Origin of the sequence: uncultured Rothia sp., assembly GCF_963544205.1 — a bacterium.
GTDB lineage: Bacteria > Actinomycetota > Actinomycetes > Actinomycetales > Micrococcaceae > Rothia.
The window spans coordinates 1-91,843 of record NZ_CAUUDY010000008.1 but is presented as its reverse complement, the minus strand read 5'-3'; the positions used below and the strand labels follow the sequence as shown (position 1 = coordinate 91,843).

Below are 91,843 nucleotides of genomic sequence, written 5' to 3'. Positions count from 1 at the left end.
CGCCCCCCCCCCCCCCCCCGCCCGCCCCCCCCCGCGCCCCCCCGCGGGGCCGCGGGGCGCGGGCGCGCGGCCCCCCCCCCCCCGCCCCCCCCGACGGCGGGGGGGGGGGGAGCTAGGTGTTATTTTGCAGGCTCACTAACGCGGGTGTACTCCTGCTGCTCTTCGTCCCAGGAATCCGGGTCGTACAGCACCGCACCGACAGGGAGAACGAACGTTCTATTAAGAAGCTCCGCCTCGCCGCAGCTGAAACCGTGCGGGCTCTCCGGGCGCGCCTCGAACAGGTAATCCTGCGGATCCGCCTGTGCCGAGAACCGTGCCCTCCGCAGACGCCTCTCCAAAGCCTCAAAGGACGGCTCAACGTACGCGAAGCTAGTCTGCCTGAAATCTGCCCGCTGACCGAACGTCGCATCCGCGAAGTAGGCGCCCTCAAAGCTCGCCTCGTTGAAGCTCACCGCCCGCGCGAACGTCGCCTTGTAGAAGCCGACATGCGCCGTGAACGTCGCCTTACTAAAGTCGGCATCCTGCGCGAAGGTCGCGTTACCGAAGTTCGCGTACTGTGGGAAGTCCATCTCATAGCTCGTCCTCGGAAGCGCAATAAACGACGCCCCACTGAAATTCGCCGTCTGAGCAAAGCTCGCCTCACCAAAATCCGCGTTCTGCGTGAAGGACGCCCCGCTAAAGTCCGCCGCGCCCGCAAAGCTCGTGCCGCTGAACATTGCGGATTGCTTGGTGACTACACCGGCAAAGCGCGCGGCCCCGCCGAACAGCGACTTGGAGAACACCGCCGGGCGGTTGAAGACCGAGGCGGCGAAGTGTGCTTCATCGTGGAACGTGGAGGCGGTGAATATTGCCTCTCCGTCGAAGGTGACCGCCGCGAAGCTGGCTATGCCCGCGGTATTCAAGCGTGAAAAATTGGCGTCGGACTCGAAGGTGGATACCGCGAAGTCAGCCGTAGCTGAAAAGACTGCGTCTGAGAAGGTAGCCTCGCCAGTGAAGGTTACGGTTGCGAAGCATGCCGTGTCCGTGAAGCGTGCCCCGCTGAACTTAGCCGCGCCTGCGAAGTGGGCGGCGCTGAACCCCACCCAGTCGTTGAAGTTCGCGCTGTCGAAGGAGACGTTAGCCGTGAACTGCGCCGCGGAAAAGCTGGTGTCACCGCTGAAGGTTGCGCCGGAAAAATCCGCCGGACCATAGAAGGTTGCGGAGGCGAAATCGGCGTTCTGAAAGTGCAGCTGTTGTAGCGGGTAGAAGATGGGGGCGCCGCCAAAGTCGAAGCGCAGGTCAGCCCATGTCGGCGATAGCGACGGCACCGTGTGCTGGTTCTTCTTATTGTCTGCCTTGCTGCTTTCGGCGACTGCGGCGAGGCGGCGGCTGAGCTCAATGAAGACGGTGCGGCGTACCAGCTGTTCCTCGCGTAGCGCCACCTGATCGTGCGCGAAGTCGTCTTCGTATCCTTCGGGAGTCTCGCCTGATTCTAGAATCTGCCGTTTCTGTGCGAGGGGGTAGGGCGTGCGGATACACCCGGTCAGCGCGTCGATGATGGCCTGGGCTTCTTCGCAGCGTACCTGCTCGGGGAGGGAAGTGTCGGTGAGCCATTCGTCTGCGAGGTTCGTGAGCGCGTACGCCCCGCTGAGGCGCACGGCGGGCTGGTGTCCGTCGAGGAATTGTTCGAGGGCGTGCGTGTAGCGTTCGTGCCGCCCGGCTTGCTGGTTGCGTGCCGGGGTGTTTTTGCGTTGCCGCAGCGCAGTTAAGAGTTTGTTGAGGTTCATGGCGGTGTGCCCTTCCTGCTCCGGTGCTGGCTTATATCCAGCATAGGGGAGGACCCTACCCATGCGTGCTCGCGCTGGGCAAAAGAAGAAGCCCCGCCTGCACGAGAAGTGCAGGCGGGGTTGACAACTAATGTTTAAAACTTGCGTGGAGGTCGATTCTGATTTTCCTGGTTATTTGTAATTATGATTGAATATCGAGTTTCAGTGTATTCACATTTTCCTGTGTACATATTGTAGCGATGTTTTGTATTGTTGAATTTTTCGATATGGTACCCGGCGGGAACTTTAACTTGAGCTTCTGATAGGCTATTTAAGTGTATGTATTTATCATCTATTTTTTTACCATACGCGTGGCGCCCATAGTCATATGTAGGCGTAAATATGTGAACAGAATCTGATTTTGTCTCAGTAATCACACCAAAGGAGATAGAATCTTTTTTGCTAATGTCATTAGAAAAGACGCAAGAATAATCTGTTTCGACCGACCCTAGGGTATCTCCAGGGCTCGTTATCATGTCGCTGACACCTTTCACTAGATTTGGAATAATTCCAACATTAATCACTGAAGGTAAAATTATGATAGCGATAATTAATGTAATGGATAACAATTTTTCTTTACCCTGGTTGTGGCGTACCTCTGAAGCTTCCTTAAGGACATACTCTCGCTCGAAAATAGCTCGTACCCGTGGGTTACATATTGCAAGTGATAAAAATGCTGCAAGCAAAAGTAAAACAATCAAATCTTTAGGTGAAAGAACTTTTAATATCTGATAGTTTATGAGAGCACTAAAGAAAATAAGTGTCGATGAAACAAGGAGTATTCTAGTGTATAAATAATCCACTTCTCTCTGTGTATTTTTGTTTCCATTTGTATGGAATAGAAATTCCGTACTGTCAAAACACTGAGGAAGAAGAAAATTTGGAATGGCAGATATATATGCTATCAGCAGCATGGAAAATATTATTGTTAGCCAAGTATATTTACTGTCCGCAAACTGAATTGACGTAATCTGAATCGCAGTGCTTAAGTCATTGTTTACTACTTGTGTGTTGTGGATTAGTGCGAGTATGAAGACTGTGGATGCGGAAAGTGGAAGGAGTAGAGCTAGTGACTTTATGTGAGATGTAAGGGTTGACTTAATAGATTCTCCTTCTTTACCTGAAGGTAATCCCACGTCTTTCTCGTCTCTCTCTGCGGGTTCTCTCTCGTTTCGTGCCTGTCGTTTTTCTTCAAAGATTTCTTCAATTATGGATACAGTTGAAATTGCATAGATGAAATTAAGTATCAAGGACATAAAAAGGGTTAAGAATAATATTTTAATATTATCGGGGTCACTGAAGAATTCATCGAGGAAATCGGGTGTCTTCTTAGGTGCAGATTTATCAAATAGGAAAGTGGATATTGTGTCAATTAGAAGGGTGAGAGATACAGCTGAGAAAATAGTTAGAGAGGGCAGTATAGTAAATTTTGCATAATGAATTTTTTTTGCTTTATTAGTATATGTTTCTCCTTGTTGTGCAGGGGTGTGCATAAATACTAAAAGGATAGATATTGAAGTAATGGTAAAGAATAGGGTGGCGATAACTTTGGCTGTGTTGGATTCGGGGTATTCGAAATAATGTAATGCAAATACTGCAAGAAAAGTTAGTGCATTGATTAATATTGCTAATAATAGGAGTGTCGTTTTTTTAATCGGCCAAAACAGTATTAAGATAGGCCTTATAGATGATAGGACGAGTACAGTTATAAAAGCGATAAGGATATTTGTATTTAGGTGAAATAAATCACGTGTATTATTGATGTTTGCTATTCTTTCGCTGACTGGTTTTTTGTAATCCGTTGCCAGTCGTTGGGTTTCCTCTAGGTGTTTAATAGAAATATTGTAAATGGCGATTATTTGGTATATTGCGGCTATGAAAGATAGTGAGGCAACGATAAGTAATATCCAGTTTAATACTGGTCTTTTGGAAAAGAAATTATAGAAATTTAAATCTTTACCGTTGGAATTTTGAGGTGTTCTGTTTTCTTCTGTTGAGCTGGTGTGTGCCACAGATCGTTGAGAATCTTCGTCTGCTGGGGTGCCCTCTGTTGTTGCTCCTTCTTTGGTTGGAAGCGAATCATTGGCAGCCTCGGTGCTTGTTTTGTTTGGGATTGTATCCTCTAATGGTTGGGTGGTTTCAGCTTTTTGTTGAAGTTTAGATTGATGTAGTTCACTCTCACTGTGTGGGTTAGGTGGGGGCAGTGGGTTGCTGCTCGTTGGCATTGGAGTCTCCTGTCTACTTTGAGAGGATATGGTCCTAACCAGGATACGGCAGGCGGGTAGGCTCAAGCCATAGGTGAAGGTTAGAGAATTACGGGTCGGACAAGCGGAGATACCTCCATAGAGCGAGCGATGGAGCTCATAAACATGCCCTCTATATATAAGAGGAACGAATCTCTTAGATCTCAGGCGAGTGCTCGTAGTTGAGGCGCCTACACGAAGCGCACCCCTAACAACGCTGCTAGAGGCCTAGCCTTCAGACCTAAAAATCGCGCCTAAAAATCGCCCCGCACGCCCTATATAAGGTGCCCCTGCATCGCCTTCCGAGCCCTCTCGCACCCCAATTTCCGGGTTTTCACCCCTTTTTTTAAAAGTTTTTAAAAAATTTTTTCGCCTCGAGTGCCCGCCCATATCCGCCATACGCTAAATCGCCGCGCCACACCCTCACGCCACTCAAAAACCGCGGAATTTCGCGGCAAAACCGCCCATTCGCGCCTCGCCGCCGCCCCGATTTTCCCCGTAAAACACCCCTCCAGAACCCCGAAAAGCCCGCCCCTCACACACCTCCGCGAAAAAAAGTTGAGTAAAGTTCGCTCAAGTCTATTGACAGCCCCTCCGAGAGAGTGCATACTTGAGTACATGAGGCTCAAGGAGCCGCGCAGACCACCCCACACGGGGCGGCACGCGCAGCACCGACCGCCTCCGAAAATTTCAAACTATCCCGCCTCGCGTTAGAAGAAGCGGGGCACTAACACCTAAGGAGTGAATAAACATATGGCACGTGCAGTAGGTATTGACCTCGGTACCACCAACTCGGTCGTAGCAGCACTGGAAGGTGGCGACCCGGTCGTCATCGCTAACGCAGAGGGCACCCGCACCACCCCCTCCGTCGTCGCATTCTCCAAGGACGGCGAGGTTCTGGTCGGTAGCGTCGCAAAGCGTCAGGCAGTGACCAACGTCGACCGCACCATCTCCTCCGTCAAGCGCCACATGGGCACCGACTGGACCACCGAGATTGACGGCAAGAAGTACACCCCGCAGGAAATCTCTGCTCGTATCCTCATGAAGCTGAAGGGCGACGCAGAGGCATTCCTGAACGACAAGGTCACCGACGCCGTCATCACCGTTCCCGCATACTTCAACGACGCTGAGCGTCAGGCAACCAAGGAAGCCGGCGAGATTGCAGGCCTGAACGTCCTGCGTATCGTCAACGAGCCCACCGCCGCAGCACTGGCATACGGCCTGGACAAGGGTAAGGAAGACGAGCTCATCCTGGTCTTCGACCTCGGTGGCGGTACCTTCGACGTCTCCCTGCTGGAAGTTGGCAAGGACGACGACGGCTTCTCCACCATTCAGGTTCGCGCAACCAGCGGTGACAACCGCCTCGGTGGTGACGACTGGGACCACCGCGTCGTCGAGTGGCTGCTCGCACAGGTGAAGGCAAACACCGGCGCTGACCTGTCCAAGGACAAGATCGCGCTGCAGCGTCTGCAGGAAGCAGCTGAGCAGGCTAAGAAGGAGCTGTCCAGCGCTTCTAGCACCAACATCTCCCTGCAGTACCTGTCCGTGACCCCCGAGGGCCCCATCCACCTGGATGAGAAGCTGACCCGCGCAAAGTTCGAGGAACTGACCCGCGACCTGCTCGAGCGCACCAAGAAGCCTGTGCTCGACGTAATCAAGGAAGCTGGCGTGTCCATCTCCGAGATTTCTGAGGTCATCCTGGTTGGTGGCTCCACCCGTATGCCCGCTGTTGCTGAGCTCGTCAAGGAGCTCACCGGCCGCGAGCCCAACAAGGGCGTGAACCCCGATGAGGTTGTGGCAATGGGTGCAGCACTGCAGGCAGGTGTTCTGAAGGGCGACCGTAAGGACGTTCTGCTGATTGACGTCACTCCCCTCTCCCTCGGTATCGAGACCAAGGGCGGCGTGATGACCAAGCTGATCGAGCGCAACACCGCAATCCCGACCAAGCGTTCCGAGACCTTCACCACCGCAGAGGACAACCAGCCCTCCGTGACCATTCAGGTCTTCCAGGGTGAGCGTGAGTTCACTCGCGACAACAAGAACCTGGGTACCTTCGAGCTGACCGGCATCGCCCCCGCACCCCGCGGCGTGCCCCAGATTGAGGTCACCTTCGACATCGATGCAAACGGCATCGTCCACGTCTCCGCAAAGGACAAGGGCACCGGCGCTGAGCAGTCCATGACCATCACCGGCGGCACCTCCCTCTCCAAGGACGACATCGACCGCATGGTCAAGGACGCAGAAGCACACGCAGAGCAGGACAAGGCACGCCGCGAGGCTGCTGACACCCGCAACGAAGCCGAGTCCGTCGCATATACCACTGAGAAGCTCCTGAAGGAGAACGGCGACAAGCTGCCCGAGGACGTCAAGACCTCCGTGCAGGGCGATGTCGACGAGTTGAAGAAGGCACTCGAGGGCGACGACGACGCAGCAGTGAAGTCCGCATTCGAGAAGCTGCAGGCATCCCGATCCAAGCTGGGCGAGGCACTCTACGCAGCAGCACAGGCTGAGGCATCCGAGTCCAAGCCCGCCGCTGATGAGGACGTTGTCGACGCCGAGGTTATCGACGAAGACGAGAAGAAGTAATCATGGCTGAGCAGGAAAACACCACCCCCGACCCGCTGGAGGAGGCATTCAATGCCCCCGCAGCGGAAGGCCACCCCGAAGCTGAATCGGTCGAAACCTCCGAGGACGCTGCGGAAGCCGTCGAGGCTGAGCTCCAGGACGCCGTAGAGGCAGAATCTGCTGACGCGGCACTCGCCGCGGAGCGCCTGGACTCCCTGCTTCGCCTGCAGGCAGAGTTCACCAACTACAAGAATCGCACCGCCCGCGAAAAGGAGCAGCTGCGAGGCTTCGTAACCAGTGAACTGGTGACCGCGCTGTTGCCGGTGCTCGATGATATCGACGCCGCACGCAAGCACGGTGACCTGCAGGAAGGCCCCTTCGCCTCCATTGCTACCAAGCTCGAAGAGCTGCTCAGCAAGCAGGGTGTGGAGCGTTTCGGTGAAGTAGGCGACGCCTTCGACCCGAACATCCACGAGGCTGTACTGCAGCAGCCCACCGACGAGGTGGCTGAGGATCATGTCTCCATGGTTCTGCGTTACGGCTACCGCGTGAACGACCGCGTGGTTCGTACCGCTCAGGTGGCTGTGGCTGTTGCAGCGTAAGGTGACGGCTAAGCATTGGCTGAATAACTAACGACGGGCGGGTGCTCTCCCAGCGGGGGAGTGCCCGCCCTGTTGTTTGCCTTGTGTCGTTTACCCTGGATGTTTTGCCTGGGCTGTTTTGCTGGGGCTGTTTGCTGGAGTGTTTGTCTGGGATGCGGCGAGCTGTGGTCGCGGTGAAAAACCCTTGGAGGGCGCTATTTTTTGGTCTAGCCCCTTCCAAAATTGAGTCAAGTAGACTAAACTTTTATATAGAGCATTAAGACAAGAACGTGGTGCCCTGCTAGCCGTCCCGTAACCGAGGAGGGCGGCGCATCACCGCGAGAGGAGAAACAAACACATGGCAAGTGAAAACTGGATAACTGACGACTTCTACAAGGCACTGGGTGTCAGCGAAGACGCAAGCGAAAACGACATCAAGAAGGCGTACCGCAAGCTCTCCCGCAAGTACCACCCCGACCTGAACCCCGGCGACGCCGCAGCGGAGAAGAAGTTCAAGGAAATCTCGGAAGCATACGACGTGCTCTCCGACAAGAAGCAGCGCGAGGAGTACGACCAGATCCGCCGCTACGGTGCCGCAGGCATGGGCGGCTTCGGTGGTGGCAGCTACACCGGCTACCCCGGCGCGGACGCATTCGGTGGCTTCAGCAGTGGCGGGGCGGGCATCAACATTGACGACCTGCTCGGCGGCCTCTTCGGCGGTAGCGCGGGCGGCTCCCGACGCTCCGCAGGCTTCACCAGCGCCGACTTCGGCGGCATGGGCGGTGGCGGCTTCGGCGGCGCACAGCACGTAGCCCCCGAAGAAAGCACCACCAGCACCCGCATCAGCCTCGCCCAGGCATACACCGGCGCAACCGTGACCGTGTTCCTGCCGGACGGTTCCCACACCGAGGCACGCATCCCCGCCGGCATTAAGGACGGTCAGAAGGTGCGCCTGCGCGGCAAGGGCCTGCACGGCGCCGATCTGAAGGTCACCGTGCGCGTCTCCGACGACTCCGTGTACTCGCGCGAGGGCAACAACCTGATCATGCGCGCACCCGTCACCCTCGCCGAGGCCGTCGACGGCGCAGTAATCGAGGTGCCCCTGCCCGACGCATCCACCGTGAAGCTGCGCCTGGCACCCGGCCAGGTTGGCCGCCGACTGCGTGCCAAGGGCCGCGGCTTCAAGGCTAAGGGTGGCGATGGCGACCTGATGGTCATCCCCGAAATCGTTCTGCCCACCGAGCTGAGCGCAGAGGCGCAGGAAGCATTCGACAAGTTCGTAAAACTGGCACCGCAGGAGAACCCGCGTAAGGATTTGTTGAAGAAGGCGAAGTAAACTATGGCATCTCGAGAATCATCATCCAAGTCTCGTAGCGGCAAGCCGCTGCACAGCGTGGACCTGCCGGTTTTCGTGATTTCTGTGGCGGCTGAGCTGGCGGGCATGCACCCGCAGACCCTGCGCCAGTACGACCGTATCGGCCTGGTTCAGCCTTCGCGTGCGCCCGGTAAGGCGCGCCGCTACTCGCAGCGTGACGTGAACCGTCTGCAGCAGATTCAGCAGCTCTCGCAGGAGGGCGTCTCCCTGGAGGGTATTCGCCGCATTATTGAGTTGCAGTCCCTCGTGGAGGAGCAGCAGGAACAGATTGCGGCACTGCAGCGTCAGGTTGAAGATGCGAAGGTGAAGCTGGGCCTGACGGAGCGTGTGTTCGCCGCCGGTACCAGTGGCGACGTGGTGCATATTGCCCGCGGTACCCGCCCGGCGCCTCGTCAGCGTTCCTCGGCGGTGGTGCTGTACCGTCAGCGTCACCAGGCAACTACAGCGGATGATACGAAGTCGCCGCGCTAAACCGGCAAAACCGGCTACACTTGGATAAACGGTACGGCTGTTCTAGCTCGCTTCTAATTCATTTGAGCTGGTCAGCCACCCATATAGGCTTGTGCGTCTTTGTGTATACGCCGCGAGGGAGGGTAGACCCCCGCCCCGCATGCACTTGGACCCACACACAAGGAGGTGAGGCTCCCCGAATGACCGGGGAGCCTCACCTCCTTAAATCTCGTAACTCAGGTGGGTTGAGATAATGGCTTCATTCTTCGCAACAGTAACGAAAACGGGGGCATAGGATAGAGATAGACGGTAGAGTGGGGGATACACAGAAGCACTTTTCGGCGGCTTGTTTATATGCAACAAGTAGCTCGGAGGCAGTGTTTCTGTACTGGAAGGTACTCTCTGAGATTTTCCGTATCACCATTAGCAACATTAGAGGGAGGTAAGAAAATGGCTGAGTCGATTGACAACAGTAACGTTGAGCGAGAGATAGGGCTGAGCTACGAACAAAGGTGGCAAGTCATCCAGCATTTTACTGAATGGATTAAGCACGGTGACTCTAAGATTCAGATGTTGCTGACTGTTCAAGGTGTTATTGTTGCTGCCTATGGAGCGTTCGTAGCAGGTTTTATTTCTAAAGGTATTACGTGGAATTGCTGGACGATTATTACTAGTCTACTGTTTGCTCTGACAGCATTCTTAACTTTCAAATATGGATTTTTTGTCGCCTTGCAGCCTTATACAAAACCATACAAGGGAGAAGGTGAAAAGCGAAATGTATTTTTCTATGGTTCATATCAGAAAAATGAACAGCTTGTTGAGTTGGAGATTCTGGATGATGAAGAGCAGCTAAAGCAGCTGAGTAGACAAATATCTGTACTCGGTGGAACGGCTAAAGAAAAGTTCGATAATGTTAAAATCCTTCAAAAGCGTGTTATGATTAGTTTTGTAGTAATGATTTTGGCGTTTGTTTCTTTTAGTCTTGTGAGGTAGGTGTTTAATTGTGGAAAATATGCAGGCCGTAAAAGATGTAGCTGAGAAATTGAATAATCAATTTATAGGTGAAGGTGTATCTGAAAAAGAATTGAATCTAGATGCTGTAAAGCTGGTAGAAAGTCTAGGCGGTACAGTGTATGAGGTTGGATACATAAAGATGAATGGTAATTCAATGGTTGTAAATCCTGATGATAATTCATTTGAGATATATGTCTCGGCATTTGATGGGAAGAAGCGACAAAAATTTACTATTGCTCATGAGATTGGACATTATTTTATTCACTATTTGAGGAATATTTCAAAAAATCCTCAAACTACTTATCGGAGGACAAGTGTTGCTGTTGGGGGTTATCAAGAGTATGAGGCAAATGTTTTTGCTGCAAATTTGCTAATGCCTGAGAGCAAGTTTAAACAAATTTATGAAAATTGTGGGCAAGATTTGGCTATTGTTGCTGAAAAATTTGGCGTTTCTATTGCAGCTGCTGAGGTTCGGGCTCGTTCTTTAGGGCTAATCGGTAATGTCTGAAGGTAATCAGGGGCGTCAAAAAAATGAGGTGCAGCCCGAGGTTATTACACCTCGGGCTGTGCTTGTGTGTGGTGTTGATATTGAAGGTTCCACGGCTTTGAAAGTTCAAAATCCAGGGCTCGGAAAATTTCAGATTGCAAACTTTTTAGAAAATTTTAATATTCTTTTGCGAGACAAAGACTCGCGAGATGGGGATGATTGTGAAGATGGATGGTTTTTATGGAGAGTGCGAGGTGATGAGCTCATCTATTTTAGAGTCATTCCATTTGAGGAATCAAATAACTCTTTTAATCAATATATTGAAAAATATGTTAATGAATTTGTTGTGACTCTTGAAGGTATGAGTTCTACAGAATCTATGGGGGTTCACGGATATGCTTTCTTGTTGCAGTCAAAAGGGGAGCCGTGGGACTTTTCCTGGAATCTTATCGCAAAAAATGGTGTTGGCAAGAAGAAAAAGCAGGATAATCTTGAAAAACAAATGGGGGATCCGTCCTTTCTTGACCTTCTTGCTGAGGAGGTTTTTTCGAATTACAATAAAGACCTTCGATCTATTCAAAATGATTATCATGTAGATTTCATAGGTCGTGAGGTCGATCTTGGGTTTAGAATTGCCGAGCATTCTCGACCCCACTATTTTGTTCTGTCTCCTAATCTGGCGAAGTGTATTTTGAGAACTGGAAGTGAGGAAAGGGATATTCTTTTTCTCGGTTTTCATGAGCTGAAGGGTTGCGCCATTGGGGATGGAGGGCCTGAAAAATTTCCTTTGTTTTTCATCCCGGTTAAAAATAAGGGCGATAGTCTAAGTGAAGAAATTTTAGAAAATTATAGAATATTCAATGATTCGGACTATGGGGAAAGTCTAAAAAAATTTGAAGAATACGAGCATAGTTCTTGTGAAAGAAAATATAATGGATTCGATAAGAAGAAAATTGATGCGAATGATAAATCTGGTGTAAATCCAAATATTCTCCAAGAAGTGCAGAGGCTTCTGGAGCAAGTGAGTGAATCTTTAGAAAAATATCAGGAGGAGCGTCTTCATCACTTACAGGAATCAAGCTTCCCCCCTTCTGAAGAAGAAACAACTTATTAAAACTAACCGTTAAGGAGGTGAGGCTCCCCGAACGAACGGGGAGCCTCACCTCCTTAACGTATATTCGCGCTGACCCGCGCTCAGCTGCGCCAACTAACGCTGACGCATCCCTGCTTACTTGCGGCGGTAGGTCAGGTCGTGGGCGCGGCGGCCCGCCTCCTGAGCCTTACGCTCAAAACTGGTGAGGGTACGACCCTCCCAACGCGGAGCCCAACCACCCTGCGGATCCTCCTCGGTCGCACCAGCGCCGGGGTGAACGTTCTCAAAGTCGGGGTGCGCCTCCAGAACATCGCGCATGACCAGGGCGTACTCCTCCCAGTCAGTCGCCAGACGCCAAATGCCGCCGGGCTTGAGCACGCGCGCAACCTTGTCAGCGAACGCCGGGGACACCAGGCGGCGCTTGTGGTGGCGGGACTTGTGCCAGGGGTCCGGGAAGAACACCCACAGCTCGTCCACGGAGTTCTCCTCGAGCATGTTGTCGAGCAGCTCGGGTGCGTTCGCCTGAGCCACACGCACGTTCTCCACGCCCGCGTTGCCCATCTTCAGCAGCAGGTCCGCAATGCCGGGGGTGTACACCTCAACGGCGAGGAAGTTCGCCTCGGGCACTTCGGCGGCGCGGTGCACGATTGCCTCGCCCAGACCGGAACCGATCTCGACGACCTGGTACGCCTCGCGGCCGTAAATCTTAACCGGGTCGAAGGTCGCCTCGGGTGCGACGGAGGTGTCGGTGCGCAGGCGCGGAATGTCCAGCACGTGGGTGGGGGAGTAGGTGTCCCACGCCTTCTGACGGCGCGCGGTGAGGCGGTCGCCGCGGCGGACGAAGGAATAGGGCTGGCGGAAGAATTCCTCGGGAACCGGCTTCTTGGCCTTTTCTTCGGTGGATTCGGGTGCCTGGCTAGGCTGCGTGTTCTCAGTAGACATACCTAAAAGAATAGCGCAGGGCCGCGGCACCGTGCGGTTTCGCGGCTTGTGCGGGCGGGTGATGCTTGGCTGGTCGGGCGTGGGTTAGCCGGGCGCGGGGCGGGGAGCATGCGCCAGCCTGGGCGGCATAGAAAGTCAGCGGGCATACAAAAGTGCGGCGGGAACAAAGACTGTTCCCGCCGCACTCTCGCGAGGTTGCTTGAGGAGTGAGCTAAGAGGAAGGGCTTACTTCTTGGAGCCCAGCAGCGCCAGACCCGTGCCGAGCATCACGATGTTGTTTGCGAGCTGCTGGCCGTCCTGGGTGGGGCGGAAGTACTTGTCGTGCATGTCCGGGTTGCGGAAGTACATGGTCATCAGGTTTGCCGCGAATGCGGTCAGGCCTGCACCCGCCAGGCGTGCGGGGATGAAGGGGGTCAGCAGGGTTGCGCCGAGTGCGGTCTCTGCGCCGGAGATGAGCTTACCGAAGGTCGCTGCGTCCAGCTTGGATACTGCGGGTACGCCGGTTGCCGCCATCTGCTGCAGGAAGGCGTAGGTGCCTTCGTCTGCCTTGAGCTTCTTGACGCCTGCATCGAGGATGAGTGCGCCGGCGGTGAGACGGAGTGCTGCGTTGGAGAACTTGCCCATTGTTGTGTCCTTCTGTTCTGTGGTTGGTCGGTTAGGTTTTCGTTTGAACGGTTTCTACTCTAGACCCACTTTCTCGCCTTGTAAAGTTTTACTTGTAAAGTTTCTTAATTTTTTGAAAACCAGGGAAAGCTCGCCGAGAAGGGAAGCGGTTCAGTGGTGGTACGGGGCGTGTTTTGGGTGGAATCTGAGGGATGCTGCTGGATCGCCCCATCTCAAAAATCCGGTGATGTTGTATTCCTTGTACTTGTGTGGGTATGAGGGGGTAAAATTTGAAATTATGCATTCTTTGCATAATTCTTTATCGGTGGCGCAAAAATTTGTAAACCCCGCGAAATCGGAGTTTACAAGCCCAAGCGCACCGCGCACGCTATGGATGCGGAAATTTCCCATCCATGCACACCGTTCAGGATTATGCACGAATACCAACCACCCGGAACCGCCCCCGAGTAAAACCCCGGGTAAAACCCCGAACCAAACCAGGGCGAACCGACGCAGGAAAGAGAAATACGTGACACAGCAGCCAACGCCGCACAACTCCGTCACCGGCCTAGATTCCGAAGCTGAGCACTCTAAGCTCCAGCGCGGACTGAGCTACCGACATATCCAGCTGATCGCTATTGGCGGCGCCATCGGTACCGGTCTGTTCCTCGGCTCGGCGAAAACCATTGCCCTGACCGGCCCCTCCATCGTCTTTGTGTACGCGATTATTGGTAGCGTCATCTACTTTGTTCTGCGCGCCATGGGCGAGATTCTGCTCTCCAACCCCAAGTACAAGTCCTTCACCGACTTCATTACCGACATTCTCGGTCTGCGCGCCGGCTTCTTCGTCGGCTGGTCGTACTGGTTCTTCTGGGTCGTTACAGGTATTGCGGACGTCATCGCAATCACCGGCTACGTGCAATACTGGCTGCCCGACATGCCTAAATTCATTCCGGCGTTGACCGTTATCGTGGCTCTGCTGTTGCTGAACCTGCCCTCGGTGAAGAACTTTGGCGAAATCGAGTTCTGGTTCGCCGTCATTAAGATTGTCGCGATTGTCGCCCTCATTATTGTTGGTGCACTCATGGTCGCCTTCAGCTTCACCAGCCCCGACGGCACCACCGCCTCCGTAAGCCACCTGTGGGACCACCCCGGCCCCTCCGGTAGCGGCATCTTCACCCAGGGTGTGACCGGCTTCCTCGGCTCCTTCCAGATCGCACTGTTCGCCTTCGTGGGTGCCGAGCTCGTCGGTACCGCAGTGGCAGAAACCAAGCACCCCGAACGCACCCTGCCCAAGGCGATTAACGCTGTGCCCTTCCGCATTGCGCTCTTCTACGCTGTGCCGCTGATGACCATCCTCGCCGTGACCCCCTGGGACAAGCTGGATAAGTCCATGAGCCCCTTCGTAGGCATGTTCTCCCTGGCGGGCATTGCTGTTGCAGCCTCCCTGGTGAACTTCGTGGTGCTGACCTCCGCCGCATCTTCGGCGAACTCCGGTATCTTCTCGACCTCCCGCATGGTCTACGGTCTGGCACACGACGGTGCCGCACCCTCCGCACTGGGTAAGCTCACCAAGAACGGTGTGCCCGCCAACGCCCTGTACCTGACCACCGTGCTGCTGCTGTTCAGCCTGGTCATGCTGTACGCCGGTAGCGGCATTATGGAGGCGTTCACCGTGGTGACCTCCGTGGCGTCGATGATGGGTATCTTCACTTGGAGCATGATCCTGATTGCGTACCTGGTCTACCGCAAGAAGTTCCCCGAACGCCACGAGGCATCCGAGTATAAGATGCCCTGGGGTATCGGCATGAGCTGGTTTGGCCTGGTCTTCTTTGCTGTGATGGTCTACGCCCTGAGCCTGTACCCGGACACCGCAATCGGTCTGGCACTGACCCCCATCTGGTTCATTGTTCTGGCGATTGGCTACGAGATCCTAACCCGCCGCCACGCCGCGAAGCGCGCTCGCGCGCTGGCTACTGAGAGCACTGCTGACAAGGCTGGTCAGAAGTAGTCTTCAGCTCTCCTCCGGCTGGTTTGTGTGAGCCCCGCCCCGCATTCTTGATTGATGCGCAGGGCGGGGTTTTCTGTGTCTATTAGCCCCCGTCAGGCGGCAGATAGTGACCTGTTTAATAGATTCGCGACACACCAAGAGCTGAAAAACATTTCATTCACCGTTCAAAGCGTGTAGAATATCTATCCAAACAGATGTGTAAGCTCCCAAAGGTACCCGCATCGGGCGATGTTTGAACGCGCCCCGGATGCGGCGCGAACCATGGTTGAGCGCATCTTCCGCCCCGAAAGCCGGGGCTGCCCCGCATTAATAGTGGTTGCATATCTATACGCGAAACCTACCGGATGACACCGAAAAACCCTCATCCACCATGCACTATATGCGCTACGGGGCCTAACTGCAGAAAAGAGGACGTCGTGACTGAACAGAACAACGTCACCCTGAATCCTAAAGCTCCCGAACAGGGAGAACGACTGCACCGCGGTCTGAGCAACCGACATATTCAGCTCATCGCTATCGGCGGTGCCATCGGCACCGGCCTGTTCATGGGATCCGGACGCGCTATCTCCGTCGCCGGCCCCTCCGTCATTTTCGTGTACATGCTCATCGGCGCCGTCATCTTCCTGGTGCTGCGCGCCATGGGTGAAATCCTGCTGTCGAACCTGAAGTACAAGTCCTTCTCCGACTTCACCACCGACCTGGTCGGCCCCATGGCGGGATTCTTCCTCGGCTGGTCCTACTGGTTCATGTGGGTGGTCACCGCAGTTGCGGACATCATCGCAATCGTCGGTTACCTGCGCATGTGGTGGCCTGACCTGCAAGCCTGGATTCCGGCGCTCGCCGTTATCAGCGTGCTCCTGGTGCTGAACCTGGTCTCGGTGAAGAACTTCGGCGAAATCGAATTCTGGTTCTCCATGATTAAGATTGTCGCGATTGTTGCCCTGATTGTGGTCGGTGGCGCACTCGTGGCTATCGGCTTTACCTCGCCCAGCGGCGCGCAGGCATCCGTCGCGAACCTCTGGAACGACGGTGGCATGTTCCCCAACCACTTCATCGGCTTCCTTGGCGCATTCCAGATCGCCGTCTTCGCGTTCATGGGCTCCGAGCTGGTCGGTACCACCGCCGCAGAAACCCAGGACCCCGAAAAGACCCTGCCCAAGGCAATTAACGCCGTGCCCGTGCGCATCATGGTCTTCTACGTGGGTGCGCTCGCCATCATCCTGATGGTTACCCCCTGGCGCCTTGTCAGCCCCGACAACAGCCCCTTCGTCGCCATGTTCACCCTGGCGGGCCTGGGCATCGCCGCGCACATCATCAACTTCGTGGTGATTACCAGCGCGACCTCCTCGGCGAACTCCGGTATCTTCTCGACCTCGCGCATGGCATTCGGCCTGGCACGCGAGCGTAGCGCACCCGCCTTCCTGGGCAAGCTCTCGGGCAACGGCGTGCCGCGTAATGCGCTGTTCCTCTCCGCCGTGATGCTGCTGTCCTCGCTGGTTCTGCTGTACGCGGGCGATTCGATTTCGAGCGCGTTCAACCTGGTCACCACCGTGGCTGCGGTGCTCGTGATTTTTGCGTGGGCCATGATCATGGTCAGCTACCTGATGTACCGCAAGAAGTTCCCCTCGCGCCACGAGAAGTCGCACTTCCGACTGCCCGGCGGTCGCTTTGCCGCGTGGCTGACTCTGGCGTTCTTCGCCTTCACCATCGGCGTGCTGGCCATGTATGAGGAGACCCTGCGCGGCCTGCTCGCAATGCCCGTCTGGTTCGCGATTCTGGGTATCGGCTGGTTCTTCAAGCGCCGTGCGGATGCACGCCGTCACGAGGCAATCTCGACCCGCACCGCGCAGATTGCGATTGTGGAGGCGTCCGAAATCTTCTCGGCACGCTAAGCTGCGCCTACTATCTGCGCTGGCTATCGGTGCCGGTTGCCTGTGCCGGTTACCTGTGCCGGATAGCCGTGCATGCGTAAAGCCCGCGCCCCTACTCTTTCGGGAGTAGGGGCGCGGGCTTTCGCTATCTCTAAAGATGTACCCGAGAGGCTCGCGGGAGTGCGGGCGCTTAGACGGACGCTACCTCTGCTTCTTCCGCCAGCGGATCCTCGTCATCGTCGGTGCGGTAGAAATCCCAGCGTTCACAGCCGCAACCGGAACGCATCGCCTCGATGACTGCGGCAGCCGCCTCCATCGGGTCGAGTGCGTGCAGGTTCCACAGCGCATGCACCGGCACCGGGTGCCTCCAGCCGTGCTCCTGCAGGAACTCCGGGTCGAAGGCGGGCAGCGCCTCGACGGTGGGTTCGAACTCGCAGAGGAAGCCGGTGGGGGAGCGGAAAATCGTCACCATGGGGGTCGGGTCGGCGTCCTCGAGGGAGGCGCCATCGAAGAAGTAGTAGGTGCTCAGACGGCGGTTCCAGGCAAGCTGCGCGAGGCGCTCGCCGAAGGCCTCCACCGTCTGCTCCCACTGGGTGCGGTGGTACGCCGCCAGGTCGGTGTGGGCGGTCTGCACCACGCCGATGCCCTGCTCGTTGAACTCGCGGGCGCTCAGGCGTGCGGGCTCTACGGGTTCTGCAGACTCTGCAGGCTCTAGTGACTCTGCGGGAGCGTCCGCAGGGGACTCTTCCGGGGTATCTAGCTCAGCCTCGAGGAGCTCAAGATCCTCAGCGGCGTTCAGCTCAGCTTCTGCCGCCGCGTTTGCCTCATTGTGCGTCCACAGGCGCAGCTCACGGGCAATCTGCGCGCGACCGCGATGCAGGGTCGCCTGCCAGGAACCGAACTTAGCGCGTACCGCGCCCAGCGGCGGCACCTCACCAATCAGAGTCTGAATGGTCGACCAGTATCCGTACACCAGTGCCGTGGGATCACGGTCGTAGCGGGCGCAATAGCTCAAAAAGAGGCTTAGGGTCTTCGACGCGAAATCCTCGGGTACCTCGGCGGCGTCAATGTACCACTCGTTCTCGAGCGCCTCCGCCGGGTAGATGCCGGTGCGGAGCATACCGAGGGTCCAGTCGCCGTCACCGAGGGTATCTTTTGCGGCCTGCACGGGCGCGGGCCAGGCGGATTCACCCTCCATACTGGCGGCGAGCAGAGTGTACAGGCTGCCGCCCTCAGTGCCAATCTCTTTGGCGCCGCGCTGCCTGATGTCTTCAACGGTCTGCGCGTACGCCTCTTCCTCCAGCTGGGAGTAGGGATGCGCGGCAAGGTACTTGAGCGTTGCACCAATCTTCGCCAGGATGGTCGCGATATCTTCGCTGGCAAAGTGGCGCGCCTCCAGTGCGGGCGGCAGGTCGTGGATAATATCGCAATCAAGAACCAGCGCCGCGTACTCGGGCTCCGGCGGCAGATCGTAGGCTTCCGCGAAAACGTACCAGAGTCCGCAAGCGAGCATCGGGTAGCTCGGGGCGTCTGCAGCGACCGGGCCAAACTGCCAGATGCCGGAGTTCAGCGCATAGTTCAGATGCTTCTTATTAATGTGCGGGTACAGAAAGCTGAGGCGGCGCAGAACCTGGGTAGGGGTGAACCCCAGCGCGGCGAGTTCTGCAATGAGCTCCGCGTACTCGTCGTGAAAATCTAAGTAGCCCTCCGGGGCATTTGATAGCGCGGCATGTTCGCGCATTTGGGGCCCTCTTTCATGCGTAGGAGGTGGCGGCACCTCGTCGTACCGTGCCGCCGAACCCTGAATGTGTGCACGCAGATAAGGGTGTTTGAGTGATGTGAAGCCATGTCCTTATCTGCACGTTTGAGAGATATTTTTTCAAAAAATATGCTCTTTTATCTAAATTTATCGCTGGAACTTAGCACTATTCAAATATGTGCACCCTTAACACGGTTTCTTGCGGAAAGATGACAATTTTTAGCGTGCCCGCAGGGCAAAATGTGCACAAAAGCTTGTACTCTGCACCAGTAGATACGGCAGAAAAATACGCTCACCCCCACCTGCAATAGCAAGCAAAATACGCCCCGCGCTGACTCTTTCGTCTGCACAACCGGCCAACCCATGAACCACGGCGAAATATGCGAAACTGGAAGGATGAGCGAAAACCCCCTCCCGAGCAGCATCCGCCCGCGCGCGGATCGAGCTACAGACCCCGCGCCCAGCAGTGCCGCAGGTAGCGAAACCGGCGGCACAACTGAGCAGCCCGCCGAGCACCTCATTAATGCGCTCGCGGTAGAAACCGGCATCGCCCCGCACCGCATCCGCGCCGCTGTGGCGTTGCTCGACGCCGACAACTCTGTGCCCTTCATCGCCCGTTACCGCAAAGAAGCAACGGGCGCGCTCACCGACACCCAGCTGCGCACCATCCAGTCGCGCCTGAGCCAGCTCCGCGCCCTCGAAGAGCGACGCAACCGCGTGCTCGAAGCGCTCACCGAACGCGCCGACGAAGGCCTCATCGACCCGCTCACCCTGCTGCAGCTGCGTTCCTCGCTCATGAACGCCGCCACCATCGCAGACGTGAACGCCATCTACGCCCCCTACCGCAGTGAGCGCGTGACCCGCGCCCAGATGGCGCGTGCCGCCGGGCTCGACTCGCTCGTCGAAGACCTGCTGGAGGTACCCCTCGCCGACGCGCACGCCATTGCCACCGCGTACATTACCGACGCCACCGAAGACGACGAAGACGAGGGTATTGAGGCTGCGGAGGCGGACGAAGCCCTGCAGATTCACAGCGCCGAAGAGGCCCTCGATGGCGCCCGCGCAATCCTGATTGACCGCGCCCTCACCGACCCGGTGCTGAGCGAAAAGCTCCTCAAGCGCCTGCGTGAAGGCGGCGTGATTGAGTCCCGCGTAATCGCCGGTCACGAGAGCGCTGGCGCGAAGTTCTCCGACTATTTCGCCTTCTCGGACCGTATTCGCTCCATTCCGCCGCACCGCGTGCTGGCCCTGCACCGCGCCAAGGACGCCGGCGTGGTGCGCCTGAAGGTGGACGTGGCACCCGCCCCCGCACCGCTCAGTCGCCTGCGCGGTGCCGCCCGCATCGAGGCCGAGGCCGCAGCCGAAAACTACGAGAACGTCCGTTCTGCATACGAGCGTGAAGTTGCCGCCGCGCTACGCATCCCCGTGCAGGTGCTCAACACCGTCGACGACGAAGACCGCGTACTCGGCTGGCTCGCCGCCACCGTGCGCACCGCATGGCGCAGCCACCTGCGCCCGCGCCTTGCCGAACGCATCCGCCACCAGCTACTCGACGCCGCCGCACAGCACGCGACAGAGGTGTTCGCCTCCAACCTGCGCGATATTCTGCTCGCCGCGCCCGCCGGGCACAAGACCACCCTCGGCCTGGATCCTGGTCTGCGCCACGGCGTGAAATACGCCGTGGTTGACGGCACCGGTGAGCCGTTGCGCGTGGGCACCGTCTACCCGCACGCCCCGCGCAACCAATGGGCAGAAGCACTGCGCGAGCTCGCCGCAGCCTGCCGCGAGCACGGCGTGGAACTCATCGCCATTGGCAACGGCACCGCAAGCCGTGAAACCGACAAGCTCGCCAGCGAACTGATCCGCACACTGCGCGAGGAAGGCGCAGAAGCACCCCAGAAGGTGACCGTTTCCGAGGCGGGCGCATCCGTCTACTCCGCCTCCGCCCTCGCCGCCGCCGAGCTGCCCGACTACGACGTGACCGTACGCGGCGCCGTCTCGATTGCCCGCCGCCTGCAGGACCCGCTCGCCGAGCTCGTCAAAATCGACCCGCAGTCCATCGGCGTGGGCCAGTACCAGCACGACGTGCCGCCCGCCGCCCTGCGCCGCGCCCTCAACGACACCGTCGAAGACTGCGTGAACGCCGTGGGTGTGAACCTCAACAGCGCCTCCGTGCAGCTGCTCGCGCACGTGGCGGGCGTGGGCACCGCAACCGCCGAACGCATCGTCGCCTACCGCACCGAACACGGCGCCTTCGCGAACCGTCAGCAGCTGCTGAACGTGCCGCGACTGGGCGCGAAGACCTTCCGCCAGGCGGCAGGATTCATCCGCATCCGCGGCGGTGAAGAGCCGCTAGACGCCTCCGCCGTGCACCCGGAAGCCTACCCGCTCGCGCGCCGCATTATTGCCGACGCGCAGGCACGCAACGGCGCCCACTGGGTTGCCGGCGCCCTGGGTACTTCGGACGGGAGCGACCCGCTTGCTGGGCTGAACCCCGCCGACTACGTACAGGGCAGTGATACTCAGGTCGACGCTCAGATGAGCGCGGACGAAGCCGCCGCCGGCGTGTACACGGTCGAGGATATCTTCACCGAGCTACGCCGCCCCGGCCTGGACCCGCGCGGTAGCTTCCGCACCGCCCGCTTCTCCGAATCCGTCTCGCACTTCGGGGACGTACGCCCCGGCATGGTGCTCGAGGGCACCGTCTCGAACGTGGCGGCATTCGGCGCGTTCGTGGATATCGGCGTGCATCAGGACGGTCTCGTACACATCTCGCAGATGAGCCGCGGCTACGTGGCGAACCCGCACGACATTGTGCGCAGTGGCGATATTGTGCGGGTGCGCGTGGTGGAGGTTGACCCGGCGCGCCGCCGCATCTCCCTATCCCTGCTGGTAGAGGACGAGAACTAGCGGAGGAGCGCGGTGGTGGAGCACTAGCGCCCGCTGACCTGTTCAGCAATCCGCGAATGAGCATTCTCTAAAATTTCAGCTCCCGCAAGAGCACACAAAAGCCCCGACAAGCACTAACTGTGCCTGTCGGGGCTTTATTTGGGTGCGATTCGAGCTCTACGCCCGAGCTACACCTTAGAAGTCGATGTTCGCCGGGTCAGCGCCAATACGACCCTCGGGGCTGGACAGTGCATCCACAGCCGCAATGTCCTCAGCGGTCAGCTTCACGTTCACCGACGCCAGGTTCTCCTCAATACGGGAGGGGGTCACGGACTTCGGGATAGCCACGGTGCCCTTAGCCAGGTGCCACGCCAGCACGACCTGCGCCGGGGTTGCACCGTGGCGCTCCGCAATCTCAGCCAGCACGGGGTTCTGCAGCAGGTCACTACCGTTGCCCAGCGGACTCCACGCCTGAGTCACGATGCCGTACTCGGCGTGAACGGCGCGCAGAGCCTCCTGCGAGAAGTAGGGGTGCAGCTCAATCTGGTGGATGACCGGAACCACGCCGGTCTCCTCGATAATCTCGCGCAGCTGCTCCTCCGGGAAGTTCGAAACACCAATAGAACGGACCTTACCCTGCTTCTGCAGCTCAATCAGCGCACGCCAGGAATCCAGGTACAGGCCCTGCTGCGGCTTAGCCCAGTGAATCAGGTACAGGTCAACGTAGTCGGTGCCCAGCTTCTCCAGGGAAGCCTCGAACGCCTCGAAAGCGCTCTCGTAGCCCTGGTCGGAGTTCCACAGCTTGGTGGTGAGGAAGATGTCCTCGCGAGCCACGTCGGAGTTGGCGATAGCGCGGCCTACGCCCGCCTCGTTGCCGTAGATAGCGGCGGTGTCGATGTGGCGGTAGCCGGTCTCCAGGGCGGTGCCCACAACCTTCTCGGCAACCTCGTCCTCAACCTGCCACACGCCGTAGCCCAGCTGCGGAATGGTTCGGCCGTCGTTGAACTTTACGTTCGGTACGTTGTAGCTCATGATGCTCCTTAGAGTGGGGGAGGCGGCGCCTCCCGAATAGTCGTTTTAGATAGTCGTACCAGGTTACGCCCCAGAGCCCCTGTTGAGAAGAGCCAGGGCAGAATCGGGTGTGAATCTAGCCCGAGGCGTAACCAGGTGACGAAAAATGACGACTACCGCTCGATAGCCGGCGCAAAGAGCTCACGCACATCCTCAGCCGTCACCGCCGCGGAGGCGAACTCACCCTCACCGACCACCGCATCGAAGAGCGCGGCCTTCGACTCCTTGAGCTGCATGACCTTCTCCTCAATCGTGCCCTCGGCGACCAAGCGGTAGACGTGCACCTCCTTGTCCTGGCCGATGCGGTGAATACGGTCCACCGCCTGCTGCTCGGCGGCGGGGTTCCACCACGGATCCATGATGAACACGTGATCCGCCTCGGTCAGGTTCAGGCCGAAACCGCCCGCCTTGAGCGAAATGAGGAACACTGGCTCCTGACCGCTCGTGAATGCCTCAATGACCTCGGCGCGGTTGCGGGTCGAACCGTCCAGGTACAGGTGGCCGATGCCCTCCTCTGCCAGGCGTGCCGAAATGCTCTTGAGGTAGCCGGTGAACTGGCTGAACACCAGCACACGGTGGCCCTTCTCGAGCAGGTCGGGTAGCTGCTGAACCAGGTAGTCGCGCTTGACCGACGACACTCCGGCGTAGGCCTCCGGGTCAATCAGCGCGGCATCAAGGGCCAGACGGCGCAGCAGGGTCAGCGACTGGAAGATCGTGAACCGGTTCTTGTCCATATCCTCCAGCAGACCCAGCACCTTCTGGCGTTCACGCTGCAGATGCGTGTCATAGATGCGGCGGTGACCGGCAGCCAGCGGCAGGTTCACGCGCGTATCGTTCTTCGCCGGAAGCTCTGCCGCCACCAGCTCCTTGGTGCGGCGCAGCATGAGCGGGCGGATGCGCCGGCGCAGACGAGCAGCCGTCGCCGCGGCGTGCGCCGGGTCCTCACCGGACTCCGCCGGGCGAGCGTACAGGTCACGGAACGCACGGGCAGAGGGGAACAGACCGTCCGCCACAATCGCCAGCAGCGCCCACAGCTCCATGAGGTTGTTCTCAATGGGCGTGCCGGTCATCGCAATCTTGGTGCGGGCGGGCATCGCGCGGGCGATGGACCAGGCGCGGGTGCCGGTGTTTTTGACGAATTGCGCCTCGTCCAGCAGGAGCGCGCTCCAGCCTTCGGGGGCGGACAGTTCGCCCGTGAGGTCATCCACAGTACAGCCCAGAGTGCGGGCGTAGCCGGTGTAGGCGTCCTCGTCCATGCGTAGCAGCGTGTAGCTGGTCAGCACCAGGCGCGCCCCGGCGATGCGCTCGGCAAGCGGGGTCTTACCGGCGGTGGTTTCGGTGATGGTCACTACCTTCGCCTCGGGCAGGAAGCGTTCCGCCTCCGCCGCCCAGTTCGCAACTACGGAGGTCGGCGCAACTACGAGGAAGGGCGCGAACGGCTCAACGCTCTCACCGCGCTCGGCGGCACGCTCGGAGGCGGCGCGGTGCTCCTCGATGGCGTGGGCGAGCAGAGCGAGAGCCTGCACGGTCTTACCCAGACCCATATCGTCAGCGAGAATACCGCCCAGACGGTGCTCGTACAGGAACGACAGCCACTGGAAGCCCTCAACCTGGTAGGGGCGCAGAGTCGCCTGCAGACCGGTGGGCACCGGGCAGCTCGGAATAATCTGGCGGGAAGCCTTCTTTCGGGAGGTTTTCCGGGGCGCGAGGGAATCCTGAGTGCCCTTATCAGACGCATTTTTAGTGCCCTGTTCGGCACTCTCTTCGGCATCTTCCAGGCCCTCAACCAGCTCCAGCAGCGAACGCACCTGAGCATCCCAACGCGCGGTCGTATGCACGCTCGCCGCCAGCGACTCCAGCTCAGAGAACAGCCCCGCCTGGTGCCGGTTAATGCGCAGCTCACCGCCCGCGTCGTCGAGTTCGCGAGCCTCCGCAATGAGGGTGCGCAGGGTCTTAAACTCGGGTCGACGCAGCGAGAAGTAGGTGCCGTTGCCTAGCAGGATGCGGTCCGCACCCCGGTCCAGGGCCTCGAAAATCTGGGCGAAGGGCACGGTCCAGTTATTCACCTTCACAGCGATGCCCAGCCCGAACCAGTCGCGCGAATTGCCCTCGCTCACGGTGATTTCGATGAGCGCGTCGGTTGCCTCCACGAACTGTGGCGGGGTGCCGTTAAAACGCACCTGAACAGCGGAAACACGGCGAAGCTTCGGCAGAATCGCACTGAGCAGATCGCGGGTTTCCCAGCCTTCGATGCGGCGCTCCTCCAGCCTGGAAAGCGCCGGGTGAGCGGCAAGAATGGCGCGCACCGAACGCAGTACGCGCGCCTCAAAACGCTCATCACGAATCTCGCCGCCCTCTTCACCGGGGTAGCCGAAAACGGGCAGGGACTGCACATCGGAGCCGGTCGCAGGATTCTGTGCGCTCGCCTCTTCTGCGCTGTCCTCCGCGAAGGGGTTCAGCGGGTACTCCCAATGCCAGCTCAGCTGCGCATCGTGGCGTACCTGCTCGTCAAAGCTGATGTCAAGCACCAGATGCGGCGGCTTCACGCGCGGCAGCGCCAGCGCAGGATCGGGGGTCAGCGAGGGAATGGAGCGGCTGAGCGCGGGCAGATACTCTTTCTGGAACGTGGCGCGTTCCGCGGCGGGAATGTGCACGGTTCCGGCGCTAATGAGCGATTCGGAGGCGGCATCGAGCGGCTCAACCAGGGGGATGAGCGCCAGCTCCACGCCCTCGGACAGCTCGGGTACGGCGGGGGAGTAACGCACCCGTTCACCCTGCGCCGGGTTGATGGTCGGGGCAGAGGGCTCAGCAGGTACCTCCCGTGCGTCCTTTTGGGCAGTCTTGTGCACGAAAGATTCGCGGCCCACTTCATCCAACGCGCCGGGGCGCACGGTTTTCCAGTGCACCGCCTTTGCCGCCTGTTCGTACTCCTGCTGAGCGAGCCCGCCCAGGGCAAAGAAGCCGGTGCGCGGGGTGCCGATGGGGTGGCAGTGCACGGCGGGCAGCCAGAGCTGGCGCAGCAATTCGCCTTCGCGTCCTTCCCAGCTGAGCGCGGCTTGAAGCTGCAGGCCGGCGCCTTCTCCGGGTGTATCTTCTGCGGCGGCGGCGTGCAGGCGCACCTGTGCGGGGCTCAGCACGGCGTAGTTCACCTCGCGGCCGTTGATGAGCAGAGGCAGGCCAATATCCTCCGCGCGGGCGAGTACATCCCAGAGCAGAGTGGAGGCAGAAGCGCTAATCGAAATCCAGTCGCGGTGCGAGGAATACATGTTCTGCCAGGGGCGGGCAATCGAGTAGAGTTCGGCGAAAAATCGTTCGTGTTCGGGGTAGATTTCGTGCCGCCCGACGGGTCCGCCCACGCTGGAAGCGAAAGTTTCCCAGCTGAGTCCGCCCTTGATCCAGCGCCCGGTTTTGGATGCCATGAGCGGGCGGGCGAGCAGGTTAATGCTGGGGGTTGCTCCGGGCATATTGCGGCCGCGCGCGTAGGATCCGGAGACGCTTAGCGAGAAATCCAGGGCGCCGCTCACGCGCATCGAATCAATGCCCGCAAGGTCCTGACGTGCGGAAAGAACGGAGGAGAGGTCGCGCCGCCAGGCAGAAATTTTGGAGGCGGCACCATCGAGCGCTGTGGGGTCGAGCGCAGTGGGGGAGGAGCCTAGCTCGTTGAGCGCAAAGCGTCCCTGCGGGTTTTCGGGCTCGGCAGTCTCTGCATTGGGTGCGGGTAGGTTCGCCGCGGTGGTGAGTGCACCGGAGGCGCGCAGCGCCGCGAGCGGGTCGGCGGCCTTCTTTGCCTCGGCAACATCCGCGCTCTTTGAATCTGCGGATCCCTGTGCCTGTGCCGCACCCTTCGCTGCGGCAGAGGGGGCAGAGGGTACGCCGACAGGTCCGGGGTGTTCGCTGAGTGCCTTTCTCGCTACGGAGGCGCGGTCGAGCGCAGTGAGCATGAGCGCTACGGCGTGCTTGCAATCGGTGAGCACGGGGCAGGTGCAGCGGGCGGTGAAGGTTGCGGAGCCGCTGACGGCGGGGAAGAAGCGAATGGTCACTTCGTAGGGGATGATGGTGCTTCCGTTGACAAGCCCGGTGAGGGTGCTGTTGTCTTCGTCGTAGCTGTAGCGGATGACTTCGCGGTTGCGCTGGTAGGCGACACCGCGCTGGTAGGTGCGGTGCCCGACCTGGCGAATGATCTGCGGTACGGTGACGGGAATTTCGGGGAAGGGGTTGTTGGCGCTCACCAGCTCATTATCGCGTATCGTGCGGGTTTGCGCCTTGTCGCCGGTCATGTGCTGGAGGCTGCCGGGCTGACTGCTGAGCTGGTTGCCGAGGCGACTATTGGGCGGTGGTTTGGGGTGCATTTCGTATTTTTGTCGGGAGGGTTTTCACCGCATAAAAACACCGGTATTAACATAAGATATTCCGCGCAGTATCAAAAATTCTCGCCATTTAAAACGTTCCCACAAGCTAAAACGCCAATAATCTAAATCTCTTTCAGAAAACGCTTTACTTAACTTGAGAAAATGCTGTAAGCTAAACCCAGCTTCAAGAGTTTCGACTGATAAGCTCCGACTATGGTCGAACGCCAACCCCATGTTCACGGGTGGCTCGGATGACGAAGCGGTTTGTATTCACCACCGGAATAACCGGTGGTAATTGGTACAGACAAGAGCAACGCGAAAGGATCGCGCCACTCACGGCGCAGGTTGTCACATGTACAACGGCTCTGCAACCGAAGCAGCAATCTCTCTGAACCCCTCCCGCTCCTACCAGGAAAGCCTGCGTGCCGCAGCTGTCCCCGCGCGAGGCGGATACACCGCAGTCAGCATTGACGATTACTCCCGCATTTCTTCTAAGCGCGACGAGTTCCTGAACTTCCTTCTTCTGCCCAACCCCGAGGGCATCCCCGCTATTGAGTACGCCGGTCTGCGCGTAGCGTAGCATTAGGGGTATGAATTTCTCCGGTATGCTCCTGGACTCCGACGTTCTTGCGGAGATCCGTAAGGCGGATCCAGACCCCGCCGTGGTCGCTTTTCTGCGCCGCCGCTCGTTCCGACACATGTACATTTCTGTGCTGAGTATTGGTGAGCTGAAGGGCCTGTACCCCTACCCGGAAACTGATCGTTGGATTACCGAACTTCTTGAGCGCTTTGGCGACCACGTTATTAACGTGGATGCGCGTGTGAGCCTCGAGTGGGCTGGCCGTCAGGCGCCGCGCGGCGTGCATGCCGTGGGTCGTGATGATGCCGGTCCGCTGCCTACCGCCGCCCTGGAGGGTCTGATGGCGGCGAGCGCGAGTGCCTATGATCTGGAGCTGATTTCTTCTAAGGCGCAGGTGTACCGCGCCTGGGGTGTTCAGGCTTCCAACCCGTGGACTGAGGAATAAAACTTTGCCGGATGCGCGTCCTCGCGTGCGTCCCTGTATGAATACCTGTGCGAATAGTTGTGAGAACCCGCTTTCGAGTGTTAATCGGAGGCGGGTTTCGTCGTTAATTCGTGGCATGATTGAAGGACGATGAAAAGCACCTCACCTATCTCGCGTTATTCCATGCCCATGCCTCTGTGGCTTCAGGGTGTTGTTGAGCTAATTGTTACTGCCCTGTTCTCTGCTGTTGCAGTGTTTGCGGCGATGTCTGCCGTGTGGGCGACCAAGGGCTTTGGCGACATGGAGTTCTCCTCCGTGGCCGCCATGTCGGCGCATCTGTGGCTTCTGGTTCACGGTGTTCCCCTGGATCTTGCGGCTGCTTTTGGTGCTTCTGCCGGCACGATGACGCTGGTGCCGCTGGGTTTGAGTATTCTGCCTCTGCTGCTCTGTTATCGTTCGGGCCGTCGCCTGGCGCGCGCCTCGTATGAGGGTGAGTTTTTGATTCCGGTGCTGTCCGGTTCGGTGACCTATGCGCTGATTAGTTCGGCGATGTACGGTTGGGCGAGCCCGCATCCTCAGCCTCTTCAGGCGCTGAATGCTGCCCTGGTGCCGTTGGGTATTGTGGTGGCTGGTCTGATGTGGGGTGGCTACCGTGAGGCGCGTTCGCTTTCGCGCATGGTGGGTGTTGATACTGCGGAGCAGATTTCGCAGATGAGTCAGTATTCGCGGTGGGCAGGTTCGTACGCCTGGGCTGTGGTGCGTGCCGCGGTGGTTGCTTTTGTGGCGCTGATTGGTCTGGGTGCGGTGCTTTTGGGTATCGGTATTTTGGCTGGCTGGTCGCAGATTGTTGCCACCTATCAGGAGCTGCACGCGGGCGCTGTGGGTGATACTGCGGTGACCCTGCTACAGCTGGGTTTCTTGCCGAACCTGGTGATTTATGCGATTGCGTGGTCGACCGGTGCCGGTTTCTCCTTTGGTGCGGGTACCTCGGTTGGTTTGACCAGTAGCGATGCCGGTACTTTGCCGATGTTGCCGATTCTGGGTGCTGTGCCCGAGTCGATGGGCACGTTTGGTCTGGTGGGTCTGCTGGTGCCGCTGGGTGCCGGTGCGATTGCTGGCTGGTGGTTCTTGCGTGAGGGTGAGGATCATCTGGATGAGTGGGTTGCGCTGAAGGTTCCCTTCCGCCCGCTGTCTGCGCTGATTTCTGCCGTGGCGCTGGGCGTGATGACCGGTATTCTGACGTCCTTTGGTGCCCTGTGGCTGGGCTGGATTTCGTACGGCTCCCTGGGTATTGGTCGTTTTACGGAGGTTGGTGCTGAGCCGCTGACCTTTGCGGCGCATACCGCGTTGACGGTGGGTGCCGGCGTGACTTTTGGTATGTTGCTGAGCCGCGCCCTGGTGCCGGATAGCAGCCGTGAGCTGCCTCGTTTTGCGGATGAGCGCCCGAACCTGGGTGAGCGTCTGATGAGTTTTACTGCCTCGACCCGTGAGCGTTTTGCGCAGGGCCGTGAGCGTTTTGCGGAGCGTCGTGAGCAGCGTGCGCAGGCGCGCGCAGAGCGTATGGAGCGTGAGGCTGAGGAAGCAGCCGCACGTGAAGCCGCCGAACGTGAGGCTGCAGAGCGTGAAGCTGAGGAAGTCGCCGCTCGTGAGGCTGCAGAGCGTGAAGCAGCTGAGCACGAGGCGGAAGAGACGGCACGCGCGGCTGCCTCTAAGAAGGCTTCTGAGAAGAATGTCTCTGAGCCTGAGCAGTCTGTTGTATCTGAGGTAGCGACCGGTCATGTTCCGGTGCATCCGCAGGAGCCGGTGGTTGCCGTCCCCGTGGAGGCGACCGAACAGCTGGCGCAGCGTGCGGCGGCGGACGCTTTCGCCGAGATTATTGCAGAGCGCGAAGAAGCGGCTGAAGAGCCCGCCTCCGAAGAGGCTACTGCTGAAGAGAGCCCCGCTGAGCAGTACGAGCCGATTGAGGCCGTTCAGCAGGTCGATTACCTGCACTCTGCCCACGCTGACTCTGCCCACGTTGACTCTGTGCAGGCTGAGGATTACGAGAGCATTGAGGCATCTGTTGAGCCTGCCTCCAACGAGTACAGTGCTGACGAACACGGCACCTATGACCCCGCCGTGTACGCTCATGACCCCTCCGAGGAGGAGACTCGCGAGCTGATTCAGGAGCCTGTCTACGAGGCTGCTGAATCTGTAGCGGCTGAGCGTGAGAGCGGTGTTGAAGAGCCCACGGAGCAGGCGCCGCGTTCGAAGGGTCGCGCGAGCCGCATTATGGCGTACTTCGGTTTTGGTCTTGAGCAGCCCGCCGCAGCGCAGGGTTCAGAGGCGGCAGAGAGCGCCCACGCTGAACCCGCCCCGCAGGATTCCGCTCAGGACCGCGCGCTTGAGCGTGCGCAGAAGCGCGAGGCGAAGAAGGCGGCTAAGGCGGCACGCAAGAAGCAGAAGAACGACCTAGAACGTGATTTTGTGGATCGCGAGCTGGATGTCCTCTCTGCCGATCAGGCGATGAGCCGCATCTTTGAGGTTCGTAGCCAGACCGGCATCCTTCCGCTGGTGACCGATGAGGCGTCTACCGTGGAGCTGCCCCCGCTGGATGTCAGCTCCTCGAAGTCCCAGGGCTCTAACGCTCAGGGTTCTAACGCCCCCAAGAAGAACTAGCGAGCAGAAGAGCTAGAGCTAGACGCGCCGGTGAGCTTGTCCATCGTGCCCTGGAACTTCTGGTCGCAGGTGTACATGTCGGTCTGAGTCAGCGCGGCGGCGCGGCACTCGCGGTACTCCTGCGCGCCGGGCATGAAGGCAAGACCGATGCCGCCGAGCAGGGTCATGGCACCGTAGATAATGCTGACGCCCGCGGCAATGTAGAAGAACCAAGGGCCGCGGTAGATTGCGGTGCGCACAATCGCGATGATGCTCAGGGTAATGCCGACCAGCGCGAAGAGAAAGAGCGCCAAGAAGAGCGGCATCGTGGAGAGCACGAAGGATGATGCCGCGAAAATCACCAGCGCGGCAACAATCAGCATGAGTGAGGTGCGAATATTCGCCTTCTGCTGCTCGATGGGGTCGATGGGCTTGCGCGGCTTCTTGCCCTGAGGTCCTCGATGCTGCGGCATCATGTTTTGAGGTGCCTGCTGCGGCGCTCGCGGCGGAACCTGCTGGTTCTGCGGTGCCTGGTTCTGCGGGGCGTTCTTCGGAGTGTTCTGCGGGGGAGTAGACATACCTATAAGGGTACCGTCCCGTGCGCCCGCGACCTGTTGAGTTTGCGCCCAGCAAACCCCGGTGAACCCCATGAACCCCCATGAACTCCAGCGAACCCCGGTGAGGATTTGTCCCCGCCGGGGTTTCTTCGTGCTCGCCTTTGGGTTTTGGGTGCGTTGTGAACCTCTTATCCCTTTGGATAAGGGTGTGAGACGGGTTATACTAGTCGGGTGCGAATTGTGGTTATGGTATCCGGCTCCGGAACGAATCTTCAGTCCATCCTCGACGCTGTAGCAGCGGGCGAGCTTCCCCTCGACATTGCGGCAGTGGGCGCCGACAAGCCCTGTCTGGGTATTGAACGTGCCCAGGCGGCGGGTGTACCCACCTTCCTGGTGCAGCCCGGCGACTACGCCGACCGCCCCTCCTGGAACCGTGCGCTGGAAGAAAAGATCGCTTCCTACGACCCCGATTACATTGTGTTCGCCGGCTTCATGCGCATTGTTGACGCGCAGCTGGTTGAGCGTTTCAGCAACCGCATTATTAACACTCACCCCGCCCTGCTGCCCTCCTTCCCGGGTGCGCACGGCGTGCGTGACGCCCTGGCCCACGGCGTGAAGATCACCGGCCTGACCGTCCACTTTGTGGATGCGGGCGTTGACACCGGCCCCATCCTCGCCCAGGCGGCAGTGCCCGTTCTGGACGACGATACCGAAGAGACCCTGCACGAACGCATTAAGGTGCAGGAGCGCCGCCTGCTCGTGCAGACCATCGCGTCTCTCGCTGAATCCCGCGGCACTGCATCTGACAGCTAATTCCGCCCACTAAATTTTTCGCGGCGGAATGAGCCGAGCTCAAACCCCGCCGCCCACACACGTTCCGTTGTGCCCATTCGACGCGCTCACCTTAGCGTCACGCACAGCGGCGGGGAATACCCCCACACATATCCTGTCTATCCGGGCAGGCTACGTCCATCCACCAGCTGTGCCGTCGAGAACCGGCGTGCACGTCTAAAGCATCGGAGTATTTGTGTCTCTCATTGAGCTCGATCGCGTGCCCCTGCGCCGCGCCCTCATTTCCGTCTACGACAAGACCGGTCTGGAGGAGTTCGCCCGCGGCCTGCACGAGGCTGGCGTCGCGCTGGTCTCCACCGGCTCTACCGCATCCACCATCGCGGCAGCAGGCGTACCCGTCACCGAGGTCACCGAAGTGACCGGTTTCCCCGAGTGCCTCGAAGGCCGCGTGAAGACCCTGCACCCGCGCATCCACGCCGGTATTCTGGCTGACCGCCGCAAGCAGGAGCACATCGACACCCTCGAAGAGCTGGACGTTGAGGCGTTCGACCTGGTGGTTGTGAACCTGTACCCCTTCGTTGAGACCGTTGCCTCCGGTGCCGATCAGGACGCCATCATCGAGAAGATCGACATTGGCGGCCCCTCCATGGTTCGCGCAGCTGCGAAGAACCACGACGCCGTCGCTATTGTTGTGGATCCCGCAGACTACGCGCGCACCGTTGAGGCCGCTAAGAACGGTGGTTTCTCCCTGGATGAGCGCCGCCGCCTTGCCGCTGGCGCATTCGCCCACACCGCTGCGTACGATACCGCTGTGGCAACCTGGACCGCATCCCAGTTCCTGCAGGATGAGGACGCTAACTTCTGGCCCCCGTACGCTGGCCTGGGCTTCGAGCGCAGCGAGACCCTGCGTTACGGCGAGAACCCGCACCAGCGTGCCGCCCTGTACGTTGACCCCGCCGCTGCCCCCGGCATTGCTCAGGCTGAGCAGCTGCACGGTAAGGCGATGAGCTACAACAACTACGTTGACGCTGACGCCGCCCTGCGCGCCGCATACGACTTCGACGAGCCGGCTGTTGCCGTTATCAAGCACAACAACCCCTGCGGTATTGCTGTGGCAACCCCCGGTGCGGCTGACCCGATTGCGGACGCTCACGCGAAGGCACACGCTTGCGACCCGCTGTCCGCATACGGTGGCGTGATTGCTGCTAACCGCCCGGTGACCGCCGCTATGGCTCAGACCGTCAAGGGCATCTTCACCGAGGTGATTGTGGCTCCCGGTTTCGAGCCCGAGGCGCTGGAGATTCTGCGCGAGAAGAAGAACCTGCGCCTGCTGGTTCTGCCCGAGGACTTCGCCCGCGAGGCTATCGAGTACCGCCCCATTTCCGGTGGCGCACTCTTCCAGGAGGCTGACCGCCTGCAGGCTGAGGGTGACGACCCGAAGAACTGGACCTTGGTTGCCGGTGAGGCAGCTGACGAGGCAACCCTGCGCGACCTCGAATTCGCGTGGCGTGCACTGCGCTCGCCCAAGTCGAACGCCATTCTGCTGGCCGATAACGGCGCCGCAGTGGGCATCGGCATGGGTCAGGTGAACCGCGTGGATTCTTGCAAGCTGTCCGTTGAGCGCGCGAACACCCTCGGCGGCGAAGGTAACGAGCGTGCCCGCGGTGCGGTTGCCGCATCCGACGCGTTCTTCCCCTTCGCTGACGGCCTGCAGGTGCTGCTGGACGCCGGTGTGCGTGCCGTCGTGCACCCGGGCGGGTCGATCCGCGACGAGGAAGTTATCGAGGCGGCTAAGGCTGCTGGCGTGACCATGTACCTGACCGGTACCCGCCACTTCTTCCACTAAACACGTGTAGCGGGCTCAGTACGCGCTGAGCTACCTGCTGTGAGCGGGGCATTTCCGGGTGAACCTTTTGGTGAGCCCGGGGTACCCCGCTTTTTCGTGCTCTCCACCCGAGGCATCAGCGTTGGGGCATCCGTATTGTGGGCACTCATATTTATAGAATTTTTGCTCTATTTTGCGCCGGATTTGCGCATGAGGGCGCGTCACCGGCGACCAGGATGCGCACGGATTGGCTAAAAATTCGCTAGGATTAGGTTGTGCCTAAAGTCAGCGAAGAATACAAAAAGAACAGGCGTTCTCAGATTGTAGAGACCGCCCGCGAATGCTTCATCAAGCACGGTTATCAGAAGGCTTCGATGAGCGATATTATTGCGGCCACCGGCCTGTCTGCTGGAGCGATTTATAACCACTTCTCCTCCAAGGATGAGATTATCCTGGCGGCAGCCCGCATGGACATGGCGCCCTTCGACCGCATCCGCGCCGAACAGCCCTGGGACTACGTGTTCGGGTGCCTGAAGGTGCTGGACACCCCCAAGATTCGCCGTCACCTGCTCGTCACCTGGGGCGAGGCCGTGGCAATGCCGCAGTTGGCGACCGTGGTGTCTGAGCAGCTGAGCTACCTGCGCGATCAGTCGCTGGAACGCTACCGCACCTGGGGCGCCGCTGAGCTGGACTTCACCGAAGAGGAGCTCGAGGAGTGGCTGACCGTGATTGGTGCCGCGGTGCTGTCGGTGCTGACCGGTTACGTGGTGCAGACCCAGCTGGTGGCTGGCGGTAAGAAGGAGAGCGCTCGCGAGGCGTACCTGGAGTATGCTTCCGCGATTCTGCGTCAGGCGTAGGGTGCGCAGACCTGCGTAAACTGCCGTCGATAAGCCTGCAGGGGTGTGTTGCGCGCCCTGCGTTGGGCTCGCGCAGACGCTGTGAAAACTTCATCGTGATGCTTGGTAAAGCCCGTTTTCCTTCTCGAAGGAAAGCGGGCTTTGCGGTATTATGAGGTGTAGCTCATATTTTTTCATTCAGGGTTTTCAGCCGCAGACACTGCCGCAGCCCCGATGATGAGCGACTGAAGATAACGCAAAAACACTCCCAGGAGCGTAATGTCCGAGCAGAAGATCCTCGAGATGCCCCTCGTCGACCTCGACCCCGAGGTAGCAGAAGCCATTGAGCTGGAGCGCAAGCGCCAGCAGAACACCCTCGAGATGATTGCATCCGAGAACTTTGTCCCCCGCGCTGTGATGCAGAGCCAGGGCTCGGTGCTGACCAACAAGTACGCTGAGGGATACCCCGGCCGCCGCTACTACGGCGGCTGCGAATTCGTCGACATCGTTGAGTCCCTCGCTATTTCCCGCGTGAAGGAACTCTTCGGCGCTGAGCACGCGAACGTGCAGCCCCACTCCGGTGCGCAGGCAAACAACGCCGTCATGCACGCACTGCTGACCCCCGGCGACACCATCATGGGTCTGTCCCTGGCACACGGCGGCCACCTGACCCACGGCATGAAGCTGAACGTCTCCGGCAAGCTGTACAACGTTGTCGCCTACAGCGTGGACGAGAACGGCTACGTTGACATGGAGCAGGTGCGCGAGCTGGCCCTGGCCGAGCGCCCCAAGCTGATTATCGCCGGCTGGTCCGCATACCCCCGCCAGCTGGACTTCGCAGCGTTCCGCGCGATTGCCGATGAGGTTGGCGCGTACCTGTGGGTTGACATGGCCCACTTCGCTGGTCTGGTGGCTGCGGGTCTGCACCCGAACCCCGTCCCGCACGCACACGTGGTCTCCTCGACCGTGCACAAGACCCTGGGCGGCCCCCGCTCGGGCTTCATCCTCTGCACCGAGGAGCTGAAGAAGAAGATTGACTCGGCCGTGTTCCCCGGCCAGCAGGGCGGCCCGCTCATGCACGTGATCGCCGCGAAGGCTACCGCGTTCAAGGTTGCCGCATCCGAGGGCTTCAAGGAGCGTCAGAAGCGCACCATTGAGGGCGCGCAGATCCTGGCGAAGCGCCTGCTGGAGCAGGACGTGAAGGACGCCGGCGTTTCGATTGCCTCCGGCGGCACCGACGTTCACCTGGTGCTTGTCGACCTGCGCCACCACGCACTCAACGGCAAGGAAGCGGAGGACCTACTGCACGACGCCGGCATCACCGTCAACCGTAACGCCGTTCCGAACGACCCGCGCCCGCCGATGGTGACCTCCGGTCTGCGCATCGGCACCTCCGCGCTGGCGACCCGCGGCTTCGACGCCGAGGGTTTCACCGAGGTGGCTGACATCATCGCCTCCGTGCTGCTGCCGAACCCGGACATCGCGGCCCTGCGCGCTCGCGTGGATGCGCTCTGCGCCAAGTACCCCCTCTACCAGGGCAGCGAGAACTGGTAGACCCGTGAATGACCCCGTTCGCTCATCCGCCCGTGTGGCCGATGCGCGGACGGGGTTATTTCGCCCTCCGCCCGCCGTCCCGGACCCGCTCTATCGGTGAGGTGCGGCGGGGCCCCAAGAACCCAACACATAGACCATCCGTTTCGGCGAACCCGCCGTAATCTATGGAAGGAAAACAATGCCCCAGATTCTAGACGGTAACGCAACCGCTGCCGCCATCAAGGCGGAGCTGAAGGAGCGCGTCGAGGCGCTGAAGGCTAAGGGCATCACCCCCGGCCTGGGCACCGTCCTGGTCGGTGACGACCCGGCATCCCGCTCCTACGTGGGCGCTAAGCACCGCGACTGCGCGGAGATTGGTATTAACTCCATCCGCGTGGACCTGCCCGGCGATATCACCCAGGAGGAGCTCGACGCTGAGATCGACAAGCTGAACAACGATCCGGCTTGCACCAGCTACATTGTGCAGCTGCCCCTGCCCAAGCACCTGGACACCAACCGCGTGCTCGAGCGCATCGCCCCCGAGAAGGACGCCGACGGCCTGCACCCGACCAACCTCGGCAAGCTCGTGCTGAACGTTTCGGAGCCGCTGGATTCCCCGCTGCCCTGCACCCCGAACGGCGTGATTGAGCTCGTCAAGCGCCACGGCATCGACTGGAACGGCAAGAACGTGGTGGTGCTCGGCCGCGGTATTACTGTGGGCCGCCCGCTGGGCCTGCTGCTGACCCGCCGCGAGGTGAACGCCACCGCAACCCTGGCTCACACCGGCACCCAGAACCTCGACGAGGTGCTGCGCGAGGCCGACGTCATCGTCGCCGCTGTGGGCGTGCCCCACGTGCTGAAGGCTCACCAGGTCAAGGAGGGCGCAATCCTGCTGGACGTGGGTGTTTCCCGCGCCGAGGACCCCGAGACCGGCAAGAAGAAGCTCTTCGGTGACGTCTCGCCCGAGGCCGCCGAGAAGGCCTCGTGGGTATCCCCGAACCCCGGTGGCGTGGGCCCGATGACCCGCGCCGAGCTGCTGGTGAACGTGGTGGAGACCGCGGAGCGTCAGGCGGCGTAGATCCCCGCGACGTTCGCATAGACCCGTAACGAAAGACCCGTAGCGAAAGGGCGGTGCCCCGGTAGAACAATCTACCGGGGCACCGCCCTTCGCACGTCTCGTGCGGCCCCCTGCGTCAGGGCAGAGGCGCTAGAGAAGCAGCTCGTAAAAGTAGTGGTCCGAGAGGTACAGGGTCTCAGAGTATTCGACCGGCGTTCCCTCCTTGGTGTAGCCGGTGACGCACACCTTGAAGGCGGCCTCGCCCACGGGAACCTGCTGGTTGAAGGCATCGGCATCGGCGTCGGTGAAGAGGGCCGCGCCCGTGCGTACGCGGGCGTGCTTAATGGCGTTGGGGGTGTCGGCCAGCTGATCCAGGGAGCTGGAGGAGCCCGAGAGACCGGCCATCATGGAGTCCAGGATGCTGCTGGCGGCTTCCTTGACAAAGTACGAGCGCTCAAAGCCGATGACCTCGTGGTCGGCCAGGCGCAGACGGCGTACGAAGAGGACCGACTCGCCCACGGGAACGGATAGTCGGGTCGAAATTTCCTCGGTGGCGTCCACCCAGCGGGTCGCGATCATGCGGGTCGAGCCTTCGAACCCGCGGCGGCGCATATCGTCGGCGAAGGTGTCCACGCGCGGGATGTACGTGGCTTCGCTGCGTTCGGCCACGTAGGTGCCGGACCCCTGCACGTTATAGAGCAGGCCGCGTTCGATGAGAACCTTCAGGGCGCTACGCACCGTCTGGCGGCTCACGCCGAAGTTCTGCTGAATCGTGCGCTCGGTCGGGAGCTTATCGCCGGGCTTACCCGGAATGATGTAGCGCTGCTCAATATAGTGGATAACCTGCTCATACTTCGGGCCGGGAATCGGGGGTAGCTCGTAGCGGCTCTCAGCGTTGTGAGCAGTATTTTCGGATGCGGTGGTGCCCGCAGAATGCGAGGGGGCACCGTGGTCGGTGGTCTGTGAGGAGTGTGAATTCATCACCCAATAGTTTACCGTTCAGCCAGAGAAAAAACGCGCACGAGTGAAAATTTCTCTTCCTTCAAACTGGCATAATTAAGACTATGCATTTTTCTACTACTCCTGCACCGCGCCCGAGCGGTCTGCTTCGCGTGGCAAGCGTGAATGTGAACGGTATCCGAGCCGCCTACAAGAAGGATATGGCGGCGTGGTTGGCGAACCGTGACATCGACATTCTCTGCCTGCAGGAGGTGCGCGCCCCCGACGCTATCGTGCGTGAGCTGCTGGACGAATCCCAGTGGCATATTCTGCACGCGGAGGCTGCCGCTAAGGGCCGTGCCGGTGTGCTGGTGGCGACCCGCCGCACCCCGAACTCAGCCGGTGAGGTTCTGGAGAACCAGCCGGTCGCAACCCGCTCGAACATCGGCGAAGAGTACTTTGACGACTCGGGCCGCTGGGTTGAGGCGGACTATGTTCTGCCCAACGGCAAGACCCTGACCGTGGTCAGCGCCTACGTTCACTCCGGTGAGGTCGGCACCCAGAAGCAGGACGATAAGTACCGCTTCCTGGAGCGCATGCTGGTACGCATGCCTGAGCTGGCTAAGCACTCGGACCACGTGCTCATTGTGGGTGACCTGAACGTGGGCCACACCGAGCTGGACATTAAGAACTGGAAGGCGAACCAGAAGCGTGCCGGCTTCCTGCCGGAGGAACGCGCCTACTTTGACCGCTTCTTCGGCGATATCGGCTACCGCGATGTGGCTCGTGAGCTGGCGGGTCAGGTGCCCGGCCCCTACACCTGGTGGTCCTACCGCGGTAAGGCGTTCGATAACGACGCCGGCTGGCGCATCGACTACCACATGGCGACCCCGGCGCTCGCCGAAAGCGCCGTGGAGGCGGTCGTGGACCGCGCGGCAAGTTACGATGAGCGTTTCAGCGATCACGCGCCGCTCGTGGTTGACTACCGCATCGGCGAGTAAGACGCGGACCCACCTACAGATAAGTTTTTGAAGATGTGCTGCACCGTCCGCAGCACCGCACAGGAAGAACTGCACAGGAAATAACTATGGCAGACGAAAAGAAGCAGGATAAGTCCCTCATCCCTAACGCCTCTCAGCAGAAGGCACGTATCTACTCTGGCGCACAGCCGTCGGCTGATTCGATGCACCTGGGTAACTACATTGGTGCCGTGAACAACTGGGTGGCTCTGCAGGAGGACCCGAATAACGAATGCCTGTTCTTCATTCCGGATATGCACGCTATCACCGTTCCGCAGAACCCCGAGGAACTGCGTGAGCGCACCCGCCTGACTGCGGCGCAGTACATCGCCTCCGGCATTGACCCGACCCGCACCCCGCTGTTTGTGCAGTCGCACGTTCCCGAGCACGCGCAGCTGGCGTGGGTTCTGAACTGCTTCACCGGCTTTGGCGAGGCGTCCCGCATGACCCAGTTCAAGGACAAGTCCCAGAAGCAGGGCGCTGAGAACGCCTCCGTGGGCCTGTTCACCTACCCGATTCTGATGGCTGCCGACATCCTGCTCTACCAGGTGGACGGCGTGCCCGTGGGTGAGGATCAGCGTCAGCACCTGGAGCTGACCCGTAACCTGGCTCAGCGCTTCAACTCCCGCTTTGGTGAGACCTTCGTGGTGCCCGATCCGGTGATTCTGAAGGAAACCGCTAAGATTTACGACCTGCAGGACCCGACCTCGAAGATGTCCAAGTCGGCGGCATCCGATAAGGGCCTAATCAAGCTTCTGGACACCCCCAAGGTCACCCAGAAGAAGATTAAGTCCGCCGTGACCGATGACGGCTCCGTCATCTCCTACGACCGCGAGGCTAAGCCTGGCGTCTCCAACCTGCTCTCCATTTACTCGGCAATGACCGGCGAGAGCATCGACGAGATCGTGGCACGCTACGAGGGCAAGATGTACGGTCACCTGAAGGTCGACCTTGCCGATATCGTGGTGGAGCGCCTCACCCCGGTGCGTGAGCGTACCCTCGAGCTGATGGACGACCCCGCCGAGCTGGACCGCCTGCTAGCTGTGGGCGCATCCGCTGCCCGCGAGATCGCTACCGTCACCATTGAGAACGTGTACAAGAAGGTTGGCTTCCTGCCTGCCGCAGCAATCTAGCGTGCTGTTCAGCCTGCCCGGCTGAGGCACTGCATTACCTGCACGATTGAGATGACAGCACAAGAGAACTCTTCGAGCCCCACGAAGGCTCCTGTATCCCCGACCCTGAAGCCCGGTCACCGCTACCTGAGCGTTATTGCGCACGTGAGCGGTGAGAATGCTCAGCGCCTGGAAGAATGGAAGCGCACGGTAGTAGGCGGTGCTGCGGCACCTATCAGCACGCACGTGACTGTGTACCTGGCGGAACTATACGAGTCTCTGCTGGAAGCCTTTCAATCCCCGAAGGTTCGTGAGGCTCTGGACGTGCCGCGTTTTGAGGCGCGCTGGGGTACGGTACACTCCTTCCGCCCGGTGACCGAGGTGGAGTACCTGAACCTGGAGGCGGGCAAGACCGAGTTTAAGCAGATTCACCAGAAGCTGGTTGATCTGTTCGGCGTCGGTGCGGCGTCCTTCCCGTACGTGCCGCACGTGACCCTGGGCCACGGGCTGACGGAGGAGCAGGCAGCGAACGCCCGTGAGGTGTTTGATGCCCTACCCGCCGAGCGGCGTACCTTCACCGTGGATCATCTGCATTACTATTCCTACGACGGGCAGAACTGGGAAGAGATTGGGATTCTGCCGCTGCGTTAGTGGCTGGCGCATAAACCCGGCATACATAAAGAGAGATGCGACCGATAGGTTATCGGTCGCATCTCTCTTTGCTTGCTCTATACCGCTAGAGGTAAGTAAACCCTAGTGGGAGTGGCCCTCGTGAGCCTCGCCAGACTCGCCAGACTCGCCGGACTAGTGTGCGTCAGCCTCAACCGGTGCAGCGTTCGCGGAGGAAACACCCAGGATCTCGTTCGGGGTCTTCGGAAGCTCCACGCTCATCAGCTCCTTGGGCGCTGCCGGGTTCGACAGGGACACCGCAATGAGCTTCTTGGTTGCCGGGTCGGTCACGTAGGCGGTCTTACCGTCCACCCACAGCGCCGGACGCTCATCCTGCCAGGTCTCGGACTCGGTCCACGCATCCATGAGCTGCACGGAACCCAGCTCGGCGCCGGTTGCCGGATCAAAGACGCGCAGCTTACCGTCGGTGGTCAGCAGCAGCGCCTCACCCTGGGGGCCGCGAGCCAGCGAACGGAAGGTGTAGCTCACGCCAGAAGGCAGGGAGTACACGGTGCGGGTTGCCGCAACGGTGTCGATGATGGAGAACTTCTCGGGGCGCTCCAGCTTAGCGTCCTTGTCGGTCTTGTAGTCCGCCAGAACGTACTGGGAGTCAGCCTTGCCCGCCTGGTTACCGGAGCGGGAGTAGGGGTCCTCGGGGTTGGTGATCTTGGTGAACTTGCCGTCCTTGTAGACCAGCGCGCCGTCGGTGCAACCGATGGTGAACGCGCCGTCCTTAGCGATGGCTTCACCGTGCACACCGGGGCATGCGGGGCTCTCGAGAACGGTCTTACCCTGTGCATCCACAACAGCGGCACCGGTGCGGGTCTTCGAATCGCCGACCGCTACCAGGTACTGGTCGTTGGGCAGCGGGATTGCGAAGCCGTGGTGCGGCTTCGGCAGGGTGACGGTAGTGGTCTCCAGGGAAGAGGCGGTGCGCTTATCGTGGGTCAGCTTCGCCGGGTCGTACACGGCAAAGGAACCGGTGCCGTCAGCGAATGCCGCGACCTTACCGTTGTCCTTGATGACGTGACCGGTGTGGTCAGCAGCGAGAGACAGCGCGGACAGGGACGGGGCGGTGGTGTAGTAGTGCGAGTGGTCGCCGTGCGCTACGGACCATACACCGGTGTCCAGGAAAGTGTAGCTGTTGCCGTCTGCAACGACGAGGTGGCGGTTATCGCCAGCGTCGGAGAGGCGCAAGAAGCCTTCCTTGGGGATGTCTGCGAGCAGCTTCATGTCCTTAGCGTCGTAGACGAGTACGCCGCCGTCGTAGGTGATGGCGACTCGGCTTGCCGAGCCCTTACCTTCGGTGATGGGTGCGGGGGTTGCGCTCGCGGAGGTGGAGGCGCTGGGGCTGGTCTGTGCGTTCTGGGTGGCCTGGGAGCCGCATGCGGTCAGGGCGAGGGCGGCTACTGCGCCGAGTGCGCCGGCGCGGGTGAGGAAAAACTTACGGGTCATGTGCATGCACCAAGATTAACATGAGAATGGTTCTCTATATAGGCTAATCTTTGGCTCGTATCAGACTCTGGAAGTATAGTCCGCGTGGGGTCCGTGAGGCGTTCTGTGCCCTTCTCATCTGAGTGGGAATCCCCCATCGGCCCCACTAGGCGAAAGCCTTGAACCGACCCGCGAAGCGGCTCATCAGGGCATAAAAAACCGGCTCCCTTCTGAAAAGAAGAGAGCCGGTTTCTAGAGGTGTCTTTTGCTCGAATAGGGTTCAAGCGCCTACTCGGGGCCAAAAATTAGAGGAGGTTGTTCAGGCCTCGCGCCTTGACCTCGCCCACAGCGTCCTTGACAGCCTGAGCCTTGGAGCGCGGAGCGACCAGCAGAGCATCGGGGGTATCCACCACAACGATGTCATCGAGACCAATGATAGAGATCTTACGGTCGGTGTTCGCAACAACAATGCCGGAGCAGCCGTGGTTAATGACGTTGTCCTTCTCGCCGAGAATGGTCAGCTCTTCGCCGCTCTTCTCGGTGTTCAGGCGTGCCACGGCGTCGAAGTCTCCAACGTCGTCCCAGCTGAAGGAACCGGGAACCATAGCGACGTCGCCCGCAGCTGCGGCAGGCTCTGCCACTGCGTAGTCAATAGCGGTCTTCGGCAGGGTCTCCCACACGCGCTCCATGACGGTCTCACGTTCGGGGGTGTCCCAAGCGTTAGCAATCTCCATGATGCCCGCGTACAGCTCGGGCTCGTTCGCCTCGAGGTGCTTGAGCATCAGAGCGGCAGGTGCCACGAACATGCCGGCGTTCCAGGTGTATTCACCGGAGTCCAGGTACTTCTGCGCGGTGGCGGTGTCCGGCTTCTCCACGAAGGTGTCCACTGCGTGTGCATTGGGGGCGCCTTCGATACCCAGCGACTCGCTAGCGTGAATGTAGCCAAACGCGCTGGAGGGCTCGGTGGGGGTAATGCCGATGGTGACAATCTTGCCGGTTGCTGCGGTGATGACAGCTTCGGTCACCACGCGGTGGAACTCGTCTACCGGGCTGATGACGTGGTCAGCTGCGAAGGAGCCGATGATGGCGTCCGGTTCGCGGCTGTGGATGATAGCGCAAGCCAGACCGATAGCTGCAGCTGAATCCTTGGGGGAGGGCTCCAGTACCAGGTCAGCGGCACGCAGCTCAGGAATCTGCTGGGTAACCGCATTGGCGTGCGAAGTGCCGGTAACCACCATGACGGAACCGTTGCTGAGGTCGATGAGACGGTCGTAGGTGTCACGTAGCAGAGAATTGCCCGACGAGGTGAGGTCGAGCAGGAATTTCGGGGCGTGCGCGCGGGACAGGGGCCACAAACGCGAGCCAACACCGCCGGCGGGAATAAGCGGGCGGAATCGAGTGAGTGCAGTATTCATCGCTTCAAGAATAGCGGGTCAATTTGTCATATATCGAATTCTTTTAGGTTTTAACAAAAAAGTGTCAGGCGGCTCTCATTTAGATGATGTTTGAGGTTAGGTTAAGGTAAGTTCCGCACAAACACAGGGAAGTGGGCGATATGGCAATAAAAACATGCCCTAATTCGCTTTTAGAACCTGTAAAAATTCCCTAAACAGGGTGTCAATAAGCTGTGAATTTACCTGATATCTTGGAAGTAACAGACGAACAAAAGCAGTCGGTGAGCACACAGCTGTGCCCGGAAGCTGAGGGTCACAATGACCCCTTAGAACCCGGAAGCTCGCCGTCGCAGCAGGAGGTTATTCAGTGTTGAATGGTTCTAAAGGAACCCTCTACCGCGGCCGCTGGGGCATGTGGTCCTGGGTTGCTCATCGCATTACCGGTATCGCGATTTTCTTCTTCCTTCTTGTACACATCCTGGATACTGCCGTCGTGCGTATCTCTCCGGAGGCCTACAACGGCGTACTGAGCCTGTACAAGAACCCCATCATGGGTCTGGGTGAGACCGCGCTTGTCGCCGCCATCGTCTACCACGCTTTCAACGGTATCCGCATTATCCTCATTGACTTCTGGGGTAAGGCAACCAACGCACACGTGGAGCACATCCAGGCGAAGAACAAGGACGGCAACGTCGAAATCAGCCAGAAGGCAACTTACATGCACATCAAGATTCTCTGGGTTGTGCTTTTCCTCTGGGCAATCACCGTTGCTGGCTTCGCAGCACGTCACCTGCCGATCGTTTTCTCGCACATGGGAGGTCACTAAACTATGGCTACTCCGCTTAAGCCCCGCACCTATGTACCCCGTCTGCGTGACAACCGCATCGACGGTGTGAAGTACAACCGCTCCTCCTCTAAGCGCAACAACTTTGAGATGTTCGCTTGGCTGGGTATGCGCCTGTCCGGCGTCGTACTCGTCGTGCTGATTTTCGGTCACCTGTTCTCCAACCTCATGGTCGGCGACGGCATCCACGCCATCGACTTCGGATTCGTGGGCGGCAAGTGGGCGAACCCCTTCTGGCAGGTCTGGGATCTGCTGCTGCTCTGGCTGGCTATGCTGCACGGTGCAAACGGTATCCGCGTCATCATCGATGACTACGCAGAGAAGGACCGCCTGCGCGCTTGGCTGAAGATCATCCTCTTCGCAGCATGCGCATTCGTCCTGCTGATTGGTACCCTCACCATCTTCGCGTTCGACCCCTGCCCCTCCGGCGCAGCGGCTGAACTGCTCCCCAGCTTCTGCTCGGCACGCTAACGGCGACGTATCCGAGACAAACGAAAACATCTAAAACACAGAAAGAACATCATGCAGGTACATAAGTACGATGTAGTGATCGTCGGTGCCGGCGGCGCAGGTATGCGTGCCGCCATTGAGGCCGGCCAGCGAGTTCGCACCGCGGTACTGACCAAGCTATACCCCACCCGCTCCCACACCGGTGCGGCACAGGGTGGCATGTGCGCCGCTCTGGCTAACGTCGAAGAGGACAACTGGGAGTGGCACACCTTTGACACCGTCAAGGGTGGCGACTACCTGGTCGACCAGGACGCAGCAGAAATCATGGCTAAGGAAGCTATCGACGCTGTGCTCGACCTGGAGAAGATGGGTCTTCCCTTCAACCGAACCCCCGAAGGCCGCATCGACCAGCGCCGCTTCGGTGGCCACACCCGTGACCACGGTAAGGCTGCTGTGCGCCGCGCATGCTACGCAGCTGACCGTACCGGCCACATGATTCTGCAGACCCTCTACCAGAACTGCGTTCGCCACAATGTGGAGTTCTACAACGAGTTCTACGTTCTCGACCTGATCCTGGTCAAGGACGAAGAGGGCAAGCCCCGCCCCGCCGGCGTCGTCTCCTACGACCTGGCAACCGGCGAGGTTCACGTCTTCCAGGCTAAGTCCGTGATCTTCGCATCCGGCGGCTGCGGCAAGATCTTCAAGACCACCTCCAACGCACACACCCTCACCGGTGACGGCATGGCTATCGCACTGCGCGCAGGCCTGCCCCTGGAGGACATGGAATTCGTTCAGTTCCACCCGACCGGCCTGGCTGGCCTGGGCATTCTCGTGACCGAGGGTGCTCGTGGTGAGGGCGGTATTCTCCGTAATGCTGACGGTGAGCGCTTCATGGAGCGCTACGCACCGACCATTAAGGACCTTGCACCCCGCGATATCGTGGCACGTGCAATGGCAAACGAGGTGCGCGAAGGCCGCGGCTGCGGCCCCCACAAGGACTACGTGCTGCTGGACCTGACCCACCTGGAGCCCTCGCACATCGACGAGAAGCTGCCCGATATTACCGAGTTCGCTCGTACCTACCTGGCAGTGGAACCGCACCACCAGCCCATCCCGGTGTTCCCCACCGCGCACTACGCAATGGGCGGTATCCCCACCAACAACGAGACCGAGGTCTACCGCAACAGCGAAGAGACCATCCCCGGCCTCTACGCAGCTGGCGAGGTCGCTTGCGTGTCCGTCCACGGTGCAAACCGTCTGGGCACCAACTCCCTGCTGGACATCAACGTGTTCGGTAAGCGTGCAGGCCGCAAGGCAGCAGAGTACGCAGCATCCGCTGACTTCGTTCCCGTTCCGGACGACGCAGCAGATCGCGTTCTCAACATGCTCAACGGCATCCTCGAAGGTAAGGGCATCGAGAAGGTCGGCGCTATCCGCGCAGACCTGCAGAAGGCAATGGAAGCTGACATGCAGGTGTTCCGCACCGAGGAGACCATCCGTGCAGCACTGGCAACCATCGCTGAACTGGAAGAGCGTTACAAGAACATCTCCATCCAGGACAAGGGCAAGCGCTTCAACCTCGACCTGCTCGAGGCTGTCGAGCTCGGCTTCCTGATTGAACTGGCAAAGGTCATGTCCGTTGGCGCACTGCACCGCAAGGAATCCCGTGGTGGTCACTACCGCGAGGACTACCCGAAGCGTGACGACGTCAACTTCATGAAGCACTCGATGGTCTACCTCGACCCCGAATCCGAGTTTGAGGGTGTTAAGGGCCTGCGATTCGACACCAAGCCCGTTGTCTACACCCGTTACGAGCCGAAGGAGCGTAAGTACTAAAATGGCTGAAAACGAACTTCCCGAACCGGAATCCGTCAAGCTGTTTGAGGGTATGACCGGCGGCGACTCCGACTCCATCCCTACCTACGATGTGGTCATCAAGATTCGCCGCTACAACCCGGAAGTTTCCTCCGAGGCATACTGGGACGAATTCCCGCTGACCATGTACCGCACCGACCGCGTGCTGGATGCCCTGCACAAGATTAAGTGGGAAGTAGACGGCTCCGTCTCCTTCCGCCGCTCCTGTGCACACGGTATTTGCGGCTCGGACGCAATGCGCATCAACGGTCGTAACCGCCTGGCTTGCAAGACCCTGCTGAAGGATCTTGACCTGTCCAAGCCGATTACCGTTGAGCCCATCAAGGGTCTGCCCTGCGAAAAGGACCTCATCGTTGACATGGAGCCCTTCTTCCAGGCATACCGCGAAATCATGCCGTTCTTCATCAACGATTCGAACGAGCCTGAGCGTGAGCGCCTGCAGACCATTGAGGACCGTGCACGTTTCGATGACACCACCAAGTGCATCCTCTGTGCAGCATGTACCTCGTCCTGCCCGGTCTTCTGGACCGACGGTCAGTACTTCGGTCCCTCCGCTATCGTAAACGCACACCGCTTCATCTTCGACTCGCGCGACGATGCAGGCGACCTGCGTCTGGAGATCCTCAACGACAAGGAAGGCGTATGGCGTTGCCGTACCACCTTCAACTGCACCGAGGCTTGCCCCCGTGGCATCCAGATCACCAAGGCTATTGCCGAGGTGAAGCAGGCAATCCTGAGCCGCTCGCTCTAATCTGAGCACGCGGTATCAGCTGATACAGCATTGACAATTCAAGCCGTCACCCACACCGGGTGGCGGCTTGAATTGTTTGACAGAAAAGGCCCGGCAGAAAAGGCTGAACAGAGCATCAATCGGGGCTCCGGGGCACACAAAAACTCTTCACAATCTGTCATAAAGTCATAGATATTCTCGAGGGCTGTCAGAAAGGGGGAGTAGGTAGGTAAACCTCGGTGTGCGGCGTTATTCTACTGTGTATGGTTTTCGCTAATTCTCGCTACGATTTGTCCACCCCCGTCTTTGACGACTGGGTGGAGCGCATGATGGGTACCCTCGTGCAGTTCCGCCGCGAAGTGCACGCTAACCCGGAGCTTTCCTTCCGTGAGGTGGCGACCACTGAGCGCCTCATGAATCGACTGCGAGAAGCCGGCATGAACCCCGTTGCTTGCGAAGGTACCGGCTGCTACGTCGATATCGGAAGCGGCCCCTTCGCCCTGGCTTTGCGCGCCGATATTGATGCCCTGCCCATTGTCGAGCAGACCGACCTGCCCTACGCCTCCACCGTGCCCGGTGTGATGCATGCCTGCGGCCACGATATTCACCAGACCGTTATGCTCGGCGTGGCGCTGGCACTGCACGAACTGAACGAGAAGACCCCGCTGGGTCGTAGCGTCCGTATTCTCTTCCAGCCCGCTGAGGAACAGCTTCCCGGTGGCGCGGTGCAGATGATTTCGCAGGGTCTGCTGAAGGACATTCCGCGTGCCTTTGCCCTGCACTGCGACCCGAAGGTGGACCTGGGCCAGATCGGTACCCGTATCGGTGCGATTACTAGCGCCTCCGATACCGTGAAGATTCACCTGAGCGGTCACGGCGGTCACACCTCCCGCCCGCACCTGACCGAAGACCTCATCTATGCGATGAGCCAGATTGCTGTCCAGGTTCCCGCTGTGCTGACCCGCCGCACCGACGTGCGTTCGGGCGTGCTGGTGGCATGGGGCCAGGTCAGTGCCGGTGTTGCCCCCAATGCTATCCCCGCAGAAGGCTACCTGGCGGGCACCATGCGCTGCCTGGACGTTGAGGTTTGGCGCCAGGCGGGCAACCTGCTGGATGAAGTCATCGAGCAGGTCGCTGTGCCCTTCGGTGTGAAGGCGCGAGTGGAGCACATCCGCGGCGTGCCCCCGGTCGTCAACACCGACCTGGAAACCACCATGCTCGAGAACGCAGCCCGCGCCGAACTGGGCGAGGACTCCATCGTGCTGGTCGAGCAGTCCATGGGCGGCGAAGACTTCGCGTGGATGCTGCAGGAAGTTCCCGGCTCCATGTTCCGCCTGGGTACTCGTGCCCCCGGTGACCCCACTTATGATCTGCATCAGGGCGATTACGCCCCGAGCGAGCAGGCAATCGGCATTGGTGTGCGCGTCATGGCGGCAACCGCCTTGCGTGCCGTCCGTTTTGAGCTGGCGAAGGCAGCGAAGGCTGCGAACCCCATCCGCGATGAGGCACGCTAAAGAGCTTCTGGAAAGCTTATAAACCGGGTTTGAAGATGCGACCATATCGTGCCTCATCAAACCATGAAAGCTGTATAAGTTTCACCCCGTCACCTCTTACTGAGTGACGGGGTGAAACTCTATGCACGCGATAGAATTAAAAGGATTATGAGGACATTTGCGTTATGTTCCCGACCCCGTGCCCACACACCCTCGGGGGATGAAGGAAATGGCGCATCATCACACGGCGCACGCCGGAGGAGGACACCCAATGAGCTTCTTTGGAATCGGCAAGAAGAAGTTGGATGAACAGTCGCGCGAAGAACAGAGCGCCGAAACTGCTAAGGCCCAGAAGGAACAGGCAAGCGAAGACGCTCCCAAGAGCGCACGACTGAGCGAAAAGATTATGGAACAGCAGCAGTGGGAGGACTCCCTGCGCCGCTTCGTGAAGTCTGAGAGCACCCGTCACCAGAATCAGGATGAAGAGCAGAGCGAAGAGCACCGCGCCGTTGAGGATCTCAAGCGTGCCCTCCTGAACGGTGATGAACAGGCTGAAGAGTCTTCCTCCGCTGAGGAACTGACTGATGAGCAGGCTGAGGAGCAGGAGCGTCGTAGCCTGCTTGCGGCGCTTGGCGCATTCCCGCGGGAGTCTGAGGAGCCCGTTGAGACCGAGCAGGTCGCTGAGGTGCAGGACGTTGAAGAAGAAGCCGCACCGGTTGCTACGGAGCCCAAGCCCGCTACCCCCGCGTTCCTGCGTGATGACGAAGAGACCGAGGGTGAGAGCGCATCTGTAGAGTTTGAGGAGTCTAAGGATGCCGCTGAGGACGCGCGTTCCCATTTTGAGGAGCACCTGCGTGCTGTGCGCGCTCAGAATTCTGAGGATGAGGCAGAAGAAGAATCTGAGATTGCCTCCGCTGACGCTGAGGACACTCTTACCGTTGATGACATGAAGGTGGCTCGTACCCGCGCCGCCGTTACCGAGGCGCAGAACGCTGGTCTGGATGATTTGGCGGCAGCCTACGCGGCACGTCTGGGCATCACCCTCGATAGCGAAGAAGAGACTTTTAGCGAGGTCGCTTCCGACGAAGTAACCGCTGAAGAAGCTACCACTGAGGCAGTTGCTGAGGAGGTGGACTCTGCTGAATCCACTGAGATTACTGAACCCGCTGAGATTGCTGAACCCGTCGAAGAGGCTGAAGAAGAACAGATTGAGGCTGTCGTTGAGGCGCCCGAGCTGCTGGCGACTGAAATCGCTGACGAGGAGAACGCGGTTTCTGACGAGACTGAGCTGATGTCTGCTGTATCCGCCTCTGAATCGTTCGAGGCTGAGGATCTTGACGCTGAGGACGAGAACACCGCCGAGCTGATTTTTGATGCTTCCGCTGTTGAGGAACCTACTGCGGAAGAGACCGAAAAGGTAACCTCCGAGCCGGTAGTAGCCGAAACTGAGGTTGAGGCTGTAGCTGAAGACACCGACTCTGAGGAAGACAAGCCCGCCAAGAGCGCCTCTGTAGCTCCTGCTCTCGCCGCTGTTGCCGCGCCCGTGGCTGCTGCCGCTGCTGTTGCCTCCGCCGCAAAGGCTGAGGAGAAGGCAGAGAAGGGCACCTCTCAGGGTGTCGCCCTGACTGCAGAGGCCATCGACAAGAAGGAAGCGGAGAAGCAGGAGGCTTCCGCTCGCGATGAGTCCGCTAATGAGCCCGCTGCAGAGTTGAAGGAAGCTGAGCAGAAGCTCAGCGAAGACGAGGCTGAGCTGGTTGCCGAGTCCATCGTCCTGAGCGAGCCCGCCGAGGGCGCGGCAACCCTGCCCGCTCTTACGGAGCAGCGTGCCCTCTACGGCCTCGCGGAGCTCATGCGTACCCGCGGTTCGGGCACCATGAGCCTGGAACTGCGCCAGGTAGATGAGGACATGCACTACCGTCTGCTGCGCCGCGGTCGTGAGGTTGAAACCGGCATTGTGGTGCCCGGTGTTGACTGGTTCGCGCCCGTGGCGGCACTGTACACCGAGGCTCAGCAGGCTGGCGCGACCTGGAACCGCGCGGCGGTCTCCCTGAACCCGCGTCTGGGTGACGGCCTGGAGGTTCACGCATCGTACCTGGGTATGGTGGACGGCGAGACCACCCGTGAGAGCTTCCTGCTGGAAGGCGCCGCTGTCGAGGCTAAGCCTGTTGCAACCGCTGAGGCTGCTGAGGCTACCTCGCAGGATGAGACTCAGGAAGCTGCTGTTCAGCGCGTTGACTCGGTTGAGGCTGAACGCGAAGCGATTGAGCGTGAGCTGGAGGCTGAGCTTGCTCAGAAGCAGGCGGCTAACGAGGCTGAGGCCGCTGTTGAATCCACTGAAGAGCCCGTTGCTGAAACTGCTGAAAAGGGTGCCTCTTCGGGTCTGTTGCCTGCCGCCGGTCTTGCTGCGGCCGGTACCGTAGCGGCTGGTGCCGCTGTCGCCTCCGCTCAGGAGAAGGACGAAGCACACGTAGAGGAGCCCACCGAGGCTGTTTCTGCTGAGCCCGCCCAGGCTGATGCTGAGCCGGTTGAGTACGAGCACGATTACGAGAACGACCCGGTCTTCGGTGCTACCGCTGTAGAGCCGGAAACTGAGCAGGCTGAAGAACCCGCCGCTGAAGCATCTGAGGCCTCCGAGACCCCCGCCCAGGAATCTGACGTGCAGGAGTCTGAAGAGAACGGCGAAGACATGGAAGCCGCCCTGGCTGCCATTGTCGCTAACGCTCAGAAGAAGCTGGACGCTGAGGAAGAAGTTCCTGCCGCTGAGGAAACTGCCGCAGCTGCTGAGGAAGCACCCGTTGAGGAAGTTTCGGCTGTTGAGGAGTCGAAGGCTACCGCCCCCGTGGTTGCTGAGTCCTTCACCCTGGATCGTACCCAGTCTGTTGAGGAACCCGCTGAAGAACCGGTTGCAGAGAAGGCTGAAGAGCCCGCCCTGCCCGCGTTCCTGGATGACTCTGAGCTGCTGGCTGAGCAGGAGACCTCCGCTGCTTCCGCTGAAGCGCACGCTGAGGCACCCGCTCTGGAAGATGCTGAGCCTGCTACCGCGAATGCTTCCGTGGCTCCGGGCCTGGCTGGTGCTCTTGCTGCAGCTGCCGCTGTGGGCACCGCCGGTGCTGCTGCGAAGGCAACCGAAGCAAAGGCATCCGAGGTGAAGGAAGAAACCGCTGAGAAGGGTGCTGAGGCACCCGCATCGGCTGAGCCCGCCTCCGAGGCTACCGCACAGGTGACCCCGGCAGCGCCCGCTGTAGCTCCTGCCCCCGCAGCTCTGCCGGAAACCGCCCCCGCGGGCCTTTCCTCCAGCATCTCGGCGTCGGCTCTGAGTGAGCTTAACCAGCTGCCCACCATCGTGGCTGAGCCGGACACCCCCTCCGCCGCGGTGCAGAGCCCGCTGGCTCCCTCAGAGACTCAGCTGGCAACCGGCAACCTGGTTCTGACGGAGGCTCAGGTCGCTCAGCGTCTGGCACCGGTCGTCGAGCACCTCTTCGGTGAGAACGGCACCGCAAAGGACGCCACCACCGTGCTGATTCGCGTGCGTGCGCTCGGTTCCTACTACGACGCCCTGACCCATGTGCGCCGCAACGGCTTCTGGGAGCAGGTCCGCACCTTCGAGCTGATCCCCGAAACCCTGCTGGACATTCCGGCGCTGAAGACCGACTCCTACAGCGAGGGCGAGGGCTCGCCGCTGGCCATGAGCCTGACCTTCACCCCGGGCGTGCCGGTTCAGGCGGCATTCGACTATGCGAATGAGCAGGCGTTTGTCACCTACCCGCGTCCGCTGGATGTTGAACGTTACGTTGAGGAGCTGCGTATGTTCCCGCGTCTGGGTTCGAAGATTCCGGCTCACATGACGAGCGCTCTGTCGCACTGGAACCTCTAAACCCTTGTAAGGTGCGCCGCGCCGGCTCCCCGTGTGGGGGTCGGCGCGGCGTGCTATGTTTGTCATTTTTTTCGATGAGGAAGATTGTTATGACTGATACTCCCAATACCCCTGAGGCTTCTGCAGTGCAGAACGTCCAGGACACCGCCGCCCGTGCGGCTGAGGCCTTTGGCACCCTGGTGGAGACTATGGCGCTGTTGCGCGCCCCGGGCGGTTGCCCGTGGGACGCTGAGCAGACTCACGCCTCCCTAATCCGCTACCTGGTGGAGGAAGCCTACGAGGTTGTCGAGGCGGTAGAAACCGGCGGTGAACCGAACATGCCGCTGCTGCGTGAAGAGCTCGGTGACGTGCTGTTGCAGGTGGTGTTCCACTCCGATATTGCTGCGGCGAACCCGCAGGGCTTCGACATTGTGCAGGTGGTTGAGGGTCTGGTGCAGAAGCTTCGTTCGCGCCACCCGGACGTGTTCGCGGCTGAGCCCGAGAACTCTTCGGAGGCGCCCCGTACCGCAGCTGAGCAGCAGGCGGCGTGGGATGCGTTGAAGAAGAAGGAGAAGAGCGACCGCGGCGCGCTGGACGGTATTCCGCCGCATCTGCCGGCGCTCGCTATGGCTGAGAAGACTGCTGTGAAGGCACGTAAGGCGGGTATTATTCTGCCGCCGGAGCCGACGAGCATGGAGGACGACCTGCGCTACATGCACACTGAGGAGGAATTCGGTGAGCTGCTGTTTGCGCTGGTGAGCCGTGCCCAGCGTAATGGCCTGGATGCCGAGCGTGCCCTGCGTTCGTACACTCGCCGTTACATTGCTCAGCACACTCATGACGAGCCGAGCTTCTAAACATAGTTGAGCTTCTTTGTGGGCCAAATTACTTTTTTGAGGGTCCCGTAGTTACGTTGAGGTGACTGCGGGGCCCTCTATTACTATCTGTGTATCACTAAGTTTCTAAAAGATAGTAATGATTGGGGTGCCCCGTCAGGAGGAAGAATGAACCCCTCATCCAACGCAAAAGCCCAGCAGAGTATGCACGGAATGTCTGCTGAATCTGCCTACTCTCAGTCGATTGAGTGTGCCGCCAAGGCTATTCAAGAAGCCGACCTTGTTGTGATTGGCGCCGGTTCTGGGTTCTCCACCGCCGCCGGCCTCACCTACGGTGGGGAGCGCTTCACGCGTAACTTTGCCCCGTACATCCAGAAATACGGCATGACCGATATGTACTCGGCTGGTTTCTATCCCTTCAAAACCTTGGAAGAAAAGTGGGGCTACTGGGCTCGGCACATCCTCGTGAACCGCTACGAAACCGGTAGCCTTCCTCTCTACGAGCAGCTGCGTGAACTGGTGGCGGATAAAGAGTACTTTGTGCTGACTACTAACGTTGATTCCCTCTTTGCTAAGGCTGGTTTTGATCCTGAGCGCATCTTTGAGCAGCAGGGCAATTACGGTGATTTCCAGTGCTCTCGCCCCTGTAGCCAGGAGGTCTACAGTAACGAAGAGATGGTCCGTGCCATGGTTGAGCAGACGGACGAGAATCTGCGTATCCCTTCGGAGCTGCTACCCGTATGCCCGCGATGCGGTGCACCTCTGACCACTCACTTGCGTGTTGACGGTTCTTTTGTGAATTCGTCGGCTCGTCAGCGTCAGGAGAAGCGGTGGGAGGAGGTTCTGCAGTCCATGCCGGGTAAGAAGGTTCTTCTTCTGGAGCTTGGGGTTGGTTTTATGACCCCGGTCTGGATTCGTTTCCCCTTTGAACGGATTACGCATGTGCTGGAGACTGCAACCCTTGTGCGGCTGAACCGTGACCATCCGGAGGCTATGGCAGAGAACAAGGAACGAACCGTATCTTTCGCTGAGGATATGCACCTGGTTCTAGGCGACCTGCTGGCAAAGAGGTGCGACTCTGAGGCAGTGGCTCAAGGTGAGGAGGTTGCCTCGTGAGCGCCCTCAAAAGCTACGCTCTCGCTCTAGCGGAGGACTATGCTCAGAATACTGGCCAGATGTTGCCAGCTCTGCCTGATGACCCGCATCAGCTGTGGACGCTGATTGGTTCCCTTAACGCTGTGCGTGTTCCTGCTGAACCAGGGGAGGAGCTTCTCGCCTTGGAGGAGGCGGCATTTGCCGAATATGAGCCGCAGCTGCCGCCGCTGGCGAGCCTCGCCGATGCTACTGCTGCGGAGGGCGACTATACGGGAATGTACCTGTGGCGCGGGGATATTACCCGTCTGCAGGTTGACAGCATTGTGAATGCGGCAAACTCTCGTCTGCTGGGTTGTTTTGTGCCGCAGCATCGTTGCATTGATAACGCGATTCACCGTGCCGCAGGGGTTGGTTTGCGTGCCGAGTGCGCGCGAGAGGTGGCTCATCGTCCGATGCCGGAGCCGACCGGATCGGTAATGGTGACTGGCGCGCATCGTTTGCCGAGCCGCTATGTGCTGCATACGGTTGGGCCGATTATTACCGGGGAGTTGACGGATGCTGACCGGCAGGCTTTGGCTTCTTGTTACCGTTCTTGCCTGCGAGCTGCCGTCGAGCAGGGTATGCGTTCTGTTGCGTTGTGTTGCATTAGTACCGGTGAATTTCGGTTCCCACAGGACGAGGCGGCTCGCTGTGCCGTGGAAACGGTCCATGAGGAGTTGGAGGCGGCACGCGCGGCGCATCAATCGGTACCTGCGGTGGTTTTCAATGTGTTCACTGAACGTGATGAGCAACTGTACACGGAACTTCTAGGGTTGTCGTAGGCGCAGGGGGGCGCCGGGATGCGGATTTATTTCTCGCCTGGTTACCTGTGCGTTCTACCGCAGTATTTGGGCTCTTGTTGTGCTTTGGGCGGGTACCCACACTCTCCCAATGTGGGGGAGTGTGGGTCTTGTTCCGCTTCGTAGCGCCTGACTAAGGGTTATTGAGACCTTCATTAAGGCGATAAAAAAGCGGTGGCAACTAGTGTGTTTGTGTGGGAGTTTTGCTAGAATTTAGGGGACGCGACTTGTCCACTACCGGGTGAGCCGTTCACATCCTTGACATCTCATAAGGAGAACAATTCATGGCTGTTATTACCGCAGTTCACGCACGCCAGATCCTGGATTCCCGTGGCAACCCGACCGTTGAGGTTGAGGTTCTGCTCGAAGACGGTGCTTTCGCACGCGCAGCTGTGCCCTCGGGCGCATCCACCGGTGAGTGGGAGGCTGTTGAGCGCCGCGATGGCGACAAGTCCGTATACCTGGGCAAGGGCGTTCTGGGTGCAGTGAAGTCTGTTATCGAAGAAATCGCTGAAGAGGTCATCGGCATTGAGGCTTCCGACCAGCGCGCTGTTGACGCAGCCATGATTGCTCTGGATGCAACCAACAACAAGGGCAAGCTGGGCGCAAACGCAATCCTGGGTGTCTCCCTGGCTGTTGCTAAGGCTGCTGCTGAGTCCGCTGACCTGCCCCTGTACAAGTACCTCGGCGGTCCGAACGCTCACGTTCTGCCCGTCCCCATGATGAACATCCTCAACGGTGGTTCTCACGCAGACTCCAACGTTGACATCCAGGAGTTCATGATTGCTCCCATCGGCTTCGACAACTACTCTGACGCTCTGCGCGCAGGTGTTGAGGTTTACCACTCCCTGAAGTCCGTGCTGCACGACCGCGGCCTGGCAACCGGCCTGGGCGACGAGGGTGGCTTCGCACCCAACCTGGAGTCCAACGCAGCTGCACTGGACCTGATCGTTGAGGCAATCGAGAAGGCTGGCTACAAGCCGGGCGAGCAGGTTGCACTGGCACTGGACGTTGCATCCTCCGAGTTCTACAACGACGGCGCATACGAGTTCGAGGGCCAGAAGAAGTCCGCAGCTGAGATGAGCGCATACTACGCTGACCTCGTTGCAAAGTACCCCCTGGTTTCCATCGAGGATCCCCTGGACGAGAACGACTGGGAGGGCTACAAGACCCTGACCGAGCAGATCGGTGACAAGGTCCAGATCGTTGGTGACGACCTGTTCGTGACCAACCCCGAGCGCCTGGCTCGCGGTATCGAGGAGGGCGCAGCTAACGCTCTGCTCGTGAAGGTGAACCAGATTGGTTCGCTGACCGAGACCCTGGACGCAATGGAGCTGGCTCAGCGCCACGAGTACCGTTGCATGGTTTCTCACCGTTCCGGTGAGACCGAGGACGTCACCATCGCTGACCTGGCTGTTGCAACCAACGCTGGCCAGATCAAGACCGGTGCTCCCGCACGTTCCGAGCGCGTTGCTAAGTACAACCAGCTGCTGCGCATCGAGGAGGAGCTGGGCGACGCAGCTGTTTACGCTGGCAAGTCCGCATTCCCCCGCTTCAAGGCATAAGTTACTGAAGCATCCGACCGCGTGAGCGGTTAGGTTTCAAGGAGGCGGTGCTACCCCCGTAGGGGAGTGGCACCGCCTCCTGCTCTGAGTTGAGGCTAGTAGCGGCGATAGCGCACGAGGTGGAGCCCACACGATGGCGTATGTAGCGCCTGCAACATAGCGCCGGGGAAGCCCTCCGAACCCGGTAGAATATGAAGGAAGCGTTTAGCGGTACAGAAGGAACGAAGGATAGGGCAATGAGCCAGCGAGCAAACCAGCAGACCCGGTCGCACTCTACGAGTTCCACCGAACCCGCTCAGGGCGCTACCACCTCCGAAGAACCGCGTGGCGCCGCGAAGGAAGCCGGCACCTCCCTGATGAAGAAGGCCAGTGCCCTCTTCTTTGGTGTGGGTTTGAACCAGCGTCATCCCGAGCGTGAACGTCAGGCGCAGGCTCGCCGTGAGGAACGTGCCCGCCGCCGTGCCGCAGCCCAGCAGAGCCGTGAAGAGGGCGGATACGACGCCCCCGTGGCAGCTCACATGTTCTCCGGCCGTAGCTTCTTGACCGCTGTTGTGGTGGGCGTGATTGCGCTCGGTACCGCATACCCGGTGGTCACCTACATTGACCAGGACCGGGAAATTAAACGAATCAACACGCACATTTCTCAGCTGCAGCAGGAGAACGCGCAGCTGAAGGCGGAGCAGACCTGGTGGAACGACGACAACTATGTTCGCCAGCAGGCACGTAGCCGCCTCTACTATGTGAACCCCGGCGACACCCCGTACGTTGTCACCGGCATTACCGAGGACTCTACGAAGGCGGACGGCACTTCTGCGAACGCGAAGAACGCCCCCGAGGAAGCCTGGACCACCAAGGTTTGGAATTCTCTCGAGAAGAACTAGCCCCAGCTGCCGGCAGGAACCCTGCCAGGCAGACACCCGGCATCAGTGGACGAGGCGACCCCTCGTTCCAGGAACTTAGGATTATGAGCACCGAAAACACCATTGAAGAGCTGAAGGCACGCACCCCCGGCGGCTTCGGCGTAACTGTTGAAACCCTGACCCCCACCGAGCAGGACATTCGCGTCCTCTCCGCGCAGCTGGGCCGTAAGGTCCGCGACGTGGTTGAGATTCCGGCACGTTGCGTGTGCGGCAACCCGCTCGTGGCTGCTACCGCGCCGCGCCTGAGCAACGGCACCCCCTTCCCGACCGTGTTCTACCTGGCGCATCCGGTGATTACCGCTGCGGCTTCCCGTCTGGAGGCGGGCGGCCTGATGTACGAGATGACCGACTCGCTATCTGAGGATGCCGACCTGGCGGCACAGTACGCTGCGGCGCACGAGAACTACCTGGCTGAGCGTGAGCGCATCCGCCTGATCAGCGGTACCGAAGAGGTTCCGGAGATTGACGGCATCTCTGCCGGCGGCATGCCCACCCGCGTGAAGTGCCTGCACGCCGTTATTGGCCACACCCTGTCGGTGGGTCGCGGCGTGAACCCGATGGGTGACCGCGGCCTGGACGCTATCGCCGAGTGGTGGACCCCCGAGGCCTGCTCCTGCGACCCGGCGTGGCGTGAAGAAGCCTAAATATTGATTCTGGTGCGCCCGCATCGTCGTCAGCGACGGTGCGGGCGCATAATAGATAGAAGAAAGAGCGCCGAAAAGCGAAAATTTTTCGCCTGCGGCGCTCGCGTTGCCTTTTGGCACTGATTGGTATTGAAGACCTGAAAGGAACCCACCGTGCGCGTTGGAGCGATTGACTGCGGTACGAACTCTATTCGCCTGCTGATTGCTGATTCCACTACTGAGGTGGTGGACGCGGTCGAGAAGACTGTCCTGAAGGACGTGGTGCGTGAGATGCGCATTGTGCGTCTGGGCCAGGGCGTGGACGCGACCGGCTGGCTGGCGCAGGAGGCGCTGGACCGTACCTTCGCTGCGGCGCGTGAGTATGCGCAGCTGCTGAAGGAGCATGGTGCTGATTCTGTGCGTTTCGTGGCGACCAGTGCGACTCGCGATGCGGGTAACCGCCAGGTGTTCGTGGACGGCATCCGTGAGATTCTGGGCATTGAGCCCGAGGTCATTAGCGGTGATGAGGAAGCTGCGCTGTCCTTCGCAGGCGCGGTGCGCGCTGTCGGTTACGGCGATGGCGACACCCTGGTGTTCGACCTGGGCGGCGGTTCGACTGAGTTCGTGCTCGGTGACGAGTCGGGCGTGAAGGCTTCGCGCAGCGTCAATATCGGTTGTGTGCGTCTGACTGAGCGTCACATGATGAGCGCTCCGTCGACTGAGTCGCAGATTGCCCGCGTTGAGGCTGATACTGATGAGGCTCTCGAGGTTGCGCGTAAGACCGTGCCCCTGCAGGATGCACGCCGCGTGGTGGCTGTGGCTGGTACCGCAACCACTGTGGCTGCTGCCGCCCTGGGCCTGGACCGCTACGATTCTGAGGCTATTAACGCTCAGAGCTTCTCCGTGGAGACCGTTCAGAAGACCGCCCGCTGGTTGGCGTCGCTGAACCGCCAGGAACGCGAGGAGCTCGGCTACATGCACCCGGGTCGGGTGGATGTGATTGGTGCCGGCGCGACGATTTACGCCCGCATCCTGACCCGTCTGAATGAGATGACTGATGGTGCCGTGGATTCGGTGACCGTCAGCGAGCACGACATTCTGGACGGTATCGCTCTGTCCCAGCTGTAGGCTAGAGCGCTCGCGCCGTGAACCGATGGTGGTTCACGGCGCGGCTCAGCTTGAGGAGTTTTCATGGTTCGTTCTGAGCATCTTCGTTCTGAGCATCGGCGAGGTACGCCCCTGACTGGCTGGTTTGTTGCGCCGTCTGTTGCTTCTGCGTCTCGTGCATCCGCCTCGCGCGCCTCGGTTGTTTCTGATCGAGGCGCTTCTCGCCGTGCCCGTAAGGTTGCTGCTTTGGGTGCTAGCGCCGCGTTGACTCTTCTGCCGCTGTGGACCCCGCTGGCGCCTGCCGCCTGGGCGACGGACCCGACGCCTTCAGCTTCTGCGTCCCCGAGCCCGAAGAGGGAGGTGACGGCTACTCCTTCGCCGTCGGGTACTGCGGTGCCAAAGACTTCGGCAACTCCAAGTCAGGGCGCGGATACTGCCAGCGGCGACGACGTACGTCACCGCGAGTATTGGCTGCGCGAGTATGGTATTACGTCGCTGTGGTCGCAGGCTACGGGTAAGGGCGTGACGGTTGCCGTAATTGATACGGGCGTGGATGGTACCCACCCGGATCTTGAAGGTAATGTTCTGCGCGGTACCGATGTCTCGGGCGTGGGTAGCGAGGACGGCTGGAAGGGCCTGGGTGCTGAGCCGATGCACGGCACGGAGGTTGCTTCTCTGATTGCCGGTCACGGTCACGATACGCAGGGCTACTCTGCGATTGCGGGCCAGCCGGGTAAGCCGACCGGCATGATTGGTGTGGCTCCCGAGGCGAAGATTCTGCCGATTTCGCTGAATATGGGTACGACCGGTGGCAAGAGCATTGATGAGCAGATTCCGGCGGCGGTGCGTTATGCGGTCGACCACGGGGCTCAGATTATCAATATGTCGATTGGTTCGAATAAGACGAGCTGGCCGCAGAGCTGGGATGAGGCGTTTGCCTACGCTGAGCAGAAGGGCGTGCTGATTGTTGCGGCTGCGGGTAACCGCGGTAGCGGTTTGACGCAGGTTGGTGCTCCGGCGACGATTCCTGGCGTGTTGACGGTGGGCGGTATTGACCGGAATAAGCAGGTTTCTGAGGGCTCGTCGACTCAGGGCATTTCGATTGCTGTGGTTGCTCCGAGTACGGACATGATTGCGGCGGCTCCCGGCAATGGGTACATGCTGTGGTCGGGTTCTTCGGCGGCAGCCCCTCTGGTGACGGGTGTTGCGGCGTTGTTGAAGCAGAAGTATCCGAAGGAATCGGCGGCTCAGCTGGCTCAGCGTTTGATTGCTTCGGCTGATGACGCTGGTGCGACCGGCCGTGACCCGTTGTACGGCTACGGTGTGTTTAACCCGCAGGATGCGATGGCTTTGCCTGCGCCTACGGTGACAGCGAATCCGCTGGGTTCGATTTCTGAGTGGATTGCGGTGCATCGTAAGCAGCAGGTGAGTGAGCCGACTCCGAGTGATGCTGCGCCGGTGCATGAGGAGGGTGAGAGCATTGTGAAGGCGGCTGCGCCGGATGCGCGTCGCCCTCCGGAGGATCGTGGCTGGTTGCCGCCGGTGATTTTGGCAGCGCTGACGTTGTGGTTGACGATTATTACGGCTGGTTCGGTGCATCGTCTGCATAGGATGCATGTGAGTGCGGGGGAGGCGGCGCGTATGGCTCGTGATGCGGCTCCGCATCCGGGTGCTCACCGTCACGGCCGTCAGGGTTCTTCTCGTGCACGGAAGGGTGCTGGCGGGGCGTCTCGTTAGGCGCGGGTTTCTCGTGTTTTTCTGCTCGGTGTGGGCTTCTTCTGTTCGCCCGGGGCTGACTTTTGAGTTGGTCCCGGGCTTTGTTGTTGGGGGTCGTGTTTTGGGTAGCGGATTGTATGGATAAACGAAAATATCGAACGTACCGCGAAAAAATCGGAAAGGGTATTTTTGACTGTAACCCACATCACGAGATGAACCCCGTTCATATCTTCAAAACTTTTAACTTAGGGTGAGCTCAAAGGGACGATAGGTGCGAAATTACCTAAACAAAGGCGTAAAATAGAAGACAATAGGTATGTGATAGACAGGCTCGTGCTGCTAGCCACTTCGCGTTGCGCAAGGACTTCCAGAGCGGGCCGTTTGTACGTCAGGGGAGCTTTCGGAACGAGCCGGAAGTTGCACATACCACCCTACCGGGGCTACCGAACCTCGGTACCTGAAGACTAGGAAGTAAGAAAATGGCATTCACTAAGGTGGCACAGGACCGTCCTCGCGTCCTGATCGTCGGTGGCGGCTACGTTGGCTTCACCGTTGCTAAGAAGATCCAGAAGGCTATCAAGGAGACCGGTGGCGTCGTCACCATCGTTGAGCCGAACCCCTACATGACTTACCAGCCCTTCCTCCCCGAGGTTGCAGCAGGTTCCATGGAAGGCCGTAACGCAACTGTGCCGCTGCGCCAGCACCTGCGCGACACCGAGCTGATCCCCGGCCGCGTTGTCTCCATCGACCACGCAAACCGCACCGCTGTTGTTGAGCCCACCGACAACGGTGAGCCCTTCGAGCTGAAGTACGACGAAATCGTTCTCGGCGCAGGCGCTGTGACCCGCGCATTCCCGATTCCGGGCCTGGCAGAGGTTGCTATCGGTCTGAAGACCATTGAAGAGGCAGTTTCCGTTCGTAACTGGGTTCTGGACCGCATTGAGGTTGCTTCCATGCTGTCCGACCCTGAGGCACGCCGCCGCGCCCTGACCTTCGTCATCGTGGGTGGTGGCTTCGCTGGCGTTGAGACCATCTCCGAGCTCGAGGACATGGCACGCGTTGCTGTCGAGCGTAACGAGCGTCTCTCCGTTTCCGACCTGCACTTCGTCATGGTCGAGGCTGCACCGCGCATCATGCCTGAGGTCCCCGCAGACCGTGCAGAGAAGGTCGTCGCAGAGCTGCGTGCACGCGGCATCGAGATCCTGCTGAACACCTCCCTCTCCGACGCAACCGACGGCAACCTGCAGCTGATTAACATGGCTGACAAGTCCCCCGCAGGCGAGATCAAGACCGACACCCTGATCTGGACCGCAGGTGTGGCAGCATCCCCGATGCTGAAGAACACCGACTTCCCGATCGACGAGCGCGGCCGCGTTCGCGTGAGCGCAGACCTGCGTGTCACCGGCGATGACGGCGTGGTCGAGGGCGCATGGGCTGCAGGCGACAACGCAGCTGTTCCGGACCTCTCCGGCGGCGGCGTGGGCGGCTTCTGCGTTCCCAACGCTCAGCACGCTTCCCGCCAGGCTGTTGTTCTGGCTAAGAACCTGCTGGCTGCTCGCCGTGGCGAGCCCCTGACCGACTACTACCACGAGACCATCGGTGTTGTGGCAGGTCTGGGCCTGTGGAAGGGCGTTGCAAACTTCAAGGGCAAGACCATTGGCGGCCCGCTGGCATGGATCATGCACCGCGGCTACCACGGCTCTGCAATCCCCACCACCGAGCGTACCGTTCGCGTTATGACCACCTGGGCTCTGAACCAAATCTTCGGTCGCGACACCTCCTCGATTCGCCACCAGCGCTCCCCGCGCCTGGCATTCCAGGAAGCAACCGGTACTGCACCGGCACGCCAGAAGGCAAAGCTCTAAAATAGCCTGACCTAGGGGTATAGTCCCTGAAGGTAAAGTAATGGGCGGTGTGGAAGACTTTGGTCTTCTGCACCGCCCGTTTTTGTGCCCGGATGTTCGCCAGCTGCCCGGCTTAGCCGCCCACCTGTGCTTTTGCGTGGTGATTGCTGCGGCTGAGCGTGGGGAACCGTTTGAAATGTGTTTCTGCTTAGATTCAGGTGCGTTTTCGTGGAATAATAGGTGTTTGTGCCCCGAACTGTGCGGGGTGCGCCCCCATAGTCCAATTGGCAGAGACAGAGGACTTAAAATCCTTGTGTTCTGGGTTCGAGTCCCAGTGGGGGCACTGCGTTGAGAGGCAATATAGAGCCGATAGGCATATATAAGTGAGCGGCGGCTCTTCCCGTGGGGGAGGGGCCGCCGCTTGCGTGTCTGAAGGTTTACAGGTTTGGGGTTTGCTGTTTGGAAGTTAAAAGGCGATGCCCCCGACCCATACTATCGGGGGCATCGTGGAGTGGCGGTGCGGGCTATGGCATTCCGCGCACTCTCTTCACCGCGGATAGAAGAGCTCGTCCTCTGCCGGAATCAGGACGGCTGGCGGTGAAGTCTGGTGAACCTGCAGGTGATTGCCTGCCTCGGTCATGTGTGGAGGCAGGAGGCGGTTCAAAGCTTACTTGCGGCGCGCGGTCACGAGCGCGTCGATGGAGAACTTGCCTGCGCCGCTGTATTTCGTGGTGTTGTTCATGCCTTCAAGCTTGACAAGTAAAGTTTTACACTTCAAGTAAGTCTAGTTTGTGGAGAAAAAGAGTGCAAAACAGGGGGTTTAGATGACGTTTTGTGACGGGGCTCCACGCTCAAAAACGCCCGCATACCGTCTTCCGGAGCTTAAAAACGTGAGACCCTAGAAGAGACACAGCCACAGATACACCCCAACCTGAATGGGGTAGCAGGGGCAGAAAGGCACCGCATGCAGACTAAACCCTCCATCATTGCTGTCGATATGGACGGCACATTCCTCACAGACTCCAAAACTTTCGACACCGAACGTTTCTCGCGCATCCTATCCCGCCTGCAGGCGCAGGGAATTCACTTTGTTGTGGCGAGCGGAAACACCTACGCCAAGCTGCGGGACTATATGCGCGGCTTTGAAGGGCGAGGTCTTACCTATATTGCTGAAAATGGGGCATACCTTGCTGATGAGAGTGGCAAGCTTGCCGTGCATCCCTTTCTGGACGAAGATGTGCCGCGCATTATTGAGGTAGTGCAGGGATTGGACCGGATCGGTCTGCTGGTTTGCACCACCGAAGGTATCTACCTGCCCAAGGACCGTTGCGACCAGATTGTGCACATGATTCGCGGCTATTTTGAAGACACCGGTCAGGAGCTTCCCGAAACCCTCACGTTGGAGGACTTTGCGGCGTTCTTCTTCCCCGGCTCGGTCATGGTTGACTCTGTTGAGGATTTTGAGGGCGCACCCATTAAGTTCCCGCTGTTGACTCCGCCTAAGCAGACGCAGCAGTTGAGCGTTTACCTGCGTGAGGTTCTTCCGCAGACCGTCACTCCGATGGTTAGCGGCTTCGGTGCCATTGATCTGGTGCGTACCGGTGTCAATAAGGCGACCGGTCTGGAGGACCTGTGCGAGCGTCTGGATGCTGATCCGGCGGGCATTCTTGCCTTCGGTGACGGTGAGAACGACATGGAAATGCTCCGCTACGCGGGCTGGGGTGTTGCCATGTCTAATGCCCCGGAGGTTGTGCGAAATGCTGCTGATGAGGTGATTGGCTCGAACGAGGAACAGGCAGTTCTGGAGTATCTGGAACAGCTCCTGGACCGTTTGGAAGCTTCGCACTAGACGCTTCACAAAGAGACGCGCAGAAGCCTTTGCATGCGGGGCGGCGCGGGCCTGGGTGAACCTCAGGTAAACACCGCCCTGAAATATTCTGGCAAGGTCGCTAGAAGCCCATGCTGGTAACGAACAGCGCCCGTGAGCACAGAATCTATCCGATATAATTAACAGAATTAGTTTTGTACCCGTTTAAGGAGAGAAAGATGGCGGGAAACCCGCTTCTGAATTCAATGACGAAGAATGTCACTCAGGGTGACTCTCGTTTCGGTCGTTTTGGTGCGCAGCCGCAGCAGACCAGCCAGCAGGCGCAGTACGGTCAGCAGGCACAGTACGGTCAGCAGCAGACCTATGGCCAGTACGGTCAGCAGTATGATCAGCAGGGCTACGGCCAGAACACCTACGGCCAGCAGCCCTATGGCCAGCAGTATGGTCAGCCCCAGTACGGTCAGCAGGCACAGTACGGCCAGCCGTACGGTGAGGCTGACTACGGCGTAGCAGCCCCCACCTACTCGGAGCCCATCCCCGCCGGTGAGCGCCTGACCATGAACGATGTCTTGGTTAAGACCGGTATCAACCTGGGCCTGGTCGCTGTCGGTGCCGCTGTTGCATGGAATGCACCGGTGCTGCTGCTCCTGGGCATGGTTGGCGGTCTGGTCCTGGGTCTGGTGAACTCCTTCAAGAAGAAGGTTTCCCCGATTCTGGTCATGACCTACGCGCTCATGGAAGGTCTGCTACTCGGTGGTCTGTCCGCTGTTGTGGATATGCGCTACCCCGGCGTGGCAGTTCAGGCGGTTCTGGCAACCCTCGTGGTTGCGGGTGTGACCCTGGCTCTCTTCGCCAACGGCAAGATTCGCACCACCCCCAAGCTGAATAAGATTTTCATGATTGGTGCGCTCAGCTACCTGGGTTACGGCCTGGTGTCCATGCTGACCGCGGGTATCTTCGGTTCCTCGCTGAACAGCTTCTCTATTGGTGGTATTCCGCTGGGCCTGGTGGTTGGTCTGTTCGCTGTTGCGCTGGCAACCTACTCGCTGCTGCTGGACTTCACCACCACCTCCGAGGCTGTGGAGGCTGGCCTGCCCGAGCGTGAGTCTTGGCGCCTTGCTTTCGGCCTGACCGCTTCTCTGGTCTGGCTGTATGTTGAGATCCTGCGTGTTCTCATGTACCTGGCAAGCATCTTTAGCAACGACTAAAGCTCACTTTGAGGCGGCGGTACCGTGATGGTGCCGCCGCTTTCGCGGCTTTGGCGGGGTTTAGCGCCCCACGAATACCGGCTCGCCCAGCAACCTGGCGGGCTTGAGAAAGAGAGACAGCGTGAAGCATATATCGAGTGCCGAAGAACGTCGGGCGGGGGAGGGCTACCGGGTTCCCTTCGCCGTGGACGTGGCCGGCGCGTGGTCCTGGCGCATCATTATGATTGCCGGTGCCGGTTGGATCCTTTGGAAGGGCCTGGGGCACGTCTCCCTGCTGGTTATTTCTCTTCTGGTGGCTCTGCTGCTGGCGGCTCTGCTGAGCCCCGCCGTGATGCTTCTGCGTAAGAAGGGCGTTCGTGCCGGTGGCGCGGCGGCTATTGCCGAAATCGGTATGATTCTGGTGCTCGCCGGTATTATTTCGCTGACCGGTCAGCAGATTCTGCGCGGTTTTGTGTCCATGGCGGATAAGGCGATGCAGGGCTACCAGCAGCTGATTGGTTGGCTGAAGAACCTCGGCTACGAGTTCGGTGCAGACCAGCTGAACCAGCTGCTGGAACAGATGGAGAGCGCTGTAACCAATAACCCCAGCTCCGTGCTGCACGGTGTGTCTCAGGTGGGTTCGACTGCGGCTGAGGTTGCAACCGGCACCCTGCTGACCCTGTTTACCCTGGTCTTCTTCCTGATGGAGGGTGAGCGTATCTGGCTGTTCGTCACTCGCCTCTTCCCGAAGGACGCGCGTGCCGCAGTCAACGGTGCGGGTCGCGCGGGTTGGAAGTCCCTGGGTGCGTACGTGCGCGTTCAGATTCTGGTGGCGGCTATTGACGCTATCGGCATCGGTATTGGTGCCGCAATTCTGGGTGTTCCGCTGGCTATCCCGCTGGGTGTGCTGGTCTTCCTCGGCTCCTTCGTTCCGGTGATTGGTGCCCTCATTTCCGGTGCTGTGGCTGTGCTGCTGGCGCTGGTTGCTCTGGGCCCGGTGCAGGCGCTGATTATGCTCGGTATTGTTCTGCTGGTTCAGCAGCTCGAATCCAACATTCTGCAGCCGCTCATTATGGGTAAGGCTGTCTCCCTGCACCCGCTGGCTGTTATTTTCTCGGTGGCTGGTGGCTCCATGATTTTTGGTGCGGTGGGTGCTCTGTTCGCCGTGCCGACTCTGGCTGTGGTCAACGCGGTGGTGCGTTACCTGGCGAATCGTGACTGGGAGAAGGAGGCGCCTCGTGAGGAGGAGTTCCTCTTCCCGCACGAGGTGGCTCGCCGCGAGCAGGCTGAGGAGAAGGCCCAGGAACGGCAGGAGAGCGTCAAGAATCTGGCCTCCCGGGTGCCGAGCCGTCAGAAGGCTGAGGAGCCTGAGAACCAGGCTTCCGAGGCTTCGGACTCCTCCGAAGACTAGGGGCCTGCATCGAGCGGGAGGTTTTGGCGTAGGGCACCCCGCCACCCTCGATAACGCACCGCTAACTCGTCCCGGCGATACCGCCGGCCGCGATGCCGTCTACGGCGGTGTCTCGCCAGGGGGCTACTTGCGACCGGGTAGCCCCCTTCGCTGTACCCATCCTCTAAAATGGGATGAGCAATACATCACCATCCCGCGCCCGCGGGACAACGCACCGTCAGAATGGAAACCTCGTGAGCGTAGATCTCGACTCCCTGCCCGTGACCCTCACCGACATTGAACGTGCCGCAGAGCTGCTCGAAGGCGTTATTGAACGCACCCCCGTCGCTCATTCGCGTGCGCTGAGCCAGCGCCTCGGTTCAGAGGTTTTCTTTAAGTGTGAGAACCTGCAGCGTGCTGGTTCCTTCAAGGTGCGCGGTGCGTACGTGCGTATGGCGAAGCTTTCCGAGGAGGAGAAGAAGCGCGGCGTCGTGGCGGCGAGCGCGGGTAACCACGCTCAGGGTGTGGCTCTGGCTGCTGACCGTCTGGGCATTAAAGCTCGTATTTACATGCCGCTGGGTGCGGCACTGCCTAAGATTACCGCAACCCGCGATCACGGCGCTGAGGTTGAGCTGCACGGCCTGACCGTGGATGAGGCTCTGGCGGAGGCGAAGCGCTACGCCGAAGAGACCGGCGCGGTGTTCGTGCACCCCTTCGACAATGAAGACATTATTGCCGGCCAGGGCACCATCGGTCTGGAAATCCTGGAGCAGGTTCCGGACGTTGACACCGTGATTGTGGGTGTTGGCGGCGGCGGTCTGCTGGCTGGTCTGTCCGCTGCTATCCGCGCGAAGGAGCAGAAGCTCGGTAAGAAGATCAAGATTATTGGTGTTCAGGCGGAGCACGCGGCGGCGTACCCGCTGTCGCTGGCTGCGGATGCTCTGGTGCCGCTAAAGAAGGTTTCCACCATTGCTGATGGTATTGCGGTGGGTCGCCCCGGCCAGATGCCTTTCTCCATCATCAAGGAGCTGGTAGACGATGTGGCGACCGTGAGTGAAGACGATATCGCTCGCGCCCTGATCTTCCTGATGGAACGTAACAAGCTTGTGGTGGAGCCTGCCGGTTCGGTGCCCGTGGCTGCGCTGATGAACGGCAAGCTGAAGGAAGAGTACGGCGACCTGGGTACGGTCGTGTGTGTGCTCTCCGGCGGTAATATTGACCCGATGCTGATGCTGAAGGTGATTCAGCGCGGTCTGTCTGCGGCTGGCCGCTACATGACCGTGAAGATGATGCTGTCTGACCGTCCGGGTGAGCTGGCTACCATTTCCCGCATTATTTCTGAGAACGACGCGAACGTGACCGGTGTGGATCACACCCGTGTGGGTGGTTCGCTGTCCATGGGCGATGTGTCGATTACCATCGACATGGAAACCAAGGGTGTGGAGCATTGCCGCCAGGTGATTTCTGCCCTGGAGGATGAGGGTTTCAAGCCCATCATCGTCTACTAAGCCGATGAGCTGTAATAGTTATGCCTGAGCTTTATTGGCAGAACACAATTCAATAGACAAAAAACAGTGCGGGGTGCTGACCGTTATAGTCAGCACCCCGCACTGTTTGTTTTAAATCTAGCGCTGTCTCGCAGCCTAGCTTCTTAGCTAGTCTCTTAGCCCTGGTAAGGGGTCACGGAGACAATCTTGGCGCTCAGTTCCTTACCGTTCGGAGCGGTGTAGGAAACCTCGTCGCCCTGCTTAGCACCCATGATTGCGGCACCCAGCGGCGACTTCTCGGAGAAGACCTTCAGGTCGGTGCCGGCAGGGAGGGTGTCCTCAATTTCGCGGGAGCCGAGCAGGAACTTCAGGGTGCGGCCTGCAACCTCAGCCTCGATGACCATGCCGTGGCTTACCACGCCGTCATCAACGGGCGCCTCACCAATCTGTGCGGTTTCGAGCAGGTGCTTGAGCTGCTTGATACGCGCCTCGTTCTTAGCCTGCTCATCGCGTGCTGCGTGGTAGCCGCCGTTCTCGCGGAGGTCACCCTCATCGCGTGCCTGCGCGATGCGGTCAACGATTTCCTGGCGGTACGGGCCGGAGAGGTGCTCCAGCTCCTGGGTGAGGCGGTCGAAGGCGTCCTGAGTGAGCCATGCACCGGTGTTTTCAGCCATGCGTGTCCTTTGCTTATGCGCCGGCTCTGCCGGTGCGAAACGAATAAACCCGCTACCGCGTGCCGCGTTCAATGCGCGGCGGTGCCGGTAACGGAATGAATCAACAGACCTATTCTAGAGCACCGGAGGATTTTCGGCTGTTATGCCGGTCGTATCTTCCCCTCTGAACGCATCTTCGTCGGTATGCACGCCGGTAGCTGAACACTCCGCCAGCATCAGACTGTTTCATGCTCGTGAATCTGCTGATATGACGGCACGTTTCACGATGTCACACGGCGTCATCTGCGCTAGTGCAGCGGCACTATCCTTGGGTATCATACGAGAAGCTACAACCGTAAAATTTCTGCCGTGTAGCGCTCGCATTCGCGAGTCACAGACACATCACCCCTGGCGCATCACCTAAAGGAGACCACCGTGAGCGAAGCCATTGAACAGCTGAAGGCAAATCTGCCGACTCACCCTCCCGTGGACTCCCTCAAACCGCTGGAGGAGGACTACACCGGTCTGCGTATCCTCGCGGTGCACGCCCACCCGGACGACGAGTCCTCCAAGGGCGCCGGTACCGCCTCGGCGTATATTGCCCGTGGTGCCCGCTTCATGGTGGCGACGATGACCGGCGGCGAGCGCGGTGACATCCTCAATGAGGGGATTGCTAATAGTCCGCGTGCGCACCGTGACCTGCCGGGTCTGCGCCGCGCTGAGATGGCGGCCGCCCGCGAAATTATGGGTATTGAACACCGCTGGATCGGCTTCTTCGACTCCGGCCTGCCCGAGGGTGACCCCACGCCGCCTCTGCCCTTCGGCAGCTTTGGCACCATGCCCCTGGACCGTGCCGCCGCGCCGCTCGTGCGTCTGGTGCGTGAGTACCGCCCGCACATCATCATCACCTACGACGAAATCGGCGGCTACCCGCACCCCGACCACATCATGACCCACAAGGTTGCCGTGGAAGCATTCGAGAAGGCGGGCGACCCCGAGGCGTACGTGGGCGAGGGCGAGCCCTGGACCCCGCTGAAGCTCTACTACGACCGCGCATTCAACCCCGAACGCACCCTCGCCCTGCACGAGCATCTGCTTGATACGCACGGTGAGAGCCTGCTGAGCGGCTGGATTGAGAACATTGCGCACCGCGCGACCTCGGGGGAGGCGCCTCGCCACGAGACTACGACCCGCATCCTGGTAACCGATCACTTTGAACAGCGCGACCAGGCTCTGCGCGCGCACGCCTCGCAGGTAGACCCGAACGGCGTGTTCTTCGCCGTTCCCAGCGAACAGCTGAAGGATATTTGGCCCTGGGAGGACTACACGCTGGCCGCCTCGCACGCTGAGGTTCAGCTACCCGAATCTAGCCTGGATGAGGGCCTGAGCGACTACTACGTTATCTAGCGCGGGTCGCATCACCCCACGTTAGCCAAGGATGCCCTTCACCCACGATATAAGTCGTAGGTGAAGGGCATCATTCATTCTTAGGCGCGCGATGCGTGCAGCCCCTGTACGCAACCCTGAATGCCGCCATCAGATGCCACAAATTTTGAGCCGATTCTCAGCCCAACCGTGATACCGATTGCCGCGAAGGTACGGCGCGGCGGCGTAGAATAAGAGCTTGGACTCTTTCGTTATGAGCCCGCTGAATTATCTGCCACGACAGCCGAATGAGGTATGAGCTATGAGCGCCAACGCCCTGCCCGTGATTACTGTGCACGGCCACGCCAGCAACCCCGGCACTGTCACTGAGCCTACCGTCTATGAGCAGGCTCTGGCGCGCTCACTGAGCCCCGAATCCCTGCCGGCACATGTTGGAGTGCTGGTGGACGGTAACCGCCGCTGGGCGGCTCAGCGCGGCTTGAGCACCCGTGAGGGCCACGCCGCCGGTGCGGAGCGAATTATTGATTTTCTGGCGTGGTGTACTGAGCTGTCGATTCCGCAGGTGAGCCTGTACATGCTCTCCACTGAGAACCTGAAGCGCCCCGAGAAGGAGCTGACCGGTCTGGTCGCTGTGATTGATGCGTTTCTGGTGCGTCTGGTGGAGTCCGCCTGCGGTCCGGTGCGCGCCATCGGCAACATTGACCTGATTCCTCGCCAACTGCACGAGCGTCTGGACTGGGCGATTGAGCAGACTGCGCACCTGCCCGGTGTTCGCGTGAACATTGCGGTCGGCTACGGCGGCCGCCAGGAGATTGTGGACGCGGTCCGATCGGTTCTGCGCGAGGCCGCCGCTGAGGGTGCATCCTTGGAATCGCTTGCTGAACAGCTGAGCGTGGAAGATATTTCCTCGCACCTGTACACCGCCGATATGCCCGACCCGGACCTGCTGATTCGCACTTCGGGTGAGCAGCGCCTGTCCGGTTTCATGACCTGGCAGAGCGCGTATTCTGAGTTTTATTTCTGCCGCGCCCTGTGGCCGGATTTCACGCGCGTTGATTTTCTGCGTGCCCTGCGGGATTACGCTAACCGTTCCCGCCGCTTCGGTTCCTAGAACTTGGATGCCCTAGCGCCATCGGTGCATGTTTCTCGGCTGGCTGGCTGGTTCCTGGCTAGCAGCCTCCGGTAGTGCAACCTCCAGCAATACAGAATGGACGTTCTATGCTCGCTGAGCTTTCCCGCCTCTACAACGCTGGAGGCGCCTCCGTTATTGCCGCTCTGGTGCTCGGCAGCTACCTGCTGTATTTCCTGTGGTGCTCCCTGCGGCTGTGGCGTATTGACGTGCGGGAGCACCGTCTGCCGCACCGCATCCTGATTCCTTTGGCTATTGCCACCTATACGGCTCTGCCGGTGTCTTTGCTTTTTGCCGGTCGCCCCGCCGATATTTGGCGTGTGATTGGTGCCGGTCTGGCGCTGTGGTTCTGCTACCTGCTTTTGCGTATCCTGTCTTTCGGGGCGCTGGGCCGCGGGGATGTGAAGCTTGCCGGCATCCTGGGCGGCGTGCTCGGGTACCTGTCCTGGGCGAACCTGGGGTGGGCGTCGCTGGTGACGTTCCTTGCCGGTGGTCTGGTGTCTTTGGCTCTGGTGCTGTTCACGAAGGCGCGCGGTAGCACCCGTATTGCCTTCGGCCCGTTTATGCTTCTGGGTGCGCTGGTGGCGTTGGCTGCTCCGGCGTATTCTCTGTGGTAGATTCCGAAGTAGGGTGACCGTCCGGCTAAGTGGCGAGCTTGTTCTTCGTGCGGTTTGCGGCTGTTCGCTCTGCTCTCTAGCACCTATTCCCCGGTAGACTTACCGGGGCTTTTGAAAGGTTGATGTTATGCCTACTCCTCCCTATATCCGCAAGCTGCGTGAGCGGATTGGTTCGGATTACCTGTGGCTGTCCGGTGCGACGGCTGTGGTGTACCGTGAGCAGGATTCTAAGGTGCTGCTGGTGCGCCGTAGCGATAACGGGGCGTGGACCCCGATTACGGGCATTGTGGACCCTGGGGAGAGCCCCGCACTGACCTGCCTGCGTGAGGCGCAGGAGGAGGCGAACGTGCAGATTGAGGTGCTGGAGTTGGCGCAGGTGAAGGCTGACCCGCCGATGCAGTTCGGTAATGGTGACCGCTGCCAGTTCTTGGATCATACGTTCTTGTGCCGCTGGGTTTCTGGTGAGGCGAAGGTGAACGATGAGGAGTCTTCGCAGGTGCGTTGGGTGGATGTGTCTGACCCGGCGGAGCGTGCGTTGCTTTCGGAGCGGATGTTGGACCGTATTGATGCGGCGTTGAACTATGACGGCCACTGCCGTTTTGGGTTGGAGTCGGTGCCGCCAGAAGAACTCTAGACCGGCTGCTGGGACTGATCACAAGCCATCGAATCAGGCGTGCAGATACAGACAGATACAGAAGGAGGGGCGACCCGCCGTCATGGCGAGTCGCCCCTCCCAGTATTTTTATGACAGTTTGTTACATGTTATTGGGTGGTTCTTCCTGTTTTTCTGTGGGAGTGGGGGACTGGAAGCCTAAAGGTTGCCGTGGTTTTATTTTGTTTTTGTCTTTTTTACCTTAAGCTACGCCTGTGGATTGAATTATGAGTGGTGCGCATGAGATGCTTTATATATGACACGGGTTACATTGGGAGTGACGGCCCCGTATTAGTCAGTAACCCGAGAAAGATTCGTTCACGTGATGTTCTGGTGAGCGTAGTCGCTTTCCTTTTACTCTGCCTATAGATCCTTAAGGCATGCCATTTTTCTGTGAACTAGGCTCATTGTGTTCATCGCAATTCTTGGCCGCTATTTTGATGCGCCCTAGAAAGAGTAAAGCATGACAACACACAAAATACCCTGGAGAATCTACGTAGCCCTTATCGGCTCTCTGGTAGGTACAGGAATATATTCCTTCGCCCTACCCATCGCGATTCTCGCAAGTACAGGCGAAATTGGGCTGGCTGGCGTGATGGCGGTAGCCATGCAAATCCCCAATATCGCCTTGGCATATCCGCTAGCAACCCTATCGGATAGTCTGCCTCGAAAACCTATGATTGTGATTGCCGGGGCAGTAAACATCCTCAGCATCCTTACCTTGGCGTTGATGATTGAGCAGCATATGCTGTCATGGTTCACCATCGCCGCACTAGGATTTGTGAGCGGTGTCTTCTCCGAGCTGGCTGCTGCCTCAGAAGCAGGATATATTCCGCAGCTTCTCGGACGAGAAAACCTTCTTTCGTACAATGCACGTCGTGAAATTTGCGAGGGAATATCCGCAATTATTGCGCCCCCTACAGCAGGATTTATTGTTCTTGTCGCGGGCTCAACGGTCGGTCTTATCGTCCCGGTGCTCCTTTTCGGAGCGGCAACTATTTCATACGCAACGTTGCCATCCGTAGAGATGGAAACTAAAACTGAGCAACGCGAAACCGCACAACATGGGTTTATCCACCGGATGTTTGACGGTATCCAATACATGTTCTCCGGTGCCCCGCAGAGACTTATCCTTGTCTACACGTTCTTCTTGGCGGCAGCTACGGCGTCGTATTCACTCATCATTATTTACCGTCTGTACGAGGAACTCACTTTTGAAGCCTCAGTGGTAGGCATGATTATGGCCTGCAGCGGTATCGGCGGTATTGTCGCGGCACTCATCATCGATCGTTTCCTCTCTTTCGAGAACACGCGAGGAATGCTGCTGGTCGCCAATGTCGTATCCCTACTCGGAATACCGCTCGTCACCATCAGCAATAACCCTGTAGTGCTCGGTGCCCTGCTCTTCATCCTGGACGTAGGATGGGCATCTGCTTTCATCTTCTCCAACAATCTGCGTGACTGCATTACACCGAATGAGCTGCTGGGGCGTGCCAGCTCCCTTGACGGTGCCGTGTTTGGGCTAGGAACGCTGTACTCCATGGGCGCGGTAGCACTGATGCTTGACCATCTCGGCTCCTTCAACGCTGCGCTCGTCGTCAGTATCCCGGCTGTACTCTGCCTTATCTACACGCTGGTCCACTATAAACAGTTCAAAGTGTTCAATATCGTTGAACAATAGTGAGAACCTGCTGCCAACTCAATGACTAGGCAGAGAACACAGGCAGAGGGAGGGGTGACCCGCCGTCATGGCGAGTCGCCCCTCCCTCTATGGTTAAGCCGCGAACCTCAGAGGAGGTTCAGGCGGGGTGAGATTAGAAGTTGCCCAGCATCTTGGTGACATCCAGAGCTGCATCCAGCTGCTCCTCAGTCACTTCGCCGCGCTCCACATAGCCCAGAGCCACAACTGCCTCACGGACAGTTACCTTGTGAGCCACCGAGTACTTAGCGATCTTCGCAGCAGCCTCGTAACCAATCAGCTTGTTCAGCGGGGTCACGGTCGACGGCGAAGCCTCAGCCAGGAAGCGGCAACGGTCAACATTAGCGGTCAGACCGTCAATCATCTTCTCAGCCGAAACACGGGAAACATTAGCGAGCAGGCGGATCGACTGCAGCAGGTTAGCAGCCATCACCGGGATACCCACGTTCAGCTCAAACGCGCCGTTAGTGGAAGACAGAGCAATGGTTGCGTCGTTACCGATGACCTGAGCGGCAACCATAATGGTAGCCTCACAAATCACGGGGTTGACCTTACCGGGCATAATCGAGGAGCCGGGCTGCAGATCGGGGATGTGCAGCTCGCCCAGGCCGGTGTTCGGGCCCGAACCCATCCAGCGGATGTCGTTGCTGATCTTCATCAGGCCGTACGCCAGGGTGCGCAGCTGACCGGAAACCTCAATCAGGCCGTCACGGTTAGCCTGAGCCTCGAAGTGGTTACGAGCCTCGGTCAGGGGCAGGCCGGTCTCCTCAGCGAGCAGCTCAATCACGCGAGCGGAGAAGCCGTCGGGGGTGTTGATGCCGGTACCCACAGCGGTACCGCCCAGGGGAACCTCAGCCACGCGGGGCAGGGAAGCGTTCACACGCTCAATGCCGTAACGCACAGTTGCGGCGTAGCCGGAGAACTCCTGGCCCAGGGTGATGGGGGTTGCGTCCATCAGGTGGGTACGACCGGACTTCACAACGTTCTTGAACTCTGCGGACTTGCGCTCCAGGGACTCAGCGAGCACCTCGAGAGCGGGAATCAGGTCCTTCACCAGAGCCTCGGTCACAGCAACGTGCACGGAGGTGGGGAAGACGTCGTTGGAGGACTGGGAAGCGTTCACGTGGTCATTGGGGTGAACCTCAATGCCCTTGGACTCCAGGGAACGGGTTGCCAGGGTTGCCAGGACCTCGTTCGCGTTCATGTTCGAGGAGGTACCGGAACCGGTCTGGAAGACGTCAATGGGGAAGTGGGCGTCGTAGTCACCGGTTGCTACCAGATCCGCTGCGTCGCGGATAGCCTGGGCGCGCTCAGCGTCGAGCACCTTGAGTTCCTCATTGGCGGTCGCGGCTGCCTTCTTCACGAGGGCAAGCGCACGAATATGGGCGGATTCGAGGGTCTGACCCGAAATCGGGAAGTTCTCGACTGCGCGCTGGGTCTGTGCACGGTAGAGTGCATCAGCCGGAACGCGAACTTCGCCCATGGTGTCATGTTCAATGCGGTATTCAATGTTTTCAGCCATACCTCTAGGATAGGCGTTCAAAGTGGCTTACGTCGCCTCGAAAAGGTGTCAAAAGAGGAAAAACGCTCATAAATTTTGCGGCGTGAGAAGGCGCAGAAAAACCCCGCCCCGGCAGATGTGCGAACACGCTACCGTGGCGGGGGTATCCCATAGAAAAATCTGTTGTTAAGTGCGAGCGTGTGGGTTCTCGCACTAAGGCTCGTAACGAGCGGAGAAGAGGAAATCTAGTCCAGGTTCTCGGCAACCACAACGCGCGGGGGAGTCTTCACGACCACCGGAAGCGCCTGGGTCGGCGGGTTCTGCGCGTTGTTCTTCTCCTCCGGCAGGGTCAGGTCCTGCGAACTGAACACCAGCTCCGCCTTACCTTCCTTCAGGTGGTAGAAGACACCAATCACGGCGACCTTACCCTCGACCACCGCATCCGAAATGATGTGGGACTGCTCAATAATGCGGATAGCGGTCTGACGGGTGTGCTCACGCACCATGTCGTTGACGGTCGGGTTCTCCGGCAGCTTCGGGGACATTGCCGAAGGCAGGATGTGCTGCACCAGGTTACGGATGAAGCCGTGCGGCATCTCGCCGGACTCCAGGGCCTTGCTCGCCGCGGTCACAGCACCGCAGGAGTCGTGACCGAGAACCATCACGATGGGGGTCTCAAACTCCTCAACCGCGTACTCCAACGAGCCGAGCGCCGCGTTCTCCAGCACATGACCGGCGGTACGCACCACGAACGCATCGCCCAGACCCAGGTCAAAAATAATCTCCGCCGCCAGGCGAGAGTCACCGCAACCGAAAATCGAGGCGAACGGGAACTGACCCGATGCAAGGTCGGTACGACGAATCGTGTCCTGGTTGGGGTGCTCGTTGCTACCCTCAACAAAACGGCGGTTACCGTCCTTCAGACGCTTCCATGCTTCTGCGGGAGTAGGTTGGATGCCAGCCATATGATGCTCCTTAGCGGACAAATACAGATAACGCGTGCCGTCGGAGCTAGCGAATCTGCGAACGGGTATGTGGGGCTTCAGACGCTCGTGCTGAAGCTCAGCTCCTTGCCGGGAGCCTCCCGGAGAAAGAACCTACCTCAAATATGCCTTAAATATGCGAAAAATAGCTAGTTTGGCACGCCTTCACAGCACCCAAAATCAGCGCCTCAGAGCGTATGAAGTGCCGAAGAGAGACGCAGCCCTCACCGATTTGCCGCATCTGCTCACCTTAAAGTCAACACGCACGCAAACTCGTTCAGAACAAGAAAAACGAAGCCTGAGCGCGCTATCCTGAAAGGAGCACTACTGCGTCGGCGACTTCGTGCTGGAAAGAACCAGCCAGCCGACAGTGTATTCAGAAATCTCGAAGGTGAGTCTATGACTACGAACAACAATCACGGCGATCGCAACCTCGCAATGGAACTGGTCCGCGCGACTGAAGCAGCAGCAATTGCTGCAGGCCCCTGGGTTGGCGCAGGCGAAAAGAACCTCGCAGATGGTGCAGCCGTAGACGCAATGCGCTACCGCCTCTCCACCGTCAACTTCAACGGCACCGTCGTCATCGGTGAAGGCGAGAAGGACAAGGCTCCCATGCTGTACAACGGCGAGAACGTCGGCGACGGCTCCGGCCCCTCCCTCGACGTTGCGGTTGACCCCATCGACGGTACCCGCCTGACCGCACTCGGCATGGACAACGCCCTCTCCGTGATTGCTGTGGCAGACGGCGGCACCATGTTCGACCCCTCCGCAGTGTTCTACATGGAGAAGCTGGTCACCGGCCCCGAGGCTGCAGAATTCGTCGACCTGCGCCTGCCCGTCAAGCAGAACCTGCACCTGGTCGCTAAGGCTAAGGGCAAGAAGGTCAGCGAGCTGACCGTCTGCGTGCTGGACCGCCCCCGCCACGCCAAGCTCATCCAGGAGATTCGCGAGGCAGGCGCCCGTACCCGCATCATCCTCGACGGTGACGTCGCAGGCGCTATCGCAGCTTGCCGCGAGAACACCGGCGTTGACCTCATGCTCGGCACCGGCGGCACCCCGGAAGGTGTCGTCGCAGCGTGCGCTATCAAGGCAACCGGTGGCGTGATTCAGGGCCGCCTGGCACCGACCGACGAGGCAGAGCGCGAAAAGGCACTGGAAGCCGGTCACGACCTGGAGCGCGTGCTGACCACCAACGACCTGGTCACCAGCGACAACTGCTTCTTCGCCGCAACCGGTATCACCGACGGTAAGCTGCTGCGCGGCGTGCGCTACAGCAAGAACGTTGTGACCACCCAGTCGCTGGTCATGCGTTCCTCCTCGGGCACCGTGCGTACCGTTGAGGCTGAGCACCGCCTCTCCCGTCTGCGCGAGATTCTCTCGCACACCAAGAGCCCCGGCGAAGCATAAGCCATTGAGGTAGCCCCCCAAACATAAAGGAGCCGCCCCCAACCGAATCACTCGGTCGGGGGCGGCTCCTTACGTTTATCGCCGTTACCGGTACGCGTTAGCGCGAACGCAGGGAACGCAGCTTCTCCTTGGCCTTCGACACCGCGTCACGAACCGCAGGACGAGCCTTGTACGCCAGGGTGTAGGCGCGGTAACCCAGCGAGGTGACCGGAACATCCCAGGTACCCGGGTACTCCACCGACTCGCCGCCGAAGGACTTCTTGAACTTCGTGAAACCAGCCCACTCGTGATCCGGCTGATCCTCCGGCGCAATACCGAACAGGTCAACGTACTTCAGGCCCTTACGCTTAGCGTCCAGGATGAAGTTCGTAACCACCGGAATACCCGCGGACAGGCGACGATGCTCGAAAGAAGCCGCCGCGTGCGCGTAAGTGCGGGTGTCGTCCGAGTCGTACACGAACGCCGCCGCAATCGGGGTGCTCTCGCCATTCTCGCCTGCCAGCTTCGCAATGTAGAGCGACGCCGCGCCGGCGGGCATCAGCACGCGAGCAACCTGCATCAGGTAGTCATCCTGCTGACGGTTAAAGCCGTTACGGTCCGCGGTCTCATCCAAGAATGCGAACAGAATCGACAAATCCTCAGGGTTCGTCGACACCTCAATCGTCACACCCTTCTTGTGGATGTTGCGGTGCAGATTGCGGTTATTGGACTTCATGCCCTTGAGAATCTCATCCTCAGAGCCCGAAAGGTCAATAATCTGCGTGTGCGAAGGCTGCACCTGGCGAGGAGCCAGCACCGCACCGCGACGAGCCAGGAACGCCGCAGCGTCCTGATCGCCCCAGATGGCGGACTCAGTAGGCTCAATACGCACAAACAGGCAGCGATGCTTCGCAGCCTCATCCTTCAGCGACGCGAGCGCCTCATCGAAAGCCACTGCGCTCGAAGCAACCGGTCCGTACGGGCTGTACAGGTAGCGGCCGGTAGAGCCGCCCTCAACGGTCGCAAGGTACGACCAGCCGTTACCGCTCTTACGGATCACGGTGTGACCATTAGATTCCTGAAAACGTGCCCAAATATCGGACTGAAGAATATTGCTCATTCCTCTAGTGTATCCGAGCTTAGGGAACGTAAGCCTGCGGCTCCGAGGAAGCCTCGGGGGTAGGTGCCGGGCGAGCCGAGGAGGTGCTCTCCTCAGCCTCCTGCTCGGCAGCAGCCTTCGCCTTCGCCTCGGCTACACGGGTGCGCAGAGCCGCGCCCTTGTCCATAGCGCTCTGACGCAGATCCTGAGAGAACTGACGCAGATCATCGTGCACCTGGCGGGCGAAAGAATCAGTGCCCGAACCCAGGATACGCAGAGCCAGCAGACCAGCGTTGCGAGCACCGTTAATGGAGACGGTAGCCACCGGAACACCGGCGGGCATCTGAACAATCGACAGCAGCGAGTCCATGCCCTCGAGGTTCTTCAGACGCACCGGAACACCAATCACAGGCAGAGCGGTGACGGAAGCGAGCATACCGGGCAGATGAGCGGCGCCGCCGGCACCGGCAATAATCACGCGAATACCGCGGCTGTGAGCCTTCTTGCCGTACTCAATCATGTCCTCGGGCATGCGGTGTGCAGAAACAACATCAGCCTCGTAAGGGATGCCGAACTCGTCCAGAACCTCGGCTGCGGCCTCCATGACCGACCAATCTGAATCCGAACCCATCACAATGCCAACAATGGGCTGGGAAGAATTATAGGGAGACTGAGACATAATCCTCATATCCTTTCAGGATGCGGTGGCGAACCACCATCAATAGGGTGCGTCGGATACGCAGGATACTCTCACCCCACGCACCGGCTAAAAATAGGGCTACAGGGGGCGGCCGTCACGCAAAATGGAGGCGGCATTCGCGGCGCTATGGCGCAGCGCCTCAAGCTCAGCCACCGTGCCAGAAATATTCACGTGACCAATCTTGCGGCCCGGACGAGTCTCCTTGCCGTAGAAGTGGATCTTTGCGCGCGGTTCAGCCGAAAGCGCCAGCGGGTAGACACCGAAAATATCTTCGTTCTCGCCGCCCAGATAGTTCTTCATCACGGCAACACCCTCCAGCACGGAGGTATCACCCAGCGGCAGGTCGAGCACAGCACGCAGGTGCTGCTCGAACTGGCTGGTCACCGAGCCGTCCTGAGTCCAGTGGCCGGTATTGTGCGGGCGCATCGCCAGCTCGTTGATGTAGAAGCCGGCGGGGGAGCCAGGAACCTCGAAAAGCTCAGCCGCCATTACACCGGTCACGCCCAGCTCGGAGGCAATGGTCACCGCAGCGGCTGCGGCAGCCTCAGCGATCTCGGGGTCCAGGTTCTGCGCGGGTGCAATGACCTCGTCGCAGATGGAGTTCACCTGGATGGTCTCAACGACCGGCCAGGGGCGCACTTCGCCGCTTTCACGGCGAGCCACTAGAGCGGAGAGCTCACGGGTGAAGGGTACTTTCTCCTCGGCAAGTAGGGCGGAGAAATCGGTGCGGGAAGGCAGCTGCTCAAACCATTCGGCGCTGCGCTCGCGAGCCTCCTCGGGGGAATCAAGAACGAGTACGCCCTTGCCGTCGTAGCCGCCGCGCGGGGTCTTCAGCACCACGGGCCAGCCGATCTCATCACCGAAGGCGAGCAGCTCATCCAGGGTAGAAACCTGAGCCCAACGCGGGTTCGGCAGACCCAGGTGCTCAACGGCCTGGCGCATCAGGAGCTTGTCCTGGGCGTACTGCAGGGCTTCGGGGCGGGGCTGTACATTTACGCCCTCTGCCATGAGGGTGCGCAGAAATTCGGTGGGCACGTGCTCATGGTCGAAAGTGATGACATCCTTGCCGCGAGCAAATTCGCGGAGAGTGTCCAAATCTTTGTAGTCCCCGACGGGTGCGGTACGTACCGCCGCCACGGCGCCGACGGTGGGCGCCTCCGCAAGAATCTGCAGGTCGAGGCCAAGGTTAGTTGCTGCGGGTGCCATCATGCGGGCCAGCTGGCCTCCGCCGATGACGCCAATTACGGGTCCAGTCACAGGGTAAGTCACAGCACCTAAGTGTACCGGTTTCAGAGTGCTTATGGGAGCAAGACCACATTAAGGTCACAGAATGAGTACAAGCGCCCCAAAGCGCCCAGTATATGAGGGAGAACGCGGGCCAAAACCGAAAAATACACCTGCTACAGCCGCGGAAAATTCGGCGGAACACCCGGTAGAACACGGTGAAAAGAGACTCTCGGTAGCTGAAAGGTCCATGGAAAAACTCTCAGAGGTACAGAGAAGACGGCGGGACTGTATTAACATATAAGAGCTTGTAAAAGAGGCTGAAGCATTCGACCGTCACCGCGTAACTCAACGCCCACCGTCGCATACAGGCCCTTTTTCCCGATAAAACTCCGCTAGATAGGCCCCGTATGAGCGCACAGACGAAACCGACCCTCACCGAACGCTTGAAATCCCTCTGGGACAGCTACGGTATTGAGGTCCTCAAATTCGGTACCGTGGGTGGCGCCGCCTTCATCGTAAACTCTGTGACGGTGTGGGTGCTGATGATGACCGTCATGTCGCAGTCCCACACCAAGGCGAAGGTCGTTGCAAGTATCGTCGCAACCATCTTCTCGTGGCTCATGAACCGTCTGTGGACCTTCCGCGACTCCCGCTCCGAAAACTGGAAGCGCGAAGCCATCGAATTCGGCCTGGTGAACCTGCTCGGTATCCTCGTTGAGGCAGGCTGTGTGGCGTTCAGTACCTACGTGCTGAACCTGCGCACCCCCGAGGCGTCCTTCATCTCCGGTACGATTATCGGTACGATTCTGGGCACCATCCTGCGATACTTCCTCTACCGCTTTTGGGTGTACGGTTCGCACCGCCAGAAGGTCGAAGAGGGTGAAGGTACCGACCATGAAGAGCTCGGCCGCATGTTTGACGATGCCGCCGCCATCCTCGACGGTGAAGAGTCCAGCAAGCAGAAGGCTAATTCTGAGGCAGGCGCATCCGAGGCACAGTCGAAGCCCGGTTCGCAGAACTCCTAGACCCGCCTAACACCGACCATCAGCTAAGACTTGTTCCAAAAACTTATCCCCCGATACACGCTGTATCGGGGGATAAGTTTTTTAAAAATCTAGAAACTTTGGAAGACTCACTAGGCGCGGGAAACTAGTTTCGGGGAATCTCCACCGCACGCTCGGAATCCATCAGAGACGCCAGCTGCTCATCCTGCCAGCCCACAGTCGGGTCAGTCACAAACACCGCATGACCGGAGAGCAGAATCGCCAGCACCTCCAGCAGAGTACTCAGGGTCGCCTCGGATGCATCAAAACCGTAGTCGGGGCTCAACTCCAACGCGAGCGCGCGCTGGCCTGAAGACAGCGTATAACCCGCCGTGCGGTAGACCTGTGCCTGCGCGAGCGCCTGCTCGTAAGCTTCCGCATAGGTGAAGCCCTCAAGCATCTCAGCTGAGTCATCCGGGAGCATGCCGGAGTATCGATCACCGAAGCTACGCACCAGCGCGCAATAATCAAGCACATCATCCGCGTAGGAGGACAGCGCCTGCAAGTCCCCGGTGTAGGAAAGCGCCAGCGGCGCACGATCCACCGCCAGAAGGTACGCGGGGTCATTCGTGTAGCTAGCCTCCTGCTCGGTGCAGACTGCGGCAACCAACGGCTCATCCTGGTTCAGCAGAGCGCCCACACGCAACGCCGCCAAGCCCAGAACAATAGTGCGCCAGTGCAGGGGAGCCTGAAGGTCAAAGCCCTCACCAGGCTCCAGTTCGCATTCTTCAACCAGCAGGTTTGCGCTCTTATCAACCCAGTTCATGAGGACCCTGCCGGAGAGCTCAATGCGCTCGCCGTTTGCCGAGTACCAGATGAGCGCGGGGGTCTGCTGGCTGCTGAGCTTCTCGAAGAAGTGGTTCAGAGTTGTGGGCACGGAGGCGCCGGTGGGGGAGAGAGTAACCATGGGTTTCACTCTACCGCACGGGCTGAAGGATGGTTGGGGAGAATGTGCGTGGCGGTAAACGATACAGGGGTAAAGTAAAAACTTCTAAGGGCACCTTAAAAACCTAATGGTTCGAAATATTTGACAGTCCTAATGCATCATTTGGGGATATGACATAAATATGAATTGGAAATGTAAATGCTTCGCAATGCCTCGGAAAAATATTCAGAAACCGTATAGTGGAAAAGATAAGTTTTTCTTATCTAATTATTAGATTCTTTCTCTGTGGTCGGGGGGGGGCAGGGCAAGGTGAACGTCGCGCGCCCCCTATATTTGCAGCCAGGATGCAGAATTTGCAGACAGTGGAAAGTGGCCTGGAGAAGGGAAAATTTGAGGCAGCCTTGAGTTGTGAATAGGTGCAAGTGGCGTGCAGGAAAATATATAAAGGTCAAATTCACATTAAATATGACGTCCCTAACACGTACATCTAAACAATGTTTAAGTCTAGTTTGACGAATCGGCGTGTCGCACGTCTAATAGATATATAAGCGCGTTTGCTTTGGGGGACCGTAGAGGCCAGAGCAAACTATGCCACACCATACACACTAAGATTCCGTTCACAACGGATCCGCAGACTCATTAAGCTCACAATGAGAACACGGAAGGAAAACCCATGGGCTCCTATATTGCATCGGACCGCTCCATCGCGGCCGCGCGCGCATCAGGCGCTCAGCACCGTAGCATGAATCCCACTCAATCCCTCGAAAAAGCTGCCGACGCCTTTCTAGCAGACGCAGAACGAAACATGCCGCCCTGCACCGACGTATGGACCGCAGCGGCAGGACTCTACGGAACCGAAGGCGAAGACGGAGAACTCGCCTGGCAAGCTGAAGCACTCTGCGCCCAAACCGACCCCGAAGCCTTCTTCCCCGAGAAGGGTGGCTCCACCCGAGACGCCAAAAGGGTATGCGGTGTATGCCCCGTGCGTGAAGAATGTCTACAATATGCAATGGACAATGACGAGCGCTTCGGAATCTGGGGCGGCCTGTCAGAACGTGAACGTCGCCGACTCCGCAAGCAGGCGAGCTAAGCCAGGAAGGTACCATCCACATGCAGACCGCACGACTGTGCTCCCGCCAGACCTGCCAGCGAGAGGCGACTGTTACTCTCCAGTACTCCTACGCAGACTCCACGGCAATCATCGGCGCTCTCTCTGAATTTCGCGAACCCCACGCCTACGACCTCTGCGACGAACACGCCGCACGCCTGACGGCACCGCAGGGCTGGCGAGTGGTCTACAAGGTACCCGTCCAGAGTTCGGACACCGCCGAAGCGTAAAATTCGAATCCAAGATTTAAACACCTGAATGCAAAGAACCTTCCGTGAATTCACATGGAAGGTTCTTCGCATATGAGAAACTGGCAGATAGTACAGACACCCGCAACTCACTCAAACACCAATCACTCGAAAAGAACACGAGATCAATGAGCAAAGAAACACACCGAGGAATGTGGGGCGCACTGCGCCCGGCGATCCGCCGTACCAGCGCCGACGAACTTCTCCAGGCCCGCCGAGCCGAGACCGCCACCAGCGAACCGGCACCTCACACCGGCGCCTTCGGACGCATCGCCGCAGACGTACCCACCGTTGCCGAAGAACCCGACCTGCCCACCGGCTCCGTACCTGTCGTACCCGCACGCAGTAAACTCCGTGAGCAGGGCGTCGGCACCCGCGTGCGCACCCGCACCAACGTCTCCACCGGCTTCGTGCCCCTCGTCCGTGATTCGAAGAGCACCCCCAAAAACCCGACCCTCAGCGACCTCAACCGCGAAACCATGCAGAAGGCCGCCGAAGCAGAAGCCGCAGCCACTGCAGAAGCTGAAAAGGCCGCTGTAGCAGACACCGTCGCCACCGCGGAGGCAGCAAGCGCCTCCACCGCCGGACGTAAGTACCGCACCGAAACCACCCGCACCGGCCACACCCAGGCAGTTGCAGACCCCAACGCGCCCTTGTCCTCTCTGGCTTCCTCGCCCGAGGCCGCCGAACGCGCCGCAGCCCGTGAAGACGCAGTGGAAGACACCCCGCGCCTCCTCAAGCTTCGCGCAACCCTCATCGCGCTGACCGTACCGCTGACCGTACTCATGATCGCAATCCGTGCCGTAGCCTCTGCGCCCTTCCTCTGGCTCGAATACCACCGACCCGGCTTCCCCGAAGACAGCTACGGCTACTACCTCATCGAAAGGATGCGCCTGGGCTCCTACGGCGTGGACTACATCAACAACTTCGCGCCGCGAGAATACCTCGCCCGCGTCACCACCGGTGCCGACAACACCCTCGCCTTCACCGAAGCAGAAGTAAACCACATGCACGACGTGAAGTGGGTGCTGCTCATCGCCACCGTTGCCGTAGCCGCGCTCTTCCTGGTGACGCTCTTCAGCAGCATCTCTCTGCGTGAGCGCGCCCCCGGAACCATTCGCCGTAGCCTCTTCGCCGGCACCTGGATTACCCTGGGACTCATCGTGGTGCTCGGCGTTGTGGGCGCATTCGGTTGGGAATGGCTGTTCACCACCTTCCACCAGGTGTTCTTCCCGCAAGGCAACTGGGAGTTTTCCGTACGAAGCTCCCTGATTCGCCTCTACCCGCCGCAGTTCTGGATTGATGCGGCAATCGCCGTAGCGGCCCTCGTAGCAGTGCAGGTTACCCTCCTGCTCATCACCACCTGGCCCACCAAATACCGCAAGCTCAAGGCAGAACGCCGCCGCCAGGAGCGCCAGGAACTGCGCGTCAAGCTCGCCTCCGCACGAGTCGGCGAGAACTAAAATCATCAGCCACTTCACCGTGCCAACCCACGCGGAAAGGGCACAACAAAGGGGGCTGGCTCTACCACACGGTAGAACCCAGCCCCCTTCGCTATACCCAAGCTCGCATCGCTCGCGCCTAGATCCGAGCCTAAGACCCGGCTCTAAAACCCGAGGCTAAAACCTGAGCCTAAATCCAGGACTTAAACCACATGTGCGAATACCACTGCTCATAGGGAATCACCTGAGCAGTCCACAGCGGCATAAAGTACGCACTCAATACGAGCACGCCCACCAGGTAAATCGCCACCAGCGTCACGCCCAAACGAGCACGCAACACCGAACCGCGAGCACCCGACAGCGCCAGGCCCAAAACACCCGCCAACAGCAGGATCAGGAACGGCTCAAAGGACAGCGCGTAGAAGTAGAACATCGTGCGGGTCGGGTACATAAACCACGGGAAATAGCCCGCACCGAACACAACCAGCAGCGCACCAAAACGCCAATCACGCTTCAGCAGCAGAACCAGAAGCGCCACAATAATCGCCGGAATAAAAGCCCACCAAATCGCCGGGTTACCGATATTCAAAATAGCCTCGGAACAGGACTTCACGGTACAGCCCGAAGAACCAAGCTTCGGCGACTCATAGTAGTACGAGGTCGGGCGGCCCAAAACCAGCCACTGCCACGCCTGCGAAGCATACGTGTGCGGGCTACTCAAACCCGAATGGAACTTGAACGCCGAAACATGGTACTCCCACAGGGAACGCAGATCCTCAGGGAGCCACATAACACCCTTGCCCGGGTTCTCAACAGCCCAATGGCGGAAATACGCATTCGACGACTGGAACCATCCCGCCCAGGTGCTCAGGTACACCAGCAGACCCACACCAATCATCTGGAAGAACGCGGGGATGCCATCACGTACCAGCGCCGTCAAACCCCACTTGTTCAGACCCACAATACGGCGAGCATTAATATCCCAGAACACCGTCAGCAGACCCATCGCCGCAATAAAGAACAGCGAATTCCACTTCACGCCCACCGCGGCACCGGCACACACACCGGCAGCAAAACGCCACAGGCGCAGACCCATGCTCGGGCCCCACGGCATCGGCGGAAGCACACCGCTATTCTGACGTGCCGCCTCCGCAATATGGCGCGCCAACACGCGCCGCGCCTGAACACGGTCAAGCACCAGGCACACAAAAGTCGCCAGAATCCAGAACATCTGGAAGATATCCAGCAGAGCCAAACGAGACTCCACCAGCATTAGGCCATCTACCGCAGCCAGCAGCGCCGCAATAGTCGCCACCGTCATCGAACGGAACAGCAACCAGCCAGCATACGCAATCAACGCCACCGACAGGGTGCCAATCACCGCAGCAGAAACACGCCAACCAAAGGGATTATTATCACCAAAAATCGCCATGCCCGCGGCAATCATCCACTTACCCAACGGCGGATGCACCACATACTCTGGCGAATCCGGCAAAATACCCGAAGGGTGACCCGCCGCGAAAGACGCATTAGCGTCCTTCGACCAGCTCAACTCATAGCCGTAATGAACATACGAGTAGGCATCCTTGGCGTAGTAGGTCTCATCAAAAACAATGGCATTCGGATGCGCCAAATTATAAAAACGCAGAATACCGGCAACCAGCACAATCAGTGCGGGCGCCAGCCAACCCCAACGCGGGGCACGAATATAGGCAACAGCGAGCGCATCCAGCAGAGAATCGAGGCTGTAACGACCACGTTCAAACGAAGAACGGGCCGAACCAGCCGAACCAGCCGGAGCGGCAGATGCGGGAGAAAGTAGCTTAGGTATCTTCACCCCATCAATCCTAAAGGGTCAGAACGCACGATGCACCATTTCAGCCCGTGAACGGCTTATATGACGCACCCGGAACCTGCACCTGACGCAGAGCTCTGACCTGCGCCCCACCCGGCAAGATTACCCGGCGCCGGATTGAGCGCGGGCGTTACACTTAGTGGGTACACGAAGACCAGACACAGACACGAGGCCTGCCATGACCGCACCCGCAGAATACACCGAAGAAACCACCGACCCCGCAGAAACGGTCGAGGCACCCGAGACTGACACCGCTGATGCTGCTGTCACCTCTGAAGAAGGCGGCGTGCTCATCCTCGGCGGCACTCCCATCGGCAACCTCGCCGACGCCTCCGACCGTCTGCGTACTGAACTCGCCACCGCAGACCTCATCGCCGTTGAAGACACCCGCAAGCTGCGAACCCTCGCCTCCGGGCTTGGCGTGCGCACCCGCGGCCGCGTCATCGTCAACCACGACCACAACGAAGAAGAACGCAGCGAAACCATCGTGCAGGCGGTACAGGATGGCCAGCGCGTACTACTGCTCTCGGACGCGGGCATGCCCACCATCTCCGACCCCGGCTACGTTGCCGCCGCAGCCGTCGCGGAAGCCGATCTGCCCGTCACCGTGGTGCCCGGCCCCTCCGCCGCACTGACCGCGCTCGCGCTCTCGGGCCTACCCACCGGACGATTCACCTTCGAGGGCTTCCTTGCGCGTAAGGGCTCCGAGCGCACCCGCCGCCTGGCATCGCTGGCGGGGGAAGAGCGCACCATGATCTTCTACGAATCCCCGCACCGTACCGCCGCAACCCTCGCAGACTTCGTGAAGACCTTTGGTGCGGAGCGTCGCGGAACCGTCAGCCGTGAGCTAACCAAGCTCCACGAGGAGGTTCGACGCGGTACCCTGGCTGAGCTTGCCGAGTGGGCCGAGTCCGAACGTATTCGCGGTGAAATTGTCATTATCGTCGAGGGCGCGCAGACCCCCGAAACCCCCGAAGCGCAGGACGTCGTGCAGCTAGTCCTCGACCGCGTGGCTGGCGGCGAGCGCCTCAAGAGCGCCTGCGCCGCGGTCGCCGCCGAAACCGGCACTTCCAAGCGAGACCTGTACGAGGCGGCACTGGCTGCCCGCTCCGAATAACCTAGACCGCTTCGAATAGCCCGGACTTACCCCACAGCTTTAACCCTAAGTTTTTATCCCAAGGATTTATCAATGTGTCAGAGCCACCCCGGTCCTGAAATCACCCAGGAATACTTGAACTCCCTCGCCGCGCTGGCGAACTACACCCTGCCCACTCCCGCGGCGCTCCAGGCGACCGCCCTGCCTAACGGCTGGGAGCCCGTGCCCGGTGAAGTGCCCGCCCCCTATCAGGCGGAACTCTACACCGGCATCAGCGACGCCGAAGGCGGAGAAGGAACCCGTCGCCGCTCCACCACCGGCGAGAACGGCCGCAGCCGCAACCTGGTCTTCCCGCCCGCTCCCGAGCCGCTGCCGTACCCCATCGTGGATAACCACACCCACATGGACCTGCTCGACGGCGAGGTAGAAATCAGCGCCCGCGACGCACTCGACGCCGGTGAGAAGCTCGGAATCGGCGCCATCGTGCAGGTCGGATGCGATATTCCCTCATCCCTGTACGCGGTCGCCGCCGCCCAGGCTGATGAACGCGTCCTCGCCGCCATTGCGATTCACCCGAACACCGCCCCCGAACTGGCTGCAACCGGTCAGCTGGAGGCTGCGCTCGCCACCCTCGATGAGCTCGCCGCCGCCGACCGTGTGCGTGCTATCGGTGAGACCGGCCTGGACTATTTCCGCACCGGTGAGGAAGGCAAGGAGGCGCAGCACTACAGCTTCCGCGAGCACATCCGCCTGGCGAAGAAACACAACCTGGCACTGCAGATTCACGACCGTGACGCCCACGAGGACGTCGTGCGCATCCTGGACGAGGAGGGCGCGCCGGAGCGGACCGTGTTCCACTGCTACTCGGGCGGGCCCGAGCTGGCCGAAATCTGTAACGAGCGCGGCTGGTACATGAGCTTCTCGGGCACGGTCACCTTCAAAAATTCGAAGGGTATTCAGGAATCGCTGACCATGGCTCGCCCGGAGCTGATTCTGGCCGAGACGGATGCGCCGTTCTTGACCCCGCATCCGTTCCGCGGTCGCCCGAACGCGTCGTACATGACAAACTACACGGTGCGTTTTATGGCTGCTCACCGCGGTGAGGAGCTGGAAGCACTATGTCGCCTCATCCGCGAAAATTCGGAGCGCGTGTACGGTCAGTGGTAGGCGCGTACAGCCTGTAGCGGATAGCTACTCCGGGGCGCCCACTCCGGCTGAGCGCGGTTGCATACTCAGCCACGTGAAGATGTGGGAGGACTTCGTTGTCTCGGATGCTGACTGGGCTCTGATTGCTGAGGATGACATCCTTACTTCTCCGGATGCCGAGGCGGTAGTGGACGCAATCATCACCAAGTACCCGCAGGTTCAGCTGGTGAACCTGTGCGATGCGTACTCGTTCAAGGCAGGCACCATGAACCCGCGCCTGGGCGTGGGGAAGTAAGTAAGCCTCTTTGAGAAAGCCCCTCTTTGTCATATATGCATGAACTGCGCCCCGAAACTTGGACGCTATAAATAGTAACCCTTACACAGCTTCC

The 91,843-nt window shown here is 59.6% G+C and carries 72 protein-coding genes, 1 tRNA gene and 1 riboswitch; of the genes, 54 read left to right on the top strand and 19 right to left on the bottom strand.

Features of this window, described 5'->3' with window-relative positions:
- Window positions 1–119 precede the first annotated feature (119 nt).
- Window positions 120–1,766 carry a pentapeptide repeat-containing protein gene (locus RWZ58_RS05815; RefSeq protein ID WP_314657974.1) on the bottom strand — a complete coding sequence of 549 codons (1,647 nt, stop codon included), beginning with the start codon at window positions 1,764–1,766 and terminating at the stop codon, window positions 120–122.
- Between the two features lie 134 nt (window positions 1,767–1,900).
- Entirely contained in the window at window positions 1,901–4,030 is a 2,130-nt protein-coding gene (locus RWZ58_RS05810) for a hypothetical protein (protein WP_314657973.1), read from the bottom strand.
- A gap of 771 nt (window positions 4,031–4,801) precedes the next feature.
- Here RWZ58_RS05810 and dnaK point away from each other — a divergent pair.
- The 7 genes from dnaK (at window position 4,802) to RWZ58_RS05775 (ending at window position 11,634) form a co-directional block, all read left to right on the top strand.
- On the top strand, window positions 4,802–6,634 hold the full coding sequence (dnaK, locus tag RWZ58_RS05805; protein WP_314657972.1) for a molecular chaperone DnaK: 1,833 nt from the start codon (window positions 4,802–4,804) through the stop codon (window positions 6,632–6,634).
- Between the two features lie 2 nt (window positions 6,635–6,636).
- Window positions 6,637–7,215, top strand: a complete 579-nt coding sequence (locus RWZ58_RS05800) for a nucleotide exchange factor GrpE (RefSeq protein ID WP_314657971.1) — start codon at window positions 6,637–6,639, stop codon at window positions 7,213–7,215.
- Between the two features lie 337 nt (window positions 7,216–7,552).
- Window positions 7,553–8,530 (top strand): DnaJ domain-containing protein, encoded by a 978-nt coding sequence (locus tag RWZ58_RS05795; protein ID WP_070819009.1) that lies wholly within the window; start codon window positions 7,553–7,555, stop codon window positions 8,528–8,530.
- Window positions 8,531–8,533: 3 nt separating this feature from the next.
- Window positions 8,534–9,040, top strand: coding sequence for a heat shock protein transcriptional repressor HspR (locus RWZ58_RS05790; RefSeq protein ID WP_314657970.1), 507 nt, complete (start codon window positions 8,534–8,536; stop codon window positions 9,038–9,040).
- A gap of 429 nt (window positions 9,041–9,469) precedes the next feature.
- Window positions 9,470–10,012 carry a hypothetical protein gene (locus RWZ58_RS05785; protein ID WP_314657969.1) on the top strand — a complete coding sequence of 181 codons (543 nt, stop codon included), beginning with the start codon at window positions 9,470–9,472 and terminating at the stop codon, window positions 10,010–10,012.
- Window positions 10,013–10,031: 19 nt separating this feature from the next.
- Window positions 10,032–10,541 carry an ImmA/IrrE family metallo-endopeptidase gene (locus tag RWZ58_RS05780; RefSeq protein ID WP_314657977.1) on the top strand — a complete coding sequence of 170 codons (510 nt, stop codon included), beginning with the start codon at window positions 10,032–10,034 and terminating at the stop codon, window positions 10,539–10,541.
- The gene (locus RWZ58_RS05775) at window positions 10,534–11,634 is read left to right on the top strand and encodes a hypothetical protein (protein ID WP_314657968.1); all 1,101 of its coding nucleotides are present in this window, start codon (window positions 10,534–10,536) and stop codon (window positions 11,632–11,634) included. The genes RWZ58_RS05780 and RWZ58_RS05775 overlap by 8 nt, the downstream gene beginning before the upstream one ends.
- Window positions 11,635–11,748: 114 nt before the next feature.
- Here RWZ58_RS05775 and trmB read toward each other — a convergent pair whose 3' ends face one another.
- Both trmB and RWZ58_RS05765 read right to left on the bottom strand, forming a co-directional pair.
- On the bottom strand, window positions 11,749–12,555 hold the full coding sequence (trmB, locus tag RWZ58_RS05770) for a tRNA (guanosine(46)-N7)-methyltransferase TrmB (RefSeq protein WP_314657967.1): 807 nt from the start codon (window positions 12,553–12,555) through the stop codon (window positions 11,749–11,751).
- 225 nt (window positions 12,556–12,780) lie between these two features.
- The gene (locus tag RWZ58_RS05765; RefSeq protein WP_314657966.1) at window positions 12,781–13,179 is read right to left on the bottom strand and encodes a hypothetical protein; all 399 of its coding nucleotides are present in this window, start codon (window positions 13,177–13,179) and stop codon (window positions 12,781–12,783) included.
- 508 nt (window positions 13,180–13,687) lie between these two features.
- On the opposite strand from RWZ58_RS05765, the gene RWZ58_RS05760 reads away from it, so the two are divergent.
- Window positions 13,688–15,169: an amino acid permease gene (locus RWZ58_RS05760; RefSeq protein ID WP_314657965.1), complete on the top strand. Its 1,482-nt coding sequence runs from the start codon at window positions 13,688–13,690 to the stop codon at window positions 15,167–15,169.
- A gap of 416 nt (window positions 15,170–15,585) precedes the next feature.
- Window positions 15,586–17,061 (top strand): amino acid permease, encoded by a 1,476-nt coding sequence (locus tag RWZ58_RS05755; protein WP_294627716.1) that lies wholly within the window; start codon window positions 15,586–15,588, stop codon window positions 17,059–17,061.
- A 169-nt stretch (window positions 17,062–17,230) separates the two neighbouring features.
- On the opposite strand, the gene RWZ58_RS05750 is transcribed toward RWZ58_RS05755, so the two are convergent.
- Entirely contained in the window at window positions 17,231–18,781 is a 1,551-nt protein-coding gene (locus RWZ58_RS05750; RefSeq protein ID WP_314657964.1) for a dehydrogenase, read from the bottom strand.
- Between the two features lie 414 nt (window positions 18,782–19,195).
- Between RWZ58_RS05750 and RWZ58_RS05745 the strand changes: the two genes are divergently transcribed.
- Complete coding sequence (locus RWZ58_RS05745) at window positions 19,196–21,709, top strand: Tex family protein (protein ID WP_314657963.1); 2,514 nt, start codon at window positions 19,196–19,198, stop codon at window positions 21,707–21,709.
- Between the two features lie 174 nt (window positions 21,710–21,883).
- Here the strand turns inward: RWZ58_RS05745 and RWZ58_RS05740 are convergent, their stop codons facing one another.
- Both RWZ58_RS05740 and RWZ58_RS05735 read right to left on the bottom strand, forming a co-directional pair.
- Window positions 21,884–22,720: an aldo/keto reductase gene (locus RWZ58_RS05740; protein WP_314657962.1), complete on the bottom strand. Its 837-nt coding sequence runs from the start codon at window positions 22,718–22,720 to the stop codon at window positions 21,884–21,886.
- A 152-nt stretch (window positions 22,721–22,872) separates the two neighbouring features.
- Window positions 22,873–27,036 (bottom strand): DEAD/DEAH box helicase, encoded by a 4,164-nt coding sequence (locus RWZ58_RS05735; protein WP_314657976.1) that lies wholly within the window; start codon window positions 27,034–27,036, stop codon window positions 22,873–22,875.
- 254 nt (window positions 27,037–27,290) lie between these two features.
- Window positions 27,291–27,425, top strand: a riboswitch (SAM riboswitch).
- Window positions 27,426–27,460: 35 nt separating this feature from the next.
- On the opposite strand from RWZ58_RS05735, the gene RWZ58_RS05730 reads away from it, so the two are divergent.
- The 3 genes from RWZ58_RS05730 (at window position 27,461) to RWZ58_RS05720 (ending at window position 30,770) form a co-directional block, all read left to right on the top strand.
- Complete coding sequence (locus tag RWZ58_RS05730; protein ID WP_005506796.1) at window positions 27,461–27,688, top strand: hypothetical protein; 228 nt, start codon at window positions 27,461–27,463, stop codon at window positions 27,686–27,688.
- Window positions 27,689–27,698: 10 nt separating this feature from the next.
- A complete protein-coding gene (locus tag RWZ58_RS05725) occupies window positions 27,699–28,133 on the top strand; it encodes a plasmid stabilization protein (protein ID WP_314657961.1) in 435 nt (144 codons plus the stop codon).
- Window positions 28,134–28,262: 129 nt separating this feature from the next.
- On the top strand, window positions 28,263–30,770 hold the full coding sequence (locus RWZ58_RS05720; protein WP_314657960.1) for a DUF6350 family protein: 2,508 nt from the start codon (window positions 28,263–28,265) through the stop codon (window positions 30,768–30,770).
- Here RWZ58_RS05720 and RWZ58_RS05715 read toward each other — a convergent pair.
- Window positions 30,767–31,327: a 4-hydroxyphenylpyruvate dioxygenase gene (locus RWZ58_RS05715; RefSeq protein WP_314657959.1), complete on the bottom strand. Its 561-nt coding sequence runs from the start codon at window positions 31,325–31,327 to the stop codon at window positions 30,767–30,769. The genes RWZ58_RS05720 and RWZ58_RS05715 overlap by 4 nt on opposite strands.
- Before the next feature lie 225 nt (window positions 31,328–31,552).
- Here RWZ58_RS05715 and purN point away from each other — a divergent pair, with 225 nt between their 5' ends.
- The 5 genes from purN (at window position 31,553) to RWZ58_RS05690 (ending at window position 37,370) form a co-directional block, all read left to right on the top strand.
- A complete protein-coding gene (gene purN, locus RWZ58_RS05710; RefSeq protein WP_044143211.1) occupies window positions 31,553–32,119 on the top strand; it encodes a phosphoribosylglycinamide formyltransferase in 567 nt (188 codons plus the stop codon).
- A gap of 214 nt (window positions 32,120–32,333) precedes the next feature.
- Window positions 32,334–33,944, top strand: a complete 1,611-nt coding sequence (gene purH / locus RWZ58_RS05705) for a bifunctional phosphoribosylaminoimidazolecarboxamide formyltransferase/IMP cyclohydrolase (RefSeq protein WP_070628996.1) — start codon at window positions 32,334–32,336, stop codon at window positions 33,942–33,944.
- 254 nt (window positions 33,945–34,198) lie between these two features.
- On the top strand, window positions 34,199–34,780 hold the full coding sequence (locus RWZ58_RS05700; protein WP_294627700.1) for a TetR/AcrR family transcriptional regulator: 582 nt from the start codon (window positions 34,199–34,201) through the stop codon (window positions 34,778–34,780).
- 258 nt (window positions 34,781–35,038) lie between these two features.
- Window positions 35,039–36,313, top strand: coding sequence for a serine hydroxymethyltransferase (gene glyA / locus RWZ58_RS05695; protein ID WP_314657958.1), 1,275 nt, complete (start codon window positions 35,039–35,041; stop codon window positions 36,311–36,313).
- A 178-nt stretch (window positions 36,314–36,491) separates the two neighbouring features.
- A complete protein-coding gene (locus RWZ58_RS05690) occupies window positions 36,492–37,370 on the top strand; it encodes a bifunctional methylenetetrahydrofolate dehydrogenase/methenyltetrahydrofolate cyclohydrolase (protein WP_049333066.1) in 879 nt (292 codons plus the stop codon).
- 129 nt (window positions 37,371–37,499) lie between these two features.
- Here the strand turns inward: RWZ58_RS05690 and RWZ58_RS05685 are convergent, their stop codons facing one another.
- Window positions 37,500–38,333 (bottom strand): GntR family transcriptional regulator, encoded by an 834-nt coding sequence (locus RWZ58_RS05685; RefSeq protein WP_399549547.1) that lies wholly within the window; start codon window positions 38,331–38,333, stop codon window positions 37,500–37,502.
- A gap of 80 nt (window positions 38,334–38,413) precedes the next feature.
- Between RWZ58_RS05685 and RWZ58_RS05680 the strand changes: the two genes are divergently transcribed.
- From RWZ58_RS05680 to RWZ58_RS05670, 3 genes are all read left to right on the top strand, one after another.
- Window positions 38,414–39,289 (top strand): exodeoxyribonuclease III, encoded by an 876-nt coding sequence (locus tag RWZ58_RS05680; protein WP_294603979.1) that lies wholly within the window; start codon window positions 38,414–38,416, stop codon window positions 39,287–39,289.
- A gap of 86 nt (window positions 39,290–39,375) precedes the next feature.
- Complete coding sequence (gene trpS / locus RWZ58_RS05675; RefSeq protein WP_314657957.1) at window positions 39,376–40,440, top strand: tryptophan--tRNA ligase; 1,065 nt, start codon at window positions 39,376–39,378, stop codon at window positions 40,438–40,440.
- A gap of 51 nt (window positions 40,441–40,491) precedes the next feature.
- The gene (locus RWZ58_RS05670; protein WP_314657956.1) at window positions 40,492–41,070 is read left to right on the top strand and encodes a 2'-5' RNA ligase family protein; all 579 of its coding nucleotides are present in this window, start codon (window positions 40,492–40,494) and stop codon (window positions 41,068–41,070) included.
- A 153-nt stretch (window positions 41,071–41,223) separates the two neighbouring features.
- Here RWZ58_RS05670 and RWZ58_RS05665 read toward each other — a convergent pair whose 3' ends face one another.
- Entirely contained in the window at window positions 41,224–42,543 is a 1,320-nt protein-coding gene (locus RWZ58_RS05665; RefSeq protein ID WP_314657955.1) for a hypothetical protein, read from the bottom strand.
- 284 nt (window positions 42,544–42,827) lie between these two features.
- Window positions 42,828–43,937, bottom strand: a complete 1,110-nt coding sequence (locus RWZ58_RS05660) for a mannose-1-phosphate guanylyltransferase (protein WP_314657954.1) — start codon at window positions 43,935–43,937, stop codon at window positions 42,828–42,830.
- A 346-nt stretch (window positions 43,938–44,283) separates the two neighbouring features.
- Here RWZ58_RS05660 and sdhC point away from each other — a divergent pair, with 346 nt between their 5' ends.
- The 20 genes from sdhC to ilvA all read left to right on the top strand — a co-directional run bounded on the left by sdhC (window position 44,284) and on the right by ilvA (window position 69,619).
- Entirely contained in the window at window positions 44,284–44,742 is a 459-nt protein-coding gene (gene sdhC / locus RWZ58_RS05655) for a succinate dehydrogenase, cytochrome b556 subunit (protein ID WP_304276389.1), read from the top strand.
- A 3-nt stretch (window positions 44,743–44,745) separates the two neighbouring features.
- Window positions 44,746–45,231 carry a succinate dehydrogenase hydrophobic membrane anchor subunit gene (locus tag RWZ58_RS05650; protein ID WP_049327899.1) on the top strand — a complete coding sequence of 162 codons (486 nt, stop codon included), beginning with the start codon at window positions 44,746–44,748 and terminating at the stop codon, window positions 45,229–45,231.
- Between the two features lie 51 nt (window positions 45,232–45,282).
- Complete coding sequence (gene sdhA / locus RWZ58_RS05645; RefSeq protein ID WP_314657953.1) at window positions 45,283–47,046, top strand: succinate dehydrogenase flavoprotein subunit; 1,764 nt, start codon at window positions 45,283–45,285, stop codon at window positions 47,044–47,046.
- 1 nt (window position 47,047) lies between these two features.
- Entirely contained in the window at window positions 47,048–47,836 is a 789-nt protein-coding gene (locus RWZ58_RS05640) for a succinate dehydrogenase iron-sulfur subunit (RefSeq protein WP_005506828.1), read from the top strand.
- A gap of 242 nt (window positions 47,837–48,078) precedes the next feature.
- The gene (locus RWZ58_RS05635) at window positions 48,079–49,329 is read left to right on the top strand and encodes an amidohydrolase (protein ID WP_294643968.1); all 1,251 of its coding nucleotides are present in this window, start codon (window positions 48,079–48,081) and stop codon (window positions 49,327–49,329) included.
- Between the two features lie 250 nt (window positions 49,330–49,579).
- A complete protein-coding gene (locus RWZ58_RS05630) occupies window positions 49,580–53,182 on the top strand; it encodes an ornithinee aminotransferase (protein WP_314657952.1) in 3,603 nt (1,200 codons plus the stop codon).
- A gap of 89 nt (window positions 53,183–53,271) precedes the next feature.
- On the top strand, window positions 53,272–54,018 hold the full coding sequence (locus tag RWZ58_RS05625; RefSeq protein ID WP_314657951.1) for a MazG family protein: 747 nt from the start codon (window positions 53,272–53,274) through the stop codon (window positions 54,016–54,018).
- Between the two features lie 147 nt (window positions 54,019–54,165).
- Complete coding sequence (locus RWZ58_RS05620; protein ID WP_314657950.1) at window positions 54,166–55,113, top strand: hypothetical protein; 948 nt, start codon at window positions 54,166–54,168, stop codon at window positions 55,111–55,113.
- Window positions 55,110–55,913 carry a macro domain-containing protein gene (locus tag RWZ58_RS05615; protein ID WP_314657949.1) on the top strand — a complete coding sequence of 268 codons (804 nt, stop codon included), beginning with the start codon at window positions 55,110–55,112 and terminating at the stop codon, window positions 55,911–55,913. Before RWZ58_RS05620 ends, RWZ58_RS05615 begins: the two co-directional genes overlap by 4 nt.
- A 302-nt stretch (window positions 55,914–56,215) precedes the next feature.
- Entirely contained in the window at window positions 56,216–57,496 is a 1,281-nt protein-coding gene (gene eno / locus RWZ58_RS05610; protein WP_049341512.1) for a phosphopyruvate hydratase, read from the top strand.
- A gap of 236 nt (window positions 57,497–57,732) precedes the next feature.
- Complete coding sequence (locus RWZ58_RS05605) at window positions 57,733–58,377, top strand: septum formation initiator family protein (protein ID WP_314657948.1); 645 nt, start codon at window positions 57,733–57,735, stop codon at window positions 58,375–58,377.
- Window positions 58,378–58,460: 83 nt separating this feature from the next.
- Complete coding sequence (locus tag RWZ58_RS05600; protein WP_102033968.1) at window positions 58,461–59,060, top strand: DUF501 domain-containing protein; 600 nt, start codon at window positions 58,461–58,463, stop codon at window positions 59,058–59,060.
- Window positions 59,061–59,213: 153 nt separating this feature from the next.
- Window positions 59,214–60,167, top strand: a complete 954-nt coding sequence (locus tag RWZ58_RS05595) for an exopolyphosphatase (RefSeq protein ID WP_314657947.1) — start codon at window positions 59,214–59,216, stop codon at window positions 60,165–60,167.
- A gap of 63 nt (window positions 60,168–60,230) precedes the next feature.
- A complete protein-coding gene (locus RWZ58_RS05590) occupies window positions 60,231–61,883 on the top strand; it encodes a S8 family serine peptidase (RefSeq protein WP_314657946.1) in 1,653 nt (550 codons plus the stop codon).
- Window positions 61,884–62,341: 458 nt separating this feature from the next.
- Window positions 62,342–63,727, top strand: a complete 1,386-nt coding sequence (locus tag RWZ58_RS05585; protein WP_314657945.1) for an NAD(P)/FAD-dependent oxidoreductase — start codon at window positions 62,342–62,344, stop codon at window positions 63,725–63,727.
- 248 nt (window positions 63,728–63,975) lie between these two features.
- Window positions 63,976–64,049, top strand: a tRNA-Leu gene (locus tag RWZ58_RS05580).
- Window positions 64,050–64,670: 621 nt separating this feature from the next.
- Window positions 64,671–65,555: a Cof-type HAD-IIB family hydrolase gene (locus tag RWZ58_RS05575; protein ID WP_314657944.1), complete on the top strand. Its 885-nt coding sequence runs from the start codon at window positions 64,671–64,673 to the stop codon at window positions 65,553–65,555.
- Window positions 65,556–65,752: 197 nt separating this feature from the next.
- On the top strand, window positions 65,753–66,742 hold the full coding sequence (locus RWZ58_RS05570; RefSeq protein WP_044150729.1) for a Bax inhibitor-1/YccA family protein: 990 nt from the start codon (window positions 65,753–65,755) through the stop codon (window positions 66,740–66,742).
- A 130-nt stretch (window positions 66,743–66,872) separates the two neighbouring features.
- Window positions 66,873–68,132, top strand: a complete 1,260-nt coding sequence (locus RWZ58_RS05565) for an AI-2E family transporter (protein ID WP_399549555.1) — start codon at window positions 66,873–66,875, stop codon at window positions 68,130–68,132.
- Window positions 68,133–68,365: 233 nt separating this feature from the next.
- A complete protein-coding gene (ilvA, locus tag RWZ58_RS05560; RefSeq protein ID WP_070594011.1) occupies window positions 68,366–69,619 on the top strand; it encodes a threonine ammonia-lyase in 1,254 nt (417 codons plus the stop codon).
- A 155-nt stretch (window positions 69,620–69,774) separates the two neighbouring features.
- Here the strand turns inward: ilvA and greA are convergent, their stop codons facing one another.
- On the bottom strand, window positions 69,775–70,272 hold the full coding sequence (gene greA / locus RWZ58_RS05555) for a transcription elongation factor GreA (protein WP_049327910.1): 498 nt from the start codon (window positions 70,270–70,272) through the stop codon (window positions 69,775–69,777).
- A gap of 414 nt (window positions 70,273–70,686) precedes the next feature.
- Between greA and mca the strand changes: the two genes are divergently transcribed.
- From mca to RWZ58_RS05530, 5 genes are all read left to right on the top strand, one after another.
- Complete coding sequence (gene mca / locus RWZ58_RS05550) at window positions 70,687–71,658, top strand: mycothiol conjugate amidase Mca (protein WP_314657942.1); 972 nt, start codon at window positions 70,687–70,689, stop codon at window positions 71,656–71,658.
- 280 nt (window positions 71,659–71,938) lie between these two features.
- The gene (uppS, locus tag RWZ58_RS05545) at window positions 71,939–72,748 is read left to right on the top strand and encodes a polyprenyl diphosphate synthase (RefSeq protein ID WP_314657941.1); all 810 of its coding nucleotides are present in this window, start codon (window positions 71,939–71,941) and stop codon (window positions 72,746–72,748) included.
- Window positions 72,749–72,855: 107 nt separating this feature from the next.
- Window positions 72,856–73,383, top strand: a complete 528-nt coding sequence (locus RWZ58_RS05540) for a prepilin peptidase (protein WP_314657940.1) — start codon at window positions 72,856–72,858, stop codon at window positions 73,381–73,383.
- Between the two features lie 127 nt (window positions 73,384–73,510).
- Complete coding sequence (locus RWZ58_RS05535; protein ID WP_049354996.1) at window positions 73,511–74,017, top strand: NUDIX domain-containing protein; 507 nt, start codon at window positions 73,511–73,513, stop codon at window positions 74,015–74,017.
- Window positions 74,018–74,498: 481 nt separating this feature from the next.
- Window positions 74,499–75,716 carry an MFS transporter gene (locus RWZ58_RS05530; RefSeq protein ID WP_314657939.1) on the top strand — a complete coding sequence of 406 codons (1,218 nt, stop codon included), beginning with the start codon at window positions 74,499–74,501 and terminating at the stop codon, window positions 75,714–75,716.
- 133 nt (window positions 75,717–75,849) lie between these two features.
- Here the strand turns inward: RWZ58_RS05530 and RWZ58_RS05525 are convergent, their stop codons facing one another.
- The gene (locus RWZ58_RS05525) at window positions 75,850–77,256 is read right to left on the bottom strand and encodes a class II fumarate hydratase (RefSeq protein ID WP_314657938.1); all 1,407 of its coding nucleotides are present in this window, start codon (window positions 77,254–77,256) and stop codon (window positions 75,850–75,852) included.
- Between the two features lie 224 nt (window positions 77,257–77,480).
- Window positions 77,481–78,200 (bottom strand): carbonic anhydrase, encoded by a 720-nt coding sequence (locus RWZ58_RS05520; RefSeq protein WP_314657937.1) that lies wholly within the window; start codon window positions 78,198–78,200, stop codon window positions 77,481–77,483.
- A gap of 417 nt (window positions 78,201–78,617) precedes the next feature.
- Here RWZ58_RS05520 and glpX point away from each other — a divergent pair, with 417 nt between their 5' ends.
- On the top strand, window positions 78,618–79,625 hold the full coding sequence (gene glpX, locus RWZ58_RS05515; RefSeq protein ID WP_314657936.1) for a class II fructose-bisphosphatase: 1,008 nt from the start codon (window positions 78,618–78,620) through the stop codon (window positions 79,623–79,625).
- A 97-nt stretch (window positions 79,626–79,722) separates the two neighbouring features.
- Here the strand turns inward: glpX and RWZ58_RS05510 are convergent, their stop codons facing one another.
- From RWZ58_RS05510 to RWZ58_RS05500, 3 genes are all read right to left on the bottom strand, one after another.
- Entirely contained in the window at window positions 79,723–80,724 is a 1,002-nt protein-coding gene (locus RWZ58_RS05510) for a peptidoglycan bridge formation glycyltransferase FemA/FemB family protein (protein ID WP_314657935.1), read from the bottom strand.
- 19 nt (window positions 80,725–80,743) lie between these two features.
- Window positions 80,744–81,382, bottom strand: coding sequence for a 5-(carboxyamino)imidazole ribonucleotide mutase (purE, locus tag RWZ58_RS05505; RefSeq protein ID WP_314657934.1), 639 nt, complete (start codon window positions 81,380–81,382; stop codon window positions 80,744–80,746).
- Window positions 81,383–81,481: 99 nt separating this feature from the next.
- On the bottom strand, window positions 81,482–82,672 hold the full coding sequence (locus RWZ58_RS05500; protein WP_314657933.1) for a 5-(carboxyamino)imidazole ribonucleotide synthase: 1,191 nt from the start codon (window positions 82,670–82,672) through the stop codon (window positions 81,482–81,484).
- Window positions 82,673–83,037: 365 nt separating this feature from the next.
- Between RWZ58_RS05500 and RWZ58_RS05495 the strand changes: the two genes are divergently transcribed.
- Complete coding sequence (locus tag RWZ58_RS05495; protein ID WP_314657932.1) at window positions 83,038–83,655, top strand: GtrA family protein; 618 nt, start codon at window positions 83,038–83,040, stop codon at window positions 83,653–83,655.
- Between the two features lie 124 nt (window positions 83,656–83,779).
- Here the strand turns inward: RWZ58_RS05495 and RWZ58_RS05490 are convergent, their stop codons facing one another.
- A complete protein-coding gene (locus tag RWZ58_RS05490; RefSeq protein ID WP_314657931.1) occupies window positions 83,780–84,580 on the bottom strand; it encodes a TIGR03089 family protein in 801 nt (266 codons plus the stop codon).
- Window positions 84,581–85,232: 652 nt separating this feature from the next.
- On the opposite strand from RWZ58_RS05490, the gene RWZ58_RS05485 reads away from it, so the two are divergent.
- The 3 genes from RWZ58_RS05485 (at window position 85,233) to RWZ58_RS05475 (ending at window position 87,378) form a co-directional block, all read left to right on the top strand.
- Window positions 85,233–85,649: a WhiB family transcriptional regulator gene (locus RWZ58_RS05485; protein ID WP_314657930.1), complete on the top strand. Its 417-nt coding sequence runs from the start codon at window positions 85,233–85,235 to the stop codon at window positions 85,647–85,649.
- Between the two features lie 20 nt (window positions 85,650–85,669).
- Window positions 85,670–85,897 (top strand): DUF3499 family protein, encoded by a 228-nt coding sequence (locus RWZ58_RS05480; RefSeq protein WP_314657929.1) that lies wholly within the window; start codon window positions 85,670–85,672, stop codon window positions 85,895–85,897.
- Between the two features lie 146 nt (window positions 85,898–86,043).
- Window positions 86,044–87,378, top strand: a complete 1,335-nt coding sequence (locus tag RWZ58_RS05475; RefSeq protein ID WP_314657928.1) for a TIGR01906 family membrane protein — start codon at window positions 86,044–86,046, stop codon at window positions 87,376–87,378.
- A gap of 169 nt (window positions 87,379–87,547) precedes the next feature.
- Here the strand turns inward: RWZ58_RS05475 and RWZ58_RS05470 are convergent, their stop codons facing one another.
- Window positions 87,548–89,194: a phospholipid carrier-dependent glycosyltransferase gene (locus RWZ58_RS05470; protein WP_314657926.1), complete on the bottom strand. Its 1,647-nt coding sequence runs from the start codon at window positions 89,192–89,194 to the stop codon at window positions 87,548–87,550.
- Between the two features lie 196 nt (window positions 89,195–89,390).
- On the opposite strand from RWZ58_RS05470, the gene rsmI reads away from it, so the two are divergent.
- From rsmI to RWZ58_RS05455, 3 genes are all read left to right on the top strand, one after another.
- Window positions 89,391–90,329 (top strand): 16S rRNA (cytidine(1402)-2'-O)-methyltransferase, encoded by a 939-nt coding sequence (gene rsmI, locus RWZ58_RS05465; protein ID WP_314657925.1) that lies wholly within the window; start codon window positions 89,391–89,393, stop codon window positions 90,327–90,329.
- Window positions 90,330–90,401: 72 nt separating this feature from the next.
- Entirely contained in the window at window positions 90,402–91,475 is a 1,074-nt protein-coding gene (locus RWZ58_RS05460) for a TatD family hydrolase (RefSeq protein ID WP_314657924.1), read from the top strand.
- A complete protein-coding gene (locus RWZ58_RS05455; RefSeq protein WP_314657923.1) occupies window positions 91,408–91,749 on the top strand; it encodes a glycosyltransferase family 25 protein in 342 nt (113 codons plus the stop codon). The genes RWZ58_RS05460 and RWZ58_RS05455 overlap by 68 nt, the downstream gene beginning before the upstream one ends.
- Window positions 91,750–91,843: the final 94 nt, after the last annotated feature.

What these genes read in the sequence shown, in the direction of transcription:
- trmB (WP_314657967.1), bottom strand. Translation starts at nt 12,555, where the DNA reads ATGTCTACTGAGAACACGCAGCCTAGCCAGGCACCCGAATCCACCGAA.
- purN (WP_044143211.1), top strand. Translation starts at nt 31,553, where the DNA reads ATGGTATCCGGCTCCGGAACGAATCTTCAGTCCATCCTCGACGCTGTA.
- RWZ58_RS05585 (WP_314657945.1), top strand. Translation starts at nt 62,342, where the DNA reads ATGGCATTCACTAAGGTGGCACAGGACCGTCCTCGCGTCCTGATCGTC.
- RWZ58_RS05665 (WP_314657955.1), bottom strand. Translation starts at nt 42,543, where the DNA reads ATGACCCGTAAGTTTTTCCTCACCCGCGCCGGCGCACTCGGCGCAGTA.
- RWZ58_RS05480 (WP_314657929.1), top strand. Translation starts at nt 85,670, where the DNA reads ATGCAGACCGCACGACTGTGCTCCCGCCAGACCTGCCAGCGAGAGGCG.
- RWZ58_RS05490 (WP_314657931.1), bottom strand. Translation starts at nt 84,580, where the DNA reads ATGGTTACTCTCTCCCCCACCGGCGCCTCCGTGCCCACAACTCTGAAC.
- glpX (WP_314657936.1), top strand. Translation starts at nt 78,618, where the DNA reads ATGACTACGAACAACAATCACGGCGATCGCAACCTCGCAATGGAACTG.
- RWZ58_RS05660 (WP_314657954.1), bottom strand. Translation starts at nt 43,937, where the DNA reads ATGAATACTGCACTCACTCGATTCCGCCCGCTTATTCCCGCCGGCGGT.
- RWZ58_RS05605 (WP_314657948.1), top strand. Translation starts at nt 57,733, where the DNA reads ATGAGCCAGCGAGCAAACCAGCAGACCCGGTCGCACTCTACGAGTTCC.
- RWZ58_RS05800 (WP_314657971.1), top strand. Translation starts at nt 6,637, where the DNA reads ATGGCTGAGCAGGAAAACACCACCCCCGACCCGCTGGAGGAGGCATTC.
- RWZ58_RS05680 (WP_294603979.1), top strand. Translation starts at nt 38,414, where the DNA reads ATGCATTTTTCTACTACTCCTGCACCGCGCCCGAGCGGTCTGCTTCGC.
- RWZ58_RS05525 (WP_314657938.1), bottom strand. Translation starts at nt 77,256, where the DNA reads ATGGCTGAAAACATTGAATACCGCATTGAACATGACACCATGGGCGAA.
- RWZ58_RS05475 (WP_314657928.1), top strand. Translation starts at nt 86,044, where the DNA reads ATGAGCAAAGAAACACACCGAGGAATGTGGGGCGCACTGCGCCCGGCG.
- RWZ58_RS05540 (WP_314657940.1), top strand. Translation starts at nt 72,856, where the DNA reads ATGCTCGCTGAGCTTTCCCGCCTCTACAACGCTGGAGGCGCCTCCGTT.
- RWZ58_RS05745 (WP_314657963.1), top strand. Translation starts at nt 19,196, where the DNA reads ATGAGCGAAAACCCCCTCCCGAGCAGCATCCGCCCGCGCGCGGATCGA.
- RWZ58_RS05765 (WP_314657966.1), bottom strand. Translation starts at nt 13,179, where the DNA reads ATGGGCAAGTTCTCCAACGCAGCACTCCGTCTCACCGCCGGCGCACTC.
- RWZ58_RS05730 (WP_005506796.1), top strand. Translation starts at nt 27,461, where the DNA reads ATGTACAACGGCTCTGCAACCGAAGCAGCAATCTCTCTGAACCCCTCC.
- RWZ58_RS05460 (WP_314657924.1), top strand. Translation starts at nt 90,402, where the DNA reads ATGTGTCAGAGCCACCCCGGTCCTGAAATCACCCAGGAATACTTGAAC.
- greA (WP_049327910.1), bottom strand. Translation starts at nt 70,272, where the DNA reads ATGGCTGAAAACACCGGTGCATGGCTCACTCAGGACGCCTTCGACCGC.
- RWZ58_RS05640 (WP_005506828.1), top strand. Translation starts at nt 47,048, where the DNA reads ATGGCTGAAAACGAACTTCCCGAACCGGAATCCGTCAAGCTGTTTGAG.
- RWZ58_RS05775 (WP_314657968.1), top strand. Translation starts at nt 10,534, where the DNA reads ATGTCTGAAGGTAATCAGGGGCGTCAAAAAAATGAGGTGCAGCCCGAG.
- RWZ58_RS05625 (WP_314657951.1), top strand. Translation starts at nt 53,272, where the DNA reads ATGACTGATACTCCCAATACCCCTGAGGCTTCTGCAGTGCAGAACGTC.
- RWZ58_RS05725 (WP_314657961.1), top strand. Translation starts at nt 27,699, where the DNA reads ATGAATTTCTCCGGTATGCTCCTGGACTCCGACGTTCTTGCGGAGATC.
- trpS (WP_314657957.1), top strand. Translation starts at nt 39,376, where the DNA reads ATGGCAGACGAAAAGAAGCAGGATAAGTCCCTCATCCCTAACGCCTCT.
- RWZ58_RS05785 (WP_314657969.1), top strand. Translation starts at nt 9,470, where the DNA reads ATGGCTGAGTCGATTGACAACAGTAACGTTGAGCGAGAGATAGGGCTG.
- RWZ58_RS05670 (WP_314657956.1), top strand. Translation starts at nt 40,492, where the DNA reads ATGACAGCACAAGAGAACTCTTCGAGCCCCACGAAGGCTCCTGTATCC.
- RWZ58_RS05690 (WP_049333066.1), top strand. Translation starts at nt 36,492, where the DNA reads ATGCCCCAGATTCTAGACGGTAACGCAACCGCTGCCGCCATCAAGGCG.
- RWZ58_RS05790 (WP_314657970.1), top strand. Translation starts at nt 8,534, where the DNA reads ATGGCATCTCGAGAATCATCATCCAAGTCTCGTAGCGGCAAGCCGCTG.
- uppS (WP_314657941.1), top strand. Translation starts at nt 71,939, where the DNA reads ATGAGCGCCAACGCCCTGCCCGTGATTACTGTGCACGGCCACGCCAGC.
- RWZ58_RS05600 (WP_102033968.1), top strand. Translation starts at nt 58,461, where the DNA reads ATGAGCACCGAAAACACCATTGAAGAGCTGAAGGCACGCACCCCCGGC.
- RWZ58_RS05740 (WP_314657962.1), bottom strand. Translation starts at nt 22,720, where the DNA reads ATGAGCTACAACGTACCGAACGTAAAGTTCAACGACGGCCGAACCATT.
- RWZ58_RS05535 (WP_049354996.1), top strand. Translation starts at nt 73,511, where the DNA reads ATGCCTACTCCTCCCTATATCCGCAAGCTGCGTGAGCGGATTGGTTCG.
- RWZ58_RS05650 (WP_049327899.1), top strand. Translation starts at nt 44,746, where the DNA reads ATGGCTACTCCGCTTAAGCCCCGCACCTATGTACCCCGTCTGCGTGAC.
- RWZ58_RS05510 (WP_314657935.1), bottom strand. Translation starts at nt 80,724, where the DNA reads ATGAGCAATATTCTTCAGTCCGATATTTGGGCACGTTTTCAGGAATCT.
- glyA (WP_314657958.1), top strand. Translation starts at nt 35,039, where the DNA reads ATGTCCGAGCAGAAGATCCTCGAGATGCCCCTCGTCGACCTCGACCCC.
- RWZ58_RS05715 (WP_314657959.1), bottom strand. Translation starts at nt 31,327, where the DNA reads ATGTCTACTCCCCCGCAGAACACTCCGAAGAACGCCCCGCAGAACCAG.
- sdhA (WP_314657953.1), top strand. Translation starts at nt 45,283, where the DNA reads ATGCAGGTACATAAGTACGATGTAGTGATCGTCGGTGCCGGCGGCGCA.
- RWZ58_RS05530 (WP_314657939.1), top strand. Translation starts at nt 74,499, where the DNA reads ATGACAACACACAAAATACCCTGGAGAATCTACGTAGCCCTTATCGGC.
- RWZ58_RS05815 (WP_314657974.1), bottom strand. Translation starts at nt 1,766, where the DNA reads ATGAACCTCAACAAACTCTTAACTGCGCTGCGGCAACGCAAAAACACC.
- RWZ58_RS05570 (WP_044150729.1), top strand. Translation starts at nt 65,753, where the DNA reads ATGGCGGGAAACCCGCTTCTGAATTCAATGACGAAGAATGTCACTCAG.
- RWZ58_RS05795 (WP_070819009.1), top strand. Translation starts at nt 7,553, where the DNA reads ATGGCAAGTGAAAACTGGATAACTGACGACTTCTACAAGGCACTGGGT.
- RWZ58_RS05495 (WP_314657932.1), top strand. Translation starts at nt 83,038, where the DNA reads ATGAGCGCACAGACGAAACCGACCCTCACCGAACGCTTGAAATCCCTC.
- eno (WP_049341512.1), top strand. Translation starts at nt 56,216, where the DNA reads ATGGCTGTTATTACCGCAGTTCACGCACGCCAGATCCTGGATTCCCGT.
- RWZ58_RS05575 (WP_314657944.1), top strand. Translation starts at nt 64,671, where the DNA reads ATGCAGACTAAACCCTCCATCATTGCTGTCGATATGGACGGCACATTC.
- RWZ58_RS05630 (WP_314657952.1), top strand. Translation starts at nt 49,580, where the DNA reads ATGAGCTTCTTTGGAATCGGCAAGAAGAAGTTGGATGAACAGTCGCGC.
- RWZ58_RS05520 (WP_314657937.1), bottom strand. Translation starts at nt 78,200, where the DNA reads ATGGCTGGCATCCAACCTACTCCCGCAGAAGCATGGAAGCGTCTGAAG.
- RWZ58_RS05620 (WP_314657950.1), top strand. Translation starts at nt 54,166, where the DNA reads ATGAACCCCTCATCCAACGCAAAAGCCCAGCAGAGTATGCACGGAATG.
- RWZ58_RS05735 (WP_314657976.1), bottom strand. Translation starts at nt 27,036, where the DNA reads ATGACCGGCGACAAGGCGCAAACCCGCACGATACGCGATAATGAGCTG.
- RWZ58_RS05780 (WP_314657977.1), top strand. Translation starts at nt 10,032, where the DNA reads ATGCAGGCCGTAAAAGATGTAGCTGAGAAATTGAATAATCAATTTATA.
- RWZ58_RS05590 (WP_314657946.1), top strand. Translation starts at nt 60,231, where the DNA reads ATGGTTCGTTCTGAGCATCTTCGTTCTGAGCATCGGCGAGGTACGCCC.
- RWZ58_RS05635 (WP_294643968.1), top strand. Translation starts at nt 48,079, where the DNA reads ATGGTTTTCGCTAATTCTCGCTACGATTTGTCCACCCCCGTCTTTGAC.
- RWZ58_RS05750 (WP_314657964.1), bottom strand. Translation starts at nt 18,781, where the DNA reads ATGCGCGAACATGCCGCGCTATCAAATGCCCCGGAGGGCTACTTAGAT.
- purE (WP_314657934.1), bottom strand. Translation starts at nt 81,382, where the DNA reads ATGTCTCAGTCTCCCTATAATTCTTCCCAGCCCATTGTTGGCATTGTG.
- dnaK (WP_314657972.1), top strand. Translation starts at nt 4,802, where the DNA reads ATGGCACGTGCAGTAGGTATTGACCTCGGTACCACCAACTCGGTCGTA.
- rsmI (WP_314657925.1), top strand. Translation starts at nt 89,391, where the DNA reads ATGACCGCACCCGCAGAATACACCGAAGAAACCACCGACCCCGCAGAA.
- RWZ58_RS05720 (WP_314657960.1), top strand. Translation starts at nt 28,263, where the DNA reads ATGAAAAGCACCTCACCTATCTCGCGTTATTCCATGCCCATGCCTCTG.
- RWZ58_RS05810 (WP_314657973.1), bottom strand. Translation starts at nt 4,030, where the DNA reads ATGCCAACGAGCAGCAACCCACTGCCCCCACCTAACCCACACAGTGAG.
- RWZ58_RS05485 (WP_314657930.1), top strand. Translation starts at nt 85,233, where the DNA reads ATGGGCTCCTATATTGCATCGGACCGCTCCATCGCGGCCGCGCGCGCA.